108 protein-coding genes and 4 pseudogenes (1 of these 112 only partly in view) are annotated in these 112,617 nt (G+C 61.1%); 51 read left to right on the forward strand and 61 right to left on the reverse strand.

From position 1 onward, the window contains the following. Positions 1–1,354: pseudogene (locus AC1DMK_RS23965) on the forward strand (efflux transporter outer membrane subunit); the annotation flags it as partial. Here the strand turns inward: AC1DMK_RS23965 and AC1DMK_RS23970 are convergent. Beyond that, positions 1,349–1,549: pseudogene (locus tag AC1DMK_RS23970) on the reverse strand (VOC family protein); the annotation flags it as partial. The pseudogenes AC1DMK_RS23965 and AC1DMK_RS23970 overlap by 6 nt on opposite strands. 304 nt (positions 1,550–1,853) lie before the next feature. Between AC1DMK_RS23970 and AC1DMK_RS23975 the strand changes: the two are divergent. Then, positions 1,854–2,078, forward strand: a complete 225-nt coding sequence (locus AC1DMK_RS23975) for a hypothetical protein (protein ID WP_477862591.1) — start codon at positions 1,854–1,856, stop codon at positions 2,076–2,078. Here the strand turns inward: AC1DMK_RS23975 and olsC are convergent. The 3 genes from olsC to AC1DMK_RS23990 all read right to left on the reverse strand — a co-directional run bounded on the left by olsC (position 2,075) and on the right by AC1DMK_RS23990 (position 4,032). Beyond that, complete coding sequence (gene olsC / locus AC1DMK_RS23980) at positions 2,075–2,929, reverse strand: ornithine lipid ester-linked acyl 2-hydroxylase OlsC (RefSeq protein WP_477862593.1); 855 nt, start codon at positions 2,927–2,929, stop codon at positions 2,075–2,077. The two genes, AC1DMK_RS23975 and olsC, sit on opposite strands and share 4 nt — an antisense overlap. A gap of 170 nt (positions 2,930–3,099) precedes the next feature. Beyond that, positions 3,100–3,432, reverse strand: a complete 333-nt coding sequence (locus tag AC1DMK_RS23985; RefSeq protein WP_477862795.1) for an SMR family transporter — start codon at positions 3,430–3,432, stop codon at positions 3,100–3,102. 36 nt (positions 3,433–3,468) lie between these two features. Then, complete coding sequence (locus AC1DMK_RS23990) at positions 3,469–4,032, reverse strand: TetR/AcrR family transcriptional regulator (RefSeq protein ID WP_477862595.1); 564 nt, start codon at positions 4,030–4,032, stop codon at positions 3,469–3,471. Between the two features lie 156 nt (positions 4,033–4,188). On the opposite strand from AC1DMK_RS23990, the gene AC1DMK_RS23995 reads away from it, so the two are divergent. Continuing rightward, positions 4,189–4,578 carry a group II truncated hemoglobin gene (locus AC1DMK_RS23995; protein WP_477862597.1) on the forward strand — a complete coding sequence of 130 codons (390 nt, stop codon included), beginning with the start codon at positions 4,189–4,191 and terminating at the stop codon, positions 4,576–4,578. 8 nt (positions 4,579–4,586) lie between these two features. Then, the gene (locus AC1DMK_RS24000; protein ID WP_477862599.1) at positions 4,587–4,958 is read left to right on the forward strand and encodes a DUF423 domain-containing protein; all 372 of its coding nucleotides are present in this window, start codon (positions 4,587–4,589) and stop codon (positions 4,956–4,958) included. 3 nt (positions 4,959–4,961) lie between these two features. Here AC1DMK_RS24000 and AC1DMK_RS24005 read toward each other — a convergent pair whose 3' ends face one another. The 6 genes from AC1DMK_RS24005 to AC1DMK_RS24030 all read right to left on the reverse strand — a co-directional run bounded on the left by AC1DMK_RS24005 (position 4,962) and on the right by AC1DMK_RS24030 (position 8,236). Beyond that, on the reverse strand, positions 4,962–5,330 hold the full coding sequence (locus AC1DMK_RS24005; protein ID WP_477862601.1) for a bleomycin resistance protein: 369 nt from the start codon (positions 5,328–5,330) through the stop codon (positions 4,962–4,964). A 2-nt stretch (positions 5,331–5,332) separates the two neighbouring features. After that, positions 5,333–5,647 (reverse strand): heme-degrading protein HmuQ, encoded by a 315-nt coding sequence (gene hmuQ, locus AC1DMK_RS24010; RefSeq protein WP_037062362.1) that lies wholly within the window; start codon positions 5,645–5,647, stop codon positions 5,333–5,335. A 9-nt stretch (positions 5,648–5,656) separates the two neighbouring features. Further along, positions 5,657–5,926 carry a hypothetical protein gene (locus tag AC1DMK_RS24015; protein ID WP_477862604.1) on the reverse strand — a complete coding sequence of 90 codons (270 nt, stop codon included), beginning with the start codon at positions 5,924–5,926 and terminating at the stop codon, positions 5,657–5,659. Continuing rightward, positions 5,923–6,330 carry a DUF2325 domain-containing protein gene (locus AC1DMK_RS24020; RefSeq protein ID WP_037062364.1) on the reverse strand — a complete coding sequence of 136 codons (408 nt, stop codon included), beginning with the start codon at positions 6,328–6,330 and terminating at the stop codon, positions 5,923–5,925. The genes AC1DMK_RS24015 and AC1DMK_RS24020 overlap by 4 nt, the downstream gene beginning before the upstream one ends. A gap of 112 nt (positions 6,331–6,442) precedes the next feature. Beyond that, complete coding sequence (locus tag AC1DMK_RS24025; protein ID WP_477862606.1) at positions 6,443–7,741, reverse strand: energy transducer TonB family protein; 1,299 nt, start codon at positions 7,739–7,741, stop codon at positions 6,443–6,445. A gap of 60 nt (positions 7,742–7,801) precedes the next feature. Next, positions 7,802–8,236 carry a hypothetical protein gene (locus AC1DMK_RS24030; RefSeq protein WP_477862608.1) on the reverse strand — a complete coding sequence of 145 codons (435 nt, stop codon included), beginning with the start codon at positions 8,234–8,236 and terminating at the stop codon, positions 7,802–7,804. 141 nt (positions 8,237–8,377) lie between these two features. Here AC1DMK_RS24030 and hemP point away from each other — a divergent pair, with 141 nt between their 5' ends. The 7 genes from hemP to AC1DMK_RS24065 all read left to right on the forward strand — a co-directional run bounded on the left by hemP (position 8,378) and on the right by AC1DMK_RS24065 (position 13,377). Next, positions 8,378–8,560, forward strand: coding sequence for a hemin uptake protein HemP (gene hemP / locus AC1DMK_RS24035; protein WP_037062367.1), 183 nt, complete (start codon positions 8,378–8,380; stop codon positions 8,558–8,560). A gap of 11 nt (positions 8,561–8,571) precedes the next feature. After that, positions 8,572–9,624 carry a hemin-degrading factor gene (locus tag AC1DMK_RS24040; RefSeq protein ID WP_477862611.1) on the forward strand — a complete coding sequence of 351 codons (1,053 nt, stop codon included), beginning with the start codon at positions 8,572–8,574 and terminating at the stop codon, positions 9,622–9,624. A 9-nt stretch (positions 9,625–9,633) separates the two neighbouring features. Then, positions 9,634–10,557, forward strand: a complete 924-nt coding sequence (locus AC1DMK_RS24045; RefSeq protein ID WP_477862613.1) for a heme/hemin ABC transporter substrate-binding protein — start codon at positions 9,634–9,636, stop codon at positions 10,555–10,557. Positions 10,558–10,577: 20 nt separating this feature from the next. Further along, complete coding sequence (locus tag AC1DMK_RS24050) at positions 10,578–11,672, forward strand: iron ABC transporter permease (RefSeq protein ID WP_158447529.1); 1,095 nt, start codon at positions 10,578–10,580, stop codon at positions 11,670–11,672. Positions 11,673–11,682: 10 nt separating this feature from the next. Next, the gene (locus tag AC1DMK_RS24055) at positions 11,683–12,474 is read left to right on the forward strand and encodes a heme ABC transporter ATP-binding protein (protein ID WP_477862615.1); all 792 of its coding nucleotides are present in this window, start codon (positions 11,683–11,685) and stop codon (positions 12,472–12,474) included. Positions 12,475–12,616: 142 nt separating this feature from the next. Beyond that, complete coding sequence (locus AC1DMK_RS24060) at positions 12,617–12,967, forward strand: ElaB/YgaM/YqjD family protein (RefSeq protein WP_477862617.1); 351 nt, start codon at positions 12,617–12,619, stop codon at positions 12,965–12,967. Positions 12,968–12,975: 8 nt separating this feature from the next. Then, positions 12,976–13,377 (forward strand): hypothetical protein, encoded by a 402-nt coding sequence (locus AC1DMK_RS24065; RefSeq protein ID WP_037062375.1) that lies wholly within the window; start codon positions 12,976–12,978, stop codon positions 13,375–13,377. A 72-nt stretch (positions 13,378–13,449) separates the two neighbouring features. On the opposite strand, the gene AC1DMK_RS24070 is transcribed toward AC1DMK_RS24065, so the two are convergent. Then, a complete protein-coding gene (locus tag AC1DMK_RS24070; protein WP_037062376.1) occupies positions 13,450–14,004 on the reverse strand; it encodes an RNA polymerase sigma factor in 555 nt (184 codons plus the stop codon). Between the two features lie 9 nt (positions 14,005–14,013). Further along, positions 14,014–14,175 (reverse strand): NepR family anti-sigma factor, encoded by a 162-nt coding sequence (locus AC1DMK_RS24075; protein ID WP_443216797.1) that lies wholly within the window; start codon positions 14,173–14,175, stop codon positions 14,014–14,016. A gap of 266 nt (positions 14,176–14,441) precedes the next feature. Between AC1DMK_RS24075 and AC1DMK_RS24080 the strand changes: the two genes are divergently transcribed. The 4 genes from AC1DMK_RS24080 to preA all read left to right on the forward strand — a co-directional run bounded on the left by AC1DMK_RS24080 (position 14,442) and on the right by preA (position 19,546). Next, complete coding sequence (locus AC1DMK_RS24080) at positions 14,442–15,236, forward strand: response regulator (RefSeq protein ID WP_037062381.1); 795 nt, start codon at positions 14,442–14,444, stop codon at positions 15,234–15,236. A 197-nt stretch (positions 15,237–15,433) separates the two neighbouring features. Next, positions 15,434–16,450 carry a sensor histidine kinase gene (locus AC1DMK_RS24085; protein ID WP_477862798.1) on the forward strand — a complete coding sequence of 339 codons (1,017 nt, stop codon included), beginning with the start codon at positions 15,434–15,436 and terminating at the stop codon, positions 16,448–16,450. 405 nt (positions 16,451–16,855) lie between these two features. Beyond that, on the forward strand, positions 16,856–18,217 hold the full coding sequence (locus tag AC1DMK_RS24090; RefSeq protein ID WP_477862619.1) for an NAD(P)-dependent oxidoreductase: 1,362 nt from the start codon (positions 16,856–16,858) through the stop codon (positions 18,215–18,217). Between the two features lie 15 nt (positions 18,218–18,232). Next, entirely contained in the window at positions 18,233–19,546 is a 1,314-nt protein-coding gene (preA, locus tag AC1DMK_RS24095) for an NAD-dependent dihydropyrimidine dehydrogenase subunit PreA (RefSeq protein WP_477862621.1), read from the forward strand. 115 nt (positions 19,547–19,661) lie between these two features. Here the strand turns inward: preA and ftrA are convergent, their stop codons facing one another. Continuing rightward, on the reverse strand, positions 19,662–20,660 hold the full coding sequence (gene ftrA, locus AC1DMK_RS24100) for a transcriptional regulator FtrA (RefSeq protein WP_477862623.1): 999 nt from the start codon (positions 20,658–20,660) through the stop codon (positions 19,662–19,664). 69 nt (positions 20,661–20,729) lie between these two features. Here ftrA and AC1DMK_RS24105 point away from each other — a divergent pair, with 69 nt between their 5' ends. The 3 genes from AC1DMK_RS24105 to AC1DMK_RS24115 all read left to right on the forward strand — a co-directional run bounded on the left by AC1DMK_RS24105 (position 20,730) and on the right by AC1DMK_RS24115 (position 24,467). Continuing rightward, positions 20,730–21,143 carry a rhodanese-like domain-containing protein gene (locus AC1DMK_RS24105; protein ID WP_477862625.1) on the forward strand — a complete coding sequence of 138 codons (414 nt, stop codon included), beginning with the start codon at positions 20,730–20,732 and terminating at the stop codon, positions 21,141–21,143. A 214-nt stretch (positions 21,144–21,357) separates the two neighbouring features. Further along, a complete protein-coding gene (locus AC1DMK_RS24110) occupies positions 21,358–21,894 on the forward strand; it encodes a biliverdin-producing heme oxygenase (protein ID WP_477862626.1) in 537 nt (178 codons plus the stop codon). Next, a complete protein-coding gene (locus AC1DMK_RS24115; protein ID WP_477862628.1) occupies positions 21,891–24,467 on the forward strand; it encodes an HWE histidine kinase domain-containing protein in 2,577 nt (858 codons plus the stop codon). The genes AC1DMK_RS24110 and AC1DMK_RS24115 overlap by 4 nt, the downstream gene beginning before the upstream one ends. Here the strand turns inward: AC1DMK_RS24115 and AC1DMK_RS24120 are convergent. Next, complete coding sequence (locus AC1DMK_RS24120) at positions 24,462–25,118, reverse strand: TetR family transcriptional regulator C-terminal domain-containing protein (protein ID WP_477862630.1); 657 nt, start codon at positions 25,116–25,118, stop codon at positions 24,462–24,464. The two genes, AC1DMK_RS24115 and AC1DMK_RS24120, sit on opposite strands and share 6 nt — an antisense overlap. A 303-nt stretch (positions 25,119–25,421) precedes the next feature. On the opposite strand from AC1DMK_RS24120, the gene AC1DMK_RS24125 reads away from it, so the two are divergent. Together AC1DMK_RS24125 and hydA are read left to right on the forward strand one after the other, a co-directional pair. Continuing rightward, the gene (locus AC1DMK_RS24125; protein WP_037062391.1) at positions 25,422–26,675 is read left to right on the forward strand and encodes a Zn-dependent hydrolase; all 1,254 of its coding nucleotides are present in this window, start codon (positions 25,422–25,424) and stop codon (positions 26,673–26,675) included. Between the two features lie 77 nt (positions 26,676–26,752). Further along, positions 26,753–28,207, forward strand: a complete 1,455-nt coding sequence (hydA, locus tag AC1DMK_RS24130; protein ID WP_477862632.1) for a dihydropyrimidinase — start codon at positions 26,753–26,755, stop codon at positions 28,205–28,207. An 8-nt stretch (positions 28,208–28,215) separates the two neighbouring features. Here hydA and AC1DMK_RS24135 read toward each other — a convergent pair whose 3' ends face one another. Next, positions 28,216–28,629, reverse strand: a complete 414-nt coding sequence (locus tag AC1DMK_RS24135) for a cupin domain-containing protein (protein WP_037062392.1) — start codon at positions 28,627–28,629, stop codon at positions 28,216–28,218. Positions 28,630–28,724: 95 nt separating this feature from the next. Here AC1DMK_RS24135 and AC1DMK_RS24140 point away from each other — a divergent pair, with 95 nt between their 5' ends. The 7 genes from AC1DMK_RS24140 (at position 28,725) to AC1DMK_RS24170 (ending at position 38,144) form a co-directional block, all read left to right on the forward strand. Continuing rightward, the gene (locus AC1DMK_RS24140) at positions 28,725–29,513 is read left to right on the forward strand and encodes an ABC transporter ATP-binding protein (RefSeq protein ID WP_477862635.1); all 789 of its coding nucleotides are present in this window, start codon (positions 28,725–28,727) and stop codon (positions 29,511–29,513) included. Between the two features lie 47 nt (positions 29,514–29,560). Beyond that, a complete protein-coding gene (locus AC1DMK_RS24145; RefSeq protein WP_037062394.1) occupies positions 29,561–30,445 on the forward strand; it encodes an ABC transporter permease in 885 nt (294 codons plus the stop codon). Then, complete coding sequence (locus AC1DMK_RS24150; protein WP_477862636.1) at positions 30,442–31,569, forward strand: ABC transporter permease; 1,128 nt, start codon at positions 30,442–30,444, stop codon at positions 31,567–31,569. Before AC1DMK_RS24145 ends, AC1DMK_RS24150 begins: the two co-directional genes overlap by 4 nt. 55 nt (positions 31,570–31,624) lie before the next feature. After that, entirely contained in the window at positions 31,625–32,596 is a 972-nt protein-coding gene (locus AC1DMK_RS24155) for an ABC transporter substrate-binding protein (RefSeq protein ID WP_037062397.1), read from the forward strand. A 403-nt stretch (positions 32,597–32,999) separates the two neighbouring features. Beyond that, on the forward strand, positions 33,000–34,190 hold the full coding sequence (locus AC1DMK_RS24160; protein WP_477862639.1) for an efflux RND transporter periplasmic adaptor subunit: 1,191 nt from the start codon (positions 33,000–33,002) through the stop codon (positions 34,188–34,190). A gap of 11 nt (positions 34,191–34,201) precedes the next feature. Further along, positions 34,202–37,498 carry an efflux RND transporter permease subunit gene (locus AC1DMK_RS24165; RefSeq protein WP_477862641.1) on the forward strand — a complete coding sequence of 1,099 codons (3,297 nt, stop codon included), beginning with the start codon at positions 34,202–34,204 and terminating at the stop codon, positions 37,496–37,498. A gap of 256 nt (positions 37,499–37,754) precedes the next feature. Continuing rightward, complete coding sequence (locus AC1DMK_RS24170; RefSeq protein ID WP_477862642.1) at positions 37,755–38,144, forward strand: Crp/Fnr family transcriptional regulator; 390 nt, start codon at positions 37,755–37,757, stop codon at positions 38,142–38,144. A 115-nt stretch (positions 38,145–38,259) separates the two neighbouring features. Here the strand turns inward: AC1DMK_RS24170 and ureG are convergent, their stop codons facing one another. The 16 genes from ureG to urtA all read right to left on the reverse strand — a co-directional run bounded on the left by ureG (position 38,260) and on the right by urtA (position 51,918). Further along, positions 38,260–38,871, reverse strand: a complete 612-nt coding sequence (gene ureG / locus AC1DMK_RS24175) for an urease accessory protein UreG (RefSeq protein ID WP_477862644.1) — start codon at positions 38,869–38,871, stop codon at positions 38,260–38,262. Between the two features lie 91 nt (positions 38,872–38,962). Continuing rightward, entirely contained in the window at positions 38,963–39,634 is a 672-nt protein-coding gene (locus AC1DMK_RS24180; protein WP_037062404.1) for an urease accessory protein UreF, read from the reverse strand. A 6-nt stretch (positions 39,635–39,640) separates the two neighbouring features. Then, positions 39,641–40,117 carry an urease accessory protein UreE gene (ureE, locus tag AC1DMK_RS24185; protein WP_037062406.1) on the reverse strand — a complete coding sequence of 159 codons (477 nt, stop codon included), beginning with the start codon at positions 40,115–40,117 and terminating at the stop codon, positions 39,641–39,643. A gap of 79 nt (positions 40,118–40,196) precedes the next feature. Next, positions 40,197–41,060 carry a GGDEF domain-containing protein gene (locus AC1DMK_RS24190; protein WP_477862800.1) on the reverse strand — a complete coding sequence of 288 codons (864 nt, stop codon included), beginning with the start codon at positions 41,058–41,060 and terminating at the stop codon, positions 40,197–40,199. Positions 41,061–41,396: 336 nt separating this feature from the next. After that, entirely contained in the window at positions 41,397–43,106 is a 1,710-nt protein-coding gene (gene ureC, locus AC1DMK_RS24195; RefSeq protein WP_477862647.1) for an urease subunit alpha, read from the reverse strand. Positions 43,107–43,109: 3 nt separating this feature from the next. Further along, positions 43,110–43,733, reverse strand: a complete 624-nt coding sequence (locus tag AC1DMK_RS24200; protein ID WP_477862802.1) for a Urease operon accessory protein — start codon at positions 43,731–43,733, stop codon at positions 43,110–43,112. A gap of 16 nt (positions 43,734–43,749) precedes the next feature. Beyond that, on the reverse strand, positions 43,750–44,160 hold the full coding sequence (locus AC1DMK_RS24205) for a lysozyme inhibitor LprI family protein (RefSeq protein WP_477862649.1): 411 nt from the start codon (positions 44,158–44,160) through the stop codon (positions 43,750–43,752). A gap of 20 nt (positions 44,161–44,180) precedes the next feature. Next, positions 44,181–44,486, reverse strand: a complete 306-nt coding sequence (locus tag AC1DMK_RS24210) for an urease subunit beta (RefSeq protein ID WP_037062410.1) — start codon at positions 44,484–44,486, stop codon at positions 44,181–44,183. A 10-nt stretch (positions 44,487–44,496) separates the two neighbouring features. Then, entirely contained in the window at positions 44,497–44,751 is a 255-nt protein-coding gene (locus AC1DMK_RS24215; protein ID WP_477862652.1) for a DUF1272 domain-containing protein, read from the reverse strand. Between the two features lie 7 nt (positions 44,752–44,758). Beyond that, positions 44,759–45,061: an urease subunit gamma gene (locus AC1DMK_RS24220; protein ID WP_037062411.1), complete on the reverse strand. Its 303-nt coding sequence runs from the start codon at positions 45,059–45,061 to the stop codon at positions 44,759–44,761. Between the two features lie 20 nt (positions 45,062–45,081). Next, positions 45,082–45,903 (reverse strand): urease accessory protein UreD, encoded by an 822-nt coding sequence (locus AC1DMK_RS24225; protein WP_477862654.1) that lies wholly within the window; start codon positions 45,901–45,903, stop codon positions 45,082–45,084. Positions 45,904–46,094: 191 nt separating this feature from the next. Continuing rightward, positions 46,095–46,790: an urea ABC transporter ATP-binding subunit UrtE gene (urtE, locus tag AC1DMK_RS24230; RefSeq protein ID WP_037062413.1), complete on the reverse strand. Its 696-nt coding sequence runs from the start codon at positions 46,788–46,790 to the stop codon at positions 46,095–46,097. A 100-nt stretch (positions 46,791–46,890) separates the two neighbouring features. Beyond that, complete coding sequence (urtD, locus tag AC1DMK_RS24235; RefSeq protein WP_477862657.1) at positions 46,891–47,646, reverse strand: urea ABC transporter ATP-binding protein UrtD; 756 nt, start codon at positions 47,644–47,646, stop codon at positions 46,891–46,893. Positions 47,647–47,651: 5 nt separating this feature from the next. Next, on the reverse strand, positions 47,652–48,815 hold the full coding sequence (urtC, locus tag AC1DMK_RS24240) for an urea ABC transporter permease subunit UrtC (RefSeq protein ID WP_477862659.1): 1,164 nt from the start codon (positions 48,813–48,815) through the stop codon (positions 47,652–47,654). Beyond that, positions 48,812–50,428, reverse strand: a complete 1,617-nt coding sequence (gene urtB / locus AC1DMK_RS24245; RefSeq protein ID WP_477862661.1) for an urea ABC transporter permease subunit UrtB — start codon at positions 50,426–50,428, stop codon at positions 48,812–48,814. Before urtB ends, urtC begins: the two co-directional genes overlap by 4 nt. A 194-nt stretch (positions 50,429–50,622) precedes the next feature. Continuing rightward, entirely contained in the window at positions 50,623–51,918 is a 1,296-nt protein-coding gene (gene urtA, locus AC1DMK_RS24250; protein WP_037062419.1) for an urea ABC transporter substrate-binding protein, read from the reverse strand. 217 nt (positions 51,919–52,135) lie between these two features. Here urtA and AC1DMK_RS24255 point away from each other — a divergent pair, with 217 nt between their 5' ends. The 3 genes from AC1DMK_RS24255 to AC1DMK_RS24265 all read left to right on the forward strand — a co-directional run bounded on the left by AC1DMK_RS24255 (position 52,136) and on the right by AC1DMK_RS24265 (position 57,745). Then, positions 52,136–55,522 (forward strand): ATP-binding protein, encoded by a 3,387-nt coding sequence (locus tag AC1DMK_RS24255; RefSeq protein ID WP_037062420.1) that lies wholly within the window; start codon positions 52,136–52,138, stop codon positions 55,520–55,522. Continuing rightward, a complete protein-coding gene (locus tag AC1DMK_RS24260) occupies positions 55,515–56,426 on the forward strand; it encodes a response regulator transcription factor (RefSeq protein WP_037062422.1) in 912 nt (303 codons plus the stop codon). The genes AC1DMK_RS24255 and AC1DMK_RS24260 overlap by 8 nt, the downstream gene beginning before the upstream one ends. 125 nt (positions 56,427–56,551) lie before the next feature. After that, positions 56,552–57,745 carry an acyltransferase family protein gene (locus tag AC1DMK_RS24265; RefSeq protein ID WP_477862664.1) on the forward strand — a complete coding sequence of 398 codons (1,194 nt, stop codon included), beginning with the start codon at positions 56,552–56,554 and terminating at the stop codon, positions 57,743–57,745. Between the two features lie 24 nt (positions 57,746–57,769). Here AC1DMK_RS24265 and AC1DMK_RS24270 read toward each other — a convergent pair whose 3' ends face one another. The 7 genes from AC1DMK_RS24270 to AC1DMK_RS24300 all read right to left on the reverse strand — a co-directional run bounded on the left by AC1DMK_RS24270 (position 57,770) and on the right by AC1DMK_RS24300 (position 64,402). Next, positions 57,770–58,741, reverse strand: coding sequence for a 2-hydroxyacid dehydrogenase (locus AC1DMK_RS24270; protein WP_477862665.1), 972 nt, complete (start codon positions 58,739–58,741; stop codon positions 57,770–57,772). 138 nt (positions 58,742–58,879) lie between these two features. Beyond that, on the reverse strand, positions 58,880–60,004 hold the full coding sequence (locus AC1DMK_RS24275; protein WP_037062426.1) for a branched-chain amino acid ABC transporter substrate-binding protein: 1,125 nt from the start codon (positions 60,002–60,004) through the stop codon (positions 58,880–58,882). 118 nt (positions 60,005–60,122) lie between these two features. Next, on the reverse strand, positions 60,123–60,476 hold the full coding sequence (locus AC1DMK_RS24280) for a DUF6867 family protein (RefSeq protein WP_477862667.1): 354 nt from the start codon (positions 60,474–60,476) through the stop codon (positions 60,123–60,125). Positions 60,477–60,500: 24 nt separating this feature from the next. Next, the gene (locus tag AC1DMK_RS24285; RefSeq protein WP_477862669.1) at positions 60,501–61,229 is read right to left on the reverse strand and encodes an ABC transporter ATP-binding protein; all 729 of its coding nucleotides are present in this window, start codon (positions 61,227–61,229) and stop codon (positions 60,501–60,503) included. Then, on the reverse strand, positions 61,229–62,083 hold the full coding sequence (locus tag AC1DMK_RS24290; protein WP_477862671.1) for an ABC transporter ATP-binding protein: 855 nt from the start codon (positions 62,081–62,083) through the stop codon (positions 61,229–61,231). The genes AC1DMK_RS24285 and AC1DMK_RS24290 overlap by 1 nt, the downstream gene beginning before the upstream one ends. Positions 62,084–62,103: 20 nt before the next feature. After that, on the reverse strand, positions 62,104–63,495 hold the full coding sequence (livM, locus tag AC1DMK_RS24295; protein ID WP_477862673.1) for a high-affinity branched-chain amino acid ABC transporter permease LivM: 1,392 nt from the start codon (positions 63,493–63,495) through the stop codon (positions 62,104–62,106). 4 nt (positions 63,496–63,499) lie between these two features. Beyond that, positions 63,500–64,402, reverse strand: a complete 903-nt coding sequence (locus AC1DMK_RS24300) for a branched-chain amino acid ABC transporter permease (protein WP_037062432.1) — start codon at positions 64,400–64,402, stop codon at positions 63,500–63,502. Positions 64,403–64,811: 409 nt separating this feature from the next. On the opposite strand from AC1DMK_RS24300, the gene cysQ reads away from it, so the two are divergent. Both cysQ and AC1DMK_RS24310 read left to right on the forward strand, forming a co-directional pair. Then, positions 64,812–65,606: a 3'(2'),5'-bisphosphate nucleotidase CysQ gene (gene cysQ, locus AC1DMK_RS24305; RefSeq protein ID WP_477862675.1), complete on the forward strand. Its 795-nt coding sequence runs from the start codon at positions 64,812–64,814 to the stop codon at positions 65,604–65,606. A 227-nt stretch (positions 65,607–65,833) separates the two neighbouring features. Then, a pseudogene (locus AC1DMK_RS24310) lies at positions 65,834–66,103 on the forward strand (DUF2793 domain-containing protein). 13 nt (positions 66,104–66,116) lie between these two features. On the opposite strand, the gene AC1DMK_RS24315 reads toward AC1DMK_RS24310, so the two are convergent. Further along, complete coding sequence (locus AC1DMK_RS24315; RefSeq protein ID WP_477862677.1) at positions 66,117–66,857, reverse strand: helix-turn-helix transcriptional regulator; 741 nt, start codon at positions 66,855–66,857, stop codon at positions 66,117–66,119. Positions 66,858–67,261: 404 nt separating this feature from the next. On the opposite strand from AC1DMK_RS24315, the gene sciP reads away from it, so the two are divergent. Both sciP and AC1DMK_RS24325 read left to right on the forward strand, forming a co-directional pair. Further along, entirely contained in the window at positions 67,262–67,537 is a 276-nt protein-coding gene (sciP, locus tag AC1DMK_RS24320; RefSeq protein WP_007533628.1) for a CtrA inhibitor SciP, read from the forward strand. Positions 67,538–67,841: 304 nt separating this feature from the next. Further along, on the forward strand, positions 67,842–68,123 hold the full coding sequence (locus AC1DMK_RS24325; protein ID WP_037062437.1) for a GNAT family N-acetyltransferase: 282 nt from the start codon (positions 67,842–67,844) through the stop codon (positions 68,121–68,123). Between the two features lie 107 nt (positions 68,124–68,230). Here AC1DMK_RS24325 and AC1DMK_RS24330 read toward each other — a convergent pair whose 3' ends face one another. After that, positions 68,231–68,581, reverse strand: coding sequence for a hypothetical protein (locus AC1DMK_RS24330; protein ID WP_037062439.1), 351 nt, complete (start codon positions 68,579–68,581; stop codon positions 68,231–68,233). Between the two features lie 440 nt (positions 68,582–69,021). Here AC1DMK_RS24330 and ctrA point away from each other — a divergent pair, with 440 nt between their 5' ends. Continuing rightward, entirely contained in the window at positions 69,022–69,723 is a 702-nt protein-coding gene (ctrA, locus tag AC1DMK_RS24335; RefSeq protein WP_037062441.1) for a response regulator transcription factor CtrA, read from the forward strand. Between the two features lie 130 nt (positions 69,724–69,853). On the opposite strand, the gene AC1DMK_RS24340 is transcribed toward ctrA, so the two are convergent. Further along, on the reverse strand, positions 69,854–70,216 hold the full coding sequence (locus AC1DMK_RS24340) for a response regulator (protein WP_037062442.1): 363 nt from the start codon (positions 70,214–70,216) through the stop codon (positions 69,854–69,856). Between the two features lie 108 nt (positions 70,217–70,324). Continuing rightward, the gene (chpT, locus tag AC1DMK_RS24345; RefSeq protein ID WP_196246756.1) at positions 70,325–70,975 is read right to left on the reverse strand and encodes a histidine phosphotransferase ChpT; all 651 of its coding nucleotides are present in this window, start codon (positions 70,973–70,975) and stop codon (positions 70,325–70,327) included. Between the two features lie 187 nt (positions 70,976–71,162). Between chpT and AC1DMK_RS24350 the strand changes: the two genes are divergently transcribed. Together AC1DMK_RS24350 and AC1DMK_RS24355 are read left to right on the forward strand one after the other, a co-directional pair. Continuing rightward, positions 71,163–71,759, forward strand: coding sequence for a DUF1134 domain-containing protein (locus AC1DMK_RS24350; protein ID WP_477862681.1), 597 nt, complete (start codon positions 71,163–71,165; stop codon positions 71,757–71,759). Between the two features lie 118 nt (positions 71,760–71,877). Next, positions 71,878–73,038 (forward strand): hypothetical protein, encoded by a 1,161-nt coding sequence (locus tag AC1DMK_RS24355; protein ID WP_477862683.1) that lies wholly within the window; start codon positions 71,878–71,880, stop codon positions 73,036–73,038. Between the two features lie 2 nt (positions 73,039–73,040). Here the strand turns inward: AC1DMK_RS24355 and AC1DMK_RS24360 are convergent, their stop codons facing one another. Further along, positions 73,041–73,862, reverse strand: a complete 822-nt coding sequence (locus AC1DMK_RS24360) for a TrmH family RNA methyltransferase (RefSeq protein ID WP_037062449.1) — start codon at positions 73,860–73,862, stop codon at positions 73,041–73,043. Between the two features lie 5 nt (positions 73,863–73,867). Further along, the gene (locus AC1DMK_RS24365; protein WP_037062451.1) at positions 73,868–74,254 is read right to left on the reverse strand and encodes a hypothetical protein; all 387 of its coding nucleotides are present in this window, start codon (positions 74,252–74,254) and stop codon (positions 73,868–73,870) included. A 44-nt stretch (positions 74,255–74,298) separates the two neighbouring features. Here AC1DMK_RS24365 and AC1DMK_RS24370 point away from each other — a divergent pair, with 44 nt between their 5' ends. Both AC1DMK_RS24370 and rpoH read left to right on the forward strand, forming a co-directional pair. After that, positions 74,299–75,324: an RluA family pseudouridine synthase gene (locus AC1DMK_RS24370; protein WP_037062452.1), complete on the forward strand. Its 1,026-nt coding sequence runs from the start codon at positions 74,299–74,301 to the stop codon at positions 75,322–75,324. Between the two features lie 171 nt (positions 75,325–75,495). Next, the gene (gene rpoH, locus AC1DMK_RS24375; RefSeq protein WP_037062453.1) at positions 75,496–76,404 is read left to right on the forward strand and encodes an RNA polymerase sigma factor RpoH; all 909 of its coding nucleotides are present in this window, start codon (positions 75,496–75,498) and stop codon (positions 76,402–76,404) included. A 73-nt stretch (positions 76,405–76,477) separates the two neighbouring features. On the opposite strand, the gene AC1DMK_RS24380 is transcribed toward rpoH, so the two are convergent. Both AC1DMK_RS24380 and AC1DMK_RS24385 read right to left on the reverse strand, forming a co-directional pair. Continuing rightward, complete coding sequence (locus AC1DMK_RS24380; protein WP_477862686.1) at positions 76,478–78,868, reverse strand: hypothetical protein; 2,391 nt, start codon at positions 78,866–78,868, stop codon at positions 76,478–76,480. A 60-nt stretch (positions 78,869–78,928) separates the two neighbouring features. Next, complete coding sequence (locus AC1DMK_RS24385) at positions 78,929–80,224, reverse strand: adenylosuccinate synthase (RefSeq protein ID WP_037062455.1); 1,296 nt, start codon at positions 80,222–80,224, stop codon at positions 78,929–78,931. 198 nt (positions 80,225–80,422) lie between these two features. Here AC1DMK_RS24385 and AC1DMK_RS24390 point away from each other — a divergent pair, with 198 nt between their 5' ends. Next, positions 80,423–81,340, forward strand: coding sequence for a DMT family transporter (locus tag AC1DMK_RS24390; protein ID WP_037062456.1), 918 nt, complete (start codon positions 80,423–80,425; stop codon positions 81,338–81,340). On the opposite strand, the gene AC1DMK_RS24395 is transcribed toward AC1DMK_RS24390, so the two are convergent. The 4 genes from AC1DMK_RS24395 to ung all read right to left on the reverse strand — a co-directional run bounded on the left by AC1DMK_RS24395 (position 81,337) and on the right by ung (position 84,983). Further along, positions 81,337–82,182, reverse strand: coding sequence for a GNAT family N-acetyltransferase (locus AC1DMK_RS24395; protein ID WP_037062457.1), 846 nt, complete (start codon positions 82,180–82,182; stop codon positions 81,337–81,339). The genes AC1DMK_RS24390 and AC1DMK_RS24395 overlap by 4 nt on opposite strands. Positions 82,183–82,588: 406 nt before the next feature. Beyond that, positions 82,589–83,197, reverse strand: a complete 609-nt coding sequence (locus AC1DMK_RS24400) for an alpha/beta hydrolase (protein WP_037062458.1) — start codon at positions 83,195–83,197, stop codon at positions 82,589–82,591. Between the two features lie 15 nt (positions 83,198–83,212). Beyond that, positions 83,213–84,145, reverse strand: coding sequence for a VOC family protein (locus AC1DMK_RS24405; RefSeq protein ID WP_477862689.1), 933 nt, complete (start codon positions 84,143–84,145; stop codon positions 83,213–83,215). Positions 84,146–84,281: 136 nt separating this feature from the next. Next, positions 84,282–84,983, reverse strand: a complete 702-nt coding sequence (ung, locus tag AC1DMK_RS24410; RefSeq protein ID WP_477862691.1) for a uracil-DNA glycosylase — start codon at positions 84,981–84,983, stop codon at positions 84,282–84,284. 162 nt (positions 84,984–85,145) lie between these two features. On the opposite strand from ung, the gene AC1DMK_RS24415 reads away from it, so the two are divergent. The 4 genes and pseudogenes from AC1DMK_RS24415 (at position 85,146) to AC1DMK_RS24430 (ending at position 90,241) form a co-directional block, all read left to right on the forward strand. Further along, the gene (locus AC1DMK_RS24415) at positions 85,146–86,582 is read left to right on the forward strand and encodes a phosphomannomutase (RefSeq protein WP_477862693.1); all 1,437 of its coding nucleotides are present in this window, start codon (positions 85,146–85,148) and stop codon (positions 86,580–86,582) included. A 22-nt stretch (positions 86,583–86,604) separates the two neighbouring features. Next, entirely contained in the window at positions 86,605–88,032 is a 1,428-nt protein-coding gene (locus tag AC1DMK_RS24420; protein WP_037062464.1) for a mannose-1-phosphate guanylyltransferase/mannose-6-phosphate isomerase, read from the forward strand. 93 nt (positions 88,033–88,125) lie between these two features. Next, a pseudogene (locus AC1DMK_RS24425) lies at positions 88,126–89,216 on the forward strand (UDP-glucose dehydrogenase family protein). Between the two features lie 2 nt (positions 89,217–89,218). Beyond that, positions 89,219–90,241, forward strand: a complete 1,023-nt coding sequence (locus AC1DMK_RS24430; RefSeq protein WP_477862695.1) for an NAD-dependent epimerase/dehydratase family protein — start codon at positions 89,219–89,221, stop codon at positions 90,239–90,241. Positions 90,242–90,259: 18 nt separating this feature from the next. Here AC1DMK_RS24430 and AC1DMK_RS24435 read toward each other — a convergent pair whose 3' ends face one another. The 6 genes from AC1DMK_RS24435 to AC1DMK_RS24460 all read right to left on the reverse strand — a co-directional run bounded on the left by AC1DMK_RS24435 (position 90,260) and on the right by AC1DMK_RS24460 (position 99,613). Continuing rightward, positions 90,260–91,972, reverse strand: a complete 1,713-nt coding sequence (locus AC1DMK_RS24435) for a putative bifunctional diguanylate cyclase/phosphodiesterase (RefSeq protein WP_477862697.1) — start codon at positions 91,970–91,972, stop codon at positions 90,260–90,262. Positions 91,973–92,206: 234 nt separating this feature from the next. Then, positions 92,207–93,103, reverse strand: a complete 897-nt coding sequence (locus AC1DMK_RS24440; RefSeq protein ID WP_477862698.1) for an NAD(P)-dependent oxidoreductase — start codon at positions 93,101–93,103, stop codon at positions 92,207–92,209. After that, complete coding sequence (gene denD / locus AC1DMK_RS24445) at positions 93,103–94,086, reverse strand: D-erythronate dehydrogenase (protein ID WP_477862700.1); 984 nt, start codon at positions 94,084–94,086, stop codon at positions 93,103–93,105. The genes AC1DMK_RS24440 and denD overlap by 1 nt, the downstream gene beginning before the upstream one ends. 139 nt (positions 94,087–94,225) lie before the next feature. Next, positions 94,226–97,426: an efflux RND transporter permease subunit gene (locus tag AC1DMK_RS24450; protein ID WP_477862702.1), complete on the reverse strand. Its 3,201-nt coding sequence runs from the start codon at positions 97,424–97,426 to the stop codon at positions 94,226–94,228. A gap of 138 nt (positions 97,427–97,564) precedes the next feature. Beyond that, positions 97,565–98,755 (reverse strand): efflux RND transporter periplasmic adaptor subunit, encoded by a 1,191-nt coding sequence (locus tag AC1DMK_RS24455; protein WP_477862704.1) that lies wholly within the window; start codon positions 98,753–98,755, stop codon positions 97,565–97,567. 36 nt (positions 98,756–98,791) lie between these two features. Beyond that, a complete protein-coding gene (locus tag AC1DMK_RS24460) occupies positions 98,792–99,613 on the reverse strand; it encodes an alpha/beta hydrolase fold domain-containing protein (RefSeq protein WP_477862706.1) in 822 nt (273 codons plus the stop codon). Positions 99,614–99,780: 167 nt separating this feature from the next. On the opposite strand from AC1DMK_RS24460, the gene AC1DMK_RS24465 reads away from it, so the two are divergent. After that, complete coding sequence (locus tag AC1DMK_RS24465) at positions 99,781–100,692, forward strand: LysR family transcriptional regulator (RefSeq protein WP_037062475.1); 912 nt, start codon at positions 99,781–99,783, stop codon at positions 100,690–100,692. Positions 100,693–101,006: 314 nt separating this feature from the next. Here AC1DMK_RS24465 and AC1DMK_RS24470 read toward each other — a convergent pair whose 3' ends face one another. Next, positions 101,007–101,909, reverse strand: a complete 903-nt coding sequence (locus AC1DMK_RS24470) for an SDR family oxidoreductase (protein ID WP_477862708.1) — start codon at positions 101,907–101,909, stop codon at positions 101,007–101,009. A gap of 81 nt (positions 101,910–101,990) precedes the next feature. After that, complete coding sequence (locus AC1DMK_RS24475; RefSeq protein WP_477862709.1) at positions 101,991–102,731, reverse strand: SDR family oxidoreductase; 741 nt, start codon at positions 102,729–102,731, stop codon at positions 101,991–101,993. A 123-nt stretch (positions 102,732–102,854) separates the two neighbouring features. Between AC1DMK_RS24475 and AC1DMK_RS24480 the strand changes: the two genes are divergently transcribed. Genes AC1DMK_RS24480 through AC1DMK_RS24490 form a run of 3 tightly spaced genes read left to right on the forward strand, consistent with a single transcriptional unit; the run spans position 102,855 to position 104,714 of the window. Then, entirely contained in the window at positions 102,855–103,745 is an 891-nt protein-coding gene (locus tag AC1DMK_RS24480; RefSeq protein ID WP_477862711.1) for a LysR family transcriptional regulator, read from the forward strand. A 48-nt stretch (positions 103,746–103,793) separates the two neighbouring features. After that, a complete protein-coding gene (locus tag AC1DMK_RS24485) occupies positions 103,794–104,108 on the forward strand; it encodes a hypothetical protein (RefSeq protein ID WP_477862713.1) in 315 nt (104 codons plus the stop codon). 12 nt (positions 104,109–104,120) lie between these two features. Beyond that, positions 104,121–104,714 (forward strand): DNA-3-methyladenine glycosylase, encoded by a 594-nt coding sequence (locus AC1DMK_RS24490; RefSeq protein WP_477862714.1) that lies wholly within the window; start codon positions 104,121–104,123, stop codon positions 104,712–104,714. Here the strand turns inward: AC1DMK_RS24490 and AC1DMK_RS24495 are convergent, their stop codons facing one another. The 3 genes from AC1DMK_RS24495 to AC1DMK_RS24505 are packed head-to-tail and all read right to left on the reverse strand — an operon-like array spanning position 104,715 to position 107,932. After that, the gene (locus tag AC1DMK_RS24495) at positions 104,715–106,256 is read right to left on the reverse strand and encodes a DHA2 family efflux MFS transporter permease subunit (RefSeq protein ID WP_477862716.1); all 1,542 of its coding nucleotides are present in this window, start codon (positions 106,254–106,256) and stop codon (positions 104,715–104,717) included. After that, a complete protein-coding gene (locus tag AC1DMK_RS24500; RefSeq protein ID WP_477862718.1) occupies positions 106,249–107,475 on the reverse strand; it encodes an HlyD family secretion protein in 1,227 nt (408 codons plus the stop codon). Before AC1DMK_RS24500 ends, AC1DMK_RS24495 begins: the two co-directional genes overlap by 8 nt. Next, a complete protein-coding gene (locus AC1DMK_RS24505) occupies positions 107,468–107,932 on the reverse strand; it encodes a MarR family winged helix-turn-helix transcriptional regulator (protein WP_477862720.1) in 465 nt (154 codons plus the stop codon). Before AC1DMK_RS24505 ends, AC1DMK_RS24500 begins: the two co-directional genes overlap by 8 nt. Positions 107,933–108,000: 68 nt before the next feature. On the opposite strand from AC1DMK_RS24505, the gene AC1DMK_RS24510 reads away from it, so the two are divergent. The 3 genes from AC1DMK_RS24510 to AC1DMK_RS24520 form a co-directional block, all read left to right on the forward strand. Further along, positions 108,001–108,339 carry a hypothetical protein gene (locus AC1DMK_RS24510; RefSeq protein WP_477862722.1) on the forward strand — a complete coding sequence of 113 codons (339 nt, stop codon included), beginning with the start codon at positions 108,001–108,003 and terminating at the stop codon, positions 108,337–108,339. Positions 108,340–108,440: 101 nt separating this feature from the next. Then, positions 108,441–109,577, forward strand: coding sequence for an efflux RND transporter periplasmic adaptor subunit (locus AC1DMK_RS24515; RefSeq protein ID WP_477862804.1), 1,137 nt, complete (start codon positions 108,441–108,443; stop codon positions 109,575–109,577). Next, positions 109,574–112,617 carry the 5' portion of an efflux RND transporter permease subunit gene (locus tag AC1DMK_RS24520; RefSeq protein ID WP_477862724.1) on the forward strand. Its footprint extends 154 nt past the window's final position, so 3,044 of the gene's 3,198 nt are visible here — the first part of the coding sequence; it begins with the start codon at positions 109,574–109,576; the stop codon falls past the right edge of the window. Before AC1DMK_RS24515 ends, AC1DMK_RS24520 begins: the two co-directional genes overlap by 4 nt.

Raw genomic sequence — 112,617 nt, forward strand, 5'->3', positions numbered from 1 at the left:
CCTTCTCGCGGGCTGCGTGAGTGGTCCGGATCACGTCCCTCCGGAGATGCCGCTTCCGGCCAAGTTCAAAGAGGGCGGGACGAAAGGCGACGGCGACGTTTCGACGATTGCCTGGTGGACAGCCTATCGCGATCCGCGGCTGAACTCGCTGGTCGGTGAAGGCCTGAGCGAGAACCTGTCGATCCAGCAGGCGCTGGAACGCATCAACGCCGCCTCGTCGAACGTGACGGTCGCCGGTGCCGGTGCGCTGCCGAGCCTGTTGGTCGGCGCCAACCAGACGGTCAGCGGCAGCATGGGCGGTCTTCGCACCAGCGTCGGCGCCACCAACACGACCGGCTCCAACGCCAACGTCTCGTGGCTGCTCGATCTCTTCGGCCAGTACCGCCGGTCCAAGGAAAGCGCCCAGGCCTCGCTCGATGCGGCCTACTCCACCGCCGACGTCGCCAAGCTGGCCTACATTCAGGATCTGACCAATTCCTACATCGACCTGCGCTTCTTCCAGGAGCGCGTGTCGCTGTCGAAGGCCAACCTCAAGTCGCGTCAGGAAACCTTCGAGCTGACCAAGTTCCAGCTCGAAGCCGGCGCCGCCTCGCGCCTCGACGTCGTCCAGGCCGAAGGTCTGGTGCAGTCGACCCAGGCCGAAATCCCCAACCTCGAGACCAGCGTGCGCGTCTCGGCCCACCACATCGCCACCCTGCTCGGCAAGCCGGCCGGCTCGATGCTCGRCGAACTGCTGAAAGGCTCGACCCAGCCGATCTTCCGTGGCGGCATCACCTCGGGCATTCCGGCCGACCTGATCCGCAACCGTCCCGACATCCGCGTCGCCGAGCGCAATCTGGCGGCAGCCACCGCCAAYATCGGCGTCGCCATCTCGCAGCTCTACCCGACGATCACCCTGTCGGGCGCCATCTCGCCCTCCTACGTCAAGGCGGCCGGCGTCAGCGGCGGCGGCCTGACCAGCTGGTCCTTCGGTCCGACGCTGACGCTGCCGATCTTCGACGGCGGCCGCCTGCGCGCCAATGTCGACATCTCCAAGTCCGACGCCAAGACCCAGTACCTGGCCTGGAAGCAGACCGTGCTGCAGGCCGTCGAGGAGGTCGAAAACGCCCTGTCGGCGGTCCACCGCGACGCCCTGACGGTCAACGCCCTGCGCGCCCAGGTCAAGACGACCCAGGAAACCCTCGAACTGTCGACCGCCAGCTACAAGGACGGCGCCTCCTCGCTGCTCGACGTGCTCGATGCCCAGCGTCAGGTCTCGCTCGCCCAGGCAAGCCTGGCCGCCTCCGTCCAGCAGATGGCCAAGGACTTCGTCTCCCTCAACGTCGCCATCGGCGGCGGATACAATCCGGGGGGGCCGCTGTCCTTTCGGACAGAACTTGATCGCCAGTTTGTCGCCGCCTCCAGGGATGCCGTAACCGATCGCCTGGTCGGCTTCTCCGGGTCTGATGTCCTCCCAAACGCGGGCGTATCCGAGGGGAGCAAGAGCAGCGTCGTAAAATGCCGCCGAGCGTTCGATGTTCGAGACCCCAAAAGAGATATGATGAAGCATGTGTTCCCTCTGTGCTGCAGCGTCGGACGATCGTAAAATGGGCACCGGGGAACGCAATAGAATTCGCGCGAAGCCTTCGAAAGTGCCCGCCAAACACAGAGCACCGTCATATGGAAATTGTTAAGAAATCCGCCATATATTAGAACATGCTGGAAGTACTAAAATAGTGCATGTGCGACCGCCGTTTCTTTTCGAGGCAACAGCGGCGGTCGCACCTCAGCCCCGCCTGCGCACTTAACCTTACCGGCTAACCAATACATTAGCATTGCCTTGAAAAGGGCGGTCGTTGTGGCAAGCTTTGGCCATGACAAACATCCGCTCTCCAAGATTTAACGCCGAAGAAATGGCCCGCTCGCGCGAATGCGACAGCGTCTGCGCCACGGCGATTACCGATGTTGTCCGCCGCGCCGTAGCGGCGGGATGGCGTGAGGAGGAAATTGCCCTTCACCTGGCAGACGCCGCAGAAAACTATGTGATCTACCTGGCGACTAAACCGACGTGCCGGCTGAAGGCGGCCAACAACAACTAGTCCTTCTGCGCCTGCGGCCGGTTTCTGAACGCTTCGGCCTGCGCGTAGAACTTCTTCTCCCACTCCTTGTGGTTATCGAGCCCCTCGCGAATGAAGGGCGTGAAGACAGCAAGGTTCATCAGCGCCCAATTGACGAAGCGGGCTGGAAATTTCAGCGGCTTGACGAAATCCACGAAGAGCACGACGCGCGTCTTGTCGGTATGGTTCCAGGCTTCGTGCTCGTAGGCATCGTCGAAAATCAGCGCCTTGCCCTCCTGCCAGTGGCAGATCTGATCCTTGACCCGAATGGCGAGCCTGTCGGCGGGCTCCGGTACGATCATGCCGAGGTGCAGGCGCAGGACGCCATTGTAGGGACCGCGATGCGCCGGCAGATGCTTGCCGGGCTCGAAGATCGAGAACATTGCCGTTTTCAGCCCGGGAATCGCCTGCACCGCCTGCCAGGTCTCGGGGCACGCGGCAACGTTCTGCTCCGACTTCACCCCGAATCCCACGAGGAAGAACGTCTTCCAGCCGCTGTCGGTCGAAATCGTCTTCACGTCGGTGGAAATATCCTGGAAGGTCGGAAGCTCGCTCTGACGGACCAGAACGCGGTCGAGCTCCCTGCGGATCTGTGGCCACGCCTTTTCGACCTCTGCCGCCCAGGGGAAGGTTGCAGTGTCATAGACTGGCGGATTTCCAAGGACGGCGTATTTGAAGTTGAGCCTTTCTGCCCAGGCCACGATGCCCATGAAGAACCGCGTCACCGGGCTCGGGCGATCCATCGGCGCAATGCCGCTGGTCCCGAAAGATTGACCTTCGGGCTTGGAATCGGACGTATCGGGGAGAGTTGTATCAGCAGTGCCGTCAGTCATAGGCCTTCCAATATGCGATGCAAACTGTCGAATTCACTCAGGATATGGCCATGGCAGGCCGTTTCGCAAGTCAGGCCCTCGTGAGCTGAGGTCAAATGTCGCGACAGAGTGCCGGTCTTCCCCGCATGTTTGCAGGAACCGGCGCGGCATACGACCAGACAAGGGCAAAATCAATGGGAGAGAGATTTCGAGAACAGGTTGACCACGAGCACGCCGGCAATGATCAACCCCAGCCCGATGATCGCAGGCATATCGAGCCGCTGCTTGAAATAGACGAGCCCGACCAGCGATATCAGCACGATCCCCAGAGCGCTCCAGATCGCATAGGCGATGCCGACGGGAATGACCTTCAGCGTCAGCGACAGGCAATAGAAGGCTGCCGCATAGCAGACGATGAGAAGAACGGTCGGCCCGACGCGCGTAAACTGCTGCGAAAGCTGCAGCGCCGTGGTGCCGACCACCTCGAGCACGATCGCAACGAACAGCAAGGCGTAAACGGCAATCGGAGCCATGGCCGGAATCCTCTGTTTTGTCCTGGTTTACTTACCGGCCAACTCGATAAGCCGCCCAACGAGAGCGCGGCGCTCGGCGGGTTCGACATCGTGGCTGTCGAGCATATCCGCGAGCCAGAGCCCGTCCGCTGCAAAGCGAACGATCTGTGCGTCCACAGACGAATCGGTACCGACATACTCTTCGGCGCGTGTTTGAACCCAGTCGCGCCAGCGCCGGCGAAGGCGCGGCTCGACCAGCAGAGCGATGGTCACCTGCGCCCAGTGGGCGGCCTCTCCCGGGCTGTCCTTCAGGTCCACAACCGCCCGCAAATAAGCGCGGGTGAAGCGGCCATGCGGGACCGGATCGTCACGCATCCGCGCGTCAAGATCGGCATCGAACCGTTCAAGCAGGCTCTCGAAAAGCGCGTCCAGCAGCGCGTTCTTCGTTGGAAAATGATGCAGCAATCCACCCTTGCTCACCCCCGATGCGCCAGAGACGGCATCGAGTGTAACGGCGGCCATCCCCTGCTCCATCGTCAGGCGCGCCGTAACCTCCAGCAATTGCTGGCGTACGAGAGCGGGTTGCTTGCGGCGGTGATGCGCTAGGGACATTTGGCTAAAAGATACCGACCAGACGGTTTTGTCAAGATGAAATGGATGCCGCGCACTCGGGCGAACGGCACAAAATGCCGCGCCGGCTGCCGACGGTTGTTGTTGCGATCCACGCTGCGGCAGTGCATTAAAGGACGGATTTCAAGGGACTGGATTGTGAGCGAAGAAGTCATCACGCTTTATCAGGCGATCGGCGGCGACGAGACCATACGCGCGCTGTCGCGCCGCTTCTACAAGCTGATGGACACGCTGCCGGAGGCAGCGCATGTCCGCGCCGTGCATCCGCCAACGCTCGAAGGCAGCGAAGAGAAATTCTACGAATATCTGACCGGCTATCTCGGCGGTCCGCCGCTCTACACCGACAAGCGTGGCCATCCGCGCCTCAGGAGCCGCCATTTCGTTGCCGAGATCGGCCCTGTCGAACGCGACGAGTGGCTGCTGTGCTTCCGCAGGGCTTTGGACGAGACCGTTGCCAATGCAACGCTGCGGGACATCATCTGGCCGCCGATCGAGCGGCTTGCCCGCCACATGCAGAACAAGGAATAGAGCCGGCCATGACCTTCAACCAGCGCTGCGTGCCGCTGTTTTTCACCTTCGCCGGTCTCTTCGGCTTTGCAGGCGTCGCCTTGGCCGCCGCTTCGGCGCATGGTGGCGGCGACGCACACCTGGTCGCTTCCGCTTCGGCAATGTGCCTGGCGCACGCACCTGCCCTGCTCGCGCTGGCAATCGGCGCCGACAAGCTGAAAACGGCCGGCATCGCCGGCCTGCTGATCGGGATCGGCACGCTGTTGTTTTCGGGCGATCTGGTGATGTCCCGCTACGCCGGCCTCGGCTTGTTTCCGATTGCCGCACCGACCGGCGGCTTTGCGATGATGTTCGGCTGGCTGGCTGTGGCGTCAGGCGCGTTCTTGCGCACCAGCACCTGACGCTCAGGCAATCGGGATGCGTCCGAAGCGCAGCAGATTGCCGTGCGGATCGTGGATATAGAACTCGTCCATGTTCCAGGGCTGCAGCTCAAGGTCGGTCAGGCTCGTGACGCCCCTTGCTGCGTATTCGGCGTGAAGTGCTCCGATGCCTCCCCCACGCAGATAGACGGAGGTGTTTTCGCAGAGCGAACGGTCTGCCGCCCGCCAGAAATGCAGTTCCATCCCGCCGCGCCGCAAGATCAGATAGTCCGTCGCCTGATAGACGATCTCGTCGAAGCCGAGCTCGTCGCGGTAAAAGGCCAGCGTCTCGTCAATATCAAGGGACGGCAGGACCGGCAGAGCCTCGATGCGGTCGGGATCGCCCTCGGCCATCCCTAGATGCCATCCACGACAGTGAAACCTTCGAAGACCGGCGGTCCCATGTACATCGCCTTGCGATCGCCCGCATTGCGATGGGCAGCGCGGAAGCTCTCGGACTTGGTCCAGTTCAGGAAGTCCTCTTCGCTCCGCCAGATCGTATGCGAGGAAAACAGGGTATAGCCCTCGTCTGAATTGGCCTTGCCGCGCAGCAACCGGAATTCCGCGAACCCCGGCACCTCAGACAGGCTGGAATCGCGATTGCGCCAAACGGCTTCGAAATCGGCTTCCGAGCCGGCCGCGACCTTGAAACGGTTCATTGCAATATACATCAACGATCCTTACGCGTTGCGTGTTCGGCTAGCGCGCACCGGCGCGAAAGCCACGACATTATTGCCGTTCGCGGCCTCCAGTCCAAGCGGATTTTCAGGCTGCTCGCCCGGCATTCTTGCGTCCCAGACCGGAAATTCAGCAACGTTGGCATAAAGCTCGCGTTGCTCGGCATGCTTCATCAGCAAATCGTAGAGCTCCGGCACAAGGCCGTCGCCATTCTGTGCGGCCAGCTTGTGCAGGCCGATCATCGTGAACCCGTCAGGGCGCTTTTCACTCATTGGGCATTGTCTCGTTCGTTCATCGTGTTCAGCGCCCTCTCGAGGCTGGACTTGCTGCCGTTCCTGAGCGGAATGAAGGTTTTGCCGAACTTCTTGCATCCGGTCTTCACGCGCAGGCAGGCATCGTGGCTGATACAGTCGATGGGGCAGAAAACGCAATCGACCGACGGAAGCACGGTATCGATGCGCGACACGGCCTCGCGTAGCCCGCCATCGTGATGAATAAGCTCTGCCCCGAAGCTGCTTGCAATCTGGCGAAGATGCGCCACCTGGCAATCCCGGCCGCCTACATAGAGAAAGCTGCGTCCATCGAGTTTGGACCGCCCGGAAGCCTCCTGAACCGTCTGCACATCCGCACTGACGCGGATCTCCCGGTTCGAACCCTTCTTCGCCTTGCGAGCCATTTACCACCCGTTCGCTCGTTGATCGTCACACGATTCCAGCGTGTGCAGGCAGACCTTATTAAACCTGATTTTTAGAGTAAAGTATAAAGTTGATTATTTTTCTCATATTTTATCATCGACCGGTGACCTGCACCTCCTGCGTGAAGCTCCAGACGGGCTTGCCCCATTCTGCGGGAAGCGGCGGAAACGGCGCGGCGCGGCGCACACCTTCGACAACAGCCTGATCGAGTTCAGGAATGCCGGAGCTTCGGGCAACGGACAAACCGCTAATGCCACCGGTAGAGCCGATCGACAGGCGAATGCGGACACTCATCGAGGCGCTCATGCGCTTGTATTCGGAAGGAACTTTCACGGAGCGGCGGATGCGTGACTGCACCTTGCCGGGGTAATTGGCGACGGCAGCACTGCCTGCGCCTCCGCTACTACCGACGCTGCGCGAGTTCTGATCGGAAGCGGCTGCTTCATTGCCCTCAGCCGAGCCCCGCTTGCTGTCCTGGTTGTTTTCGCCTTGCGAACCCGAGATCACCTTGGCCTTCTTCGGCGGCTGCTTCTTCTCGGCCGGCGTCGGCTTCTGAACAGGCTTCTCGGCCACCGGCTTGGGATCCGGCTTCGGGGTAGTGTCCGGCTCAGGCGCGATTTCAGCTGCCTCGGTCGGCTGAACCGGCGCAAACTCGGCAGGCGGTGTCGACCCAGCCGGAGGCACCTCCGGCGGGATCTCGGTCGCCACTTCGGTCGCCATGGGCTGAACCACTGCGGTTTCCGCCGGCGCCTGCGATGTCAGAATTTCCGGTTCCGCCGCCGTGACATTTTCGGGCGAAACGCGCGTCACCTCTTGCTTAGGCGCAGCAACTTCGGCCTGGACTGGTTCGGCAACGGGGGGAACCTCCGCGGCCTGGACCGTCTGCGGCTGCACGCTCTCGGCCACGATCTCTTCGGGCTGCGGGTCATCTGCCTGTTCACCGGCCGAAGCCTGGTCTGCATCGGAATCGCCGAGAATGATCACGCTGACAACCTCGCCGGCTTCTTCCACCGGAGCCTGCGGCGTGACGACGAAGCCGACGATGAGGGCGACGACGAGAGCAGCATGGCAGACGAAGGAACCGACGCACGCGATTGCGACACCACGCTTGCCGACGGCAGAACCCGTAGCCTGCATCCCGACGTTTTCGTCCATCTGCGGCACAGTCGCCTGGCCGCTGCTGGCACTGCGAGGATCCTGCGGAAACGGCTCGATCAGCGACAGGCGCGTGTAGTGAACCACGGCCTCTGCGGCGGGCTGGCGAGGCGCGTTGCGAAGATCCGACAACTCATGACCGGGATGCAGGCCCGGGCTATTGTCGTTGACGCCAACGTCGACGACCGTCTCGTCAATGACACCATGTCTCGGTTTGGCTCTTGCTAAAACCACCATCTGCACTTGCCTCGGCCAGTTGAAACTGCAGCCAGCCGGAGTTCATCCCCGGCGCATCGCTCACCCCTCGAAGGGGACGGAAACCTGGGAACGGGTCACGAGGCCCTTCATGCACTCGCCCGTAGCAGGGCCGTCGCACACGGGCGTATCGTTGATCAGAACGCGGGTGACGCTGTCGCACTTGACGTTCGGCATATCGAACTGGCGCACACGCTTCTTGCCTTGCGGCAAATCCCGGAAATCGAGAACCGTGATGCGATCGACGGCGTTCTTGTCGTTGAACAAGGCAAGCTCGAAGGAGACTTTGTTGATCGGCGTGGCCAGCTTGTTGAGCGCCACGAACGTCATCATGCAACCCTTCTGCGAGGGCGCCAGCCCGTTGAGCTCGACATCAAGGCTCGACGCTGCCGCGACGTCCTGGGCAAAGGCCTGAGCGACACCGGCAATGGCGACAAAGCCACTCGCCAACAGTGCTGCAACCCACTTAGCCGCCATCGCGCTTCTCCAACAATTCTTAAAACTTGAGTATGCAACTCCGCTATTGCGTGTTTAAAAAATGATGACTATGAAAGTCAAGATAATTGTAGCCAAGCGGGCATTTGCCCACCATGGATCGAGCGGAACAAGCCAACCGAAATGATGGTCGAGAAGCCGGAAACATTTGAGCATGCGTCCTTGAAACAGGAGGCCTCGGCCGAAATCCGGGTTCTGGAGAGCGCCGAGATTTTCCGCGGCTCCAACGAGATCGTGATCCGTCACGATGGGGCGGTCTACCGCATGAAAATCACCCGCCAGGGCAAGCTCATTTTGAATAAGTAAGGGGTTAAAGCATGACTGAGAACACAAGACCGGCTCCGGCCGACATTCGCGCGTTTCGCGTCGAGAATCCGAAAATGCGCGAGCGCGACATCGCAGCTCAGCTGAAGATTTCAGAGGCAGCGCTCGTTGCAGCCGAGGTCGGCATCACCGCGACCCGCATCGACAGCAGTGCCCTGAAGCTGCTGGAGCGCGTCGCCGAGCTCGGCGAAGTCATGGCGCTTTCGCGCAACGAGAGCGCCGTCCACGAAAAGATCGGCGTCTACGAGAATATCAACGCCGGCCCTCACGCGGCAATCGTTCTCGGCGAGAACATCGACCTGCGGATCTTCCCGGGCCGCTGGGCTCACGGCTTTGCAGTGTCCAAGAAGGACGGCGAGCAGGAGCGGCTCAGCTTGCAGTATTTCGACAAGGCCGGAAATGCCGTCCACAAGGTCCATCTGCGCCCGACCTCGAATGTCGACGCCTATCACGCCATCGTCAGGGACCTGAAGCTCGACGACCAGTCGCAGGAATTCGTCGCCGAGCAGGCGACCAAGGCGAGCGACGAAAACGGCGATGTCAGCCGCGACGAGCTGCGCGACCACTGGAGCAAGCTGACCGACACCCACGAATTCTTCGGCATGCTGCGCAAGCTGAAGATCGGCCGACAGGCTGCCGTTCGCACCGTCGGTGACGACTACGCCTGGAAGCTGGACAGCGGCGCCACAGCCGAGATGATGCACGCATCCGTCAAGGCCGGCCTGCCCATCATGTGCTTCGTCGCCAACAACGGCATCGTGCAGATCCATTCCGGCCCGATCTTCAACGTGCAGCCGATGGGTCCCTGGATCAACATTCTCGACGAGACCTTCCACCTGCATCTGCGCCAGGATCACATCGCCGAAACATGGGCGGTGCGCAAGCCGACCAAGGACGGGCATATCACCTCGCTCGAGGCCTATGACGCCAACGGCGAAATGATCATCCAGTACTTCGGCAAGCGCGAGGAAGGCTTCGAGGAACGCTCAGATTGGCGCGACATGATCGAAAACCTGCCGCGCGCGGCAGCCAGCGTTGCCGCCTGAGGTGAGGAAATGACGATGCGCAAGCATGCAATGCAGACGCGGCTTTGGACAACCGGCGCGCGGAGCCTTCTGGCTCTGCCGCTCGCTCTATCCCTGTTCGGCTTCGCCGCTGGTGCCTTCTCGCCGGCGGCGCAAGCCGCTGAAAAAGTCGATACCGCTCGCATCGTGTCGGTCGGCGGCGATGTCACGGAGATCATCTACGCGCTTGGCGAAGAAAACCATCTCATCGCCCGCGATACGACGAGCATGTTTCCCGAGGCCGCGTTGAAGCTGCCTGACGTCGGCTACATGCGCGCGCTTTCGCCCGAGGGAATTCTCGCCATGAACCCGACCGCGATCATCGCCATCGAGGGCTCCGGACCACCCGAAGCGCTGACTGTTTTGAAGAGTGCAAGCGTTCCCTTCGAGACCGTGCCGAATGCCTATACCCACGACGGGATTCTCGCGAAGATCGAAAAGGTCGGAGCGTTGCTCGGCGTCGAGGACAAGGCCGCAGCCTTGAGGGCAAAGGTTCAGGTCGATCTCGATGCCGCGATCGCCGACGCACAAAAGCGCCCCGAGGGCGAGCGCAAGCGGATCCTGTTCATCCTGAGCATGCAGGGCGGCAAGGTGATGGTGTCGGGAACAGGCACCGCGGCCGACGGCATGATCAAGCTTTCCGGCTCCGTCAACGCCGCAGGCGATTTCCCCGGTTACAAGCCGCTGACGGACGAAGCGATCATCGAGGCCAAGCCGGACGTGATCTTGATGATGAACCGGGGCGACGGCGCATCGACCAAGAACGACGACCTGATGAAACAGCCGGCGCTCGCACTGACGCCCGCTGTTCAAAACAAGGCGATCGTTCGCATGGACGGTCTCCATCTGCTCGGCTTCGGCCCTCGTACCGCAAGCGCCGTTCGCGAGCTGAACGTAGCCATCTACGGGAGCTGAACGTGGCTCTGCAGGACGTTATGGAAAGAGAGCGCGCAGTGTTTTCGCCGGCAAGGCTTCGCGAGCGGCATCAGGCGGGCGACCGCGGGCCGCTTGCATTGCTGGCGATCGCCCTGCTCCTGCTCGGCTCCGTCCTGTCGCTGCTTTTTTCAGTGACGACGGGCGCATCCGACGCATCCTTTCTCGACGTCATCGCCAACATCACCGGATCGGCCGATGCCCTGAATGTCCGCGACCGGATCATCATCTTCGATATCCGGATGCCCCGCGCCATACTCGGCTTTCTCGTCGGCGGTTCTCTGGCCGTGTCAGGCGCCGTCATGCAGGGTCTCTTCCGAAATCCCCTGGCCGATCCGGGCCTCGTCGGCGTTTCCTCTGGAGCAGGCTTTGGCGCGGTCGTCATGATCGTGCTTGGCGGCACTGTCGCAACACCTCTCTATGCGCTGCTCGGCATATACGCCCTCCCGATCGCGGCCTTCGGCGGCGGTCTGCTCACCACGCTCCTGCTCTATCGCATCGCCACCAGCAACGGCCAGACATCGGTTGCGACGATGCTGCTCGCCGGCATTGCCCTTGGCTCTCTCGCCGGGGCTCTAACAGGCCTGCTGGTCTACATGGCCAACGATCAGCAGCTTCGCGACCTCACATTCTGGGGCATGGGCTCGCTTGCCGGCGCCACATGGTCGAAGATTGCGGCAGCCGCTCCGATCATTCTGCTTTCCTTCGCCGTCATACCATTCATAGCCCGCGGCCTCAACGCGCTCACGCTGGGCGAGGCCGCCGCCTTCCACATGGGCGTGCCGGTGCAGCGGCTCAAAAACATAGCAATCGTCAGCGTTGCGGCTGCCACGGGCGCCTCGGTCGCCGTCAGTGGCGGCATCGGTTTCGTCGGCATCGTCGTGCCCCACGTGCTGCGCATGGCAATCGGCCCGGACCATCGCTTCCTGCTGCCGGCATCCGCCCTCCTCGGCGGCTCGCTGCTGATCTTCGCCGACGTGCTTGCACGCACGGTCGTCGCACCCGCGGAACTTCCGATCGGCATCATTACCGCAGCGGTCGGCGGACCGTTCTTCCTGTGGATCCTGCTGCGCCAACGCGCCCGGCTTGCCCTTTGAGTGACATGAAATGATCGAAGTATCCGGCGTTTCCGTCCGCCTTTCGGACAAGACCATCGTGCATGATATCGGCTTCACCGCCAACGCCGGGCGGATGACCGCCATTGCCGGGCCGAACGGCTCCGGCAAGACCACCGTCATGAAAGCGGTCTCCGGGGAGCTTTCGTATGAAGGCAATATCCAGATCAACGGGCACCAAGTAAGCTCGCTACATCCCTGGCAGCTGGCGGCGATCCGAGGCGTCCTGCCGCAGGCAAGCGTCATCTCCTTCCCCTTTACGGTTCGCGAAGTCGTGCGCATGGGACTGACGTCCGGCCTCAACCGCAATCCCGAAAAGGCGGAGCAGATTGCTGCAAAAGCCCTGGCATCCGTAGACCTCAGCGGCTACGAGGGCCGCTTCTATCAGCAGCTTTCCGGCGGCGAGCAGCAGCGCGTGCAGCTTGCCCGCGTTCTCTGCCAGATCGCAGAGCCCACCACCGAGGGAAAACCGAACTGGCTCCTGCTCGACGAGCCGGTGTCCAGCCTCGACATCAGCCACCAGCTGACCATCATGCGCCTTGCACGCTCGTTCTGCGACAACGGTGGCGGCGTCATCGCCGTGATGCACGATCTGAACCTCACGGCACTCTTCGCTGATCGGATCCTCCTGATGCAGTCAGGGCGGCTGGCGGCCATCGGCAGCGTCCACGAGGTTCTAACGGACGATACGATGCAATCGGTGTTCGGCTGTCCTCTCCGCGTCAATACGCTTCCTGCCGACGGGACGCCGTTCGTCCTGGCCCACAGCGCCATGCAAGGCTGACAGCGCGGAACTTTTGGCCAGCGGAGGCGTTAAGCCTTTGATTTGGGTCATTGCCGGGCGAGATTCCTTCATGCAAGCTTGAGTGGTGATCCTGTGTTGAACCAGGCGACGCGGTTGGGCGTCGTAACAATGGAGAAAACCTGTGGCTTCTTCCTTTCTTCACTCCGTTCGCAGCCGTCGCAATGGCAGCGGTACGCTTCAGGATATCGAATCGACGATCGAGGAACAGATTGCGTCCCTGAGAGACGAAATCGCCGCATTGACCCGGGTCGCTGGGAAAAGTTCACGCCACCAGGGCGAAAAAATGCGCGATCAGGCCTCGGCCGGCTATGATGAACTGATGGCACGAAGCGAGGACTTGCTGCGGGAGCTGCAGGACGGATATCTTCGCGGCGCCAACGAGGTGCGTGACACGGTGCGCAAACACCCGATCGCGACCGTGGGCGCGGCCTTGGCCTTCGGGCTGGTGCTCGCCTTCCTTGCCCGCCGTTAGGAGGCTAGATGCTTTTCCCGATCCTCAGCCTCCTGGTAGGCACCAGTGTCCACCGTACCGTTGCGAGAACCAAGCGCAACGGTATTTTCATTGCCATTGCCGTCGTCTTTGTGCTGACCGCCTATGCATTGGCGGTCGTGGCGGGCGCTATCTGGCTCGCGGGCATCTATGGCCCCATCGGCGCAGCAATTTTTCTGGCGGCCTGCGCTCTCCTGATCGCCATTGTCGTGCTTATCGCAATGACTGTTATCAATGCTCAAGAGGCCAGACGCGCTAAGGAAAGGCGACAGGCGGTTGAATCTCTTGCCGCCGCCGGCATCGGTCTTGTTCGTTCCCAGCCCTTGCTGACCGCAGGGATTATCGTCGCGCTCGTTGCGTCCAGTTTGTTGGGATCCAAGAGCAGCGACTGAGCCAACGAGTCCGTCCGCCAAAAAAAGCCGGCGCCCCTCTGAGTACCGGCTTTCCTTCGTTGTGTTCGCTTGTCAGAAGGCGAACGCCTTTGACGTCAGCGGTGAGGATGTCGCGTCGGGACCGAAATCGGCTTCGCCGGAAATCTGGAGCAATTCCTGCAGGCGCTGGCGGGCGCGGTTGACGCGGCTCTTGATGGTTCCGACTGCGCAGCCGCAGATTTCGGCGGCCTCTTCATAAGAAAACCCGGACGCGCCGACGAGGATGATCGCTTCGCGTTGATCCGGCGGCAGTTGCTCCAGGGCCTTCTTGAAATCCTGAAGGTCGAGCGCGCCGTATTGGGACGGATGCGTCGCCATGGATTCCGTGAAGAGACCGTCGCTGTCCTGTATCTCGCGCCCGGCCTTGCGCATCTGGCTGTAGAGCTCGTTGCGCAGGATCGTGAAGAGCCATGCCTTCATGTTGGTGCCCATCTCGAAGTGATCCTGCTTTGCCCAGGCCTTCATGATCGTATCCTGCACGAGATCATCGGCACGGTCGTGTCGGCCGATCAGCGAGATCGCGAAGGCTCGCAAACTCGGCAGGGCGGCGAGAAGCTCGCGCTTGAAGCTTGGTTCCTGGTTTTCCATCGGTCCACCCTACTTGACGACTTTGGCCGAAGCCATCAGCTCGGCCTGATCAAGTTTTTCCAGCAGATCGAGAAAGCGATCGGGGATCGCTTCTTCCTGAACGGCCGCATAGAGCGATCTCAAACGCACCCCAATCTGACTGTTGGGATCCAAGACATCGCTCGCGCGCATCTCCCGATGGCCGTCCAATTCTTCATTCTTGCGGCTTGTCATTAACGTTTCACTTCTTGCCTGTTGTCATTGGGTGCACCACCGGACTGATAAAACACACCTTGTCGTTTACCGATCGCTACGGGCCCCGCCCTTCATTTGCGTCAACTGTCGCCAACAGAATGCGCCTGAGAAAAAAAAGTTCCTGATATTTAGGAACTTTTTTGCGGCATGCCGCGTTCAAATGCCACTGGAGCCGTTACCGGCCCTGCATACGGGAGTTATCAATGACACTTTCTACTCGAATTGCGCCGCACCTTCCTTATCTGCGCCGCTATTCCCGGGCTTTGACTGGCACACAGACCTCTGGCGACGCGTATGTCGCAGCAGTTCTGGAAGCCATCATTGCGGACATATCCATTTTCCCGGATACGGCAGATGACCGTGTCGCACTTTACAAACTGTTCACCACATTGTTTGGTTCCGCGACGGTTCAAATTCCAGAGCCCTCATCACCCTATGCATGGGAGCAGCGGGCCACGATCAATCTCGGCAAGGTGTCCCCACGTGCCCGTCAGGCCTTCATTCTCGCGTCAGTCGAGAATTTCCGGGTCGGAGAGATCGCTGAAATCCTCGCCGCGGACGAACACGAGGTCACCAAGCTTCTTGATAGCGCATCGCGCGAAATCTCCCGCCAGGTTGCAACGGATATCATGATCATCGAGGATGAGCCGCTGATCGCGATGGACATCGAGCAGATGGTGGAAAGCCTCGGCCATCGCGTTACCGGGATCGCGCGCACGCATGCGGAAGCGGTTGCCCTCTACAACAAGACGAAGCCCAGTATGGTTCTGGCCGACATTCAACTTGCCGACGGCAGCTCTGGCATTGATGCCGTCAACGACATCCTGAAAACCTCGAGCGTGCCGGTGATTTTCATCACGGCCTTCCCGGAGCGCCTGTTGACGGGCGAACGGCCGGAACCGACCTTCCTCGTGACCAAGCCGTTCAACCCCGATATGGTCAAGGCACTGATCAGTCAGGCCCTTTTCTTCAACGAATCGACCAAAGCAGCTGCTTGACGCAATATTGCGGAACAAAGCGAAATGGAGAGCGTTCCAGTCAATCTGGAGCGCTCGCTGGAATGTTAAGGTTTTATCCAGCGCTTGCGCCTAGATAGAAACGTTCAGCGGGCTTTGCCGCAGGGTGGATGTTTTCATCGTCCTGCGGCGTCAAAAAGGGATCGAAGGAAGGCGGCTGGGTGAACAGGACTGGACCATTGGCCGGCACGACCTTCGCACTGGAAGGCAAAGAGCTGTTGATGGAACGCGCGCTCGCCAGCGCCGGAATTTCGGTTGTCTATCAGGATCCCGATCTCGCTATCGTCTACGCGGAGAACCTTCCCCCGCACTTTCAGATGTTCTTGGTTCCCGGCGGCAGCGATGCGGATATGTTCGGCGAAACGCATGGGCGAAACCTGGAGGCCCTGAAGCGCAAGGTTCTCGAAAGCGGCAGCCCGGCGAGCACCGAAGTCGACATCGCGATCGACAGCGAAATGCGCCATTACGAAATCAAGGTCCAGCGCATTGGCCTCGGCAAGGAAGAGGGCGTGCTCTCCGTCATCACCGAGATCACGGAGGCACGGCACCGCGAGAAAGTGCTGAAATCCTTGTTGCGGGAGTTGTCGCACCGCTCCAAGAACCTCCTCGCCATCATCCAGGGGATCGCCACCCAGACCGCCCGCAACACACTTTCGCTCGACAGCTTCCTCGTAAAATTTCGTGGACGGTTGCAGTCTCTGTCGAACTCCCAAGATCTCATCACGGACTCCAGTTGGCGCGGTGCTTTCCTGTTCGAGCTTACGGTAAAGCAATTCGCGCCCTACTGGCCCGACACCGTTGGACCTCTGCCCGTCACGGGTTTGAACGTGCATCTGACGCCGAACGCCGCCGTGCACGTCGGCCTGGCTCTGCATGAGCTGATCGTCAACTCCGCCACATTCGGCGCCATCTCCGGCGGCGCCCCTTCGATTACGCTGGATTGCCAGGAGACGGTTCTGTCCGACCGCAAGGCAATCCATGTTTCGTGGGTCGAAATCCTGCCGAACGGCAACGCAACACACGATTTCATCGAGAACAGCTTCGGCAGGATCGTGCTGGAGCGCGTCGTGCCCTCCTCCGTCAACGGCAAGGCCGACCTTCGCCTGACGCCGGGTCGCATCGAATACCATCTGCTCATCCCCGACGCCGAGTTTGAAATCCTCAAGCGCGCGCCCCAGCAGGTCGGAATACGCTGATCCTGCAAAAGAAAACAGCCAGTGCGAGGGCGGCGCACCGGCTGTCTTCACTCACCGGGAGGGGACCGTGAGTGCGGATCCGAATGGTGTTTTGGGGGCGCGCATTTTGGGTCGATGCGGTCACCGTTCGGATATCGCCATAACGGGCCGACACGCGTTTGGTTCCGGCAGGACGTCAAAAAGATGCGCTTTTTTGAATCTTTTTCTCCCAACGCGCGCGACACCCGCTGATCGCTGCGGCGTATTCCTGTCGATGACATTTCGACAACTAAAAAAGGCTTTTGCAACAAGAAGATAGGCTCCCCTCCATAGAAACAAAGGCCTAAAAATTTACCGTTTGATAAATTTTTCGTCCTGAGTTACGCTTCCTTCCACTGGCCGTTTACCAATAATGAGGGAACTTCAATGGAACGTCTGGAAACTGGGATACGTGCCGGCCGGCTTTCGTCTGCCGAGTACGAGGACAATTTCTCCGATCTTCATCCGCGCCTCGACAAGCACGAGGCGCTGGTCGCCGCCGACCGCTGTTATTTCTGTTACGACGCGCCATGCATGGCGGCCTGTCCCACCTCCATCGATATCCCGCTCTTCATAAGACAGATATCGACAGGAAATCAGCTCGGATCCGCCAAGACCATTTTCGACCAGAACATTCTGGGCGGCATGTGCGCGCGCGTCTGTCCCACCGAAGATCTGTGCGAGCAGGCATGCGTGCGCAACACGGCCGAAGAGCGCCCCGTGGAGATCGGCCGGCTGCAGCGCTACGCGACCGATGCCGCGATGCAGGCAGGCAGGCAGTTCTATAGCCGCGCTGCGTCGACGGCAAAAAAGATCGCAGTCGTGGGCGCTGGCCCGGCCGGCCTTGCTGCAGCACACCGCCTTGCGGTCAAGGGCCACGACGTCGTCATCTACGACGCAAGGCCGAAGTCTGGCGGCCTCAACGAATACGGAATTGCCACCTACAAGTCCGTAGACGACTTTGCACAGCAGGAAGTCGAATATGTTCTCTCGATCGGCGGCATCGAGGTAAGACACGAGCAGCTGTTGGGGCGTGACGTCTCGCTCTCCGACCTGCAGTCTGAATATGACGCCGTTTTCCTCGGTATCGGCCTTGCCGGCGTCAACGCTCTTCGGGTGGACGGCGAAAGACTACCGGGCGTCGAGGATGCCGTCGATTTCATTGCCGCCCTTCGCCAGGCAGGAAACAAGGCAAGCATTCCGGTCGGGCGCCGCGTTGTCGTTCTTGGCGGCGGCATGACAGCGATCGACGCCGCCGTACAGGCCAAGCTTCTCGGCGCCGACGAGGTGACGATCTGCTACCGCCGCGGCAAAGAGCACATGAACGCATCCGAGTTCGAACAGGATCTGGCGACGTCCAAGGGCGTCATCATCCGCCATTGGCTGGCCCCGAAATCGATCCTGTCGAAGGATGGCAAGGTGGCCGCGATCGAGGTCGAGTATACGAAGCTTTCCGATGGTCGCCTGACGACGACCGGGGAAACCGGCGTGATTGCTGCAGACCAGGTCTTCAAGGCGATCGGTCAGACGTTCGAGGCCTCGGGTCTCGGAGCGTTGCGCATGGAATCCGGCCGCATTGCCATCGATGGCGAAGGCCGCACCTCGCTGGAAGGCATCTGGGCTGGCGGTGACTGCGTCTTCGGCGGCGATGACCTCACCGTCTCGGCAGTAGCGCAAGGACGCGATGCCGCAGAATCCATCAACCGCGTGCTTGCTGCCGGTGCGCAGCAGTCCGCAGCCGTCGCGTGAAGAGGAGAATGAACAATGGCTGATCTCCGCAATAACTTCGTCGGCATAAAGTCTCCGAACCCCTTCTGGCTGGCCTCCGCGCCGCCGACCGACAAGGCCTATAACGTCGAGCGTGCCTTCAAGGCAGGCTGGGGCGGCGTCGTCTGGAAAACGCTGGGCGAAGAGGGTCCGCCTGTCGTCAACGTCAACGGACCGCGCTACGGCGCGATCTGGGGCGCCGACCGCCGTCTGCTGGGCCTGAACAATATCGAGCTGATTACCGACCGGGACCTCTACACCAACCTGCGCGAAATGAAGCAGGTGAAGATGAACTGGCCGGACCGCGCCCTCATCGCTTCCATCATGGTGCCCTGCGAGGAAAATGCCTGGAAGGCGATCCTGCCGCTGGTCGAAGAAACCGGCGCCGATGGCATCGAGCTCAACTTCGGCTGTCCCCACGGCATGTCCGAGCGCGGCATGGGCGCTGCCGTCGGACAGGTGCCGGAATACATCGAAATGGTCGTGCGCTGGTGCAAGCAATACACGCGCATGCCTGTGATCACCAAACTGACGCCCAACATCACCGACGTCCGCAAGCCGGCGCGTGCCGCCAAATCAGGCGGCACCGATGCGGTCTCGCTGATCAACACAATCAATTCGATCACCTCAGTCAACCTCGATACGTTCGCGCCTGAGCCGTCGATCGACGGTCGCGGCAGCCATGGCGGCTATTGCGGTCCGGCGGTCAAGCCGATCGCTTTGAACATGGTGGCCGAAATCGCCCGCGATCCGGAGACCTACGGGCTGCCGATTTCTGGTATCGGCGGCATCACCACGTGGCGCGACGCTGCCGAGTTCCTGGTGCTTGGCGCTGGCAACGTGCAGGTCTGCACGGCAGCTATGACCTACGGCTTCAAGATCGTTCAGGAGATGATCACCGGCCTCTCCGGCTGGATGGATGCCAAGGGCCATCGAAACCTCGACGACATCACCGGCCGCGCCGTCCCGAACGTTTCCGACTGGCAGTACCTCAACCTCAACTACATCGCCAAGGCGAAGATTGATCAGGATGCCTGCATCAAATGCGGCCGCTGCCACATTGCCTGCGAGGATACCTCACATCAGGCGATCACCCAGTTCGTCAATGGTGTCAGGCACTTCGAGGTGATGGAGGAAGAATGCGTCGGCTGCAATCTGTGCGTCAACGTCTGTCCGGTCGAGAACTGCATCACCATGGAGCAACTGCCTGCAGGCGCCCTCGATAGGCGCACCGGCAAGATCGTCGACCCCCATTACGCCAACTGGACGACCCATCCGAACAATCCGATGGCCACACAGGCCGCGGAGTAAGCCGAACGCAGGTGCCGCGGGGGACTGTTCCGCGGCTCCGCCCTCCCTCATGCCTGTGACAAGCACACGACGAGGGCACCGATAGGCGATCGACCTCCGTCTCAAGTCTCAACCATCAGCCACCCGCGAACGTCTTCCGGTAAGCCCCCGGGCTCGTGCCGAGACGCTTGCGAAAGTGATGGCGCATCGTTGCCAGCGTTCCGAAACCGCTGCAGGCTGCGATATCGTCGAGCGAGGCGGCGACCTGTTTTTCCAGAAGTTCGCGGGCGTGGCGCATCCGCTCGTTGAGCAGCCATTCGCCGACGCTGAGGCCGGTCGTCTTTTCGAAGCGGCGCTGAAATGTTCGCTGGCTCATGCCGGCTTTTGTGGCGAGCAGACTGATCGGCTGATCCTCGTCCAGACTTTCCCGCATCCAATCGATCAAGGGACCGAGCCGGATGCCTTCCCGCTCCTCAGGCACCGGCGTGCGGATGAACTGAGCCTGCCCGCCCTCGCGATGCGGCGGCAACACCAGCCGCCGGGCAACGCTGTTGGCGGCTTCCGTGCCGAAATCTCCGCGCACCACATGCAGACAGAGATCGATCCCGGCCGCGCTCCCCGCCGCCGTCAGGATGCTGCCTTCGTCCATGTAGAGCACGCCGGCATCGAGACTGACATCGGGATAGCGCTGCGCGATCGACGAAACGTATCGCCAATGCGTCGTCGCACGGCGCCCCATCAATAGCCCTGAAGCTGCAAGGACCGCGACCCCGGAGCAGAGCGACATGATGCGTGCGCCGCGTCCATGAGCGGCCCGGAGCGCACAAGCCAGGGCATCCGGCACCGGCGCGTCGATCGCACGCCAGCCGGGAACGACGATCAGATCGGCTTGGTCGAGGATATCGAGGCCGCAATCGACCGTCACCGTTAATCCACCAGCTGCCCGAAGCGGCCCAGGCTCTATGCTGCAGACCGCAAAGCGATACCAATCCGTGCCCATCTCCGGACGCGGGAGGCCGAAAACCTCGTAGGCAATGCCGAACTCGAAGGTGCAGAGCCCGTCATAGGCGAGCACAACGACCCTCGGACCGGAAAGTGAAGTAGCATTTGGCACGATCTTTACGCCAATCGTCATTATGGCCAATTTCCAATTGACCTATCATCTTGCATCCTTCACGGCAATCAAACCGGGAAAGGAAATACCATGCCAAACGCCGTCGCCGAAATCACCGCAGCCTCCCCCGAGGCAACCGCTGCCTACTACGCCCGCAAGCTCGCTTTCGAAACGGATTGCTGGGATGTCCACGCATCGATGTCCGCGGCACAAGCCGACTTCGTCCTGCTGGACGTACGCGCGCCGACGCTTTTTGCTGCGTCGCATATCCCCGGCGCGATCAACCTGCCGCACGGCAAGATGACCGCGCACCGTATGTCGCAGTGGCCAACAGAGACGCTCTTTGTCGTCTATTGCGCCGGCCCGCATTGCAACGGCACCGACAAGGCAGCCCTTCGCCTCGCCAGGCTCGGGCTCTCGGTAAAGGTGATGATCGGCGGAATGACCGGCTGGTCCGACGAAGGTTTCGCATTCCAGATCGCCGAGGCGAGCGTGGCGGCCTGACCCGATTGGCGGCGGACCGTTCGCGCCGGCAGCGATCGTCCGCCGCCTACCTTTCCGACCGCTGTCCCAGGCGCGCTTGTAAGGTACCTTCCCAATTGAATTTTCGGCCGTCAGCGCTCAAGTTTCTTGACGTCTGCAGTGGAAATGCGAACTTCCTGCCTCATATCTGAAATTCTGCCAGGAATTCGATGGACGGGATCGGAAATTCAACAGCATGCCTTTTCGCAGCGCGCTTCGCGCCCACACCAGCGATTGCCACGCAGCGGTAGACGATATCTTTGGTCGCTTCGATCTGGCAGATCCGATTGCGTATCGCGCCTTTCTTTCAGCACACGCCAGAATAATTCCGGCCGTAGAGGTTGGCCTCGAAGAGGCGGGCATAGGTTCGCTATTGCTGGACTGGCCGGCCCGCAGACGCCGCCATCTGCTTGTTGCCGATCTGGCAGACCTTGGTGCCCAAACGCCCCCACTGTTGCCGGTGCCGCCATTTGAAGGTCACGCGGCACTATGGGGTGCAGCCTATGTTCTCGAGGGTTCAAAGTTGGGGGGCGCCATGCTGGCGAAAAGAGTGCCTGCATCGTTGCCGTCCCGCTATCTGGCGCCGCTTGGCCCGAAGGGAGGCGCCAGGAGCTTCATGGATGCCCTGGACGTCGCAGTCACGGACGAGGCCCGGGCGATCGAAGCTGCCCGGACAGTTTTCGCGCTCTTCCGCAACGCAGCCGAGCTTCAGCTGGAGCTTGCCGTCTCGTGACCGACAAGATTGACAGGGTCGATCTGACCAACTGTGATCGCGAACCGATCCACAGGCTGGGATCCATTCAACCCTTTGGTTTCCTGCTGGTCGTCTCATCGGACTGGCTGGTGGCGCGCGCCTCCGCGAACCTTGAGCAGTTCGTTGGCGTGTCCCATGAGGCGATCACCGGCCAGCCGGTGTCGCAGATTATCCATTCAAAGACCATCCATGCACTCCGCAATCGTCTGAGCATCATGCAGGGTCCTGATATGGTCGAGCGGCTGTTCGGCGTGACCTTGTCCGAAGGCGGCCCGCTTTTCGACATTGCGCTTCATATGAGCGACGAGCAGGTCGTCATCGAGGCCGAACCTTCACAGGAGGGGAGCCAGGGCGGTTCTTCCGCGTCCATCCGAAGCATGACGGCGAGGCTAGATCAGGCAGGCACGCTGGAAGCTTTCTTCCGGGAGGGGGCAAGGCAGGCGCGTGCGCTGACAGGCTTCGACCGGGTGATGGTCTATCGGTTTGACGAAAGCGGCGCCGGCGAAGTCGTGGCCGAAGCGGCACGCTCCGGTATCGGTTCGTTCCTGGGCCTCCACTATCCGGCCTCTGATATCCCGGTCCAGGCGCGCGCGCTTTATACGCGCAATCTTTTCCGCATCATTGCCGACGTCGGTGCCGTCAATGTGTCGGTATTGCCCGAGCTGGATGCACATGGTCGCCCGCTCGACCTGTCGATATCGATGCTTCGGTCGGTATCGCCGATCCACATCGAATACCTGAAGAACATGGGAGTTGGCGCATCGCTTTCCATCTCGATTGTCGTCGACGGGAGGCTATGGGGTCTGTTTGCCTGCCACCACTATTCGGCGCGTCTCCCCTCGTTCGAACGCCGCACCGTCTCGGAGCTGTTCGGCCAGATGTTCGCCTCCCGCCTGGAAAGCCGCGAGCGACGGCTGACGCTGGAATTCGAAACGAAGGCCCGGCAGATCGCCGATCGGCTTCTGACATCGGTCGCGGACAATGCCAGCCTTCTGGACGATCCCTCCTGGCTGATTGAAGCGCTTGCCGATGCGATTCCCGCGGATGGAATAGGGGTCTGGATCGACGGCCGCTGCGCCCTGAGCGGCCTTGCGCCAACGCAGGGGCAATTTTCAGAACTCGTCCGGATCTTGAACCGGAATGCAGCCGGCCGCGTCTTTGCGACGGACAATATATCGCAATCCTCCCCGGGTGTGATGCCGAACGGTGTCGTGGCCGGCCTCATCGCAATTCCCATATCCCGATCGCCGCGCGACTACGTGGTCCTGTTCCGGCAGGAAATCGTCCGCAGCGTCCGCTGGGCGGGTGATCCACACAAGCCCGTGGAATACGGGCCGAACGGCCCGCGCCTGACGCCGCGCAAGAGCTTCGAGACCTGGTCGGAACTGGTCCGGGATCACTCGCACCCGTTCTCCACGGCCGAGCTCCGCGTCGCCGAAACGATCCGCGTGACGCTGATCGAAGTGGTGTTGCGCTTGACCGACAAGGCGAATGCCGTGCGCCAGCAGGCGAACGAGCGGCAGCAGCTTCTGATCGCCGAACTGAACCACCGCGTCCGCAACATTCTGAGCTTGATCAGCGGGCTGATCCGCCAGTCGCGCGGCACGACGGACAGTGCGTCCGATTTCATCGGTCATCTCGAGGGTCGCGTTCAGGCCCTTGCGCGAGCCCACGACCAGATTACGCGTGATCACTGGGCGCCCGCGCCGCTCCGCGCTCTGCTTCAGGCCGAAGTCGCAGCCTATTTCGGCAAGAACCCGGCACGCATTGCCATCTCCGGCCCCGAAGTGCTGCTCGCACCGCAGGCATTCTCGATCGCCGCGCTGGTTTTTCACGAACTCGTCACCAATAGCGCAAAGTACGGTAGCCTCGGCGATGACGGCGGCGGCGTCACGCTCGCCTGGCGGAAAGATGAGGATGGAAATCTTGTCATCGACTGGCAGGAAAGCGGCGGACCGCCGGTTGCGCAGCCGATGCGGCAGGGGTTCGGCACAACGATCATCCGCCGATCGATCCCCTACGAGCTTGGCGGCGAGACAGAGGTTCACTACGAACCGGAAGGCTTGCGGGCGCATTTCTGCATCCCCGCGAAATTTTCGACCTTTGTCGAGGGCGCGGTTTCCATGATTTCCGAGCGATCCCGACCATCGGATGACCATGCCCTCGAACCTGTCGAAGAAAAGCCGTTGACCGGCCTCGACCTCCTTTTGCTCGAAGACAATCTGATCATTGCGATGGATGGCGAAGACATCTTTCTTCAGCTGGGCGCACGCCGCGTCACGCTGGCCCCCAATGTAGCGCAGGCGCTGGAGGCGATCGACAGTCACCACTTCGATCTCGCTGTGCTTGATGTCCATCCGGGCGAGGAGACAAGCCTCTCCGTCGCCGAAAGGCTGGTGGCAGAGAAAATACCCGTGATTGTCGCGACCGGCTACGGCGAAGGCGTCTCGCAAGCGTATGGCGCTTTCGCCGTCAACGTGCTGCAGAAGCCCTATACGATCGAAAGCGTCGCAAGCGCTCTTGGCCGACTGCCGCCGATCGTCAAATCATGAGGTCGGCTGAGCAGGCCGGATGGTCAGCCCGTCGATGAAAAGCTGTTCGAGAAAGCGGGCCGCATCCTCGAAGCGGCCCTCGCCGGCTTGCCCCTGGCCGAGGACGGCGCGCACCTGGACATCGAAATCCGCATAATGCTGCGTCGTCGACCAGATCGAGAAGATCAGGTGGTAGGGATCACATTTTGCGATCTTCCCGGCTCTGGCCCATACCCGGATGACCTCGGCCTTCTCGTCCACAAGATCCTTGAGCGGCCCTTTGAGTTCGTCTTCGATATGCGGTGCTCCCTGCAGCACTTCGTTGGCGAAGAGCCGGCTTTCGCGCGGAAAGTCGCGCGCCATCTCCAGCTTGCGCCTGATATAGCTGCGGATTTCGCTCTCCGGATTGCCCTCGGCATCGAAGGCGCGCAGCGGCTCGAGCCAGGTGAACAGCACACGGTCGATCAACGCCCGGTGCATCGCCTCCTTGGTACGGAAATAATAGAGCAGATTGGGCTTCGACATGCCCGCCACTTCGGCGATCTGGTCGATCGTCGAGCCGCGAAAACCGCTGACCGAAAACACATCGAGCGCGGCTTCCAGGATCTGCTCTTCCTTCTCTTCCTGAATGCGCGTGCGCCGTTGCGTCCTCGCTGCTCTCGGAATTGCCATATCGCCCTTGTTTTCCCTTCAACTTCAACGGCTTCGCTTAATCGAGAGCATATTCGACGGATTGCTTGAAAAATAAGCATTTGCTCGCAATTTTGTCTGTATTTTTCCTGATTTTCGTCTTGAGCCCGGCGATGGAAGTTGTAATGTTTACCAATCGGTCAAATTATCTGTCAGATGCAAAGCAAAGGCAACTGGCGATTTTCCGGCGCTGAACAAAACAAACAAGAGCGCCAGAAATTGACTGCGGGAACGAGCGGGCATGCGCCTTGCATGACTGCGAAAAAACAGGTGAGGAATACGGATATGGTGGCAGCACCAGGCGAGAACATGCGCGTCAATGGGGACCGTCTCTGGGACAGTCTCATGGACATGGCAAAGGTCGGCCCCGGCATATCGGGCGGCAACAACCGCCAGACCTTGACTGATGCCGATGCGCAAGGGCGCAGCCTTTTCAGGACCTGGTGCGAAGCCGCAGGCATGACGATGGGCGTCGACAAGATCGGCACGATGTTCGCCACCCGCCCCGGCACCGATCCGGACGCCCTGCCCGTCTACGTCGGCTCGCATCTCGACACGCAGCCGACCGGCGGCAAGTACGATGGCGTGCTAGGCGTTCTCGGCGCGCTCGAAATCGTGCGGACGATGAACGACCTCGGCATCAAGACCAAGCATCCCATCGTCGTCACCAACTGGACCAACGAGGAAGGCGCACGCTTTGCGCCCGCCATGCTCGCCTCCGGCGTCTTCGCCGGTGTTCACTCGCTGGAATACGCCTATGACCGCAAGGATCCTGAGGGCAAGACCTTCGGCGAAGAGTTGAAGCGCATCGGCTGGGTCGGGGACGAAGAGGTCGGCGCACGCAAGATGCACGCCTACTTCGAGTATCATATCGAACAGGGCCCGATCCTTGAGGCCGAGGAAAAGCAGATTGGCGTCGTCACCCACTGTCAGGGCTTGTGGTGGCTCGAATTCACGCTGACCGGCAGGGAAGCCCATACCGGTTCAACGCCCATGAACCTGCGCGTCAATGCCGGCCTGGCAATGTCGCGTATCATCGAAATGGTTCAGGGCGTCGCCATGGAAAACCAGCCCGGCGCCGTCGGCGGCGTTGGCCAGGTATTCTTTTCGCCCAATTCTCGCAATGTGCTTCCGGGCAAGGTCGTCTTCACCGTCGACATCCGCTCGCCCGACAAGGCCAAGCTCGACCGCATGCGCGCGAAGATCGAGGCCGAGGCGCCAAAGATTACGGACGCGCTCGGCGTTGGCTGTTCGATCGAACCAATCGGCCACTTCGAGCCGGTGACCTTCGATCCGAAACTGGTCACCGCCGTTCGCAACGCTGCCGAGCGGCTTGGCTACAGCCACATGAACATTATCTCAGGCGCCGGCCACGACGCCTGCTGGGCGGCGAAGGTCGCACCCGCGACGATGGTCATGTGCCCCTGCGTCGGCGGTCTTTCGCACAACGAGGCGGAAGAGATCTCCAAGGAATGGGCCACGGCCGGCGCCGATGTCCTTTTCCACGCCGTCGTCGAGACAGCCGAAATCGTTGCATGACGGAAGGCGGGATCACTCCCGCCTTCTTTATTCCTGGCGGACGCAGAGCCGCGGCAAGCAAACTCAAGGGAACGATCATGAGCACAGTCATTAAGGGCGGAACAGTCGTCACCGCGGACCTGACCTACAAGGCGGACTTGAAGATTGAGGGGGGCAGGATCGTCGAGATCGGCCCGAACCTTTCCGGAAACGAGACGCTGGATGCATCGGGCTGTTACATCATGCCGGGCGGCATCGATCCTCACACCCATCTCGAAATGCCCTTCATGGGCACCTATTCTTCGGACGACTTCGAAAGCGGCACGCGCGCCGCGCTTGCCGGCGGCACGACGATGGTGGTCGACTTCGCGCTCCCCTCGCCCGGGCAGTCGCTGCTGGAAGCGCTGACCATGTGGGACAACAAGTCGACCCGCGCCAATTGCGACTATTCCTTCCACATGGCGATTACCTGGTGGAGCGAGCAGGTCTTCAACGAGATGAAAACCGTCGTTGAGGAGAAGGGCATCAACACCTTCAAGCACTTCATGGCCTACAAGGGCGCGCTGATGGTGAACGACGACGAGATGTTCGCCTCCTTCCAGCGCTGCGCCGAGCTCGGCGCCCTGCCCCTGGTCCACGCCGAAAACGGCGACGTCGTTGCCTCGCTGTCTGCCAAACTTCTGGCCGAAGGCAACAACGGGCCGGAAGCTCACGCCTATTCCCGCCCGGCCGAGGTCGAAGGCGAGGCCACCAACCGCGCCATCATGATCGCCGACATGGCCGGCTGCCCGGTCTATATCGTCCACACCTCCTGCGAACAGGCCCATGAAGCGATCCGCCGCGCCCGCCAGAAAGGCATCCGCGCCTATGGCGAGCCGCTGATCCAGCACCTGACGCTCGATGAGACCGAATACTTCGACAAGGATTGGGACCATGCCGCCCGCCGCGTCATGTCGCCGCCATTCCGCAACAAGCAGCATCAGGACTCGCTTTGGGCAGGCCTTGCCTCCGGCTCGCTGCAGGTCGTCGCCACCGACCACTGCGCCTTTACAACAGACCAGAAACGCTATGGCATCGGCGACTTCACCAAGATCCCGAACGGCACCGGCGGGCTCCAGGACCGCATGCCGATGCTCTGGACCCATGGCGTCAACACCGGCCGCCTGACGATGAACGAGTTCGTCGCCGTCACCTCAACCAATATCGCCAAGATCCTCAACATCTATCCCCGCAAGGGTGCGATCCTGGTCGGTGCCGATGCGGACCTCGTCGTCTGGGATCCGAAGCGTTCGAAGACCATTTCAGCCCAAACCCAGCAGTCGGCGATCGATTACAACGTCTTCGAGGGCAAGCAAGTCACCGGCCTGCCGCGCTACACGCTGACGCGCGGGGTGGTCGCCATCGAAGAGGATACGATAAAGACCCGCGAGGGCCACGGCGAGTTCGTCAGGCGCGAGCCGGTCACGGCCGTAAGCAAGGCGCTGTCGACCTGGAAGGAGATCACCGCGCCGCGCAAGGTCGAGCGATCCGGCATTCCGGCAAGCGGGGTCTGATCGTGGCTTCAGCCTTGCACCAGCGCGTCCAGTTCCGGCAGCAGCACGACGCTCTCCTGCTCGTTCGGGTCGGTGCGGGCGATGATCGCCGTGCAGGGCGTGCTGCTGAGGTTCGCCGGCTGATGCGGCACACCGGCCGGAATGTAAAACAGCTCGCCGGCGTGAACGATCACGTGATGCTCCAGCTTGTCGCCGTACCAGGTGTGTGCCTCGCCAGAGAGCATGTAGATCGCCGTTTCGTGCGCCTCGTGCAGATGCGCCTTGGCGCGCACGCCGGGCGGGATCGTCAGGAGGTGCATGCAGATGCCCTTGGCGCCCACCGTCTCGGCGGCGATGCCTCGGAAGTAACTCAGCCCCTGCTTGCCGTCATAGGCATGGCTCGGGCGGACAACATGACAGGTAGGCTTTAATGTTGCGTCCATCCTCATCCTCCATGGAGCTTGCCGGTTCATTGAAAACCGGTACTCATACTATCACGCAAACCGCCTCGGCGCGGGGAAAACAGGGTCCATCAGCATTGACGCAAGCTGCCTCCGTCGTATCCGCCAAGGATCTCTGTCTCACCTACCAGGCCAACGATGCTCCGGTGCATGCGCTGAGCAACGTCAACCTCGATGTGCGCAAGGGCGACTTCGTCTCCTTCATCGGCCCCTCCGGCTGCGGCAAGACGACGTTTCTGCGTGTCATCGCCGATCTTGAGAAGAAGACCTCGGGTGACATCACGGTCAACGGCATGACACCGGAGCAAGCCCGCAAGGCACGCGCATACGGCTATGTCTTCCAGGCGCCCGCGCTCTATCCCTGGCGGACCATCGAAAAAAACATCGCCCTGCCGCTGGAAATCATGAGCTACCCCTCCGCCGACAGGAAAAAGCGGATCGCCGAGGCGCTCGAGCTGGTGAACCTCTCCGGCTTCGAAAAGAAATTCCCCTGGCAGCTCTCAGGCGGCATGCAGCAACGCGCCTCGATCGCCCGCGCTTTGGCATTCGACGCCGACCTGCTTTTGATGGACGAGCCCTTCGGCGCACTGGACGAGATCGTCCGCGACCACCTCAACGAAGAACTTCTCAAGCTTTGGGCGCGCACCAACAAGACGATCTGCTTCGTCACCCACTCTATCCCGGAAGCCGTCTACCTCTCGACCAAGATCGTCGTCATGTCGCCACGCCCGGGCCGCGTCACCGATATCATCGACTCCACGCTTCCGAAGGAACGCCCCTTGGGCATCCGCGAGACGCCCGAATTCCTCGAGATCGCCCACCGCGTCCGCGAGGGTCTGAGAGCGGGGCACAGCTATGAGCATTAGGCTCGCCGGCATTTCCTTCTCCCCAGCGGGGGAAGAGGAGCAAGCACATGAAACCTGACACGCTCAAGGACAAGTTCGTCCCCGTCGTCTCGATCCTCTGCGTTCTGGTCGTCATCTGGTACATCGCCGCCATGCTGATGAACGCGCCCTTCCAGCGCGACATGAACATCCGCGGCAACCTGACGCCCGGCACCGTAGAGTTCATCCAACAGACCCTCTCCCAGCCCAAGCCGCTGCTGCCCGCCCCGCACCAGGTGGCGCAGAACGTGTTCGAGAACACCTTCCTGCGCAAGCTCTCCAGCAACCGCAGCCTCGTCTATCACAGCGGCGTCACCCTCTCCTCCACGGTCCTCGGTTTCAGCTTCGGCACCCTGCTCGGCATCCTGATTGCCGTTGGCATCGTTCATATCAAGGCGCTCGACCGCAGCCTCATGCCGTGGATCATCACTTCGCAGACCATACCGATCCTGGCGATCGCCCCGATGGTGATCGTGGTCCTCGGCGCGATCAACATTACGGGCCTCATACCGAAGGCTCTGATCTCCACCTATCTGTCCTTCTTCCCGGTGACAGTCGGCATGGTGAAGGGCCTCCGTTCGCCCGAGGTCATGTTCCTGGATCTGATGCGCACCTACAACGCATCCGCCGCGCAGACCTTCTGGAAGCTGCGCGTGCCGGCCTCCGTTCCCTACCTCTTCACGTCGATGAAGGTTGCGATCGCCGCAAGCCTCGTCGGTGCCATCGTCGGCGAACTGCCGACCGGCGCAGTCGCCGGGATCGGCTCCAAGCTCCTGGCCGGCTCCTACTACAGCCAGACCATTGACATTTGGGCCGCCCTCGTCGCCGGCTCGGTTCTTGCGGCGCTCCTGATTGCGGTCGTCGGGCTGGTGGCCAAGATCGTCGACAAGTCGATGGGCGGGAGACCGGCATGAAGCACTTGGCTTTTTCCTGGCAGGGAGCGCTCGCGCTACTCCTCACCGTATTGGCACTGGTGACGTTGCCGATCCTTCGCGCCGGTGCACCGCAACCCGTCTCGCAGACGACGGTGGCATTGACCATCGCCTTGATCGTGGCCACAGCGCTCGTCTCGTTCGCCCCGCTCCCGAGGCTCCATGTGACCGCGGCCCTGTTCGTCGGCGCCCATTGGGCCGCTTGGCTGCTGCTGTCGGGCATCACCGGCAACGAGGGGCTTGCGACGAAGTCATTCTTCCTCCTGATGGCCGCCTGCTGGTTGCTGGCCTGGCGCTGCGTCACGGAGCTTTCGGAGATGAAACCCGCATCGGGCTCCCAACGGTCGCTCCTCCGGCTCCTGATTCCCGCCATCTTCGGAGCATGGATCCTGATCATCTGGGAATCGCTCACCCGCGGCGCCGGCATTCCCTTCGTCCTGTTGCCGCCGCCCAGTGCCATCGGCGCGCGCATTGTCGGATCGCTGCCGACGCTCGGCGAGGACGTCAGGCAGACGATCTTCAAGGCCGTGCTCGCCGGCTACGTCATCGGCTGCGCCAGCGGTTTCGTCGTCGCGATCCTCGCCGACCGCGTCGCCTTCCTGCGCCGTGGCCTGCTTCCGATCGGCAACATGGTTTCCGCGCTGCCGATGATCGGCGTCGCACCGATCATGGTCATGTGGTTCGGCTTCGACTGGCAGTCGAAGGCGGCGGTCGTTGTCATCATGACGTTCTTCCCGATGCTGGTGAACACCGTCGCCGGCCTCGCGGCATCCGGTCCGATGGAGCGTGACCTGATGCAGACCTACGCCTCCAACTATTGGCAGATCCTGCTGAAGCTCAGGCTCCCCGCAGCCATGCCTTTCATTTTCAATGCATTGAAGATCAACTCGACGCTGGCGCTGATCGGTGCCATCGTCGCGGAGTTCTTTGGTACGCCGATCGTCGGCATGGGCTTCCGTATTTCCACCGAGATCGGGCGCATGAATGTCGACATGGTCTGGGCGGAAATCGCCGTTGCGGCGCTTGCCGGCTCGATCTTTTATGGCGTCGTCGCCCTTGCAGAACGGGCGGTGACTTTCTGGCATCCGTCTATCCGTGGTGGCTAGGCGTCGCTTTATTCCCGCAAAAGGGATTGGGCATAACTTCAGAGGGAACAAGAAAATGAAAAAACTGATTGTGGCAATGATGGCGAGCGCGATGTCGCTTGCCGCAGCCAATGCGATGGCTGCAGAGAAGGTGACGCTGCAGCTGAAATGGGTCACCCAGTCGCAGTTCGCCGGCTACTACGTCGCCAAGGACAAGGGCTACTACAAGGAAGAGGGCCTCGACGTCGACATCAAGCCGGGCGGTCCCGATATCGCACCGGAGCAGGTAATTGCCGGCGGCGGCGCCGACGTGATCGTCGACTGGATGGGTGGTGCGCTGGTGGCGCGCGAAAAGGGCGTCCCGCTCGTCAACATCGCCCAGCCCTATCAGAAGTCCGGCATGGAGCTGATCTGCCGCAAGGACGGCCCGGTCAAGACCGAAGCCGATTTCAAGGGCCACACGCTCGGCGTCTGGTTCTTCGGCAACGAATATCCGTTCTTCGCCTGGATGAACAAGCTCGGCCTCAAGACCGAAGGCGGCGCTGATGGCGTGACGGTGCTGAAGCAGAGCTTCGACGTGCAGCCGCTCCTGCAAAAGCAGGCCGACTGCATCTCCGTCATGACCTACAATGAATACTGGCAGGCGATCGATGCCGGCTTCAAGCCGGAAGAGCTGACGGTCTTCAACTACACCGCCATGGGCAACGATCTTCTCGAAGACGGCCTCTATGCCTCGGGAGACAAGCTCAAGGACCCTGCCTTCAAGGAAAAAATGGCCAAGTTCGTCAAGGCTTCGATGAAGGGCTGGAAGTACGCTGTCGAGAACCCCGACGAAGCGGCCGGGATCGTCGTCGATGCCGGCGGCCAGGACGAAAACCATCAAAAGCGCATGATGGGCGAAGTCGCCAAGCTGATCGGCGACGGCACCGGCAAGCTCGACACGACGCTCTATGATCGTACGGCCAAGGCCCTCCTCGATCAGAAGATCATCAGCAAGGAGCCTACCGGCGCCTGGACGCACGACATCACGGACGCAGCCGCCAAGTAGTCTGCATTCGACACAAAAAGAACGCGCGGAGCTGATCCGCGCGTTTTTCTTTGGCAAACGAGAGAAATTACCAGGCCGGTGTCGCATCGCCACTGGTTCGGACGTCATTATGACATATGAAAGTGATCAACTATCGTAATGCTTGCATAACCCGCCGGTGATTGATTTGCCTTCCGATGGTAATTAGTATGAATCTCATGAGGAATTATTTTCTGCCGGACTTGCGCGATGGACAAAACGATACCACGTACAATCCGATTTTGCCGGACGTGGGACCTCTCAAGTAAGAGACGGCGGAAGAYGCGGGAATAACTCTGAGAATAAAAATACGGAAACAGGCCTTTCGCGAGCTTATGATAACGCGCGAGTTTGGCTGACCTTGTCAAGGACTGGACGAAGACGCATGGCACGCACGCCACTCAACATTCTACGCGCCTCTACTGTTTTCCTGGCTGCCCTGGCGGCTTCGACGGTATTTGCCCAGGAGGCACCGGTCGCCAAACCGCAGCAGAACCTGCCCGCTATCGTGGTAACCAAAGCATCCAACCGCACGCTGGTGGACCGCGTCATCGCGACCGGAACGGTAAAGCCGGTCGAGGAGATTTACATCCAGCCTCAAGTCGAGGGCCTGTCGATTCGCGCGCTGAACGCCGATGTCGGCGACCGGGTCCGCTCAGGCAGCGCGCTGGCTACGCTCAACGACGACGCCCTTCTGCTGCAGAAGAGCCAGCTGCTGGCCACGAAGGCCAAGAACGAGGCAAGCCTGGCGCAGCTGCGCTCTCAGTTGATCGAAGCGCAGGCCAATGCCGAACAGGCACGCCAGCAGCAGGCCCGCGCCCAGGAGATGGGCAAGAAGGGCACCGTTTCCACCGCGACGGTCGAGCAGGCAGATGCAGCCGCAGCATCCGCAAACGCGCGCGTATCCTCCGCCGAACAGGCGATCCAGGTCGCAATTGCCGATATCAAGGTTACCGACAGCCAGATCGCCGACGCTGATCTCAAGCTTGCCCGCACGGATGTCAAAACGCCTGTCGACGGCACGGTTTCTGCCAAGAACGCCAAGGTTGGCGCCATTGCGTCAGGCACTGGCGAACCACTCTTCACCATCATCCGCGATGACAAGATCGAGCTCGTTGCAGAGGTCGGCGAGACCGACATCGTCAAGATCGAGCCCGGCCAGAAGGCGACGCTGTCGCTTTCTGGAAGCCGGGAGAAGCTATCAGGCTCAGTTCGCCTCGTTTCGCCGACCGTCGACCCGCTGACGCGCCTTGGTCTGGTTCACATCCTGATCGACGACAGCAGCAAGGCGCGCTCTGGCATGTACGGCAGCGCCGAGATCATCGTGCGCACGGCTGAGAACGTAGCACTGCCGCTCTCGGCTGTGCTGACCGGCAATGACGGCTCCTCGGCCCGCAAGGTCGAAGACAATGTCGTGAGATTCGTCAAGGTCGAGACGGGCATCCAGGATGGCGCCTATGTCGAGATCACCAAAGGGCTGAAGACTGGCGAGGAAGTCGTTGCCAAGGCGGGCGCCTATGTCCGCGACGGCGACCGCATCACGCCGGTTCGTGAACAGCCCCCGGCTTCCAACTAAGAGACGGCCCGATGAACTTTTCAGCCTGGTCAATCCGAAATCCCATCGCGCCGCTTCTGGCCTTTGCCCTGCTGCTTTTCGTGGGCATTCAGGCCTTCAACAAGCTGCCGATCACGCGCTTCCCGAACATCGACGTTCCGCTCGTCTCGGTCTCGGTGACCCAGAGCGGTGCGTCGCCTGCCGAGCTCGAAATGCAGGTGACGAAGGAGATCGAAGACGCCGTCGCCAGCATCACCGGCATCGACGAAATCCAGTCGACCGTCTCCGACGGTCACTCGCAGACCGTCATCATGTTCCGCATGGAAGTGCCGACGGAACAGGCCGTGCAGGACACCAAGGACGCGATCGACCGCATCCGCGGCGACCTGCCTGCCAACGTCGAAGAGCCGATCGTTTCCAAGATCGACGTCGAAGGCCAGGCGATCCAGACCTTCGCGGTTTCCTCGCCTGATATGACGCTCGAGGAGCTTTCCTGGTTCGTCGATGACACCATCAAACGCTCGCTGCAGGGTCAGACCGGCATCGGTCGCGTCGACCGCTACGGCGGCGCCGAGCGCGAGGTGCGCATCGAACTCAACCCCGACAAGCTCAACGCCCACGGCATCACCGCTGCAAGCGTCAACCAGCAGCTTCGCGGCACCAACGTCGACCTCGGCTCCGGTCGCGGTCAGGTCGCCGGCAGCGAGCAGGCGATCCGCGTGCTCGGCGACGCCCGCAATGTCGCGGAGCTTGCCAATACGACGATCGCGCTGCCGAACGGCCGCTTCGTCAAGGTCTCCGATCTCGGCGCCATCAAGGACACCTACGAAGAGCCGAAATCCTTCTCGCGCTTCAACGAGACGCCTGTCGTCACCTTCGGCGTGTTCCGCTCGAAGGGTGCCAGCGAAGTCAGCGTCGCGCAAACCGTATCGAAGAGCCTCGAAAAGGTGCGGGCCGAGAACCCGAACGTCAACATCGAGCTCATCGACGACTCGGTCTACTTCACCTACGGCAATTACGAAGCCGCCATGGACACGCTGCTCGAAGGCGCGCTGCTCGCCATCGTCGTCGTGTTCCTGTTCCTCCGGAACTGGCGCGCGACGCTGATCTCGGCGGTCGCGCTGCCGCTGTCTGCGATCCCGACCTTCTGGATCATGGACCTGATGGGCTTCTCGCTGAACCTCGTCAGCTTCCTGGCATTGACGTTGGCGACCGGTATTCTTGTCGATGACGCGATCGTCGAAATCGAAAACATTGCCCGCCATATCAAAATGGGCAAGACGCCGTATCGCGCCGCCATCGAGGCCGCCGACGAAATCGGCCTTGCGGTTATCGCCACGACCTTCACGATCATCGCCGTCTTCGTGCCGGTGTCGTTCATGCCGGGTATCCCCGGCCAGTACTTCATCCAGTTCGGCCTGACGGTCGCCTTTTCCGTATTCTTCTCACTGATGGTCGCCCGCCTCATCACGCCGATGATGGCAGCCTATCTGATGAGTCCCGAAGACGGCATCGAAGACCACCACGACAACGACGGCTGGTTCTTCCGCGGCTATACGCGGCTCGTGCGTGCTACGACCAGCCGCTGGTGGACCCGCTATGCGACGCTGATTGCCGCAATCGGCTTCCTCATCGGCTCGGTGGCCCTGCTTGCGCAGGTGCCGGGCAGCTTCCTGCCGCCGGAAGATGCGTCCCGCATCGTCCTTTCGGTCGAACTGCCGCCGAACGCGACGCTCGACGACACAGAGGCGACCACCGACGAAATCTTCAGGAACGTCAAGGATATCAATGGCGTTGATAGCGTCTTCGTACTCGGCGGCGCATCGCCGAAGGGCGATCTCGAACTGCGCCGCGCGACCGTAACACTCGCTCTGCAGAAACTCGACCAGTCGTTGTTGAAGAAGCTTGTGAACGATTTTCTGGGCGCAATCCCGTTCATTGGCCCGCACCTCCCGAAGGTCGAGGTTCACGGCCGCGTCCGTCCGCAATGGGATATCGAGAAGGAAGTCTTTGCAAAGCTCCGTCACATCCCCGACGTGCGCATCCTGAAGCTCAACGACCGCGGCGAGCGTGACCTTTCGTTCAACTTCCTCTCCAAGAACGAGCGGGATCTGAGCAATGCCGTCGGCATTCTGGAAGGGAAACTGCGTGCCGACCCGTCGCTGGCAAACGTCAGTGCCGATGGTGCCCTGCCCCGGCCGGAACTGCAGGTTCGCCCGCGCAAGGATCAGGCCGCCCGCCTCGGCATTACGCCGCAGCAGATCTCGGAGACCATCCGTGTCGCCACGATCGGCGATGTCGATGCAGCCCTTGCCAAGATCAATCTGGACGATCGCCAGATCCCGATCCGGGTCCAGGCCTCGGTCGACATGCGGCGCGATCTTGCCGCTCTCCGGGCGTTGAAGGTCCAGACTGCCAGCGGTGGAACCGTTCCGCTCGCGACCGTCGCCGATATCGATTATTCGGAGGGCGTCAGCTCGATCAAGCGTAACAACCGCAACCGTGTCGTCTCCATCGGCTCCGACTTGCCGCAGGGCGTCGCGCTCGACACGGCATCGGCCCGCTTCCGCGAAATCGTCAAGGAGTCCAACATTCCGCCGACGGTTCAGCTTGTCGAAAGCGGCGATACCAAGGTGCAGAAGGAAATGCAGCAGAGCTTCGTCAACGCCATGTTGATGGGTCTGATGCTGGTGCTGACGGTGCTGGTCCTGCTCTTCAAGGACGTGATCCAGCCCTTCACCATCCTGTTCTCGCTGCCGCTTGCCATCGGTGGCGTGGCCGTCGGCCTGCTGGTCACCAACAATCCGCTCTCGATGCCGGTGCTGATCGGCATCCTGATGCTGATGGGCATCGTCACCAAGAACGCGATCCTGCTCGTCGATTTTGCCATCGAAATGCGCCATCGCGGCATGCAGCGCGTCGAAGCCATGGTGGAGGCCGGACGCAAGCGCGCCCGGCCGATCATCATGACCTCGATTGCCATGTCGGCCGGCATGCTGCCATCGGCGCTTGGCGTCGGCGAAGGCGGTTCGTTCCGTGCCCCGATGGCAATTGCCGTGATCGGCGGCATCATCGTTTCGACCGTTCTGTCTCTGGTTGTCGTCCCTTCCTTCTTCCTGATCATGGACGATCTGTCCCGCCTGCTCGGCTGGGCGTTCGGCCGCCTCGTCGGCAAGAAGGATCAGGAAGAATTGCCGTTGTCCCGCGAAGAGCTGACGGAGGCCGTCGGCGCGCTCGATGACCGGGTCTCGGCCATCGAGAAGCCGGACAGCAAGCGCGGCAAATCGGGCGGCAACGTCGTTCGCTTACCCCCCTTCGCGGCGGAATAGCGCTCCAGAAACACCAAGGCCGGGGCTCGCTCCGGCCTTTCTTTTTCGTTCAGGAATTGATCGAGATCAATTCCTGAACCTCAGTCTCCGGTAATCCTCGTCAATATGTCACGGGTGGCGGCTCTTGCCGCGCAGCCAGGGAGAAACTGATGAGTGACGGTTTGACATTGAGCGGTGCGCAAAGGGCAGTGCTTGGCCGCGCCTTGATTGCTTCGGGGCTCGACGCAGATGAGCGCGATGCGCTGCTGTCCTGGCCGTGGCGACCCGCTATGAAAGCCAGGATATCCTGTTTTACGAAGCCGAGACCGCGCACCACTTCTACTGCGTGCTCAGCGGTTATGTCAGGCTCTACCGGCTTGGCGCCGATGGGCGTGCGGCGGACCTCAGCATCTGCGAACCGGGCGACAGTTTCGGCGAATGCCTGATCCTGTCCGGCGAAGGCTATAACTATAGCGCGCAGGCAATGGACCATGTGATCCTTGCACGCTTTAATCTGGCAAAAGTCCGGGCGCTGCTCGACGAACGGCCCCGCATCGTGACCGCCATCATGCGCAGCCTCTCCAGGCATCTGCTGTCGACGCTGGATTGCCTGGCGGGCGTCCGCTTGCAGACCGCCCCCGCGCGATCGACGATATCCACGCGCTGAAGCAAATCTAGAGTTTCCGCTTCTCCTCGAAGCGCGACAACGCTCTATCTTTTTTGCCTTACGCAATTCCGGACGCAAAGCCGCTACGCACTTTTGCTGGAATTGCTCTAGGGGGTCAGAGCCCGCCGTGCTCCTTCAGGAAATCCACGATCGAGCCGACGCCGTCGCCGCGCTTCATGTCGGAAAAGACGAACGGTCGCGCTTGGCGCATGCGCGTCGCATCGCGATCCATGACGTCGAGATCCGCCCCGACGTAGGGCGCGAGATCCTTCTTGTTGATCACGAGCAGGTCCGACTTGGTAATGCCCGGGCCGCCCTTTCGGGGGATTTCCTCGCCCTGGCAGACCGAGATCACATAGATCGTGATGTCGGCAAGATCAGGAGAAAAGGTGGCAGCCAGGTTGTCGCCGCCCGACTCGATGAAGACGATGTCGAGATCCGGAATGCGCTTGTTGAGCCCGGCGATGGCCTGCAGGTTGATCGTCGCATCCTCGCGGATCGCGGTATGCGGGCAGCCACCGGTCTCCACGCCGACGATGCGGTCGGACGGCAGCGCCTGCATGCGCATCAGCGCCTCGGCATCCTCGGTCGTATAGATATCGTTGGTGACCACGGCGACCGAATACTCGTCGCGCATCGCCTTGCAGAGCTTCTCGGTGAGCGCGGTCTTGCCGGAGCCGACCGGCCCGCCGATTCCGACCCGCAAAGGTCCGTTTGTTGATTTCATGTTCTGAACTCCAATCGAAAACGATGATAGCGCGGCGCCTTAGAGGCGGCCACCGGCAAATGACGCAGGGCGGGACGACACCGGCCCCTCCTCACGATCGGAACAGTCGCGTCGATTGCGTCTCATGACGAAGCGCCATGATGTCTGCCTGGATGGTCGCAGATCCCAGATCATCCAGCGTCGATGCGGCGGCGCGCCGTGCGGTCGCGGCAATGTCACCTTCAAGGTCGGCAAGGATGGCAACGCCATCCTTCTGACCGGCGACACCCAGCCGGATGCCGGCTGAAACGGCCTGTGACACGTAGGCATGCAAAAAGGCGGCGATCGCCTTTTTGCATGCAACGCCATGCGCGCCCGCAACCGCACCGATCGCCACCGGATAGGCGACGGCCAGCGGCAGCCGGTCGAACACCGGGTCCGGCCAGGCGCGCGCAGCGGTCAGAAACGCATCCCCGAGCAGCATCGTTTCCTGATGGCGCTCGCGCGAACCGGCGAGCGCTTCCGCGACTTCGGCAACCGCTGCGAGCGAGGCGGCTTCCCCGTGAGCGCGATGACTTTCAGCAAGAAGAACGGCGTCGTTCCAGACTGCCCCTCGAGCAATCAGCCCGGCAACCCAGTTCGCCAGCGACGGCCCATCATGCACGAGGGCGTCATGCACGGCGCGCTCCAGCCCACCCGAGTAGGCAAACGAGCCCACTGGGAAAGCCGGCGATAGCCACGCCATCAGCCGCAGCAAAGCCTGCAGATCGCCATCGTCGGTCATGAGTGCTCAGTCGTGCGAATGGCCATGATCGTGACCGTGCGAATGGCTCCCGTGCGAATGATAGGCGCCGCGCGCCGGCTGGAATGGCTCGGAGACCTCAGCCACCGTCGCACCCAGTCCCTCCAGCATCGCGCGGATGACATGGTCGCGTAGGATCAGGATGCGATCCTCCTCGATCTGCGCACCGAGATGCCGGTTACCGAGATGCCAGGCGAGCTCGATCAGATGCAGCCGATCCCTCCCCTTGATCTCGAAAAGCTTCTCGTCTGCAGCAACGATTTCGATCAGTTCTCCGTCCTCCAGCACCAGCAGGTCGCCACTGGCGAAAAGCACGGGCTCCTTCAGGTCGAGCATGACCATGTCGCCGTTTTCGAGATGCAGGAGCTTGCGGCGCAGATGCCTTAGATCGTGGGTCAAGACGACCTTGCCGGTGGGGTGGGAGGAAGGCGTGCCGGCCGGAAGATAGGAGGTAACGTGCTGCATGGCATGTCCATTTCGATTGAGACCCTGACCATGCAAAATAGCCCTCCGCTATGCAAGCGTCAAAGCATCGGCACGGCCGCTATCCTGCATTCTTCACGCCGGCGGCATAGTCGATGTCGATTGCCGAAGCGCCCTTGCTGTTTTCCATCAGCTGCCGGCGCCGTTTGTGATGCAGTCCCTCCGCCTCGTGCACGACGCGGTTACGCCCGAGCGCCTTGGCAAGGTAGAGAGCCTTGTCGGCGGCAAAATACACCGCCTCCTTGCTTCGATCCGCCTCGAATTCCGCAATGCCGGCCGAAACGGTAATGCTTATCGCATTGCCGTCGACCACAATGGGGTGGTCGGCGAGCTGGGCACAGACCGATCGGATCTGCGCGACGCGCTCCTCTTGAACGGTGCCAACGACAATCGCTCCGAATTCCTCGCCGCCGAGCCGAGCGGCGACGCAGCGGCCGCCGAAGGCCGAGGCAAGAGCGGCCGAGACGGCAACGATCACCGCGTCTCCGCTGGCGTGGCCGAAACGATCATTGATGGCCTTGAACCGGTCCACGTCGAAGATCGCAAGACAGGCCTGAACTTGAATCCGGTCCAACGCCTCGGTAAATGCGCGCCGATTGAGAAGGCCAGAGAGCATGTCGGTGCGGCTTAGCTGCTCGAACCTGGCGCGCGAAACGCTGAGCTGATGCAGGGCGTGACCCGCCACCAGCGCAAGCGCACCGGAAACGACCCCGCCGATCAGCCAGGAGAGAACGACACCGTAGACAATAGCTTGGGCAAGCGAGACAGGCAGCATGCCAAGCTGATCGAACACCGGCAGAAGCAACGTGATTGCAACCGACGAAAGCATCACGGCAAGGAAGCTCATCTTGAGAGCGAACGTGTAAATCGTGCTGCGATTCTGAAAATCGCCAAGCTCTGCCTGGAGTGAAATTCTCATCCGAATCGACCTTCTTGCCCAGCGCCAAGCACATTGATTAGATACCAACCGCTGCCGAATTCTTAAGTGAACCGCTAAGATTTGACCGACTTTGGTGAATTGATCTTCATCGGAAAAATGACTGAAAACGTTACGTTTTCGGAGCTGAATCAATATGCCAATTGGGAAACTCAACTCACTGATTTTAAATATATTTTTAAAACAGGTTCTTGCTGTTGTCTCATTGCGGACGCACCGCCCCAAGGTGGAACACGATTCCGTGAAACAACAACTTTAAGGGGATTTCGTTTAAAGTGCCACGCGAGACACGGCCGGCACCTCGGCGCCGGCCGCCAGGAGCGCCTAGAACAGAAAGTAGCGCTGCGCCATCGGCAGCACGGTCGCGGGCTCGCAGGTCAGCAATTCGCCGTCGGCGCGCACCTCGTAGGTCTCCGGATCCACCTCGATATGCGGGGTCAAATTGTTGTGGATCATCGACGCCTTGGAGATGCCGCCGCGGGTGTTCTTGACGGCCAGCAGCTTCTTGGCGACGCCGAGCTTCTGCGGCAGTCCGGCGTCGAGCGACGCCTGCGAGACGAAGGTGACTGAGGAATTGGTGCGCAGCTTGCCGTAGGCGGCAAACATCGGCCGGTAGTGCATCGGCTGTGGAGTCGGGATCGAGGCATTCGGGTCACCCATTGGGGCTGCAGCAATCGAGCCGCCCAGCAGCACCATCTCGGGCTTGACGCCGAAGAAGGCCGGGTTCCACAAGACGAGATCGGCGCGCTTGCCGACCTCGATAGAGCCGATCTCATGGCTGAGGCCCTGGGCGATGGCGGGATTGATCGTGTACTTTGCGATATAGCGGCGCACACGGAAATTGTCGTTTTCGCCCTTCTCTTCCTTCAGGCGACCGCGCTGCCGCTTCATCTTGTCCGCCGTCTGCCAGGTACGGATGGCAACCTCGCCGACGCGGCCCATGGCCTGGCTGTCGGACGAGATGATCGAGAAGGCGCCGATATCGTGCAGGATGTCTTCGGCGGCGATCGTTTCCTTGCGGATGCGGCTTTCGGCAAAGGCGATGTCTTCCGGGATCGACGGCGACAGATGATGGCAGACCATCAGCATGTCGAGATGCTCGGCGATGGTGTTGACAGTATAGGGCCGTGTCGGGTTGGTGGACGACGGGATGACGTTCAACTGGCCGCAGATCTTGATGATATCGGGCGCGTGCCCGCCACCGGCGCCCTCGGTGTGGAAGGCGTGGATGGTGCGACCCTTGATGGCGCCGATCGTATCCTCGACGAAGCCGCTCTCGTTCAGAGTATCGGTATGGATCATCACCTGGATGTCGTATTCGTCGGCCACCGAAAGGCAGCAGTCGATCGCAGCAGGGGTGGTACCCCAGTCCTCATGCAGTTTCAGCGACGAAGCGCCTGCGAGCACCATTTCCTCAAGCGCTGCCGGCAGCGATGCGTTGCCCTTGCCCGCAAGCGCAAGGTTCATCGGGAAAGCATCGAAGCTCTCGATCATGCGCTCGATGTGCCAGGCTCCGGTGCAGGTGGTGGCGAGCGTGCCATGCGCCGGTCCCGTGCCCCCGCCCAGCATGCAGGTCACGCCTGACATCAGCGCTTCCTCGATCTGCTGCGGGCAGATGAAATGGATGTGCGCGTCCATTCCGCCCGCGGTGATGATCTTGCCTTCGCCGGCAATGGCCTCCGTCGACGGGCCGACGATGATGTTCACCCCCGGCTGCGTGTCCGGGTTGCCGGCCTTCCCGATCGCAGCGATACGGCCATCCTTGAGGCCTATATCGGCCTTGACGATACCCGTATGATCGATGATGACCACGTTCGTGATAACGGTATCGACAGCACCCGCCGCCCTCGTCGCCTGGCTTTGCCCCATGCCGTCGCGAATGACCTTGCCGCCGCCGAACTTTACCTCTTCGCCGTAGGTCGTGAAGTCCTTTTCTATTTCGATGAAGAGTTCCGTATCGGCAAGGCGGACCTTGTCGCCGACGGTCGGGCCGAACATGCCGGCATAGGCGGCGCGGGAAATCTTGTAGGGCATATGTCAGGCTCCTTGGGAGGAAGAAAGGGATGCAATCGCCGGAAGCCGCGTGACGCGGCCGGCGGCGACAAAACTGTCGACGAGCTGCCTTTCGGCAGCAAAGGGATGCCACTCCCAGCCCGCATGGCCGAAGCCGGCGAGCGAGATGTGGGCATCGGGAAATTTGTMCATGACTTCGGCAATCACGATCAGGCCGCTGCTCGGCACGACGTACGGAGCGGGATCGAAAGCCGCCAGCGCGGCGTCGACGCTTTCATGAATCAGTTTGTCAACGACCACATGCGTCTTGCCAGCATCGGCGCAGAAGGCGTTGAATTGCTTCGTATAGTCGTCGCAGAAGTCATCGAGCTCCGGATGCGAGACGGCAAGCGGCGCGCGAAGGGCCGCGAACTTTTCGGGGTCGCGAACGCTCCAGATGGCCGCCGCCTCGCGCACGGCCGGATGCTCCGCCCATTCCCGGGATCCCAGCATCGCCTTGGCGGGGCGCCCTGTATTGCAAACTGCGACGACGTCCGTGCGGCCGGGGCTCGCCTCATAGGATCGGCACTCGTTGAACCGGATGACGTACCCGGCCGCAGACACTGCAGCCGCTCCCGCCTCCCCGATGTCCCCATTGCCGACGATCATGATAAAGCTTGCCACCTCAGTTGCTCATCGCGTCTTCAAGCGCCTTCAGCTCTTTTGTTCGCGCATCGGTCACGTTGGCGATGCACCCGGCAACCAGCGTCGGCTCCATTGAGCCGCCGCGGGCCTGAAAGCCCTCCGCTTCGCATTCCGCATCCCGATATGCGATCCAGGCGCGCTGCGCCGTGACCAGCGCTTTCTCGACCCCTTTCATGCCGCCATCCAGGTCGGCATCGACGGCAACCATGACGGCACGCGTCTTCTTGTACTGGACATTGAGCGCCTTGTCGGCGGCGTCCTGGCGAGCCTGCTCGCAGGACGTCATGGCGGACTGCGTTGTCGGGTTCTTGCAATCGACCTCCTGCGCGCTCGCACCGCCGGCCAGCAGCAGCGCGCACATTGCCGCAGCGAAATGCATTCCAAGGCGCATCAATCCCTCCCGGTATTCACTTAGAGCTTGCCCATGACAAGCTGGCGGAAGCCGTAGACTTCCCTCTTTCCGGAAAGTGGGATGAGCGTTACCGAGCGCGTCTGCCCCGGCTCGAAGCGCACCGCGGTCCCGGCCGGAATATCCAGCCGCATGCCGTGAGCCTTCTCGCGGTCGAAGGAGAGACCGGCATTGGTTTCGCCGAAGTGATAGTGGCTGCCGACCTGAACCGGACGGTCGCCCGTGTTGGACACGTCGAGCGTGATTGTCGGCGCGCCGGCGTTCAATTCGATGTCGCCGCTCGCGGCAATAATTTCGCCTGGGATCATGGTCTTCTCCTCACGCGGCCTTGACGGGCGCGCAGCCCTCGGCCTTCAGGATACGTTTCGTCGATGCCGGGTACCTGGCGAGCATTGCGGCGGGGCGCACCGGCCGGCTCACCAGTTCGCCGCCGCAATTTGGGCAGGTTCCGCCCAGAGCACCGCCTGCACAATCCGCGCAGAACGTGCATTCGAACGTGCACATCATGGCGTCGCGGCTATTGGGCGGCAGGTCCCTGTCACAGCACTCGCAGTTGGGTCGCAGTTCCAGCATATCGATCTCAGCGGATCGGTTCGTGCACGGTGACGAGCTTCGTTCCGTCAGGGAACGTCGCTTCGACCTGCACGTCATGGATCATCTCAGCGATACCCTGCATCACCTGGTCGCGTCCGATGACGTGGGCACCGGCTTCCATCAACTCGGCGACCGGGCGACCGTCCCGTGCGCCCTCCACGACGAAGTCGGAAATGAGCGCGATTGCCTCGGGGTAGTTGAGCTTGACGCCACGCTCCAGCCGCCGCCGGGCGACGATCGCCGCCATGGAAATCAGCAGCTTGTCTTTTTCTCTCGGTGTGAGGTTCATCGTGCATCCATCTGCTTGAATTATAGATTCCAGACTTTCGGCACAGGCGCGCCGTTGCGCAAGGAGGAAATGATCGGGATCAGGATTTTTCTGAGAGCGAAGCCGTCTGGCGCCGCAAGCCGGACGACGAGCTTGCCGGCCCAGGTGCTGGCACCGCCCATATGGCCGTCGAGCAGCGGTCGAACGGCACCCAGATAGGCTTCCGCCGACGGCCCGACATAGAGCAGCGTCGCAAAGGCAACCTTGCCGCCCAGCATCGCCTGTTCACCGGCCAGCGCAGACACGCTGCCTGCGAGGCAAAGATCCTCGGCGTGGCACAGCCTGCCCGCCTGCCGGATGCGCCAGCGGTCGCGGAACATACCGGTCTCGACCGCCTCGCCCATCGCCTTGCGTCCGAGCAGAATGGCTTCGACCGCGAGGAACTCCGCACCCTCGTCAAGATCGACGTCGAGCCTGCGCAACAGCGACGAGCGGTCGAACAGGATGGTTTCCTGCGGCAACCAGTCGACGCGCGCGTTGGCGCCGACCTTGATCGTCGTCGTCACCTCGGCCGTTCCGGCTGACGCCTTGTAGATCTTTTCGCAGGCCTGGGTGGTCACGTCGATGCGCGTGTCGGGGTCGGCAACGACGCTCCAATTCATCCGGTCGCCGCCCGTCAGGCCACCGGCCGTATTGATGATGACCGCTTCCATGGAGGCGTTGAACGTATCCGGCAGCCGGATCTTGGCAGCACCATCCTGATAGAGTTCCCGGATGCGTGTGCGCCCGCCAAGGGCTTTCGCGGCCAGATGCCCTCGCCCCTCGGCCCTTTGCGGTCTCGTGGCTGCGGCAGCGTTCGTCATTTCATCCCCTCGCCATCCCCTCGCCATACCCTCGGAAGACCACCGATTTGCCAGCCTGTTTTCAGTCGATCCTGCAAACGATTGAAGGCACGCAATTCTCATGCCGCCCCCCAGGGGGCCACAACACAACCAAGATATACCGAACAAGGCAGCTCGACTGCCTTGAAAAGCGGCAATTGCCCGCCGCACGATCAGACGGTCAGATGGCGGCGCGCCTCCGGCGTGTCCAGCGTCTCGGCCAGCCCCTGATGCACGATCTCGCCGCGGTCCATTATATAGACGTAGTCTGCAAGTTCTCGGCAGAAGTCGAGGTACTGCTCGACGAGCAAAATCGCCATTCCGGTGCTGTCGCGCAAGTAGCGGATCGCCCGGCCGATATCCTTGATGATCGACGGCTGGATGCCCTCCGTCGGCTCGTCGAGGACGAGGATTTTCGGCCGCGTCACCATGGCCCGGCCGATCGCCAGCTGCTGCTGCTGCCCGCCCGAGAGGTCACCGCCGCGACGCCCCAACATGGTTTGCAGCACCGGAAAGAGGCTGAAGATATCGTCCGGAATGTTCTTCTCGCGCCGACCGAGCGGCGCAAAGCCCGTCTCCAGGTTTTCCTTGACGGTCAGCAACGGAAAGATCTCCCGGCCCTGCGGCACGTAGCCGATCCCCTGCTTGGCCCTGGCATAGGGCGGCAGGCCGTTGAGCTTCGTGTCGTTGAACGTGACGGTTCCGGCAGACAACGGGTGCTGGCCGGTAACGGCGCGCAGAAGAGAACTCTTCCCCACGCCGTTACGCCCCAGCACGCAGGTGATCTTGCCCATCTCGGCCTTGATCGAGATGCCCCGGAGCGCCTGAGCGGCGCCGTAGTGCAGATTTGCATTTTCGACTGTCAGCATAATGCCGTCTCCTGGCGAACTGCGGGCTCCAAGTCCCCTCCCCACTCCCCACAAGAGGGAGGCACTTTACCCGCACCGATAGCAAAGAGATAACTCATCCTCAGCGCCCCAAATAGTTTTCGATCACCCTCGGATCGGAACTCACGAAATCGATCGATCCCTCGGCAAGCACGGACCCTTCCGCAAGGCAGGTCACCTTGACGCCGAGGTCGCGGATGAAGCCCATGTCGTGCTCGACCACCACGACGGAACGCGTCTTGGCGATCTCCTTGAGCAGGACGGCTGTCTCGCTCGTCTCCGCATCCGTCATGCCGGCAACGGGCTCGTCGACCAGAAGGAGCTTCGGCTCCTGGGCAAGCAGCATGCCGATCTCCAGCCACTGCTTCTGGCCGTGAGAGAGATTTGCCGCCAGGTCGTCCCGACGGTGCGTGAGCCTCACGGTGTCGAGGATCTCCACCATGCGCTCGCGGTCGGCCGCCGACAACCGGTAGAACAATGTCGGGAAGACGCCGCGCTTGCGGTTCAGCGCCAGCTCCAGATTGTCCCATACCGTATGGCTCTCGAAGACCGTCGGCTTCTGGAACTTGCGGCCGATGCCGAGTTGCGCGATGTCGGCCTCGTCCTTCTTGGTCAGGTCGATCTGGCCGTTGAAATAGACATCTCCTTCGTCCGGCCGTGTCTTGCCGGTGATGATGTCCATCATCGTTGTCTTGCCGGCGCCGTTGGGACCGATGATCGCCCGCAGCTCGCCCGGCTCGATGACGATCGAGAGCGAGTTCAGCGCCTTGAAACCGTCGAATGAAACCGAGACGTTGTTGAGGTAGAGAACGCTGTTTGGTTTGACGTCGGGGATCATGGCGCTCACTCCGCAGCCTGGATTTTTGCATCGATGCCCTCTTCCTGTTTGGCAGGCGAGGCATCGCTGGCGAGCGCCTTGCGCTTGCCCATGTACTGGCCGAGCGTGCCGACGATCCCCTTGGGCAGGAATATGGTCACGGCGACGAAGAGGCCGCCAAGTGCAAAGAGCCAGAATTCAGGGAAGAGGCCCGTAAAGATCGACTTGCCGCCGTTGACGAGAATGGCGCCGATGATCGGACCGATCAGTGTCGATCGCCCACCGACCGCCGTCCAGATGACGACTTCGATGGAATTGGCCGGAGCGAACTCGCCCGGATTGATGATGCCGACCTGCGGCACATAAAGAGCGCCGGCAATCCCCGCCATCATCGCCGAGACGACGAAGGTGAAGAGCTTGAAATGCTCGACGCGGTAGCCGAGGAAGCGCGTGCGGCTTTCCGCATCGCGAACGCCGACCAGCACCTTGCCGAACTTCGAACGCACGATGGCGGATGCCAGAAGCAGCGAGAGCGCCAGGAAAAGCGCGGTCGCGGCAAACAGAGCAGCGCGCGTGCCGTCCGCCTGAATGTTGTAGCCGACGATGTCCTTGAAATCGGTGAGACCGTTATTGCCGCCGAAACCCATGTCGTTGCGGAAGAAGGCAAGCAGCAGTGCGTAGGTCATCGCCTGCGTGATGATCGAAAGGTAGACCCCGTTGACGCGTGAGCGGAACGCGAACCAGCCGAAGACGAAGGCGAGCAGGCCCGGCACGACAAGCACCATCAATGCCGCAAACCAGAAGTGGTTGAAGCCGTACCAGAACCAGGGCAGCGCCTTGTAGTTCAGGAACACCATGAAGTCGGGCAGGATAGGATCGCCGTAGCTTCCGCGCGCGCCGATCTGGCGCATCAGATACATGCCCATCGCATAGCCGCCGAGTGCGAAGAAGGCGCCGTGGCCGAGCGAGAGAATGCCGCAGAAACCCCAGACGAGATCGAGCGCCAGCGCCAGCAGCGCGTAGGTCAGGTACTTGCCGAACAGCGACATGATGTAGGTCGGGACATGCAGCGGATGGGTCGGTGCCGTCATCAGGTTGAGGACGGGCACCAGCACGGCAATCGCCAGAAGGAGGACGAGTGCAACGACGATTTTGCGATCGAGAGACCGGAGAAGGAAGGCCGTAATCATGCTTCCACCGCCCTTCCTTTGAGTGCGAAGAGCCCGCGCGGCCGCTTCTGGATGAAGAGAATGATGAGCACTAGCACCAGGATCTTGCCGAGCACGGCACCGGCGAAGGGCTCGAGGAACTTGTTTGCGACGCCGAGCGACAGAGCGCCGACCAGCGTGCCCCAGAGATTGCCGACACCGCCGAAGACCACGACCATGAAGCTGTCGATGATGTAGCTCTGGCCGAGGTTTGGCGAGACGTTGTCGATCTGGCTGAGCGCCACGCCCGCCATGCCGGCAATGCCGGAACCGAGCGCGAAGGTGAAGGCATCGACCCAGCCGGTGCGGATACCCATCGAGGAGGCCATGCGCCGGTTCTGCGTGACGGCGCGCATCTGCAGGCCGAAAGCAGAGCGCTTCAGCAGCATGAGGAGTGTCACGAAAACAGCCATCGAGAAAACGATGATCCAGAGGCGGTTCCAGGTGATCGACAGGCCGCCGAGTTCGAAGACGCCCGACATCCAGCTCGGATTGCGAACCTCCCTGTTGGTCGGTCCAAAGATCGAACGTACCGCCTGCTGCAGGATCAGCGAAACGCCCCATGTCGCAAGCAGCGTCTCAAGCGGCCGCCCGTAGAGGTAGCGGATGACGGCACGCTCGATCACCAGCCCGACGAACCCCGTAAAGACGAAGGCCGCCGGAACCGCAAAGGCCAGAGAATAGGTCGCGAGGCCGGGAAATGCCGAAGCGATGTACTCCTGCACGACATAGGTCGTGTAGGCGCCGATCATCACCATCTCACCATGCGCCATGTTGATGACGCCCATGACGCCGAAGGTAATGGCAAGGCCAATGGCCGCAAGCAACAGGACAGAGCCGAGCGAAAGGCCGTACCAGACGTTCTGCACCACGTCCCACAGAGCAAGGCTGCGGTTGAGCGAGTTGATGTGCGCCTGGATCTCGCCCTTGAGATCATCGGGCGCAGTTTCCGTAGCCGCTGTCAGGATGGTCAGTGCGTTGCGTCCTCCGCGGGCCGCAATCGTGTCGATGGCCGATTTCTTCTCCTCGGCACTGACGTCGCTCTTCAGCATCATGACGGCGCGGGCAGCTTCCATCGTGTTCCTGACGTCGGCGTCCTTCTCGCCTGCAAGCGCGGAATTCAGCAGATCGAGATTTGCCGGATCGGCGTCCCTGAGCAGGCCCTGCGCGGCGGCAAGCCGCGCGCCGCGGTCCGGGCTCAGCAGCGTCAGCTGGCTCATTGCGGAGCTGATGACGCCGCGAAGCGAATTGTTGATCTTGACCTTGGACATGACATCTGGATCGACGTCGCTGGCGGCTTCGCCGCTGATCGGATCGGAATAGGTCGGCTCGTCATCCGTGCCCCCCTGCAGCAGGACAGGGCCGCCGTCCGGATTGACGTAGAGCTGGCCCTCGCTCAGCTGTTGCAGGATCTGGCTGACCTGCGGGTTCTTTGATGCGACAAGCGCCGTGATGGCTGCCTCGCGCTCGGGGAAATCGCCCACGCCAAGCGCATCGACGAGAGGGTGGATGTCTTCCTGTGCCTTGAGCACGGTCGCAAAGGCCGGCATTGCCAGGCAGAGCGTCAGAAGCAAAATCTTGACGGCGCGATACATCGGCTTTCTTGCCTCGGTTATCGTTGGCCTTCCGGCGCAATCGGGAAAAATATGCCTTCAAGTCGGGTGCGATCCACAGTGAGGACCGTAGCCGTCCGAAGCATCAAGGCTGCACTTCGGAGAGATGAGCTTCCGCCCGGACAGGAGGGCCGGGCGGAAGCTGATTCAGGCTATCGGAGTGACGGGGTTCGCACTCAGGAGCCCTTGCCGCCGCACTTGCCCGAGGCGACGTTGAAGTTGCCGCAGTTCATGGGCTTGCGCCAATCGGAGATCAGATCCTTGGAGTCCGGCAGGTAGTCGGACCATTCGTCGCCGACGACGGCAGGCGTCTGCTGGACGATTTCGAACTGGCCGTCGCCCTGGATTTCACCGATGAGAACCGGCTTGGTGATGTGGTGGTTCGGCATGACGGTCGCATAACCGCCCGACAGGTTTGGAACGGTGGTGCCGATGATCGTGTCGAGAACCTTGTCCGTGTCGGTCGTGCCGGCGGCCTGAACAGCCTTAACCCAGGCGTTGAAGCCGATATAGGCAGCTTCCATCGGGTCGTTGGTCACGCGCTTGTCGTTCTTGGTGTAGGCATGCCATTCCTTGATGAACTTCTTGTTGGCCGGGCTTTCGACCGACTCGAAGTAGTTCCAGGCAGCGAGGTGGCCGACGAGCGGCTTGGTGTCGAGACCGGCAAGTTCTTCTTCGCCGACAGAGAAGGCGACGACCGGGATGTCGGTTGCCTTGACGCCCTGGTTGCCAAGTTCCTTGTAGAACGGAACGTTGGCGTCACCATTGATGGTGGAGACGACGGCGGTCTTCTTGCCGGCCGCGCCGAATTCCTTGATCTTGGAAACTTCCGTCTGCCAGTCGGAGAAGCCGAACGGCGTGTAGTTGATGATGATGTCTTCCTTCGGAATACCCTTGGCGATGAGGTAGGCTTCCAGGATCTTGTTGGTGGTGCGCGGATAGACGTAGTCGGTCCCTTCGAGCACGAAGCGCTTGACGCCTTCCTTCTCCATCAGATAGTCGACGGCCGGGATGGCCTGCTGGTTCGGAGCGGCGCCGGTGTAGAAGATGTTGCGCGAGGATTCTTCGCCTTCATACTGAACCGGGTAGAACAGGATCGAGTTCAGCTCTTCGAAAACAGGCAGAACCGACTTGCGCGAGGACGACGTCCAGCAACCGAACACGGCCGCCACCTTGTCCTTTTCGATCAGCTCGCGTGCCTTTTCGGCAAACAGCGGCCAGTCGGACGCCGGATCGACGACGACGGCTTCAAGTTTCTTGCCGAGAAGGCCGCCCTTCTTGTTCTGCTCGTCGATGAGCATCAGCATGGCGTCTTTCAGCGTCGTTTCGGAGATCGCCATCGTGCCGGACAGCGAATGGAGAACCCCGACCTTGATGGTGTCGTCAGCCGCAACAGCGGCTCCGTGGAATGCGGCCGTAGCCGACATGACGGCGCCAAGAACGGCGCCTGAAACATATGATCTCAGTTTCATCTGGTTGATCCCCTCTTCTTGTTCGACAACAGGCCGAAAACGGCGGTTAACTGTTGCTTAAGGGACTATCCGGTGCTGCACTGCGAAAGCGTATACGTAATATGACGTAGTAGACGGGGCGAAATGTGCAGTTTTGCGTTGCAATGCACTCTTAAGAACCGTGCCGATCCATGTTACGAACGTCTCACAAGGGGAACGAAGGGGCCGATACACACGCATGGCAGCGCGGCAACGCATCATCCCGGTGAGACGGGAATACAATCGCTGGGTCGCCAACCAGACGCTGGAGGACTACGCGCTGCGCTTCACCGCCAAGAGCGCGCGGCAATTCTCCTCGCAACGCATCTCACAGACAGCCATCGGCGCCATTTCCTTCCTCGCACTTGAGGCCATCGGTGGCGCCATCACGCTCTCCTACGGCACGACAAACGCATTCTTCGCCATCGTCGTCGCCAGCATCGCCATGCTGGCGATCGGCCTGCCGATCAGCCGCTATGCAATTCGCCACGGCGTCGATATCGATCTTCTGACCCGTGGCGCCAGCTTCGGCTACATCGGCTCGACGATCACGTCTCTGATCTATGCCAGCTTCACCTTCATGCTGTTTGCCATCGAAGCGTCGATCATGTCGGGCGCACTCGAGCTGACGCTCGGCATTCCGCTGTGGATCGGCTATATCATCAGCGCCGTCATGGTCATTCCGCTGGTCACGCACGGCGTAAGGCTGATCAGCCGCTTCCAGCTGCTCACCCAGCCTTTCTGGATCGTTCTCAACGTCCTGCCCTTCATCTTCATCGCCTTCTCGGACTGGGAGAAATTCGATCTCTGGCGCGCCTTCTCCGGCATCCGGCACGCCTCCGGTCCGCCGGGCACGATCGCGCCATTCGACCTCGTCGAGTTCGGCGCTGCCTCCGCCGTCATCCTGGCGCTGATGTCGCAGATCGGCGAGCAGGCCGACTTCCTGCGCTTCCTGCCGCCCGAAAAACCGACCAAGTGGCGTCACCGCCTCGCCGTCTTCCTCGCCGGCCCCGGTTGGGTCGTCATCGGTGCGCCGAAGCTGCTCGCCGGCTCATTCCTCGTCGTACTCACCTTCGCATCGGGCGTCCCCGTCGACCGGGCCGCCGATCCGGCGCAGATGTATCTGACGGCCTTCGGCTACATGATCCCCTGGCACAACGCGGCCTTGCTGCTGATGGCGGCCTTCGTGGTCATCTCGCAGCTGAAGATCAATGTCATGAACGCCTATGCGGGCTCGCTCGCGTGGTCGAACTTCTTTTCGCGCCTCACCCACAGCCACCCCGGCCGCGTCATCTGGCTGGTCTTCAACGTGGCGATTGCCCTCCTCCTGATGGAACTTGGCATCTACAAGCTGCTCGAGGAAACGCTCGGGATCTTCTCGATCATCGCCATGGCGTGGCTCTGCACGATCTCGGCCGACCTCTTCATCAACAAGCCGCTCGGCCTCGCCCCTCCCGGCATCGAGTTCAAGCGCGCCCATCTCTACGATATCAACCCCGTCGGCCTCGGCGCCATGACGCTGTCAGCAACGATCGCGCTGATCGCCCATTTCGGCGCTTTCGGCACGGTCGCCGCCTCGCTCGCCCCCTATATCACGCTGGTGGTCGCCCTGACCGTCTCGCCGCTGATCGCCTGGGGCACGAAGGGCAAGTTCTATCTGGCGCGCAAGCCGCGCCAGAGCTGGAAGAACCTGACGAACATCACCTGTTCCGTCTGCGAGCATCCCTTCGAGCCGGAGGACATGGCATGGTGCCCGGCCTACGCCGCCCCCATTTGTTCGCTGTGCTGTTCGCTCGACAGCCGCTGCCACGACATGTGCAAACCCAAGGCGCGCTTCAACGCCCAGGTAGGTACGGTGGCAAAGGCCGTGCTGCCGGAAACCGTCATCGAGAAGCTGACCACGCGCCTCGGTCGCTACGGCATCGCTGTGGTGCTCGCGCTGACCGCCGTCGGCGCCATTCTCGCCATGATCGCGCATCAGGTGTCCTCCGCCTCGCCGGCGACTGCCGAGGTCGTCAACGGCACGATCCTGATCGTCTTCTTCGTCTTCGCCGTCATTGCAGGCGTGGTCTGCTGGTTCTACGTGCTGGCGCACGATAGCCGCGTCGTGGCCGAGGAGGAATCGTCTCGCCAGAACACGCTCCTGCTGAAAGAGATTGCCGCCCACAAGAAGACGGATGCGGCGCTTCAGAACGCAAAGGAAACCGCCGAGGCCGCCAACCGCGCCAAGAGCCGCTACGTCGTCGGTCTCAGCCACGAGCTGCGCACCCCGTTGAACGCAGTGCTCGGATACGCGCAGATTCTCGAGCGCGACGAGACCATCCCTACCCCGCGCCAATCATCGATCAGGGTCATCCGCCGCAGCGCCGAGCACCTGTCCGGCCTGATCGACGGCCTGCTTGATATCTCCAAGATCGAAGCCGGCCGCCTGCAGGTCTATTCGAACGAGATCAACATCCAGGATTTTCTCGACCAGGTGGTCGACATGTTCCGACCCCAGGCGCACGCCAAGGGCCTTGCCTTCGACCATGTGCGCGCACCTGCCCTGCCGCAGTTCGTGCGCACCGACGAGAAGCGCCTGCGCCAGATCCTCGTCAACCTGCTCTCGAACGCCATCAAGTTCACCGACGAAGGCAGCGTCGCCTTCGACGTCGGCTATCGCAGCCAGGTTGCCACCTTCACGGTATCCGACACCGGCCGCGGCATCGCACAGAAGGATCTGAGCCGCATCTACGAGCCCTTTGAGCGTGGCGAAGCGGAGAACATACGGCCGATGCCCGGTCTCGGCCTCGGCCTGACCATTACCCAACTGCTGACCAACACGCTCGGCGGCGAGATCTCGGCGACGAGCGAGAAAGGCAGGGGCTCCACGTTCCGCGTCCGGCTGATGCTGTCGGCCGTCCTGCGCGAAATCACGCCGCCGCCGCAGGAAAAGAAGATCGTCAGCTACGACGGTCCTCGGCGCACCATCGTCGTCGTCGACGACAATGAGGATCACCGCGAGATGATGCGGGAAATCCTCGCCCCCCTCGACTTCGTCGTGCTGACCGCCGCCGGCGGCACCGACTGTCTGACCTTGATCGAAGGCATCCGGCCGGATCTCTTCCTGGTCGATATATCCATGCCCGGCATGAACGGCTGGCAGCTCGTCTCCCGCCTGCGCGAGGCCGGCCAGACGTCGCCTATCGTGATGCTGTCGGCGAACATCGGCGATGCAGCCGCCCATAGCGACAGTGACGACAGCCACAACGACGCGATCGGCAAGCCCGTCGATATCAGGCAGTTGCGCGACAAGCTCGCTTTGCATCTCGGCCTCAAATGGATGTACGCCGACCCCATGCCCACGCCACCTGTCAGGACGAAGCAGCGCCTTGAGAGCCCCGGTGCCGCGCATGTGCAGGAGTTGCTTCGGCTCGGCGAGATCGGCTATATCAGAGGCATCGAAGCAAAACTTGCGGACCTTGCCAAGGTAGAGGCAAATCAGCCATTTACCGAAGAACTTCGCTCCTATGTCGCCGCCTTCGATCTCAACGGCTTCATGAACGTCCTTCACCGTTTTGATGAAAAGGTAGAACCCCTTGGCTGAGCTTCCGCGCGATATCGTTCTGCTGGTGGATGACTCGCCGGATGCGCTCGGTTTTCTGACCGATGCGCTGGAGCAATCGGGTTTCTCCGTGCTCATCGCCACCTCCGGCTCGGCCGCACTCAACATCGTCGAACGCATCACCCCCGACCTGATCCTGCTCGACGCCGTCATGCCGGCGATGGACGGTTTCGAGACGTGCCGGAGATTGAAGGCAAACCCTGCGATCAGCCAGATACCCGTCATCTTCATGACCGGACTGACGGAGACCGAACACGTCGTGCATGCGCTCGAATCCGGCGGCGTCGATTACCTGACAAAGCCGATCAACATCGATGAACTGCGCGCGCGCATCGGTGTCCACCTGAGAAACGCCCGTTCGGCACAGAGCGCGCGCGTGGCGCTCGATGCAGCCGGTCGCCATCTGCTGGCGGTCAAGGGCGACGGCAACATCCATTGGTCGACGCCGCAGGCAACGCGCCTTGTCAACGCGGCCATGGGCAGCGACGACGGCATGGATACGGTCATCAGCACGATCGCGGGCTGGATGAAGAACCGCACCGTATCCGTGCGGGAAAGCCCCATTTCAGTCGCGCACGGCGGCCAGGATGTGCTCCACCTCGCCTTCCTCGGAACGATTGGCCCGGACGAATACCTCTTCCGCCTGACGGCAAACAATCAGCGCGCCAATGACGAGGTGCTGCGGCAGCGTTTTTCCCTGACCCAACGTGAGTCCGAGGTGCTGCTCTGGATCGCAAAAGGCAAGGCCAACCGCGATATCGGCGAGATCCTTGGCCTCTCGGCTCGCACCGTCAACAAGCACCTCGAGCAGATCTACGTGAAGCTCGGCGTCGAAAACCGCGCCTCCGCGGCGGTCAAGGCGGCACATGTCCTGCACGAGATGTGATGTCGCCGCCAACCCGGCTTGAAGGCTCGGACTTTACCAAGCTTGCGCAGCGATTCTTAACCCCTCTCTCGTACAACAGAGAAGGCCCGACAAGGCCGCGGTAGCAACGGACCTTACGGCGGGCAATGAAGGACAGGCTTTACTATGTGGATCGTCTGAGGATCTTCGCCTTCGCGATCCTCCTTGTCTACCACTCGTCGGCTGCGTTTCTGCCCGACATGAAGTGGTTGATCCACAGCGAAAAGACCAGCGATACGCTTTCGCTCGTCGTGGATTTTCCGCGCGCATGGCGGCTGGCGCTGCTGTTCTTTGTCTCAGGGATGGGGGTGTCGTTTTCGTTCGGCTCCGCCAGCGGCATCTCCTTCCTGCGCAAGCGGACGGTTCGTCTGCTCGTTCCGCTGCTTTTCGCGATGGCCGTCATCGTCGTACCGCAGGTCTGGTATGAACGGATGTACGAGAACGGCTATGAAGGGTCGCTGATCGACTTCTGGCTCACCCGGTATTTCACCGAAGGCCGCTACCCCAGGGGCAATTTCACCTGGGCGCATATGTGGTTCGTCGCATATCTGCTTGTGATGTCGGTGATCTGCTATCCGGTGTTTCGCTACCTGTCGCGGCCTGAAAACAAGCTGGCGATGTGGTTCGAACGTGCATCCAAAACCAATCTCATCTATTTGTTTTTCCTGCTGCCGCTTGTGCTCAACCTGGTGCTGTCGCCGCTGTTTCCACGACAGACGAATGCGCTCTACAATGATGGAGCCTGGTTTGCGGCATGGGCGAGCTGGTTCGGCCTGGGCTTTCTGATCGCCCGCCATCATCGCGCTCTGATAGGCTCAATCATCGACCGGCGTTACGTCAGCGCAGCAATCGCACTCGCAACGACGGCGCTTCTTTATCGCTATGCCTGGGCGCTACCGAGCGAACAATCGATCGGCAGCTACGCCGACAATACGCCGCTTTTCAAGACCGGCGTTTTCCTTCTGGCCTGGACGATGATCCTGACGCTCGTGGGCTTTTCCGCCCGCCATTTCAATCAGCCCAGCGACAGGCTCGTCACCCTCAATCGCCTCGTCTTTCCACTCTATATCGTCCACCAGACGGTGACGGTGGCGGCACTCTACTATGTTCTGCCGCTCGACCTGCCTGCCATCGCCAGTTTTTCGATGGTGACGGCCGCGACCGTCCTGATTTCAGGTCTGTTCGCCGTCGCGGTGGATCTGCTGCCAGGACCAGGGCGTATGCTGTTTGGCCTATCGGCAAAGAGCCCGAAACGCGCCGCAACAGCCAGATCGTCAATTGCGATACGTGATCGCGCCTAGCGCCGGACGTCTCTCGTGCAGAACTCAAGTCACCCGATCCGGCGGCTCCCTGCCCTCGAAGAACGCGGTGATGTTGTCCACGACCTTCATACCCATAGCAGTCCGGGTTTCCTCTGTCGCGCTGCCGAGGTGCGGCAGTAGCACCACGTTCTCCATGGCCTTGAGCTTCTCTGGCACGTGCGGCTCTGCCTCGTAGACATCAAGGCCGGCGCCGCGAATGACGCCCTGGTCCAGCGCCGAGATCAACGCCGTCTCATCGACGACGTCACCGCGAGCGGTGTTGATCAGGTAAGCACCTGATCTCATTGCCGCAAATCGCGCCGCATTCATCAGATGTCTGTTCTCCGCTCCGCCCGGGCAATGCAGCGACACGAAGTCGGATGCTGCGAGCACATCTTCGACAGCAGGCAGCTGACGGGCACCGTAACGCGCCGCCTCCGCGGGATCGATCGTCGATCGGTTGTAGAAGACGACATCCATGCCGAAGCCGAAATGGCAGCGCTGTGCGAACGCCTTGCCGATACGGCCGAAGCCGATGATACCGACCGTCTTGCCGGTGACCTTCGTGCCGATCATATGCGTCGGGCACCAGCCATGCCATTCGCCGGCGCGAACCTGCCGCTCGCCCTCCCCGCCACGGCGCGCGACGGAAAGAAGCAGCAGCATGGCGATATCGGCGGTGCAATCGGTCAGTACGCCCGGCGTGTTGGTGACCGCGATGCCCCGCGCCTTGGCCGCCGCCACGTCGATGTGATTGTAGCCGACGCCGAAATTGCCAAGAATCCTCGTCCGGATCGGATCGCCGTCAAAGACGGAAGCGGGCAACCTGTCAGATACGGTCGGCAGCACGGCGTCGTAGTCCCGCAATGCCGCCGCAATTGCCTCGATCGGCATCGGGCGGTCGTCGTCATTGAAGCGGACATCGAAGCGCTGGGAAAGTGCGGACTCGACCGCGGCGGGCCAGCGCCGGGTCAGGAGAATCGTCGGGCAGGACATGGCAAATCCGTATCTGTTGGCTGGGCCGGGACGATGCTGCAATTGCATGGGGCTGGCAAGGGGTGCTCGGAAGCGATCCCCGAAAGCAAGAAGCCCGGCACAAGTGCCGGGCTTCGATACTGCTCAGAGGCCAGGCTCTTACTTGGCTTCCTGCGGGAAGTAGCTGAACTTGCCGTCCGGGCCCTTCTTCCACTCGTACATGATGTAGCCAGGAAGCTTCGGATCGCCCTTTTCGTCGAACGACATGTCGCCGAGAACGGTCGGGAACGGTCCCTTTGCCTTCATGGCAGCCGCAACGGCTTCAGCATCGGTCGAAGCGGCGGCCTTGGCAGCGCCAGCGATCGTCTGCAGCGCAGCGTAGGAGTACAGCGTGTAGGCTTCAGGGTTGAATCCGGCTGCCTTGAACTTCGCAACGAGGTCCTTGTTGGCCGGGTTCAGTGTCGGATCCGGGCCGAAGGTGTTCAGGGTGCCCTGGACAGCGTCGCCGGCAATCGATGCCAGTTCGTTCGAAACGATACCGTCACCCGAAACGAGCGTCGCCTTCAGGCCCTGGTCGGCAGCCTGGCGGATGATCAGACCAGCTTCGGTGTGGAGACCACCCCAATAGATGATCGATACGCCGGCTTCCTTCATCTTTGCGATGAGTGCCGAGAAGTCCTTGTCGCCGGTGTTGATCCCTTCGTACATGACTTCGGTGATACCAGCGGCATTCATGGCCTTCTTGGTTTCGTCAGCGAGGCCCTGACCGTAGGGGGTCTTGTCGTGGACGACAGCGATCTTGGCATCCTTGAAGTGGTCGGCCAGATACTTGCCGGCGATCGCACCCTGCTGGTCGTCACGACCGCAGGTGCGGAACGTGTTCCACAGACCGCGCTCGGTGAACTTCGGGTTCGTAGCAGCCGGGGTGATTTCGAGGATGCCGTTTTCGGCGTAGACTTCCGAAGCCGGGATCGAAACGCCCGAGTTGAAGTGGCCGATCACAAACTTGACGCCGTCAGCAGCGAACTTGTTGGCAACCGAGATGCCCTGCTTCGGGTCCGAGACGTCGTCGCCGAGCACGATCTTGATCTGCTCGCCATTGATGCCGCCAGCAGCGTTGATGTCAGCAGCTGCCTGTTCAGCACCCTTCTGGAGCTGAGCGCCGAATGCTGCGTTGGGGCCAGTCAGCGGACCGGCGACAGCAACGAGGATGTCGGCCCATGCGTTGCCGCTGAAGGCGACCATCGCCGTCAGAGCCACTGCCGACAGAAGAGACTTCTTCATTATGTTACTCCCAATTTTTTAGCGGGTTCCGTTCCACGACCCAGCGCAATACCCACTTTACTGCACCAGGAAACTTGTTCCAATCTAGGGGCAATCAGTCCCTAGATTCAACCGGTTGTCAATGTTTTGCCTTCCAGGAGAAGGGGGAAGTCTTTTCGTACAGCCAGTAGTAGTTATTGACCATCTGGTTGGTCCGGCGATAGCGGTAGCCGGCCGTCGAGAAGATCAATAGAAGAACCACGTCGATGACGTAGTAAAACGCGCTGAGGAATGGCCCGTCGAAGAGCGCGTGATGCAGGAACTGCATCGCGACCCCCAGCAGAAGCGTATAGGCGATGACCAGCGGATAATTGCTCCATCCGTCGGCCGCGGCTCGGCCCGAGCGCCATGCCGTCCAGAATCCGATGAGCACGACCACGAAACGGATGATGCTGCGAACGCCGGTATCGCTTTCAAAGAAAAGTCCCTGCATATCAAAGTCTCCCCTTCGTCATGCTCAATGCCGTCCGCCTTCGAGATAAGCAGCGCGTACTTCCGGATTTGCCAGCAGCTCGCGCCCGGAGCCGCTCATAGTGACCTTGCCGTTGACCATGACGTAGGCGCGGTCGGATAGCTTCAGCGCCGCAAAGGCGTTCTGTTCGACGAGGAATACGGTAAGCCCGTCTTCCTTGTTGAGTTTCCTGATCGCTTCGAAGATGCCCTTGACGATCAGCGGTGCCAGGCCGAGCGACGGCTCGTCGAGAAGCAGAAGCTTCGGACGTGCCATCAATGCGCGCCCGATCGACAGCATCTGCTGTTCGCCGCCCGAAAGCGTCCCGCCGCGCTGCGACTGGCGCTCCTTGAGGCGCGGGAACATCGCGAAGATCTTCTCCACGTCCTCATTGAAGTATTTGAGGTTGTCGAGACCCGCACCCATCTGGAGGTTTTCCGTGACGGTCATGCGCGGGAAGATACGACGGCCCTCGGGCGACTGCGCAATGCGCAGTCTGGCGATCTCGTGCGTCGGCATCCGCGTGATATCGCGGCCTTCGAAAATGACCGAACCAGTGCGCGCCTGCGGGCTACCGCAGATCGTCATCATCAGCGTCGACTTGCCGGCGCCGTTGGCACCGATCAGGCTGACGATTTCGCCCTGGTTGACCTCGACGTCGATCCCCGCCAATGCGCGGATGTTGCCGTAGTAGGTTTCAACGCCCTGAACTTTCAGAAGTGGTTGACCGGTCATCAGTTTGAGCCTCCTTCGAGGTTCTCGACGGCTGCAATCACTTGTTCCACTTCCTCGTCCTCGACACCGAGATAGGCCGCAATGACCCTCGGATCATTCTTCACTTGGTCGGGCGTTCCATCCGAAATCTTCTGGCCGTATTCGAGCACGACCACATGGTCCGAAATTTCCATGACGACGGACATGTCATGCTCGATCAGCAGGATGGACGTGCCGGTGTCGGTCCGGATGTCACGAAGCAATGCATTGAGCACCGCCGATTCACGCGGGTTGAGGCCCGCCGCAGGTTCATCGAGGCAGAGCAGTTCCGGCTCCGTGCACATGGCACGGGCGATCTCCAGGCGGCGCTGTGCGCCGTAGGGCAGATCGCCGGCCGGATCATCTGCCCGATCGATCAGGTTGGCCTTTTCCAGCCAATGACGCGCGAGCTCGATCGAAGCCTTCGATTCTGCGCGGTACCGGCCGATGCCGAGCAGGCCGAGGATCGTATAGCCGGAAGCCTTCATCAGCTTGTTGTGCTGGGCGACGAGCAGATTTTCCAGAACGGTCAGCCCGGAAAACAACCGGATGTTCTGGAACGTACGGGCGACCTTGGCTTCCTTGGTGATGCGGAAGTCCGTCAGCCGCTCGAGCAGGAATTCCTTGCCGCTCTTCTGCTGCATCGTGATCATCCCCATCGTCGGCTTGTAGAAGCCTGTGATGCAGTTGAACACGGTTGTCTTGCCGGCGCCGTTCGGCCCGATCAGCGCGGTGATGTCGCCGCGCTTGGCTTCGAACGAAAAATCGTTGATGGCCATCAGGCCGCCGAACTTCATCGACAGGTGCTCGACCTTGAGCAGAGTATCGCTGGTCATGTTGGTTTCCTGGGGGCTCATCAGCCGTGGCCCTCCTTGGTGAAGCTTCCGGAGACAGTCTTGCGTTCCTTGAGGAAGGCCGTCGGCTCACGCGTTCCGACGAAGCCGCGCGGCTTGATCAGCATGACGACGACCATCGCCAAACCGAAGAGCAGCATGCGGTAGAGTTCCGGCGTGAAGTCCGGCCCGAAGATCGCCTTCAGGAAGTCCATCTCGCGCAGCATTTCTGTACCGCCGACCATGACGATCGCAGCGATCGCGATGCCTGTCAGCGATCCCATGCCGCCGAGAACGACGATGGCGAGGATGACGGCCGATTCCAGGAACACGAAGGATTCCGGAGATACGAAGCCCTGGCGGGCCGCGAAGAACGAGCCGGCAATGCCGCCGAACATCGCGCCCGTTGCAAAGGCCGTGAGCTTCGTCGTCACTGTATTGATGCCGAGCGAGCGGCAGGCGATTTCGTCTTCGCGAAGAGCTTCCCAGGCACGGCCGATCGGCATGCGACGCAGACGGATGGTGACGTAGGCCGTCAGCATGCAAAGCGCCAGGATCAGATAGAAGAGGAAGATCTTGTAGTAGGCAGACGAAATCGGCAGGTGGAAGAGCTTGGCAAAACCGTGGGGCGACGCATCGAACGGAATGCCGAACAGTGTTGCCTTCGGAATGCTCGATATCCCGAATGTCCCCTTCGTCACGTCAGTCCAGTTGATGATGACGAGGCGGATGATTTCACCGAAAGCCAGCGTCACGATCGCCAGGTAGTCGCCACGCAGGCGAAGAACCGGGAAGCCGAGAATGACGCCCCAAAGTGCAGCCAGAATGCCCGAAAGCGGCAGCAGCAGCCAGAAAGACAGGCCGAAATAGCTCGACAGCAGCGCGTAGGAATAGGCGCCGACCGCGTAAAAGGCCACATAGCCGAGATCAAGCAGACCTGCGAGACCGACGACGATGTTGAGACCCCAGGCAAGCATCACGTAGATCAGGATCTGGATACCGAAGTTATCCACCCATTTCAGCGATCCCTGAGCACCGACCAGTGCGACGATGACGACGGGGTAGAGCAGCAGAACAGCCAGCGCGATCTTCAGGAAGTGCTTGTGGAAGAAGCCCTTGTCGGTCGAGATATCCAGCTCGCCGCTGCGTGCCTTCGCCAGCTTGCGCGCATCAAGGTGCGGGCGCAGGAAGACGACGACCGCGAACCGGCCGACAGCCGCGATAGCGACGAAGATTGCCAGCAGACCCCAGCGTTGGACGATGATGAGTTCGTTGCTGATGTTCTGGTCGGTCTTCAGACCGACATAGAGCACGAACATGCCAAACGAGATGACAGCAGCGAACAGAGCTTCTTTAATACCCTTCTGGACAAGTCCGGATGCGGGCTTGCCAGGGGCGTTTTCAACATTTGCCATGACGTTAAACCTTCTCGACTTCCGGCCGGCCCAGGATACCTGTCGGCTTGAAGATCAGCACGAAAGCGAGGATGGCGAAGGTCGCCACATCCTTGTACGCGATGGTGAAATAGGCCGACCAAAGGGACTCGATCAGACCGATCATCAGACCGCCCAGAACGGCACCCGGCAGTGAGCCGATGCCGCCGAGGACGGCGGCGGTAAACGCCTTCACACCAGGGACGAAGCCATCGTTGAAATTCACCACGCCATAATACATCAGATACATCGTGCCGGCGACGGCAGCGAGTGCGGCGCCCATGATGAAGGTCACCGAAATCGTCTGGTCGACGTTGACGCCGAGAAGCGCCGCCATCTTGCGGTCCTGCTCGGTGGCGCGCTGGGCGCGTCCGAGGGCCGTGTGATTGACGAGATACCAGAACACCGTCAGTAGAACCGCCGTGATGACGATGATCACGATCTGCTTCAGCGAAATCGAAATGCCGGCGACGTTGTACACGCTGCTGACCATCGGCGGGATCGGCTTGTTGCGCGGACCCTGCGTCACCTGAATGAAGTTCGAAAGCGTGATCGACATGCCGATCGCGGTGATCAGCGGCGCCAGGCGGAAGGAACCGCGCAACGGGCGATAGGCGACCCGCTCGATCGTCCAGTTCCACAAGCTCGTCATCAGCATCGCCACGAGCAGCATCACCAGCAGCAAAACAGCGACCGGTAGGCCGGCAAACATCGAGGTGAGGACGAGGAAGACGATAAGGGCAGCAAAACCGCCGATCATGAAAATATCGCCATGAGCGAAATTGATCATGCCGATAATGCCGTAAACCATCGTGTAGCCAATGGCCACAAGCCCATAGATGGATCCAAGAGTCAGCCCGTTAACGAGCTGCTGGACAAAATATTCCATATACCATTTCCCCTGGACGCAGAACCGGATCGGCCTGCATCTCTTGTTATTAGAGCCCTTGTTGAGCCCTTATTTACGATTTCATACCGCTTTCAAGCCAAAAGGGAAGTGCAAAATTGCAAAGCTCCAAAGTTCTTTGCCGTTTTGGTAAAAATGACTTTTTGACACTCAGAAAGTCGCTTTTTTCAACATGAAATAACGAAAAACGCTGATTTTAACCGCAAAAATCTATTGGATGGCCTCGATCGAGGCGCCGCAGCCGTGCACCGGGGAGCGGCACCCGACGCCCAGGCATGGGCGATGCGCGTGGGCGTTGCGCGGATCATGCAATCCCAGATAAGGTCACCTATATATCTATGAAGTCGGCTATATCTATGAAGTTGGCGAAAACGAATCGAACTCGATTGTGATGCTCCAGACATTTGAACGCGCCGCCCTCGAAGCGGGCAAAGCCATCATGGAAGTGTTCAAGAGCGGCTGCACCTCTGCGAGGAAAGCCGACAATAGCCCGGTGACGATTGCCGACCAACACGCAGAGCGGATCATTCTGGGGCATCTCCGGCGCGATTTTCCAGATGTGCCTATCATCGCCGAAGAATCGGTTGCCGCCGGCATCGTTCCCGCCATTGGAACATCGTTCTTCCTCGTCGACCCTCTCGACGGCACGCGCGAGTTCCTCGACCGGCGGCACGAATTCACGGTGAATATAGCGCTTATCCGCGACGGCCGGCCAACTGTCGGGATCGTTTTTGCGCCGGCCCTCGGGGTTGCCTTTTCAGGAGAAGACGGCAGGGCCGAAAAGCTGTTCATAGATCATGAATTTGCCGTCGAGCGGCGGCTGATCATCGGCGTACGCCCACAGCCCGTCAACCGGACTGCCTTGGCGAGCCGTTCGCACGACAGCCCGCAAACAGCGCAGTTTCTGGCCGAAAACGCCATCTCGGAATGCACCAACATCGGCTCGTCGCTGAAATTCTGCCTGCTGGCCGAGGGACAAGCGGATGTCTATCCCCGCTTTACGCGCACCATGGAATGGGACACGGCAGCGGGCGACGCCGTTCTGCGTGCCGCGGGTGGCTCGACCCTGACCCTCGACGGCAAGCCGCTGACCTACGGCAAGACCAGCCAGACCCATGATTGCGATTTCGCCAATCCGGACTTTATCTCCTGGGGTGGCGCTTCGTCCGTGATCGAACGGGCATAGTTTTTCCGAAAAGCGACATCCAATCAGTCCTCGCCAGCGCTTTTGATCCTCGTCTTGTTGCCGGCTCTTACGATTTGCGGCGATGCAATCACGCCGGAGATCAGGCCGGCAGAACGGGGAGCCCCATATCGTGTCCGGCCAGACCAACAATCTGACCCGACCCTGTCCTACATCCTGCCCTCGCAGGTGCAAAAACATGGACCCCACAACGAAGCGCGCTTCAGCGTCTGGACGCCATCGTCCAGCTGGCTGTCGCAGGCGAATTGTCCGCACCTCCGGTCGCACCGATCGAGGGAGAATTCTACCTCATGGCCTCTGGCGCGGCAGGCGCATGATCCGGCAAGGCGGGGCTGGTGGCCATGTGGCAGGACGGCGGCTGGATCTATCTGTCGCCCAAGGCCGGCTGGCACGCATTTTTTGTCGAAGCCGGGCAACTGAGCGCCTGCGACATCACCGACAAGCGTTCGGCCCGGCGCAAACGGAGCTCTCTGCCGTAATGCTATAGCTTGCCTAAAGCAGGCGATAGCGAAAAGCGCGCGCAACGGCCTGCATGCGGTTGACCGAATCGAGCTTGCGCATCGCGCTTTTCAGGTAGCCCACGACTGTATGCGACGAGAGATCGAGAATGATCGCAATCTCGTCGCTGCTCTTGCCCGCAGCCGACCAGCGCAGACATTCGATCTCGCGGTTGCTGAGACTTTCCTTTGGCCGATCGATGGGATTGTGCTGGGCAAAAAGGTCGAGGAACTCCATTGCCCGAAACAGCTGGGACATGGTCTCGTCACGAGGAAAATCAGGCCGATCGCCGGAAAAAGCGAATATATACTGCCGCAACTCGGCGTCATGCAGCGCAAATGCGAAGGTGTTCTTCAGCCCGTGATCACGAAAGAGCGTCGTCAGGCGCAGGTTCTCCTGGTTTGCCGCGGTGCCCTCGAATGGAGACTTGTCGCAGAAGACAGGCATGATCGACCGCTTCAACCTGCTAACGAGGTTGCAGCAATAGAACAGATCGATCTCGTCGTAGAGCGCGATGAGTTCCTGCGGCCAGTTGCTGGCAATACAGTTGTCGACGAAACCGTTGCGGTCACCCCGTGGAAAGGCCGCCACCAGATAGTAGGCGAAGCCGGAGCCCTTCGCCATCTCGCCGATACGCTCGTCGATGAGGGTCGCCCGCACCGGTGCCCCAGCATCTGAACGCGAAAAAACAGCATCCCCTACGCCGTCAGAGACGGCGCGCACTTGCTTCTTCATCGAGTTTATCCCTTGGCGGCGCCGGCTTCGGCCCGAATTTCTCGCCCGACAGCCTGCAGTGGCTCTCGTGAGACCGGAAAAGCAAACAGCGCCCGTATCGACAGGATACGAAGCGGATGGCCTTGATCATTCCGGGCATGAGGAGAGGAACGGAGACGAGGACTTGCACTTACATCTGTGTTGCAGCGCTTATAAGGTGACGGATATCAAATTCACAATGTCTAATGCGCATGGCTCCCATGCATTCATCACAAATTTACCTAACGGAAGGCCGCCCATTGCACCGCTGATGCTGGTTGCCGGTCGTCTAAACTTGTTATCAAAGTCTTACTAAGCGCTTAGGCAATTTTTAAATGTGACAAGCTAGAGTGGCTCTCGTGGTCTTGAGTTGTGTAGAGAGTCCAATGACCGAAATGATACGTCCCCGAGTGAAATATGTCATCGGCCCCGATGGCAGCCCGCTGACGATTGCGGATTTGCCGCCGCCGAACACCCGGCGCTGGGTAATTCGCCGTAAGGCAGAGGTTGTCGCGGCTGTTCGCGGTGGCTTGTTGAGCTTGGAAGAAGCTTGCGAACGTTACACGCTGACAGTCGAGGAATTTTTATCCTGGCAGTCCTCCATCAACAGTCACGGCCTTGCCGGCCTGCGCACGACGCGCATCCAGCAATATCGCCATTGATCAAATTCCAAACGCAATCGCTATTTGCTTCGGGCCGAACGCACTCCTCAGGGATCGTGACATCGGCCCGAAATTATTGATTGAATGACAAGCATTTAACCGTCGCCTGTGCGACGGCATCGAAGCTCACGCTCGGCCTAGGTCCATCAAAGACCACTCGGACAAAGGCCGCGCGAGCGACGACAATGCAACGCGCGACGGGCTGTCGCCATTCCTTCGAACAGTGCGTTTACAGCAGCTGTCTTGGCGCGGTCCTCGCGCCATGCCACCCTCCGGATCGATGGAACCTGAGAGGGAAAACACGATGAATATCAAGAACGAAGAAAATGCATCGGGCGGCCGTTATGTTGCCGAGCTTGACGGCCATCAGGCAGAGATGACCTATTCTCGCACGTCGCCGAAACTCATCATCATCGACCATACCGGCGTTCCCGATGCCTTGCGTGGCAAAGGTGTCGGCCAGGCGCTCGCGCTCCATGCGGTGGAGGAAGCCAGAAAAGGCGGCTGGAAGATCTTTCCGCTTTGCCCTTTCTTCAAGGCGCAATCGCAGCGCCACGACGAATGGCGTGACGTCGTCAACATCTGAAGGCAAGGAACGCCAAAAGCCATGTATGACGGGCAGCGAGCCCACCATCCATGGCTTTTATCAGGCGACACCGCCCCGGACGCCAATTTGGCGTCCGCCGCAGTGCCCTAGGCTCGTGCCCGGACCGCTCCGTCACGCTCTTCGAGCGCGGCGGCACGTGCATATTCCGCCTGCATCTCTTCCAGCGCCTGCTCCAACGCCTCTTCCTGCATCTTCAGTTCCTTGATTGAGACCTGAAGATTGTCCGCGCGCTGGCGTGCAGCCTTTGCGAAGGTTGGATAGGCGAAGTGATTCGGATCGGAAATGCCGGATTTCTTTTCCTCGACGACGATCTGGCTCTCCAGATCCTTCGCCATCCGTTCGAATTCGGACATCATCATCTGCAATTGCTGCAATTGACGACCTTTTTCGTTCACCTGAAACTCCTTCAGACGAACTAGGCTCTCACGCGACTTCATACGCATTACTCCAGTGATGCGAGACCCCGGCTCCACTTGAAACCGCCCCTGCGTGCCGCTTTCACACGGCTTGCCCAAAAAATTTCCGTCGGTGTTAACAAAAACCTACCGCTGGTAACCTTTCGTTTACGGGCATCGTTAATGATAGTCCCGATGATTTAAGGGTCGGTAAACATCAATACGCGATTTCCGGCACCTGCTCATTGGTGAGTCGAATGAATCGCTTACCAGTCGTTCTTAATGTAAAAGTTGAGAAGTCGGCTTTGCGGATTCTCGTTGGAAAACAGCGAAATGGACAAATTATTTAATAAATTCGTTACCTCTTGCCAGAGTGAATCAGAATTTGTTAACCATTTCGTGGCAGCTTCCAAATCACGCAGTGACATTTCTGTATCGCGTAGGGGCCAGACCACCTTTCGGCGGCGGTAAAGGGGATAAGAATGCGGGTACTACTCATCGAAGATGACAGCGCGACAGCGCAGAGCATCGAATTGATGCTCAAGTCAGAAAGTTTTAATGTTTACACCACCGATCTTGGTGAAGAAGGCGTCGACCTCGGGAAGTTGTATGATTACGACATCATCCTCCTCGATTTGAACCTTCCCGACATGTCCGGATATGAGGTCCTGCGTACTCTCCGCCTGTCCAAGGTCAAGACACCGATCCTGATCCTGTCGGGTATGGCCGGTATCGAAGACAAGGTTCGCGGTCTCGGCTTCGGCGCCGACGACTACATGACCAAGCCGTTCCACAAGGACGAACTGGTTGCACGCATCCATGCGATCGTCCGCCGTTCCAAGGGTCACGCCCAGTCGGTCATCATGACCGGCGAACTGATCGTCAACCTCGACGCCAAGACCGTCGAAGTCGGTGGCCAGCGCGTTCACCTGACGGGCAAGGAATACCAGATGCTGGAACTCCTTTCGCTCCGCAAGGGCACGACGCTCACCAAGGAAATGTTCCTGAACCACCTCTATGGCGGCATGGACGAGCCGGAACTGAAGATCATCGACGTCTTTATCTGCAAGTTGCGCAAGAAGCTTGCAAATGCTGCCGGCGGCGCGAACTACATCGAAACCGTCTGGGGCCGCGGCTATGTTCTGCGCGAGCCGGATAATGCCGAGTACGCCGAAACCGCCTGACGCTGCATCCCCTTTGCGAAGACAGGAAATCCCGCCCTTTCCGGCGGGATTTTTCGTTTGTGGCATCCAACAAAAATGCCGCCCTGCAGGGCGGCCAGCGCTTTTTGTCCTTCGGCGATGGGAAACCGCGTTACGCGGCGATGGCGCGATTGCCGAACACGGCCGTCAGGATCTTCCGGTCGAACGGCTTCAGCAGGAAATCCGTGGCCCCTGCCCGCTTGCCCATCATCAGCTTCTTGAGATCGGCCTCGACGACGCAGTAATAGATCTTGACCTCCTTTCCGCCTTCCATAGCGCGGATGGCGGAAATCAGATCGAGCGCGCCTTCCATGCCGGAATCGACGATCAGATAGTCAGGCATTTCAGCCCCGCAACGGGACAAGGCTTCGCTGACATTCGAGGCTTCACTGACCAGGAAATCGAGCTCGGAAAGAATGCGCTTTCCGACCTTGCGGACGACGTCCGACGCGTCAGTGATCATGAACCTCTGCATGCCTGCTCCTTGGCCCTGCTTCTCTCCGGCGGGCGCCTCGCCCTCGAAGATAGGAAGATTAGGCTAAGGAATTGTTACCTCGACGAAAGGATGAGGTGCCCGCGGCACTCAGGCGGCGATCACATCAGCCGTAAAGACAATCTCCTCGGCTGTTGCGCTGTGGCCGAGCTGCATCCCGCATTCTTCTGCCAGAAGTACGGTGTAATAGGGCTGGATCGAGTGCGCATCGACAGCTTCTTCGATCTCGCCTGTGGAAATTTCCACGAATTTCGGCGGCAAACGCATCATCTTGCCCTTTGCGACGATCTTGAACTTTGCGTCGACCTCGGGATTTTCCAGTGTAATATCAAGCAATCCACCGCGCGGAATAGACGAATAGGCAACGAGGAACAGGTTGAGCAGAAGCTTGACGCGGTTCTTCGCGATGATCGCCCGCGGCCCGGTCCAGGTGACCTCGGTTTTCTTCTCCGCAGCCGCGAAATCCTTTGCCGCGCGCTCGGCTTCACCCGTGTCGATCGAGGCGCCGACCGACCCGGAGGCGCCAAAGGCAAGCCGTGCAAACTTAAGGCGCACGGATGCGTTCAGCGCACTTGTGCGAATAAGATCCATCGCATCCGCGTCGGCGCCGCCCTCGTCGAGCAGCTCCAGGCCATTATTGATCGCACCGACCGGCGAAATCACGTCATGGCAAACGCGGCTGCAAAGAAGCGCAGCCAGATCGGGGCCGGTCAAGGTAAGGTTGGGATTCTTCGACATCATCGTCTCCAGGGGGCGGTCTCATTCCGCTGCACATGTTGCTTCATCGAGGTTGCACGAAGTTTGCGCGCGTGTTTGGCGGCCATAATGACACCATATTTGGTAAACCGATTGTTAAGACCATCCGCGCAAAATGCATCAACCGCCGGAAACGGACCAAAGTACCGACCATGATGAACGGATGACACCCATGCGCCCCTCAATCTTCGGAAGATTTCCCGCCTTTTGCCGACTCTTCGTCGCGTTGTCGCTGTCGCCTCTGATGCTCGCCGCGACGCATGCATCGGCGCAGCAGGCCCGCAATGACCAGTACACGGCACAGGAAATCGTCGATGCCGGACACACGTTTTTCGGCTCGACCAGCGGCGGCCTTGCCAAGGTCATCGAAACTGCCTTCCAGAAATACGGGCTTCCGAATGGGTACATCCTCGGACAGGAAGGCTCGGGAGCCTTCATAGCCGGCCTGACCTACGGCGAAGGCCAGCTCAACACCAAGAACGCCGGCGAGCATCCGCTCTACTGGCAGGGTCCTTCCCTCGGCATAGACTACGGCGGACAGGGCACGCGGGTGATGATGCTTGTCTACGACCTGCCATCGACCGACGCGATCTACGCCCGTTTCGGCGGCGTCAGCGGCCAGGCGTTCGTGATTGCCGGCTTCGGCATGACGCTTCTCAAGAACAACAACGTGCTTGTGGTGCCGATCCGCACCGGCGTCGGCGCCCGCCTCGGCCTCAATGTCGGCTACCTCAAGGTAACGCCGAGCCCGACCTGGAATCCCTTCTGAAGCTTGCGCGGCGGCGGACTCTCCTCCGCATCGCCCTTTCAGCCACTTGCTCTATGTGCGCCGTCCGCTTAATCATTGGTTCTGACGCAAATCAACTTCTGGAAGCAGTGGCCTCGCCGTGATCGAATACGCTCTCTTGTTCGGATTGGGCTTCCTGGCCGCGGCGTTCCTCGCGTTTCTGATATCGCCTGCCGTTCACCGTCGGATTGTCTGGTATACCGAGAACCGGATGAGGGCGACCATGCCGCTTAGCCCGCAGGAAGTCCGCGCGCAAAAGGACATGGCACGCGCGCTCTACGCTGCGGAAAATGCCCGCACCACGCAGGACCTCGTGCGCGAACGCGAAAAATCCCTGTCGCTGCAACTGAAGCATGATTCGATTGCGCGCGATGCCGGTCACTTCGCGTCCGAGATCGGCGCGCTCCAGGCCCAGATCGGCGACATGAGCGTTGAAGCTGCTGAACTGCGCTCCCACTTGCGCAAGGACGAAAACTACATCAGCCAGCTGAAGACCAGTCTCCATATTGTCGAGCAGGCGAGCGCTGCCAAGGAAGGCGAACTGGATGCACTGCGCACGCGTCTCAACAGGGTGGCGGAGCAAGCCGACGGCCTGAAAATCGACATGGCAGCCCGCGAGACGGAGATCGAAAGTCTGAATTTCAAATCGAACGCGTTGCGCATCGAACGCGACAACCTGCGCCAGGACGTGACCTTGCTGCAGAAGCGCGCCAAGAATGCCGAGCAGAAGCTGACGCAGCAGGAGCACACGGTCATGCGCCTCGAGGACAAGTCCCGGCGGGACGCCACGGCACTGTCCGACAACCAGGCGCTTCTCAACCGTCGGCAACAGGAAATTTCCAAGCTCAAGGAGCAGCTCAAGGCGACCAATGCAGATCTGCGCAAGGCAAACCGTTCGCTTCGCAGTGCCGGGCTTGCCGCTGTCGTGCCGGAACTGGTGTCGGAAAAACGGGCAACCGACAATGCACCGGGCTCCGAACTCGACACTGCAGCCGTTGCCGCCCGTCTGGCCGAAGAGGTCCGTGCCCGCAGCGCCGCAGTATCCGAAAGACTTTTGAACGCGACGACAAATTCGACGGGTGATGGCGCGATACGCGAGGAGATTGCGACGATCGCCGCAAGCATGGTGGCGTTGACAGCAATCAACGAAGGGCCGTCGTCGCCCATTCGCGATCTCCTGCCCGACGGAGCGGCACCGCAGGAAGGCGAGCGCATCGACCTCGCGCAGCGCGCGGCAACGATCCTTTCGGAACCCGGCTGATCTCAGATTCGCCGCGTGGCCGAGGACATGGCGAAAAGCGCAATGCCGGTTGCGGTCGCAACATTGAGGCTATCCAGACCCGCCGATTGCGGAATGCGCGCGCTGCGGAACCGCGAGAGAACCGCCTCCGGCAGCCCCTCGCCCTCGGTACCCACAACCAGGGCCATGCGATCGGACGGCGGTATCGAGCGGATATCGGTCTCGCCGCGTGGCGACAGCGTCCAGATCGCAAAGTCACGAGCTGCAAGCCGCCTCAGGATATCAACCGCATCGCCGCCGCGCTGGTAGGGCACGCTGAGCACGGAGCCGACGGACACGCGAAGCGCTTTGCGGTAGAGCGGATCGCAGGACGTCTCATCGAGAAGAATGGCATCCGCCTTGAAGGCCGCAGCATTGCGAAACATCGAGCCGGCATTGTCGTGGTTCGAAATGCCGCAACCGACCAGAACCAGCGCGCGATCCGGCAATCGATCGATGATAGCGCCGGCTGCCGTCTCCCGCCGCCCGAGCGCGAGCACGCCCCGGTGCAGGTGGAACCCGACAATGCGATCAAGCACCTCCGCTTCCGCGACGTAGACCGGGACATGAGCGGGCAGCATCTGGAGGATCTCGCAGACGCCATCGACGCGGTTTCGAAGCAGCAAAACCTTCTCGGTGACAAAGTCGCCGTGCCCGAGATGCGCTTCGGCGAGCATCCGAAGAACGACCGTACCCTCGGCGATGAAGCGGCCCTGCCGCCCGGTCAGGTCGCGTTCGCGAATGTCGCGAAACTCCGCGATGCGGGGATCGTCGGCGCTTTCGATCGTGATGAGACCGGAAGCCATGGCGTTCAGCCGCCGTGGATCGTCACGTCGGCGACGGTACGCCCAGCCTTAATGTCGAAGACCAGGACCTTCATCACGCCATCGAAGGTCTTGCCGTAGAACATGATCTGGCCGCCGGACAGAGCCGTGGATTCGATGACGAAACCGAGCGGCAGGCTGGCCGTCGTCGATACCGGCGCATCCGCGGGCACTCCGGGGGTCGCAACGGCCGCCGGTTCCTTCGCCGGGGCACGCATCGTCTTGTAGACAACCGCGCCGAAGACCGCCATAAGGCTCACGAACATGATGGCGCCCGAGACGATCTGCAGGCGGATCATCTTGCGCCGGACACTTTCCATCGCCGGATCGAGGGGCTTTTCTTCCTGATCGTCTTCTGGCTGGATATTCGTCATCTGTGGCGTCCCATTTCTATAAAATACTTCGGAGAAGAAGCGTCGTGAACGACCCCTTTAAACAAGCATCCGGCATTATGAAAGTCCTGACCGCCGACGAGCATGCCGAAGGCCGTCTCGACGCGTGGATGACAGCACAGCTTGGCGAGGAATTCTCCCGCAGCCGCATCAAGGTGCTGATCAAGGAAGGACAGGTCTCTTCCAAGGGGGCCGTCGTCGCCGATCCGCAGAAAAAGGTACGCCCAGGCGACACGTTCGAAATCAATCTGCCGGAGCCTGAAGACCCGACGCCAAAGGGCGAGAACATTCCGCTCGACATCCTCTACGAAGACGACGACCTCGTCGTTATCTCCAAGCCGTCCGGCATGGTCGTGCACCCGGCAGCAGGCAATTGGAACGGCACGCTGGTCAACGCGCTTATCTATCACTGCGGCGATACGCTTTCAGGTATCGGCGGCGTCCGCCGTCCGGGCATCGTGCATCGGCTGGACAAGGACACAACAGGCGTCATGGTTGTTGCCAAGAACGATGTTGCGCACCGGCATCTGTCGCAGCAATTTGCCGACCACGGCCGCACCATGCCGCTGGAACGGGCCTACCAGGCCATTGTCTGGGGCCGCCCGCGCTCGCTGACGGGCACCGTCAATGCGCCACTTGGCCGCGACACCGGCGACCGCACGCGTCGAGCCGTCAAGCGCCCCGGCACGCAGGATGCCGACGAGGCGATCACCCACTACGAGGTACTCGAACGCTTCCACGAAAAGCCGGACGCGACCTCGCTTGCCTCGCTTGTGGAATGCCACCTGGAAACCGGCCGCACCCATCAGATCCGCGTCCACATGGCACATATCGGCCATCCGCTTCTCGGCGATGCGGTGTACGGCGCGCATTTCAAGACCAAGGCCAACCTATTGCCGGATGCGGCAAAGAAGGCGGTAAACGGCTTCGGCAGGCAGGCGCTGCACGCCTACATGCTGCAGTTCGAGCACCCCCGCACCGGCGAAATCATGCACTTCGAAGTACCGTTGCCCGACGATATGGTGGAACTGGTCGAGCTGCTACGCGCCTAGAAGGGTAACGCCTTCGTGAAGCTCCGCCATATCTTGAACCGCTGTTCTGCCATACTTATCTGTACATTGACCTAGTGCGGGCTTGGACAAAGCCGCATGTCCCGGTTCGCCTTTTAAAAACGCAGGGACGCGTTCGATCGGGGACCGGAATTCAGATAGGAGGGTGCAATCATGGCCCGGAGTAGTTTGCCGTCCATTACAGCCGGTGAGGCTGGTCTTAACCGTTATCTCGACGAAATCCGCAAGTTCCCGATGCTGGAACCGCAGGAAGAATATATGCTCGCCAAGCGCTATTCGGAGCATGGCGACCGCGAAGCCGCGCACAAGCTCGTCACCAGCCATCTGCGCCTCGTGGCGAAGATCGCCATGGGTTATCGCGGCTACGGCCTGCCGATCGGCGAAGTCGTGTCCGAAGGCAACGTCGGCCTGATGCAGGCCGTCAAGAAGTTCGATCCCGAGCGCGGTTTCCGTCTTGCAACCTATGCCATGTGGTGGATCAAGGCCTCGATCCAGGAATATATCCTGCGTTCGTGGTCGCTCGTTAAGATGGGCACGACCGCCAACCAGAAGCGGCTGTTCTTCAACCTGCGCCGTTTGAAAGGCCGAATCCAGGCCATCGACGAAGGCGATTTGAAGCCTGAGCACGTGACCGAGATCGCCACGAAGCTGAGGGTTTCCGAGGAGGAGGTCGTTTCGATGAACCGCCGCCTGTCCGGCGACGCTTCGCTGAATGCACCGATCAAGGCCGCCGAAGGCGATTCCGGCCAGTGGCAGGATTGGCTTGTCGACGACCACGAGAGCCAGGAAGCTGTCCTGATCGAGCAGGACGAACTCGACACCCGCCGGCGCATGCTGGCCAAGGCAATGAGCGTGCTCAACGACCGCGAGCGCCGTATCTTCGAGGCGCGCCGCCTCTCGGAGGATCCTGTGACGTTGGAAGATCTGTCGACGGAGTTCGATATCAGCCGCGAGCGTGTCCGCCAGATCGAGGTTCGCGCCTTCGAGAAGGTACAGGATGCCGTGCGCAAGGAAGCGCTGGAGCGAGCAAAGGCAGTTCGCGTCGTCGAGGCGACAGCCTGAACTCTTTCTCGTCACGCATGATTAAAGGGCGGGTCGTTGGACCCGCCCTTTTCATTTGCTATTCCGTGTTGGCCTACTGGCTCGTCGACACGTCGCCGGAAGCGGCCCATTCCTTGATCGCGGTGGCGAACGCCTCCCCGCCTGTCGTCCCCTTCTGCATGGTCAGCAGTGCCCGGCGTCCGTTGCGGTAGGTGATCGGAACGTCGATCCAGTCGCGGGTCGCAAGAAGGTCCAGATTGGCCTTGCGGGCATCCGGATAGTCGTTGAGTGCGATCATGTGGAAGTCGTCGGTGATCTTCGCCGGAACCGCGATCAATGCATCGCCACGGTCCTGCTCGGTCCGCTTCATCGAAATGCGCTGAACGCTGTCGATGGCCCCGCCCTCGAAGTTCGGGGGCAGCGAGAACACGACTTCAACGATGTGGCTCGCCGGCAAAGACGGGTCCGAGTTGCGCTTGAAGTTCAGCTGAGCCGTCAGATTGCGCTCGGGAACCGTGACCATACCCTGAACCACAGCCTGCTGCTTTCCGTCCGGTCCCGGCTCGTGCTGCAGGCTCCAGACCACCGATCCCTGGATCGCCGTCGGCGAGCTCTGTCCGATGCGCTCTTCGTAGAGGAACAGCTTTTCACTTGAGCCGACCGGTGTCGCTGCCGGCGTGGCAGTAGCCGGCGTGGCAGTAGCCGGCGCCGCCGTGTCCGGTGAGGCGGCGGCAGCCGGCGCTACGGGCGTGCTGGCAGGAGGCGTGGCATCCGAAGACGCGACGTTCTGCTCGGCAACCGATTTTCCTTCAGCAGTCTGCGCGCTTGCAACGACAGCCGGACCGCTGTCGGCTTCGCTACCATCGGCAAGCAGCCGCTGGGTGAACTTGCTGTTTACCGAGGACCCGTCGTTCAGCGAAGCGACTTCCTTCTGACCCTCGGCGGGTTTTGTCGCATTGGCCGGGTCGCCGGCCTGCTGCGCAGGTGCCGTCGTATCAGTCTTTACCGGCGCTTGCGGGTCGGTCTTTGCTGTCTTGGACGGGGCAGCGCTGACGAGACCCTTGACCATTTCGACCAAGGCACCCTGGTTGGTCCAAGCCGCATACGCGCCACCGCCGACGACGCCCAGCGCGAAAAGAGCGCCGAATATCGACCCGAGACCGAAGCGACGGCGCTTCGGTTCCATGCGGAAATTCTTGCCCTGGAACTTGGAGGCGATAGCGCTGTCGACATCCGCAGGCGACGACCCGTCGTCATCTTCGGCGACGACGCCTCGATTGTCGTATCCCCGCAGCTGCGTCGCCTCTTGCCAGGCATCGCTGCTTGCGGCGACTGCGACTGCGGCCTTCGGGTTCGAGATGCCGTGAACCTCGGAGAACAGGTCGCTGTCGTCGAAACGTGCGCTGACCGAAACCTTCCGCTCGCTGTCAATCGGAGGCAGATCGTCAAACGCTGCAGCTTCCCACGAGAAACCTTCATTCGCGGCAGGCATTTTCGCCGGCTCGGGCGGATTCTCTATCCCGGAAATCACGTCCTCGAATGCGCGCGCCGCATCGTTTGCCGGTGCAATGTGTTCCGCTTCGGAGAACTGCCGCAACTCTTCAAGCGCCCAGTCCGTCGCCGCAACCTTGCTGGCGGGCTCTGGTACTTTCTCGGCGGGCTCGGCCCAAACGGGGTCGAAATGGGCGGCCGCGTCGGCATGCAGTGGCTCATCGCGGCTATGCTCGACAAACTCCTTCGGCGCCTGTTCGAACGCGTAGACTGGCTCGACGAGACGATTGCCGAGATCGAAATCGCGCGCGACTGGCTGAGCAACCGGCTCGGCTTCTTCCGCCCGTTGCTCGACGACCTCAGCCGGCTCCAGGTAGGGCTCGGCCACAGGCTCCGGGGACAGGTCGTGGAGACGCTCGTCGCGTGCAGCCTCGTCATAGTGCGGCACCTGCCACGGCTCGACCGGTTCGGGAGCAACAGGTGCCTCAGACTGAGGCGCCATCCAGGGCTCGTCCTGCTGCGCCGGAGGCTCCACTGCAGCCTCGGACTGCACGTCCCGATACGGTGTTGGCTCCTGATATTGTGCGTAAACAACTGCTTCGACGGCGGTCGCCTCAGCGGCTACCGGCTCGTCATGGGACAGCGGTGCATGAACCGGCTCGTCCACCTGCGCAGCGTCCGCGACGGGTTCAACTGCCGCAGGTTCCCGCTCGGCCGCACCGGCTGGCTCCGTCGCCATGTCGGCCACTTCCGCGATCGGCGTGGCGTCTTCGGCCGGCAAGGCCAGGGCATGTTCGGCCTCGACTTCGCGAATTGCGGCTTCAAGCTTTTCAAGCTGCCGTTGCAGCATGGCTTCCGGCGGACGCGGTTTCATATTCTCGAGCTGCCGCTGAACAGCACCGCGAGCACGCTCGTATACCTTCACCCGCATCTCGGGAGTGTTGTCGGTCAGGCCGTCAACCGCCCGCCGGATAACTGCGATAAAATCCGCCATTAGTACTTTCTCTAAGAGTGTGGTTCGGCAGTCGAACCACACCAATAATGACCCGCGACCTTAATCCTCAAACGGATCGGTCACAAGTATCGTGTCGTCTCGCTCGGGACTTGTAGACAGGAGAGCGACGGGTGCCCCGATCAACTCCTCGACCTGGCGCACATACTTGATCGCCTGCGCCGGCAGATCAGCCCAACTGCGTGCGCCAACCGTCGATTCCTTCCAACCTTCAAGCGTGATGTAGATAGGTTCCACGCGTGCCTGCGCACCCTGGCTCGCCGGCAGATAATCGATCTCCTCGCCGTCGAGGCGGTAGCCGACGCAAATCTTCAGCTCGTCCAGGCCATCAAGAACGTCAAGTTTGGTGAGCGCGATACCGGTGATGCCCGAGGTGCGCACGGTCTGCCTGACGAGAACGGAATCGAACCAGCCGCAACGACGCGGGCGGCCCGTATTGACGCCGACTTCGCGCCCGACGGTCGATAGGTGCTTGCCGACCTCGTCGTTCAGCTCGCATGGGAATGGGCCTTCCCCGACGCGCGTCGTGTAGGCCTTGGTGATGCCGAGAACATATCCGATTGCCGTCGGTCCGAGACCGGAGCCCGCTGCCGCCTGTCCGGCAACCGTGTTCGACGACGTCACGAAGGGATAGGTACCGTGATCGTTGTCGAGAAGCGCGCCCTGGGCACCCTCAAACAGAATACGCGCTCCGGCCTTGCGCTGCTCATCCAGCAGACGCCAGACGTGATCGATGTAAGGCAGGATCTGGTCGGCCACGGCAAGAAGTTCCGCTTCCAGCGCATCGCCGGAAATCTCTTCGAGACCCATGCCGCGGCGCAGCGCGTTGTGGTGCGTCAAAAGGCGCTCGATCTTCATGCGCAGCGTGTCCGGCTCGGCAAGGTCGATGACGCGAATGGCGCGACGTCCGACCTTGTCCTCGTATGCCGGGCCGATGCCGCGGCGGGTCGTGCCGATTTTCGTGCCGCTGTTGGACGCGGCATCTTCGCGAAGCGCGTCGAGATCACGGTGAAGGGAGAGTATGAGCGGCGCGTTCTCGGCGATGCGCAGTACTTCCGGCGTCACGGTGACGCCCTGGCCGCGCAGTTTCTCGACCTCGGCCACGAAATGATGCGGGTCGACGACGACGCCGTTGCCGATAACGCTGAGCTTGCCGCGCACGAGGCCGGAAGGCAGAAGGGCAAGCTTGTAGCTCACTCCGTCGATGACCAGCGTATGGCCAGCGTTGTGTCCGCCCTGATAGCGTACGATCACATCGGCACGTTCTGAGAGCCAGTCGACAATCTTGCCCTTGCCCTCATCACCCCATTGCGAACCGACCACGACTACGTTCGTCATTCACGTCTTCCTGTTAAAGGCGGATCTACCGCACCCTGCTCAAACCCGCGCATCTATAAAACTTTGTTTTTGGGAAAGCGACCCTGTATTGCCGCCTGAATCGGCTTTTTACGTGACAAATCAGCTTTGCGCGGGCTATTTGCCCGATCATACGAAGAGGTCTTGCGCCCTTCCCGCGCACGTAGGAAAGAATCGGCCGTGCAGTTTACCGCCTATATTTGTCTCGTCGTCGCAGCACTTTGCTGGGGCGGAAACGCAGTCGCCGGAAAACTTGCCCTCGGGCACATCAGCCCGATGATGCTGACCTCTCTGCGCTGGTTCCTGGCAACGGCGATTATTGCTGCACTGTCCGTGCCGCAATTGAAGCGCGACTGGCCGATCGTTCGGAAAAACCTGCCCCTGCTCTTCTTTTACGGCATTATCGGCTACACGCTCTTCAATGCCATGCTCTACTCGGCGGTAAAGTATACGACGGCAATCAATGTCGCAATCGAGCAAGCCGGCATTCCGATGCTGATCTTCCTGCTCAATTTCGTCTTCTTTCGTACCGGCATTTCATTCGCTCAGATCACCGGCTTCGCGCTGACGCTTTTCGGCGTCGCTCTGACAGCCGCCCATGGCGACCTTGCGACCCTGCTTCAGCTCGGCCTCAATCGCGGCGACGGCCTGATGCTGATCGCCGTGGCGGCCTATTCCGTGTACACGATTTTCCTGCGCTGGAAGCCTCCGCTCGACTGGCGAACGCTGATGGCCGTACCCTCGCTCGGCGCCATGCTGTCCGCGATCCCGCTGCTTGTCTGGGAGAGTTCGCAAGGCGCGGCTCAAATGCCGGACCAGAGGGGCTGGCTCATCGCCGTCTACACCGCGATCTTCGCCTCCCTGCTTGCACAGGTCCTTTACATCAAAGGCGTCGAATCGATCGGCGCCAATCGGGCTGGGCTATTCATCAACCTCGTGCCTGTTTTCGGCACGCTGCTTTCGGTGGCCCTGCTCGGCGAGCAACTCCAGACGTTTCATGTCATCGCGCTGGCGCTGGCTCTCGGCGGCATCGCCATTGCCGAAAGAGGCCGGCCGAAGGGCGCCGTGCCGACTGCGCCGGCGTGCGCGATGGATTAGCCGAGTTCGAGCGTCGTCACACCGAATACGTTCCTGAGCGGTATCGATGGCGCCGTCCCGCGATACATGCGCGCCGTCTCGAAAACAGGCTCAAGCCCCATGCCTGCAGCGAGAGCGACCGCTTCCTTGTTCTCGCTTGGAATGTCGATGAATACGAGCGCGCCTTCCGCCTCCGGCGCCAGCTCCGCAAGCAACGAGGCCGCGCTATCGGCATCGGCGGCGAAGAGCGGGCCGATCTTGTAGCCTTCATAGCAACGGCGGATTGTCCCATAGCCGCGAATCTTGCCGTTCTTGCGCACGACCACCGTACGGCGGTGCTTGCGTCCGGAACACCAGGAGGCCACGAAGGCTGGTCGCGGTGCGGGAAAGACGGTCGCATCGTAGCGCAACAGTCCGTCGAGCTTGTCGGACACCGCGTGCGCGACCAGGGTCGATGGCGGCACGGACGAAATCTTGCCGCCATAGCGAACCGTCTTGTAAGCCTCTTCGAACCCGACTTTACGATAGTTGTCCTGCTGCGCGAGGACGCCGTCGAGACCGATGCTTCGCCCTTCCGCAGAAGCGATGCCGGCATCCCAGATGGCTTTGCCATAGCCCTTCCCGCGAAAATCCGGGTGAACCATGTAGAGGCCGAGGAAGGCAAATGCATCGCCGTACTTGACGACAGAAATGGAGCCGACCGGCACCTCGCCAAGGACGCCGACGAAAAAGCCGGAAGGATCGGCGTCGTGGAAGGCAAGCGAATCGTCCAGGCCCGGATTCCATCCCTCCTGACGCGCCCATTCGAGCACTAGCTCCAACTCACCGGGCCGCATCGGGCGAACGGCAAACTCCGAATTCATRCAACTTTCCCAATCAGGTCCACCGCAAGTGCGCACAGGCGGCATGTTCGTGAATAATAAATCTAGCGGCTGCTAGGCACAACAGGACGAAGAAACATGTTCATGGCTGAAGCGATCTACATCGATCGTCATGAGGCGCGACGCGAGAATTCTTCGCATCAGAATCATCATKGAACAACGAAACTCCAATCTCAAGACAATTACTTAAGACAACATGAACCGAACGACAGTCCGAAGAATTCGACCGGACGTTTCGCGGACGGACGAGCATCCATGGCCCTGCTACATGGACTGAAAGCAGGTTCCGGCACGATTGGGCGACAATAAAATGCTCCCTGGCTCCCGTCCCGAGCATGCCGCCGCGCAAACGGACAGCCTTCACAGGCTGTCCGTCGCATGAGGCCGCTCAGCGGTAGGGCGCGAAAAGAACGCCGACCGCCTCGACTTCGTTCGGGCGTAGGTCGTGGCCGCCCGAATGCCACTCGGTGGCGACCGACGCCTTCTGGCTTTCGAAGTAGTCGGCCAGAGCCTGCGTTACCGCTTGTGGGCTTATCGGATCGCGCTCGCCGGCCGTGATCAGCACCCTGCGACCTGCGAGCGCTGGATTTGCCTTGGGCCGAAAGGGGATCAACGGATGCATCAACGCGGAAGCGTCGAAGAGCCCTTTTTCGATCAGAACATTGGCAAGGATATTGGCACCGTTCGAAAAGCCCAGTCCCAATATTGCGGACGCGCCATGCTCCTCGGCGAGGTTCCTGACAAAAGCCGCCATTTTCTCCGTCGCCCGTGCAAGGTCAGTCATGTCATAGACGCCCTCGCCCGTTCGTTTGAAGAAGCGTGCCGCCCCGAATTCGGAGACATCGCCACGCGGCGAGACGATCGTCGCATCCGGCAGCAGGCGCCTTCCGAAGTCGAAGAACTGGTTTTCATCTCCGCCCGTGCCGTGCAATACGAACAGAATGGGTTTTCCCGGTGCACCGGCGTGCAGCCGGTGCACATAGTTGTTATCGGTCATGACAATCTCCCTGCCTTAGCCTTCGAGCGGCTGCAGATGCTGTTCGATCAACGCACGCAGGTGCTGGTGCTGCTGCGGCAGTTTCAGCGCTTCTCCAAGATGCGCTGTATCCTCGTCCCTGTTGAAACCGGGTTCGTTGGTCGCGACTTCAAACAGGACGCCGCCGGGCGTACGGAAATAGATCGCCCAGAAGTAGTCGCGATCGATGACGGGGGTGACCTGGTAGCCCGTGTCCATCAGCGCCTTGCGCACTTCCAGCTGCTTTTCACGGTTTTCGACCGCAAAGGCCACGTGATGGACGGAACCGGCGCCCGGCAGCGCCCGCGAGATGTTCGGCATCGTCTCGAGATCGACGAGATGCGCGCCATTGCCGCCAGGGATGGTCAGCCGCTTCACGCCGTCACGCTCTTCCTGCACTTCATAGCCCATGAACTTCAAAAGCTCGGACGTCGCCCCGTCGTCGCGCAGCCGCATGGCGACAGAGTGGAATCCGCGGATCGCATGATCCTCGCCGATGCCGCCATGTGTCCAGGGCAGGCGTTTGTCATCCTTGACTTCGACCAGCGCAAAACCGTCGCCGTCTGGGCCGGCAAAATTCAGGCGCTTCTCGCCGAAGGTCTCCTCGGTCTTCAGACCCCCTGCGTTCAGCTTGGCGAGGCGGTCGCTCCAAAAGCCGATCGATCCTTCCGGGATCGAGAACACCGTCGTGCCGACCTCACCTGTTCCCGGGCGCCCCTGCGCCATCTGCGGGAACGGGAAGTAGGTCATGATCGTGCCCGGCGCACCGGTCTCATCGCCATAGTAGAGGTGGTAGACGTCAGGCGCATCGAAATTGACGGTCTTCTTGACCCGGCGCAGCCCAAGCGCGTTGGTGAAGAACTGATTGTTTGTGCGGGCGTCCCCAGCCATCGACGTGACGTGGTGAAGACCCTTGATTTGATCGATCATTTGAGACCCCTTTCTGGCCCGCCTCGCGGGCTTTCGATGGGTGATAGATGAGCCCTAACTGCCAATTGGAATAGCCCCATCGGCCGGAACGCATTGTCTCCTTTTAGTAAACGATGCGAAGGCATCGTTCAGATCCTCATGCCTCCTGAGGATTGGGCGGCAGTTGCCAATCGATCGGCGGACGACCGTGGGATTGCAGGAACGCATTCGCCTTCGAGAAGTGACCGCAACCGAAAAATCCGTTGTGCGCCGAAAGCGGCGACGGATGCGCGGCCTTCAACACAAGATGACGGGAGCCATCGACGAAAGCCGCCTTGCGTTGCGCATAGGCGCCCCACAGCATGAACACCACCGCGTCGCATTCCTCGTTCACCTTGCGGATAACGGCATCGGTGAATGTCTCCCACCCCTTTCCCTGATGCGACGCAGCCTGCGCCTCCTCCACGGTCAGCACGCTGTTGAGCAACAGAACACCTTGCCTTGCCCAATGCTCCAGAAATCCGTGGCGTGCCGGCGCGATGCCGAGATCGGCTTGCATCTCCTTGTAGATATTGACCAGCGAGGGTGGGATCCGGACGCCGGGACGCACGCTGAAGCATAGACCATGCGCCTGCCCCAGCCCGTGGTACGGATCCTGTCCAAGGATCACCACCTTGACATCCGCAAGCGGCGTCAGGTTCAGAGCGCGAAAATACTCCGACCCCTTGGGAAATATCCTTTTGCCGCTTTCCTTCTGCGCCGTCAAAAACGCCTTGAGCTTCGGCATGTAAGGATTTTCGAACTCCGCTGCGAGCGCGCTCCTCCAGCTCTCTTCCAGCGCTATCGTCTGTCCATTCATGCAATTGCCTCCACCGGCGCCCTGCTGTACGAGCTTTCGACTTGCTTCGAAAAGGGAATTGGCAGACATTTTATTGGTCGTCAGCCGTCAAAATTTAGAAACTTTGTGCAGATTGCTTTCAAAACACTGACGAATTCAAGCGCATACGAGGGCTTATTCAGGATGAAATTTGGGACAAGCGGGCTTCGCGGCCTTTCTGAGGACCTGAAGGGCCGTGCCTCTGCGCTTTATGCGACTGCCTTCGGCCGCTATCTCTTGGACAGCAGGCGCGCAAATTTGGGCGACACGATCCTGATCGGCCGCGACTTTCGGGATTCAAGCCCGCAGATCGCTGCCGCCTGCATCGATGCGTTGAGCGGGCTGGGTTTCACCGTTGCCGACTGCGGGACGCTTCCGACGCCGGCACTGGCTCTGTATGGCCTGCAGGAAAATGCCGCCTGCCTGATGGTCACGGGCTCGCATATTCCCGCCGACCGGAACGGCATCAAGTTCTATCGGCCAGACGGCGAAATAGACAAGGACGACGAAGCAGCGATTACATCGGCTGCCGCAGACCTCGATCGCGCCGGCTTCGTTTTCAGGCCGGGCAATGGACAGGCCGAGGATCGGTCCGCGCAAGGCCTCGCTCTCTTTTCGGATCGCAACGCGCAATTGCTGGACAAGGGGGCGCTCGCTGGTCTGAAAGTCGGCGTCTACCAGCACAGCACCGTGGCGCGCGACCTCCTGGTCGATCTGCTTTCGCAATTCGGCGCCGATGTCGTTGCCTTCGCACGCTCGCAAAGCTTCATCCCGGTCGATACGGAAGCCGTCTCCGGGGAGACGGTTTTGCTCCTCAAGGAGGCCGCGAGGACGTACGGCCTCGACGCAATCGTTTCGGCTGATGGCGATGGCGACCGTCCGCTTGTCACCGATGAAACCGGGCTGCCGCTGCGGGGAGATCTGCTGGGTCTGATCACCGCCAATTTCCTCGGGGCCAAGGTCGTCGTGACGCCCGTCACGTCGAATTCCGGCATCGAGGCTGCCGGGGACTTCACTGTGATCCGCACGCGCGTCGGCTCTCCCTTCGTCATTGCCGGCATGCAGGAGGCCCGCGCAGCCGGTGGCGACAGCGTCGCCGGCTTCGAGGCAAATGGCGGCGTGCTGACGGCAAGCGCTTTTTGCGTGAACGCTCACAACCTGCGTGCACTCCCGACCCGGGATTGCTTCTTGCCGATCCTGGCGACCTTGTCGCTTGCAGCGTCGAGAAGCCAACCGCTGTCGGTGGTCGCATCTGCCTACCGCCTGCCGTTTGCCGCAGCCGACCGGCTTGAGAACTTCCCCGTTGAAACAAGTGCTCGCCTGATGGCGCATCTGCGCACGGGATCGGACAATCTTGCCGCCTTTCTGCAGCCGCTGGGCGAGGTCGGCAGCGCCAGCGATATCGACGGACTGCGGGTGACGCTGCGGGATCGGCGGATCGTCCATCTCAGACCGTCGGGCAATGCCCCGGAGATGCGCTGCTACGTCGAAGCGAAAACGGAGACTGAGGCCGCCAATCTGTTGGCAGCCGGCCTAGGACGCATCCGCCAGTGGGCGGACGCAAACTCATTGACGGCATAAAACCATTCGAGGACACGTCCACATGACGCAAAAGATCGTTCCAGTGATTATGGCAGGCGGCAAGGGCACACGGCTCTGGCCGTTGTCGCGCGCCGCCGCGCCCAAGCAGTTCATTCGCTTCATTGGCGACCGTACGCTCTTTCAAGAAACGCTGGCGCGTGTGTCCGACCCGGCGCTCTACGCGGCACCCGTCGTGCTCACCAACGAGGAATTCCGCTTCCTGGTGGCCGAGCAGGCTCGTGAACTCGACCTCGCTCTCACGGCGATTCTTCTCGAACCGGTGGCGCGCAACACCGCTGCCGCGGTCGCTGCCGCCGCCACGCTGGTGCGCGACCGTTTCGGGGAAGACACGATCATGCACGTGCTGGGTTCCGACTACGAGATCGTCGCGGACGGCTCCTATTTCGACGCCGTGCGGACTGCTGCTGCCGCCGCCGCCGATGGCAAGCTGGTGACCTTCGGCATCAAGCCGAGCGAACCCGCAACCGGCTATGGCTACATCCAAGGAGGAGAAACCCTTCCGAGCGGAGCGCAGACGGTCAAGCGGTTCATCGAAAAGCCGCCGCTTGAAAGCGCGGTAGAAATGCTGGCCGCCGGAGGCTTCTACTGGAACTCGGGCATGTTCATGTTCTCCGCCTCGCACCTCCTCGGCGAAATGGCCAGCTACGCGCCCGCCGTTCTCAAAGCCGCAAGCGAAGCGGTCCGCCGAAGTGAGACGGATCTCGACTTCATCAGGCTCGACAAGGCCGCATTTGCAGAGAGCCCCGATATTTCCATCGACTATGCGATCATGGAGAAGACAGGCAACGCCGCCGTCGTCCCCTCGCCTTTCAAATGGTCTGACCTCGGCAGCTGGGACTCCGTCTGGAAGAGCGGCAGCCGCGACCACCACGGCAATGTCGCGGCCGCCAATACGACCCTGGTCAACACGAGGAATTCGCTTGTCATGACGCACGGCGTGCACCTTGCCGTGCAGGGGATGGAAGACATCGCGGTCGTCGCCAGCGAGGACGCCGTCTATGTGGGCCGGCTGCAGGACAGCCAGGAAGTCGGCGCCATCGTCAAGATGCTCGCCTCGATGCCGTCGACCTCGAAGCTGACGGAGACGCATCCAACCTCCTATCGCCCCTGGGGCGGTTACACCTCCATCCTCAACGGCGACCGCTTCCAGGTGAAGCGTATTTTTGTCACTCCGGGCAAGAAGCTCTCCCTGCAGAAGCATCATCACCGCTCCGAGCACTGGATCGTCGTCAAGGGAACGGCTGAGGTGACGATCGGCGAGACCGTCCAGATGCTGCGCGAAAACGAATCGGTCTATATCCCGCTCGGCGAAGTCCACCGTCTGGCGAACCCGGGCAAGATCCTGCTGGAACTGATCGAGGTCCAGACCGGCTCCTACCTCGGCGAAGACGACATCATCCGCATCGTCGACGAGTTCGGACGCAACTGAGCGCCTTTGTCTTGAACTTATAAAGTTACCCCTGTAACACCATAGCAATCCCGCCGTTCGGCGGGCCGCGATTGCTGTCCCGGGGATGCTTCCATGCGAATTGTGATGATTGGGTCGGGCTATGTCGGCCTTGTTTCCGGTGCATGCCTTGCCGATTTCGGCCACCATGTGACCTGTGTCGACAAATCGGCCGCCAAGATCGATGCGCTGGAAGCCGGCGAAGTGCCGATCTTCGAACCGGGCCTGAAAACCATCATCGCACACAACAGAAGCGCCGGCCGGCTGGACTTCTCCAAGGATCTCGCCGCTCCGGTTGCCGCAGCCGATGTGGTCTTCATCGCTGTTGGCACGCCGTCGCGTCGTGGCGACGGCCACGCGGATCTGACCTATGTCTATGCGGCAGCACGCGAAATTGCTGCCTCTGTAAACGGCTTTACCGTCATCGTCACCAAGTCGACGGTTCCCGTCGGCACCGGCGACGAAATCGAACGCATCTTCCGCGAGGAGTTCCCGGACAAGGATATCGCCGTCGTCTCCAATCCCGAATTCCTGCGCGAAGGTGCAGCGATCACCGACTTCAAGCGGCCCGACCGCATYGTTCTCGGCACCGAGGAGCCGCGTGCGGTCGAGATCATGCGCGAGGTCTATCGTCCGCTCTATCTGAACGAGGCGCCTCTCTATTTCTGCGAGCGCCGCACGTCSGAACTCATCAAGTACGCCGCCAATGCCTTCCTCGCCATGAAGATCACCTTCATCAACGAAATCGCCGACCTCTGCGAGCAKATCGGCGCCGACGTGCAGAAGGTCGCCAAGGGYATCGGCATGGACAARCGCATCGGCGACAAGTTCCTGCATGCCGGCCCGGGCTACGGCGGCTCCTGTTTTCCGAAGGACACGCTGGCGCTCGTCAAGACCGCCCAGGATTTCGACAGCCCGGTCCGCCTGATCGAGACGACCGTGGCGATCAACGACAACCGCAAGCGCGCCATGGGCCGCAAGGTCATCGCCGCCTGCGCGTGGTGCTGGTCACCGAGTGGGATGAGTTCCGCGCGCTCGATTTCAAACGCCTGAAGAAGCTGGTGCGCCAGCCGATCCTCGTCGATCTGCGCAATATCTATCCGATCGCCGAAGTCGTCAGGCATGGCTTCAGCTACTTCGCGGTCGGCAAGAAGAGCGGGACATAGACATGCGCTATTTCATCACCGGAACCGCCGGGTTTATCGGCTTTCACCTTGCCCGCCGCCTGCTGCAGGAAGGTCATGAGGTGACCGGTTTCGATGGTATGACGCACTATTACAACATCAAGCTGAAGCACATGCGCAATGCAGCGCTCGCGCAGTTTCCGGCATTCCGCCCGGTGACCGCAATGCTGGAGGATCGCAGCGCGCTCGAAGACGCTGTGGCAGCCGCCAGGCCCGATATCATCATTCATCTCGCCGCCCAGGCCGGCGTCCGCTATAGCAACGAAAACCCGCAGGCCTACTTGTCGTCGAACCTGGTGGGGTCGTGGAACATCCTGGAGATCGCGAAAAACGCGGGTGTCGCCCACCTGATGCTGGCCTCCACCTCTTCGATCTACGGCGCCAATCCGACGGTGCCGTTCCGCGAGACCGATCGCGCCGACGAGCCGCTGACCTTCTATGCCGCGACGAAGAAGTCGATGGAGCTGATGGCCCACAGCTATTCGCACCTTCACAAGATCCCGACCACCGCATTCCGCTTCTTCACGGTCTACGGCCCCTGGGGCAGGCCTGACATGGCCCTCTTCAAGTTCGTCAAGAACATGCTCGAGGACCAGCCGATCGAGATCTATGGCGAAGGCAAGATGAGCCGGGATTTCACCTATATAGACGACCTGGTCGAATCGATCGTGCGGCTCTCGGCTGTCGTTCCCTCTGAGGCCAACCGGGTCGCCGACGAGCGCGTCGAAACGCTCTCGCATCAGGCGCCGTTTCGTATCGTCAACCTCGGCGGCGGCCAACCGACCAGCCTGCTGGACTTCGTCGATACCGTCGAAAAAGCACTCGGTCGCTCCGCCAGACGCACCATGTTGCCGATGCAGAAGGGCGACGTGCCCCGCACCTTTGCCAGCCCCGATCTCCTGGTGGCGCTGACCGGCTATAAGCCCGACACGGCCCTCGCAGACGGCGTTTCAGCCTTCGTCGATTGGTACCTCGAAGCCCGAGGCGAACTCGACACGGCTGCATAGCAGCTTGCCAGCCGCAGGCTAACCGGCAACCGGTGAGACGAAGATTCCATCAATCTCAGATGCCGGAACCGGACGACCGAGCGCAAAGCCCTGCAGCGTTTCGCAACCGAGCTTGGCAAGCGTCGTGGCATGTCCCTCGGTTTCGACCCCTTCGGCAATCACCCTGACACCCAGAGCCTTGGCAATCTCGATGATCGACTTGACCACCCGGCGTTGCTCGTCGGAAGTGTCGATCTCATCGACAAGCTGCCGGTCGATCTTCAGCCGCGTCGGCCGCAGCCGGACAAGGCCGATCAGCGAGGCGTGGCCCGAGCCGAAATCATCGATCTCGATCTCGATTCCCATCTGCTTGATCTGCTCGACGCTCTGAAGCATTTCGTCGTCGCAATCGTCGAGAAAGATCGTCTCGATCAGTTCGAAGACAATGGCGTTCTGCGGAATATCGAGGCTCAGCAGATCGTCTGTGAGATGGGGGTCGTAAAGGCGCTGGCCGGAAATATTCACGGCGATCCGGGGCACCTGCACGCCGCGCCCCTCCCATTCGCGGCGATCCTTCAGCACGTGCCTTAGGATCGCCGCATCAATATCGGCCGAAAGGCCGTATTCGTCCGCGATCTTCAGGAAATCTCCAGGCACAAGGATGCCCCGTTCCGCGTGCTGCCATCGCACGAGCGCCTCCAGGCCGACAATCTCGCGCGTTCGGGCATCGAGCTGCACCTGATAGAACGGAACGAACTCTCCGGCCTCGAGCGCAAGCTTGAGCTCTTCCCCGATCCGGCGCTTGGCCATCAACTCGTCCTTCAGCTGTTGCGTGAAGAACTGTATGCGATCGCGTCCGGAGGCCTTGGCCAGGTAGAGCGCGATATCGGACTCGGCCAAAAGGTTGGCTTCACTCCTGTCTGCAGACCAGGAAATCCCGATGGATGCCCCCGATTGCAGCAAATCCGCGCCGAAGCGGATTTTCTTGCGCAGGCGCCGCTGCACGTCGCGCGCGATCTTCTGGAGGATATCGACGCTTGCGAAATTGACCAGGATGATGACGAATTCGTCGCCTCCGATGCGCGCTATGACACTGCCTTTTGGAAGCGCAGCCTCGATCCGCAAGGCGGCCGCCCGCAACACGGCATCGCCGGCCGCATGGCCATGTGCGTCGTTGATCTGCTTGAACTCATCGAGATCAAGGTGCAGCACGGCGAGCGTCGACACCGTCGGGTCCTCGGCCAATTGCGCCAGCCGCTTGTCGAAAAGCCGCCGGTTCGGCAGGCCCGTCAGATAATCGTGCTCGGCGGCATACTCGATGCGAGCTGCACTCTGCTCCAGTGCGAGTGCCCGCGCTTCGGCCACCGCTCTCTGGCGAGCCGCCTCAGCATTGAGACGGACGTCCGCCGTCACATCCCATTCCGCGCCGATGAAGGAAGGCGCTCCCTCCTCGCTGACATAGAAATGCGCGCGCGACCGGATATAACGCACATCGCCATCAGGCCAGACGATACGGAACTCCGAGTTATATTGCCCGCGCCTGGCCACCGCATCGCTGAATTCGAGTTCGGCACGCTCGCGATCGTCGGGATGAATGGCATTGGACCAGACCGACGTCGCAACTAGCCCGCTCTTGCGCCCCGTTTGGTAGAGACGGTGCATCTGCGCGTCCCACGAGATTTCGTGCTTCTCCAGATCGTGTTGCCACACGCCGATCTGCGAAGCATCGAGCGCAAGCTCGAGACGCCGCAACAGATCCTGGAATTCCCGCTCGGATCGTGTGGAATCGTTAGGGACCAAAGTCGTCTAAGCCTCATGCAGCTTCAAAGCAACAGACCTCCACAGGTCCGGAGGAAGCGTTCGATACGCACCGACCAATCTCTACGCGAGAGTTTAGTGAGAACCCTCTAAAAATCCATCAATGATTGTGTCGCGCCTCATCATCATTTCTGCTTATCCAATCCGCGCCTCGACGGAACACTCCACTCACCGCTGCTTTTGCGAACGGGCGTTCTTCTCTTCAAGATGCAGCAGCAACCCGCTGTGATCAATCTCCCCGCCGCCGCCTTCGACGAAGGCGGCAAATTCCGTGCGAACGACTTCGGTGAGCGGCAAGGTCAGCGACAGCCTTTCTGCTTCTGCAAGAATGTTGTTCAGGTCTTTCAGCTGCAGTTTCGATGGACCCGCGCGACCGAAGTTGCGTTCGACCATCCGCTGCCCGTGAATGTCGAGGATCCGGCTTTCGGCGAAACCGCCACGGATCGCCCGGCGAAATGCCTCTCGCGAGCCGCCACCTGCCTCGACCAGCATCATGGCCTCGGCTATGGCGCCGATCGTCACGGCGACGATCTGCTGATTTCCCAACTTCGCAAGTTGGCCAGTGCCACTCGGTCCGACATGAGTGACGCGACCGAGTGGCGCAAAGACGCCGATGAGCTCCTCGACAACGGCTGCGTCGCCGCCTGCCATGATCGCAAGCGTTCCGGCCGCCGCGCCGACAACACCGCCGGAGACCGGCGCATCGAGATGCCGGATGCCCTGCTCGGCCAGTCTCGCCGCATGCACGCGCGCCGCTTCCGGTGCGATCGAACTCGAGTCGATCACCACGGCTCCGGCTTCAAGCGCCGGAGCAACGCCCTGCGAAAACAGGACGTCCGACACTGCCTTGCCGTCGCTCAGCATCAGGAACACCACGCAAGCACCCTTCACCGCCTCTGCGGCCGTATCGGCTACGACCGCCCCATCCTCAAGAAGCGCATCGGCCTTTGTCCTGTCGCGGTTCCACACCGTGACGTCGAACCCGGCATGCAGCAGCCGACGGACCATCGGCGCTCCCATCAGCCCGGTCCCCAGAAATGCGATGCGGCGCGCCGTGTCGTTCATCAGAGATTTCCTCCCATTTCGTCTTCGATATGCACCCGGATGATATCGTCGAACGACGCATCGGCAACGAAGCCCAGCTCCTTTGCTCGGAGCGCCTCGAATGCCTGCGGCCACCCCGCGACGATCTTCTTGACCAGTTCATCGGGTTCGCGGCGGATCAGGCGGACGGCATCGTCACCGGCAACGCGGCGCAACGCCTCGATCTGATCCGCCACCGTGGCGCTGACGCCCGGCATCGTCAGGTTTCGCCGAGAGCCCAGGAGCTGGCGATCGATGCTGGCGGCATGGATCAGGAAGCCGACGGCCGAGCGCGGCGAAGCGTGCCAGTGCCGGACCGTATCGGGTACCGGAAGGATTGCCGGCTGCCCGGCAAGCGGTTCGCGCACGATGCCGGAGAAGAAACCGGATGCCGCTTTGTTCGGCTTGCCCGGGCGGATGCAGATCGTCGGCAATCGAATGCCTATGCCATCGATGAACCCGCGGCGGGTATAGTCGGCGAGCAGGAGCTCGCCCATCGCCTTCTGCGTGCCGTAGCTTGTCAGCGGCGTCAGATTGAAATCGTCCGGTATCACCTCCGGGAAAGGCGCTCCGAAGACCGCGATGGACGATGTGAAGACCACGCATGGCCGGTACCCGTCCTCAACGTGGGCAAGACGGATTGCCTCCAACAGCGCACGCGTCCCATCGAGGTTGATGCCGTAGCCCTTTTCGAAATCCAGCTCCGCCTCTCCCGAAACGATAGCGGCAAGATGGAAAATCACATCGGGCCTGGGCTTGACGAGGCGCGCCGCCTGAGCCGGGCTCGAGATATCGGCAGCACTCGTATCGACGAGGCCCGCAAAGCCTTGCGGCACGGCGGGCTCGATCACATCAACGAGCGAAAGACGGGAAACCGACTGCCCCGCCAGACGGCCATCGGACACCAGCCGCGCCGTCAACTTGCGCCCGATCATGCCAGCCGCCCCGACGATCGCAATATGCATTGAACCCTCCATCAACCGTTACCCCGAACGACTCCTCTCGCCCGATGTACGTCAATCAAGACTAACTGCGGGATCGGCGCAAGAAAACAGAAAAGGCGGGACAATGCCCCGCCTTTTACATTTATCGAGATGGTGAAGCCTATTCGGCGGCCAGTCGTATCACCTCTGCCCCGCCCTCATCGTGATGTTCCTCCTTGTGCTGCACGAGCGGACGGTTGCCCGTCAGCTTGCGCACCAGCACATAGAAAACAGGTGTCATGAAGATGCCGAAGAAGGTGACGCCGATCATGCCCGAGAACACCGCCACACCCATCGCCGCGCGCATCTCGGCACCGGCACCGGTCGAGGTGACCAGCGGCACGACCCCCATGATGAAGGCCATCGAGGTCATCAGGATCGGGCGCAGGCGCAGACGGCTTGCCTCAACAGCCGCCTGGACCGGCGTCCGTCCCTCGAACTCCAGCTCGCKGGCGAATTCCACGATCAGGATCGCGTTTTTCGCCGAGAGACCGACAAGGACGATCAGGCCGATCTGGGTGAAGATGTTATTGTCTCCGCCGGTGAGCCAGACGCCTGTCAAGGCAGCCAGAACGCCCATCGGCACGATCATGATGATCGCAAGCGGCAGCGTCAGGCTTTCATACTGGGCAGCGAGCACGAGATAGACCAGGAGCAGCGCCAGCGGGAAGACCAACATGCCCGAGCTTCCGGCAAGAATCTGCTGGTAGGTCAGATCCGTCCACTCGTAGCCGATGCCCTTAGGCAGCGTCTCGTCGGCAATCCTCTCGATCGCAGCCTGGGCCTGCCCCGACGAGAAACCCGGTGCCGGGCCGCCGTTGATATCGGCAGCCAGGAAGCCGTTGTAGCGGTTCGTCCGCTCAGGCCCCGTGGTGGCATCGACCTTCAGTAGCGCCGAAAGCGGGATCATCTGGCCCGATGCCGAACGAACTTTCAACTGTCCGATATCGTCCGCAGTAGCACGGAATTTGGCATCGGCCTGCACCCGGACGCTGTAGGTGCGGCCGAAGGCGTTGAAGTCGTTCACATAGAGCGAACCGAGGTAGATCTGCAGGGTTTCGAAGACATCGGTGACCGAGACGCCGAGCTGTTCGGCCTTGGCGCGATCAAGGTCCGCATAGAGCTGCGGCACGTTGATCTGGTAGCTGGAGAACAGCCCTGCCAGTTCGGGTGCCTGATAGGCCTTGGCAAGGAATGCCTTGTTGGCCTCGTCGAGCGCCTGGTAGCCGAGACCAGCCCGATCCTCGAGCTGCAGCTTGAAGCCGCCGGTCGTGCCGAGACCCTGGACGGGCGGCGGCGGGAACATGGCGATGAACGCATCCTGGATCGCACCGAACTTCTGGTTCAGCTGCATGGCGATTGCCCCGCCAGAGAGATCGGGCGTCCTTCGCTCGTCGAACGGCTTCAGGCTGACGAACACGATACCGGCGTTCGAGCTGTTGGTGAAACCGTTGATCGAAAGACCCGGGAAGGCAATCGCATGCTCGACGCCCGGCTGCTGCAGGGCGATGTCGCTCATGCGCTTGATGACGTCTTCGGTACGGTCGAGGCTTGCGGCATCAGGCAGCTGTGCGAAGCCGATCAGATACTGCTTGTCCTGCGCCGGGACGAAGCCGCCGGGCACGGCATTGAAGAGACCGTAGGTCGCTCCGGCCAATGCGAGGTAGATCACCATGACGATGCTCTTTCGCGACAGCAGACCGCCGACGCCCTTGCCGTAGGCGTTCGAGCCGGCGCTGAAGGCGCGGTTGAAGCCACGGAAGAACCAGCCGAAGACGAAGTCCATGCCCCGCGTCAGCCAATCCTTCGGCGCATGGTGGTCCTTCAGGAGAAGAGCCGCGAGAGCCGGGGACAATGTCAGCGAGTTGATGGCCGAAATGACGGTCGAGATCGCGATCGTCAGCGCGAACTGGCGGTAGAACTGACCCGACAGCCCGGTGATGAAGGCCAGCGGCACGAAGACCGCCACCAGCACCAGCGCGATCGCGACGATCGGCCCGGACACTTCCTTCATGGCGCGATAGGTCGCCTCACGCGGACTGAACCCGTTTTCGATATTGCGTTCGACGTTTTCGACGACGACGATCGCGTCGTCGACGACGATGCCGATCGCCAGCACGAGCCCGAAGAGACTGAGCGCATTGATCGAGAAGCCGAAGACGTACATCACCGCGAAGGTACCGATGATCGATACCGGAACGGCAATCAGCGGGATGATCGACGCCCGCCATGTCTGCAGGAAGAGAATGACGACGATGACGACGAGCGCGATCGCTTCCAACAGCGTGTCCACGACCTTCTCGATCGAGGCCCGCACGAACTTCGTCGTATCGTAGACGATCTCGTACTTCACCCCCTCAGGCATCGCCAGCTGCAGCTCGTTCATGGTCTTGACGACCTCGTCCGAGATGGTGATGGCGTTGGAGCCCGGCGCCTGGAAGACCGGGATGGCGACCGCCGCCTTGCTGTCGAGCAGCGAGCGCAGCGAATAATCGGCGGCGCCGAGCTCAACGCGTGCGACGTCGCGCAGGCGGGTAATCTCACCGTTCGTGCCGCTCTTGACGATGATGTTACCGAACTCTTCCGGCGTCTGCAGACGGCCTTGCGCGTTGACGTTCAACTGGACGTCGATGCCGGGCAGGCTCGGCGATGCGCCGATGGTGCCGGCGGCCGCCTGGACGTTCTGCTGGCGGATGGCGTTGGTGATGTCGCTTGCGGCAAGCCCATGCTCGGCCGCCTTCTGCGGATCGATCCAGACGCGCATCGAATAGTCGCCCGAACCGAAGATCTGCACCTGGCCGACGCCCTGGATGCGCGCCAGCCGGTCCTTGACGTTCAAGACGCCGTAGTTGCGCAGGTAGGTGATGTCGTAGCGGTTGTCAGGCGAGGTCAGGTTCACGACCATCATCAGGTCGGGCGAACTCTTGACCGTGGTGACGCCGATGCTCTTCACCTCTTCCGGCAGGCGGGGTTCGGCCTGCGAGACGCGGTTCTGGACGAGCTGCTGTGCCTGATCGGGGTCGGTGCCGAGCTTGAAGGTTACAGTCAGCGTCATCACGCCGTCCGATGTCGCCTGGCTGGACATGTAGAGCATGCCCTCGACGCCGTTGATCTGCTCTTCGAGCGGCGTGGCGACGGTTTCGGCGATGACCTTCGGGTTGGCGCCCGGATAGGTGGCACGCACGACGATCGACGGCGGAACGACTTCCGGATATTCGGAAATCGGCAGCGATCGCATGCCGATGAGGCCGGCGACCACGATGAGGACCGATAGTACCCCGGCAAACACCGGGCGGTCGACAAAGAATCTTGAGATGTTCATTTCAAAGCCCTCTCCGGGATGAAACTGGGATAAAACGGCCCTCTCCGGCGGTTGGGATGCCGCCGGTGGGTCATGTCATTTCGGGTACCTGGGCTTTCCTCGTCCTTGTGAAGAGAAGAGGAAAGCAATTGCTGCGGCCTACTGGGCGGCCGCGACTTTCTCTTCCATCTGCGGCGCCACGACCGCACCCGGACGAATGCGCTGCAAGCCGTTGACGACAATCTTGTCGCCGACCGCAAGGCCGCTTTCGACGACACGCTCACCCCCGGCAGCCATGCCGAGCTGGACCGGCCGGTAGCTCACCTTGTTCTCCCCATCGACGACGAAGACGAACTTCTTGTCCTGGTCGGTCCCGATGGCGCGCTCGCTGATCAGCACCTTGTTCTCAGCTTTCGGCTGACCCATGCGGACGCGGACGAACTGGCCGGGGATCAGCTTGCCGCCCGGATTGTCGAACACGGCGCGAACACCGATCGTGCCGCTTGCGGCGTCAACCTGGTTGTCGATCAGCTGCAGCTTGCCCTTGATCGGGGTACCCTGATCGGCAAGCGTGCCGACCTCAACCGGGACCTGTTCCAGGGCAGGCACTGCACCGTCGCCAGCAGGAAGCTGCGCAAGCGCCTTGGCGACCATCTCTTCGCTGGCATTGAAGCTGGCGTAGATCGGATCGACGGAGACAAGCGTCGTCAGCGCCGGCGAAGTCGACCCTGCGGCGACGAGGTTGCCGACGGTGATCTCGAACTTGCCGACGCGTCCGCCGACCGGTGCACGGACCTCGGTATAGCCGAGTTCGAGCTGCGCCGATTGAAGGGCGGCCTGGGCAGTGCGAAGACCCGCCTGGGCTTCCGTAAACGCATTTTGGCGCTGGTCCATGTCGCTTTGCGAAATGGTCCTGTTTTCGGAAAGCCTGCGGCCGCGCTCAAGCTCGATCTGCGAAAGATTGACCTTGGCTTCGGCCGAGGCCACCTGCCCTTCCGCCTGCGAAACGGCGGCCTGGTATGGGGCAGGATCGATGGTGAAGAGCAGATCGCCCGCCTTTACCAGCGCACCTTCGCGGAAGTGAACCGACTGGACGGCACCGGCGACGCGCGAACGGACCTGCACGCGGTCGACGGCTTCAAGCCGGCCTGAGAATTCTTCCCAGTTGGTGACGTCGCGGCTGGCAACGACGGCAACCGTGACCGGCACAGCGGGAGCCTGTGCAGGGGCGGAAGCGGCCGTGGCGGTCGCGCTCATCGGCAGTTCGAAAAAGATGGCTGCGGCCGAAACGGACGCAGCAAGTCCCAAGCCGGCGCCCACAAGGGCCCAGCGCTTCTTACTGGACGTCATTGGTACTCTCCTTACGGCCCTCACGGCCGGAAATGATCAGTTCGTCTTCAATGCAATGGGTTGAACGCTAAGGGTCTTCACGAAGCTTCCAAACTCGCGGCTGACAATTTCCTGCCAGGTGGAAGCCTTTTCGGACATCCCGCCGTAAATCGATGGCCAGCCTGTCCCGGCGGGAAGGACATGCTGACGGACTCCGACGCCTGCCTGCTTGAGGCGATCGGCATAGCCGAGCGTCTCGTCGTGGAGCGGGTCGTCTTCAGCGGTAAAAACCAGGGCAGGCGCAACGCCCGAAATACGCGAACACAGACACGGCGCCGCATAGGGATGGCAGCCGCCACCGCTGAGATAGTGGCTCCAGCCTTCGGCCCAGCGTTGGCGCATGCCGATGCCGTCGGCCTTGCGGATCGACGACGTTCCCATGAAAGGATCGAGCAGCGGCGAAATCAGGATCTGTCCGTCAAGCGCCTCGGCATAGTGATCTCGTGCCTTAAGGGCGACGCCGGCGGCGATATTGCCGCCCGCTTCCTCGCCCGCAACGATAAGCAGAGAATTGCGATCGCCGAGCCCCGAGGCACGCTTGTTCGCCATGTAGGAAAACAGCGAGTACCCGACTTCGAGCGGCTTCGGAAAGACGTTGCCAAGCGGTGCATTGTAGTCGGGAACGACGACGATGGAGCCGGCTCGCGCCATGCTCTCGGCAGCAACACTATCCTTGATGCCGGACTGCAGGAACGCGCCGCCGTGAAAGAACAGCACGATCGGCGAGCCCTTGCCGTATTCGGCGCCCTGATAGACGCGTGCGGAAACGGGGCCGGTGGCCACCTTCTCCAGCATCATGTCTTTCACCTGCACCGTCATCGTCTTAGCCTTCGCTCCACCGGAGTAACGTATTGCTTGTCATCACGGCTTGCAATTTCTGAAAAAAACATATTGTTATTCCAGTCTCGGAATAAGAAGCGCCATCGCGATTACACTGTTCCGAATTTCGAACAATACCGCAGTGCAACCTTCTTAGGTGATTTCCGATGGACCAGCTCTCGGCAATGCGCGCCTTCATTCGCGTCGTAGAGACAGGCAATTTCACAAGGGCCGCCGACACGCTCTCCATGCCCAAGGCGACGGTGACCAATCTTATCCAGGGGCTTGAGGCGCATCTGCACACCAAGCTTCTCAACCGCACCACACGGCGCGTCATGGTGACGACGGATGGTGCGCTCTACTACGAACGAGCGGCGCAGATCGTTTCCGAGCTCGAGGAGCTGGACGGAAGCCTGACGAACTCGCAGGGATTGCCGAGCGGACGCCTGCGTGTCGAGATGGCCGGCGCCTTCGCGGATTGGATCGTCGTGCCCGCGCTGTGCGACTTCTACCAGAAATATCCGGATATCCGCATCGATCTCGGCGTCAGCGACCGGACGGTGGACTATCTCGCGGAGAACGTCGACTGCGCGCTGCGCGCCGGCACGCCGGCCGACCAGTCCCTGATCGCAAGACGCGTCTCGGAAGTCGATCTGATCACCTGCGCGTCGCCGCTCTACATCGAGAAATTCGGCAAGCCGGAGCGGCCGGAAGATCTCGAAAACGATCATTATTCGGTCAGTTATTTTCGCGCGCAGACCAACCGGACGCTCCCGTTCGAGTTCCGCAAGGACAACGAACAACTGGAGATCAGCCCACGATACATGGTGTCGGTCAACGACAGCAGAACCTTCGTGACTGCAGCAACGACCGGCCTCGGTATCGCGCAGCTGCCCCGCTTCATGATCCGCGAGGCGCTGGCCAAGGGAGAACTGGTGCAGGTACTGCCCGAATGGAACCGCGAACCGCTCGCGCTCTACATCGTCTATCCGCCCAACCGACACCTCAGCAACAAGGTGCGCGTCTTCGTGGATTGGCTGGTCAAGTTGCTGGTGGAAGCCAAGCTGAACGAGACCTGACAGAAGTGCGGCCCGGAAGGAAGTTCCTTCGACGGGCCGCAACTGTCTGATTTTTATTTTATTCTTTCATGCTCTGCCGCGCCATCAGGGGAAATGGCCCCGCAGTTATTTGAGGCTGGAGATCCGGAATTGGAGGCGTCCCGGCTGCCCCTACTCAGCTAATATAGACAATACGAATACAAATGTAAGAGGACATTCTCTTGAACGATCATTCGCGAAAATGAAATAATGTCTGCCAGGGTGCCGGCTTTGTCGTGTCGAGTACAGGTCGAGGGCCGGCTTTCGATCCGGAACGCTGGCCCCAGTCTTAGGTCTCAAACGATAGCCGTCGGCTTCAGCAGATCCTGAAGACCGATATTGCGGAACATCTCGGCCCGCACACGGTCGGCAACACCGTTGACGATCTCGGCACCGTCCTGCGACGGATCGACATGGACGCGGAAGGGGCGCTTGCCGAACGGCATGCCGATGACATCGACGATGGCAACCGCGACCGAGCCTGCATCGGCATCCGCTGGCTCAAGGGCAGCCAGACCCTGCAATGCCTGCTCCGGCACGCCCTTGTAGGGACCCTCGTTATATTCGGCGGCCCGCGCCGTGTCGGCCGGCGAGCCTGAATGGGCGAAGTGGTTGGTGCCCTTGGTGAAGGCGCCGGGAACGATGATCGACGTCTCGATGCCCCACCGGGTCAGCTCGGCGGCGTAGGAAACGGCCAGCGAATCCATCGCTGCCTTGGCGGCGAAATAGGGCGACAGATACGGAGGCGTGCCGCCGCGGGTGCTGGACGAGGAAACCCAGACGATCAGCCCCTTGCCTTGCCTGCGCAGGTAGGGGAGCGCTGCACGGTTCACCCGCTGGGTGGACAGCACATTGATGTCGAAGAGTTCAGCAAACTGTTCCGGCGTGAACGCTTCCGCCGGGCCGAACGACATATGGCCGGCATTGTGCATGACGACGTCGAGACGTCCAGCATCGGCGATGATCTTGGCGATGCCGGCTTCGACGGAGGCGTCGGAGGCGACATCGAGTTCGACCGAGCGCAGGTCGGCGCCGTTCTCCTTGGCGAAGGCCGCAGCGTCGGCCACCGCCTTGGCGTTGCGGCCTTGCGTGGCGCGCATGCCGGCGTAAACGATATGGCCTTCCTTGGCGAGGGCGCGGGCGGTGAGAGCGCCGAAGCCGCTGGATGCACCGGTGATGACGATAACTTGCTTGCTCATTGTCCTGTTCCTTGTTCGAGATGGGCGTTGATTGGCTCGTTGGCCGGGCGGCGGGATACCCGCCGCCCGGCTGTTGAAGGATCAGACCATGCCGCCGTTGGCGCGCAGCACCTGGCCGTTGATCCACGAACCGTCAGGACCGGCAAGGAAGGAGACCGATGCCGCAATATCCTGCGGTGTTCCCAGGCGTTCGAGCGGGTTCATCTTCGACATGCGGGCAACGAGGTCGTCGGACTTTCCGTTCAGGAAAAGATCGGTGGCCGTCGGACCCGGTGCGACGGCGTTGACGGTGATGTTGCGGCCGCGCATTTCCTTCGACATGATCGCCGTCAACGTTTCGACGGCGGCCTTGGTGGCAGCGTAGACGCCATAGGTTTCAAGCTTGACGCCGACGACCGAGGTCGAGAAGTTGATGATCCGGCCGCCGTCGCGCAGGCGCTTGCCGGCTTCGCGCAGCGTATTGAACGTACCCTTCAGGTTGACGCTGATCTGGCGGTCGACGTTGGYGTCGTCGGCATCGGCGATCAAGGACAGCATCATGATGCCGGCATTGTTGACGAGGACATCGATCCCGCCGAAAGCCGCTTCCGCTGCATCGAACATGCGGCGAACCGCTTCGGCATCGCTCACATCGGCCCTTGCCGTCAGCGCCTTGCCGCCGTTCTGTTCGATCGTCGCTGCCAGTTCCTCGGCCGGAGCTGAGTTGCCGGAGTAGTTGATGACGACGGTGAAGCCGTCCTTGGCGAGGCGTTCGGCGATCGCTGCGCCGATGCCTCTGGAAGCGCCGGTAACCAGTGCGACTTTGTTTCCCGATGTGGCCATTGTCTTTCTCCTTCAGTCGTTTGCGCCGCAGCGCGTTTTCGATGAGCAGAAGATGACGCTTTTCTTCCGGCGGATAATCGTCCATTATTCGCCATCACTATCCGGAGATTGCGAACAAACGAGATGGACAGATTTGATGCCATGCGGGTGTTTTCCCGTGTCGTGGAGCGCCGCAGTTTTACCGCCGCCGCCGAGGATACCGGCCTGCCGCGCTCGACCGTCACCGATGCCGTCAAACAGCTGGAAGCCCGCCTCGGCGTCCGGCTGCTGCAGCGAACGACGCGTCATGTGAGCCCGACGCTCGACGGAGAAGCCTACTACCAACGCTGCCTGACGATCCTCTCCGATATCGAGGATGCCGAAGGCGCATTTGCAGGCGCCAAGCCGAAGGGCATGTTGCGGGTCGATGTGCACGGCACGCTCGCCCGGCATTTCGTGCTGCCCAGCCTGCCATCATTTCTGGAGACCTATCCAGACATCGAATTCTACATGAGCGAGGGCGACCGGCTGGTGGATCTCGTCCGCGAAGGCATAGACTGCGTGCTGCGCGTCGGCATCCCGCAAGACAGCGACATGGTGGCCCGGCGTGTTGCGATGCTGGAGGAAGTGACGCTCGCCTCGCCCGGTTATATCGAGAGATACGGGATGCCGGAGCATCCCGAAAAGCTGGAGGGGCACCGCATGGTCGGCTTTCGTTCGACGGCGACAGGGGGCGTTCTGCCGCTCGAATTCATTGTCGACGGCGCCGTGCGCAACATCGTTCTGCCTGCCGTCGTCACCGTGAATGCCGCCGAAAGCTTCATCTCGGCCGCGCGCCTCGGCCTCGGCATGATCCAGGTGCCGCGCTATCATGCAGAAAAAGATCTGGCATCCGGCGCGCTCGTGCTCGTCCTGCCGGATTTCCCGTTGACGCAGACCCCGGTTTCGCTGCTCTATCCTCGCAACAGGCAGCTCTCGCCGCGCGTGCGCGTTTTCATCGATTGGCTGGTGCAGGTCTTTGCTCGACAATCCTAGCAAAAAGCGCTTCACTTCAAGCAACTGTCGGAACCGGGAGACATGTCCATGGCCATCACAGAAGTCACAGTACACCCGAAGGACGGCGGCTTCGTCGTTGCCTTCGGCGATCAGTCGGGCAACGGCATAGCAGTCACCCTCTACACCGCAGCCTCTCCGGGACTGACGAGCGACAACGCCATAACGCGCGCCAGGGCGCTGCTTGCGACCGCCCTGCAGAGCTCGCAGACGGATGGCCCGCGCGGCAAGGATCCGGCGCTTCTGGAAGAAGAGCTGGAGGAAGGCCTCGAAGATACGTTCCCCGCAAGCGATCCGGTTTCGGTGACCGGGTCATCAATCGCTCACGGCAAAGCCAGCCACTAGCGCGAAGGACAGATGACACAAGCGCTTGGTGCAATCAGCACCGCTCCCCTCAACGGCGACGAGCTTCAGAGCTTCTTCGAGCGCGACGCGGTGGCGGTCGCGCGGGATCTGCTCGCCTGCCGTCTCCTCGTCGGCAATGCCGGTGGCCGCATCGTTGAGACGGAAGCGTATTTCCCCGACGACGAGGCCTCTCACGCCTTCCGCGGCCCGACGCGGCGCAACGGCGCCATGTTCGGCCGCCCCGGCAACGTCTACATCTACCGCATCTACGGGATGCATTGGTGCCTGAACTTCGTCTGCACCCCGGGTTCGGCGGTGCTCATTCGGGCGATGGAACCGCAGATCGGGCTTGCCGAAATGATCGAGCGGCGCGGCACTGATCTCGCGGTGCAACTGTGCAGCGGCCCGGGGAAACTCTGTCAGGCACTCGGTATCGACATCACGCTCAACGACCGGCTGCTCGACCGCGAGCCCTTTTCGATCGCGCCGTCCGTGCGGCCCGCCGAAATCGTCTCCGGCAAGCGCATCGGCATAACGAAGAATGCCGATGCACCCTGGCGCTTCGCCATTGTGGGGTCGCGTTATCTCAGCAAGCCGTTCCGGTGATCATTCCATGACGGCACTGTGGTCCAGCACCGGCGCAACCTTGGGCTTGCGCAGCAGGAGTGCCAGCGGAATGACCGCAAGCGACATGATCATCAGCAGCTTGAAGTCGTCCATATAGGCGATGATGGTGGACTGCAGCGTGATCAGCTCGTTCAGCGATGCCCGTCCGGCCGCCGTCAGCGGGCTCAGCCCCTGGGCAGCGGTCGCCTCGAATGCCCGGTTGAACGGTGTCACATAGGCCGCAATCGTCTCGTGGTTGACCTGCGCGTTCTCGACCAGCAGAGCGGAGACGATCGAGATGCCGACGCTCGAGCCGATGTTTCGCGACAGGTTGTACAGACCCGTTCCTTCGCCACGCAGATGCGCGGGCAGCGTCGAAAAGGCAATCGTCGTCAGCGGCACGAACAGGAAGCCGAGACCGGCGCCCTGGACGAAGCCGACAGAAACGATGGTCCACTGCGAGACGTCGGGCGTCCAGCCGGTCATGTCGTACATCGCCCATGCCGTCAGGCTGAGCCCGAGCACCAGGAGAAGGCGGGTGTCCACCTTGCCGATCAGCCTGCCGACGATGAACATGCAGAGCATGGTCCCCAGTCCGCGCGGCCCCATGACGATGCCGGCTGTCATCACAGGGTAGCCCATCAGCGTCTGCAAGTAGGGCGTCATCAGCGCCAGCGACGCGAGATAGGTAATCCCGATCACGAAGATGAAGATCATGCTGACGCTGAAGTTCCGGTCCAAAAACAGCTTCGGATTGACGAAGGACTTCTCTGCGGTCAGCGTATGTACGATCAACAGATAGAAGGCCGCGGCACAGACGATCGCCTCGATCATGATTTCGCCCGACGCGAACCAGTTGAGCTGCTCGCCGCGGTCGAGGAAGAGCTGCAGCGACGCGATCCCGAGGCTCATCATCCCGAAACCGAACCAGTCGAGTTTGGCCAGTATGTCCCGCTTCGTCTCCGTGACGTAGACGACGATACCCGCGAACGCCAGCGCGCCGATCGGCACGTTGATGTAGAAGACCCACCGCCAGCTGATGTTGTCGGTCAGCCAGCCGCCGATGACAGGCCCGAGGACCGGTCCGACCATGACCGAGACGCCGAACAAGGCCATGGCCGAGCCGCGCTCCTCGACGGTGTAGATGTCGAGGAGGATGCCCTGGGACAGGGGAACCAGCGAAGCGCCGAACAGCCCCTGAAGGAGACGGAAAGCGACGATCTGGTTGAGGGACTGCGCCAGGCCGCAAAGAACCGACGCGACGACGAAGCCGATGATTGCGGTCAGCAGCACCCGCTTGCGGCCGAACTTGGCAGCCAGAAAGCCCGACGGTGGCGTCATGATGGCGGCCGCCACGATATACGAGGTCAGCACCCAGTTGATCTGGTCGGCGCTCGCCGACACGCTGCCCTGGATATAGGGCAGCGCCACGTTGGCGATCGTGGTGTCCAGCGCCTGCATGATGACGGCCAGGATGACGCAGGCCGTGATCGCGCCTCGATTGGCGACCGGGGTGACCGGGGAAGAGGCGACGCTACTCATGATCCTTGCCGCCGGTGCGGCCCAAAAGCTTGGAGACGAAATCCGGAAGGCCGCGGGCGCGACCCGTATCGACGTCGACGACCGTGCTCATGCCGACGCGAAGCGGCGGGTTGCCGGTGGCATCCTCGATGCTGACGCGCATCGGGATGCGCTGCACGACCTTGACCCAGTTGCCGGTGGTATTCTGTGCCGGTAGCAGCGAGAAGCTGGAGCCCGACGCAGGGCTGATGCTTTCGACCTTGCCCTTCCACTCGACGCCCGGATAGCTGTCGACATGGATGCTGACCGTCTGGCCGGGCTTCACGTAGGTGAGTTCCGTTTCCTTCGGGCTTGCCGCAATCCAGAGGTTGCTCGTCGATACCAGCGCGAAGGCCTGCGACGACGCCTGCAGGTAGGAACCGGGCTGCAGAGAGTTCACATTGGTCGCGATACCGTCGAACGGCGCCTTGACGACGCTGTGGTCGAGTTCGCGCTGGGCATCATCGACCTTGGCCTTGGCCTCGAGGTAAAGCGGGTTCTGCTCGGCAGGCTGATCGGCGTTGCCGCCGAGCTGCGCCAGCGTTGCCGCGGCTTGCGCCTTGGCAACGGCGACCTTCTGGTGGCCGGCATCGAGATTGTGCCTGGCCTGATCGAAGGCGGCGCGCGTTGCCGCCGCGCTGTTGACGAGGCTCTGCTGGCGGTCGAGCTCGCTCTGGTAATAGGGAATATCGGCTTCGGCCTGAACGATCTCGGCCAGCGATTGCTGATAGCTGGCCTTGAGGTTCAGGATCTGGTTGCGGACCGCACCGAGCTGAGCCTCGGCGCCATCGAGAGCAATTTTGAAGGAATCCTGCCGCAGGCTGAAGAGGACCTGCCCTTTCTTGACCGCCTCGTTCTCATGAACATCGATCCGCTCGACAATACCGGAAACATCTGTCGTCAGACCGACCATGTCGGCCTGGATGTAGGCGTTGTCCGTGGACATGATCTGACCGCCGTTGACGTAGTCGTAGCCGCCAACGACGAGCGCGGCCGGCAGCAAGGCGAAAAGAACCGGCCGTGAGAGGCTGCGCCGGCGGCGGACCTTTGTGCCGCCGGGCGCAGCCACGGCAGTAGCGGGCGCTGAATTGGATGAAGGCGCCTCGGCTACCGTTTCCTTGCGTTCGCAAACGTCGATGTCTTCAACTGGGTTCTTGGCATGTGCGTCGGCAACGACGCGCAGGGAGTGTTTGTCAGCCATGTTTGGTCTCATTCTCGGCCAGGGGGGTCCGGCAGGCCTGCACTAGGTTGGTTTTCATCAGGGACAGGATCTGGAACAGCGCGTCGCGCTGTTCGGCCGATACGCCATCCAATGCTTCGCCGCGCGTCACATCTGCGATCTCACGCATCGCCGCCAAAAGCGGGCGGGCTTCATCTCGCATGTAGAGAAGCCATATGCGGCGATCGGTCGGATGCTGCCTTCGCTCGACAAGCCCACGTTCGGCAAGCTTGTCCAGGCTACGCACAAGTGTGATCGGCTCTATTTCAAGTATCTCAGCGAGCCCGCCCTGGTGGATCCCCTCGTTGCTCGAGAGATATGCCAGCGTTTGCCACTGCGACCGGGTCAGTCCAAGGCATTTGGCACGCTGCTCGAACCGCTTGCGCAGCAGGCGGGCGATATCGTGCAGGAGGAAGCCGAGGGTCGGATTGCCGTTCATTGATGTTTGCGCCAATCATAAGCACACTTATAATGTGCCCAGATATATTAAGCGCGTGCAGTGCACAAGTGCGCCCGCTGCAGATTCGGCGGATGCGACCAAAATGCCGCACCGGCTTTCCTCAGGCAAAAGCCAATCATGCTGCGGAAACAAACGGCAATGAGACGACAAAACGAAAAGCCGCCACACGCTGCGATTATGGGTCCGGCTCGAAATTGCAACTGCTTGGCATTTGCTATTTTCTTCCCACGCCGTTTATATACCTTGCACAGATACTTAGCAGCGAGCACCTGGTCGACGCGCCGTTGATTTCGCAGACGGCAGGCAGCGACAGCATCGTCGCAGACGCTCTGGACAGCAGTCGAAATGCGGGCGAAGCGTTTTCGTCCGAAAGCAGCAAGACATGACACGCACTATCTCATCGACATAAAGGGCGCTGCCGAAAAGCCGCCTCAACCGGGGGACTGCTATGCCTTTCTCGCTCAAACGCGCGCTTCTGCTGGCCAGCATGATTGCGCTGCCCATTGCGAACGCGGCAGCCCAGGACGCGCCGCCTCCCCCGCAAGTGACCGTTGCCAAACCCGTGGTCCGCGACGTCATCGACAACGACGACTTCATCGGCCGGTTTCAGGCCGTCGACGAAGTGGCCGTCCGTTCGCGTGTCGGCGGTTATTTGCAGGAAGTGCACTTCACCGACGGCACTCTGGTCAAGAAGGGCGATCTTCTCTTCGTGATCGACCAAAGGCCGTTCGTCACTGCCCTGAATGAAGCAAATGCGGCCCTGGAGGTCGCGAAATCGACGCTGGTCTATGCCGAAGCACAGTTCAAGCGGGCCGAAAGCCTGGCCACCAGCGGCAGCCAATCGGTTTCCATACTCGATGATCGTCGCCGTGAATGGGTTTCGGCCCAGGCCAACGTTCGCGGCGCCCAGGCAACCGCCGACCGCGCGTCGCTCGACCTTGAATATACGAAGATTACGGCTCCCCTCAGCGGACGCATCGACCGCCGGCTGATCTCCACGGGCAATCTCGTCCAGGCCGATCAGTCCATTTTGACGACAATCGTTTCGCTCGATCCGATCGACTTCTACTTCGATGTCGACGAACGGCGGCTGCTCAATTTTGCCCAGACGGCACGTGAACGCGGCAGCGATTTGCAGCAGGGCGGTGGCGGCGTGCAGGTTCAGGTGAAGATCTCCGACTCCAACGAGCAACCGTTCAAGGGAAAGATGGACTTCGCCGAAAATCGCATCGACACTCAAACCGGCACGATCCGCATTCGCGCCCGCTTCGACAATCCGGACTACATTCTCCAGCCGGGGCTTTTTGGCCGCGTCTCCGTCGAGGCGTCGAATACCTACAAGGCGATCCTCATACCGGATGAAGCGATCGGCTCCGACCAGAGCCAACGGGTCGTCTACGTCGTCGGGGACGACGGAACGGTGTCGGCAAAGCCGGTGCGACCCGGCCCGCGGCTTTATGGCTACCGCGTTATCCGCGACGGCATGGACGGAAACGAAACGATCGTCGTCAACGGCCTGATGCGCGCCCGCCCCGGCAGCAAGATCACGCCGCAGATGATCGAGCTGCCGCAGAGCCGCGACGACATCCCGCCGGAAGCGGCAGGCATGGAGCTCAGCCGATGAGGTTTGCACACTTCTTCGTCGATCGGCCGATCTTCGCGTCCGTTCTCTCCATCGTGCTGCTCATCGTCGGCGGCATTGCCTATTTCCAGCTTCCGGTCGCGCAATATCCGGAAATCGCACCCCCGACCATCGTCATTCGCACGGCCTATCCCGGCGCCGATGCCGAAACGATCGCCAATACGGTGGCAACGCCGATCGAGCAGGAGGTGAACGGCGTCGAGGACATGCTATACATGTCCTCCTATTCGACAGCGGACGGCTCCATGTCGCTGACGGTCACCTTCAAGCTCGGCACCGATCTCGACAAGGCGCAAGTCCTCGTCCAGAACCGCGTGGCAATCGCAGAGCCCCGCCTGCCCGAGGAAGTCCGGCGCATCGGCATCACGACGGCGAAGAGTTCGCCTGACCTGATGATGGTCGTGCACTTGCTCTCGCCGAACGAGCGCTACGATCAGCTCTACGTCTCCAACTATGCACGCACCCGCATCCGCGACACGCTCGTTCGTCTCGATGGTGTCGGCGACGTCATTCTGTTCGGGGAGCGCGAATATTCGCTGCGCATCTGGCTCGACCCGCAAAAGCTGTCGGCCTACGGCATGACATCCTCGGACGTCGTGCAGGCATTGCGCGATCAGAACGTACAGGTCTCCGGCGGCTCCATCGGCGGGCCTCCGACGTCAGGTACCAATGCCTTCCAGTACACGGTGACGACGGAAGGCCGCTTCTCAGATGCCCGGCAGTTCCGTTATGTCATCGTGAAGGCAACGCCGGACGGCCGTCTCGTTCAGCTGCAGGATATCGCCCGCATCGAGCTTGGCGCCAAGGACTACGTCACCAACAGCTATCTGAACGGCAAGCCGGCGGTGGCCCTCGGTATTTTTGCCCGACCCGGCACCAATGCCCTCGACGCCGCCGCTTCGATCCGCAAGACAATGGACACCGTCTCCCAGGATTTCCCGCAGGGCCTGTCCTACGACATCGTCTACAATCCGACCGAGTTCATCGCAGAATCGATCCACGAGGTCTACAAGACGATCGCCGAAGCTGCGCTTCTGGTCGCCATCGTCGTTCTCGTCTTCCTGCAATCCTGGCGGACGGCGATCATTCCGATCGTCGCCATCCCGGTCTCGCTGATCGGCACCTTCGCCTTCCTGCTCGCCTTCGGCTTCTCGTTGAACATGCTGACGCTCTTCGGCCTCGTACTGGCGATCGGCATCGTCGTGGACGACGCCATCGTCGTCGTGGAAAACGTGGAGCGCAACCTTGCAAAGGGCATGACACCCCGCCAGGCCGCCCATGTCACCATGGATGAAGTCGGCACCGCCGTTATCGCAATCTCGCTGGTGCTGATCGCCGTTTTCGTGCCGACAGCCTTCATCCCCGGCCTCTCAGGCCAATTCTACCGCCAGTTCGCGGTGACCATTTCGGTGGCAACGGCGATTTCGGCTCTCAATTCCCTGACCCTGTCACCGGCGCTCGCCGCCCTCGTTCTCAAGCCTCACGAAGAAAATCACAAACGCGGCAACGTCTTTTCCCGTATCGGCGGCGCATTGGCGGACGGTTTCAACAGGGGCTTTGACAAGGTCAGCGCAGGCTATTCCTGGATCGTCCGGCACACCGTCCAAACCGTTGCGGGCCGCTGCATCGCCCTGCTGGTCTTCGCCTGCCTGCTCGGCGCCACATACTATATGAGCAGGATCGTCCCGAGCGGCTTCGTGCCGGTCATGGACCAGGGCTACGCCATCGTCGTCGTGCAATTGCCCGACGGTGCTGCCCTGTCGCGCACCGACGCAGTCATCGAGCATGCCTCGGAGATCATCAAAAACACGCCGGGCGTCAAGAATGCCGTGGCATTTTCGGGCTTCAGCGGCGCAACCTTCACCAACGCCTCCAATGCGGGCGTCGTCTTTGCGGCCTTCGACACGTTCGAAAACCGGCTTGAGCACGGGCAGACCGCCAACAAGATTATCGGACAGCTGTACGGCAGCCTGCAGGCGATCCAGGAAGCCTTCATCATCGCCATTCCGCCACCTCCGATCTCCGGCATCGGCAACGCCGGCGGCTTCAAGATGCAGCTGGTGGACCGCGAAGGATCCGACATGCGCCGCGTCCTTGGCGCTGCCTACCAGCTGATGGGAACCGCGAACAAGACGGCCGGGCTTACCGGTGTCTTTACCACCTTCTCTGCCAGCAGCCCGCAGTATTTTCTCCAGATAGACCGCGATAAGGCGCGCGCGCTGAACGTTCCGATCCCCAATATCTTCGACACGCTCTCGATCAACCTCGGCACGTCCTACGTCAACGACTTCAACGCCTTCGGCCGGGTCTACCAGGTGCGCGCACAGGCCGACCAGCAGTACCGCGTCGAGCGCGATGACATCCTGGCGCTCAAGGTGCGCTCGGCAACCGGCGCCCTCGTGCCGCTCGGAACGCTGATAGATATTCTCGACACCAGCGGCCCATCGCTCGTCCAGCACTACAATATGTACGTCTCGGTGCCGGTGCAGGGCAACGCGGCGCCGGGCATTTCCACCGGAAGTGCGCTCGACACGATGGAGGGCCTTGCCAAACAGATCCTGCCGGCGGGAACGGCATTCGAATGGACCGAGATCGCCTTTCAGGAAAGAAACACCGGCAATACCGCGATCTACATTTTCGCACTGTCCGTCGTCTTCGTGTTCCTGGCGTTGTCAGCGCAGTATGAAAGCTGGGTTCTGCCGCTCGCAATCATCCTGATCGTCCCCCTCGCCATCCTGGCCGCACTGATCGGCGTGCACCTGCGAGGTATGGACAACAATATCCTCACGCAGATCGGCCTGATCGTGCTGATCGGTCTGGCGGCGAAGAACGCGATCCTGATCGTCGAGTTTGCAAGGCAGGCGCAGGACGATGGAAAGTCGGCCGTCGAAGCTGCCATCGAGGCCAGCCACCTGCGTCTGCGTCCGATCCTGATGACGGCCTTTGCTTTTATTTTCGGCGTCGTGCCGCTGATGCTCGCCACCGGCCCCGGCGCCGAAATGCGCCAATCACTGGGGACGGC

The sequence above is a fragment of the Rhizobium sp. 05L419 genome, from assembly GCF_056397845.1.

What these genes read in the sequence shown, in the direction of transcription:
- ureC (WP_477862647.1), bottom strand. Translation starts at nt 43,106, where the DNA reads ATGCCCTACAAGATTTCCCGCGCCGCCTATGCCGGCATGTTCGGCCCG.
- ureE (WP_037062406.1), bottom strand. Translation starts at nt 40,117, where the DNA reads ATGCAGCACGTTACCTCCTATCTTCCGGCCGGCACGCCTTCCTCCCAC.
- AC1DMK_RS24440 (WP_477862698.1), bottom strand. Translation starts at nt 93,103, where the DNA reads ATGAACGACACGGCGCGCCGCATCGCATTTCTGGGGACCGGGCTGATG.
- AC1DMK_RS24160 (WP_477862639.1), top strand. Translation starts at nt 33,000, where the DNA reads ATGGCACGCACGCCACTCAACATTCTACGCGCCTCTACTGTTTTCCTG.
- sciP (WP_007533628.1), top strand. Translation starts at nt 67,262, where the DNA reads ATGACCGAAATGATACGTCCCCGAGTGAAATATGTCATCGGCCCCGAT.
- AC1DMK_RS24225 (WP_477862654.1), bottom strand. Translation starts at nt 45,903, where the DNA reads ATGACGAACGCTGCCGCAGCCACGAGACCGCAAAGGGCCGAGGGGCGA.
- AC1DMK_RS24315 (WP_477862677.1), bottom strand. Translation starts at nt 66,857, where the DNA reads ATGAAGAAGCAAGTGCGCGCCGTCTCTGACGGCGTAGGGGATGCTGTT.
- AC1DMK_RS24490 (WP_477862714.1), top strand. Translation starts at nt 104,121, where the DNA reads ATGACACAAGCGCTTGGTGCAATCAGCACCGCTCCCCTCAACGGCGAC.
- AC1DMK_RS24155 (WP_037062397.1), top strand. Translation starts at nt 31,625, where the DNA reads ATGAAAAAACTGATTGTGGCAATGATGGCGAGCGCGATGTCGCTTGCC.
- AC1DMK_RS24465 (WP_037062475.1), top strand. Translation starts at nt 99,781, where the DNA reads ATGGACCAGCTCTCGGCAATGCGCGCCTTCATTCGCGTCGTAGAGACA.
- AC1DMK_RS24215 (WP_477862652.1), bottom strand. Translation starts at nt 44,751, where the DNA reads ATGCTGGAACTGCGACCCAACTGCGAGTGCTGTGACAGGGACCTGCCG.
- cysQ (WP_477862675.1), top strand. Translation starts at nt 64,812, where the DNA reads ATGCTCCAGACATTTGAACGCGCCGCCCTCGAAGCGGGCAAAGCCATC.
- AC1DMK_RS24340 (WP_037062442.1), bottom strand. Translation starts at nt 70,216, where the DNA reads ATGCAGAGGTTCATGATCACTGACGCGTCGGACGTCGTCCGCAAGGTC.
- AC1DMK_RS24365 (WP_037062451.1), bottom strand. Translation starts at nt 74,254, where the DNA reads ATGACGAATATCCAGCCAGAAGACGATCAGGAAGAAAAGCCCCTCGAT.
- chpT (WP_196246756.1), bottom strand. Translation starts at nt 70,975, where the DNA reads ATGATGTCGAAGAATCCCAACCTTACCTTGACCGGCCCCGATCTGGCT.
- AC1DMK_RS24025 (WP_477862606.1), bottom strand. Translation starts at nt 7,741, where the DNA reads ATGGTGGTTTTAGCAAGAGCCAAACCGAGACATGGTGTCATTGACGAG.
- AC1DMK_RS24275 (WP_037062426.1), bottom strand. Translation starts at nt 60,004, where the DNA reads ATGAAGAAGTCTCTTCTGTCGGCAGTGGCTCTGACGGCGATGGTCGCC.
- AC1DMK_RS24270 (WP_477862665.1), bottom strand. Translation starts at nt 58,741, where the DNA reads ATGTCCTGCCCGACGATTCTCCTGACCCGGCGCTGGCCCGCCGCGGTC.
- AC1DMK_RS24135 (WP_037062392.1), bottom strand. Translation starts at nt 28,629, where the DNA reads ATGGACGCAACATTAAAGCCTACCTGTCATGTTGTCCGCCCGAGCCAT.
- AC1DMK_RS24420 (WP_037062464.1), top strand. Translation starts at nt 86,605, where the DNA reads ATGACGCAAAAGATCGTTCCAGTGATTATGGCAGGCGGCAAGGGCACA.
- AC1DMK_RS24255 (WP_037062420.1), top strand. Translation starts at nt 52,136, where the DNA reads ATGGCAGCGCGGCAACGCATCATCCCGGTGAGACGGGAATACAATCGC.
- AC1DMK_RS24105 (WP_477862625.1), top strand. Translation starts at nt 20,730, where the DNA reads ATGCCAAACGCCGTCGCCGAAATCACCGCAGCCTCCCCCGAGGCAACC.
- AC1DMK_RS24205 (WP_477862649.1), bottom strand. Translation starts at nt 44,160, where the DNA reads ATGCGCCTTGGAATGCATTTCGCTGCGGCAATGTGCGCGCTGCTGCTG.
- AC1DMK_RS24395 (WP_037062457.1), bottom strand. Translation starts at nt 82,182, where the DNA reads ATGAATTCGGAGTTTGCCGTTCGCCCGATGCGGCCCGGTGAGTTGGAG.
- AC1DMK_RS24505 (WP_477862720.1), bottom strand. Translation starts at nt 107,932, where the DNA reads ATGAACGGCAATCCGACCCTCGGCTTCCTCCTGCACGATATCGCCCGC.
- AC1DMK_RS24330 (WP_037062439.1), bottom strand. Translation starts at nt 68,581, where the DNA reads ATGAAGTCGCGTGAGAGCCTAGTTCGTCTGAAGGAGTTTCAGGTGAAC.
- AC1DMK_RS24070 (WP_037062376.1), bottom strand. Translation starts at nt 14,004, where the DNA reads ATGGAAAACCAGGAACCAAGCTTCAAGCGCGAGCTTCTCGCCGCCCTG.
- AC1DMK_RS23990 (WP_477862595.1), bottom strand. Translation starts at nt 4,032, where the DNA reads ATGTCCCTAGCGCATCACCGCCGCAAGCAACCCGCTCTCGTACGCCAG.
- AC1DMK_RS24430 (WP_477862695.1), top strand. Translation starts at nt 89,219, where the DNA reads ATGCGCTATTTCATCACCGGAACCGCCGGGTTTATCGGCTTTCACCTT.
- AC1DMK_RS24400 (WP_037062458.1), bottom strand. Translation starts at nt 83,197, where the DNA reads ATGACCGATAACAACTATGTGCACCGGCTGCACGCCGGTGCACCGGGA.
- AC1DMK_RS24030 (WP_477862608.1), bottom strand. Translation starts at nt 8,236, where the DNA reads ATGGCGGCTAAGTGGGTTGCAGCACTGTTGGCGAGTGGCTTTGTCGCC.
- urtB (WP_477862661.1), bottom strand. Translation starts at nt 50,428, where the DNA reads ATGTATCGCGCCGTCAAGATTTTGCTTCTGACGCTCTGCCTGGCAATG.
- AC1DMK_RS24040 (WP_477862611.1), top strand. Translation starts at nt 8,572, where the DNA reads ATGACTGAGAACACAAGACCGGCTCCGGCCGACATTCGCGCGTTTCGC.
- urtE (WP_037062413.1), bottom strand. Translation starts at nt 46,790, where the DNA reads ATGCTGACAGTCGAAAATGCAAATCTGCACTACGGCGCCGCTCAGGCG.
- AC1DMK_RS24180 (WP_037062404.1), bottom strand. Translation starts at nt 39,634, where the DNA reads ATGACCGACGATGGCGATCTGCAGGCTTTGCTGCGGCTGATGGCGTGG.
- AC1DMK_RS24285 (WP_477862669.1), bottom strand. Translation starts at nt 61,229, where the DNA reads ATGACCGGTCAACCACTTCTGAAAGTTCAGGGCGTTGAAACCTACTAC.
- olsC (WP_477862593.1), bottom strand. Translation starts at nt 2,929, where the DNA reads ATGACTGACGGCACTGCTGATACAACTCTCCCCGATACGTCCGATTCC.
- hmuQ (WP_037062362.1), bottom strand. Translation starts at nt 5,647, where the DNA reads ATGTATATTGCAATGAACCGTTTCAAGGTCGCGGCCGGCTCGGAAGCC.
- hemP (WP_037062367.1), top strand. Translation starts at nt 8,378, where the DNA reads ATGATGGTCGAGAAGCCGGAAACATTTGAGCATGCGTCCTTGAAACAG.
- AC1DMK_RS24015 (WP_477862604.1), bottom strand. Translation starts at nt 5,926, where the DNA reads ATGAGTGAAAAGCGCCCTGACGGGTTCACGATGATCGGCCTGCACAAG.
- hydA (WP_477862632.1), top strand. Translation starts at nt 26,753, where the DNA reads ATGAGCACAGTCATTAAGGGCGGAACAGTCGTCACCGCGGACCTGACC.
- AC1DMK_RS24055 (WP_477862615.1), top strand. Translation starts at nt 11,683, where the DNA reads ATGATCGAAGTATCCGGCGTTTCCGTCCGCCTTTCGGACAAGACCATC.
- AC1DMK_RS24045 (WP_477862613.1), top strand. Translation starts at nt 9,634, where the DNA reads ATGACGATGCGCAAGCATGCAATGCAGACGCGGCTTTGGACAACCGGC.
- AC1DMK_RS24415 (WP_477862693.1), top strand. Translation starts at nt 85,146, where the DNA reads ATGAAATTTGGGACAAGCGGGCTTCGCGGCCTTTCTGAGGACCTGAAG.
- urtC (WP_477862659.1), bottom strand. Translation starts at nt 48,815, where the DNA reads ATGATTACGGCCTTCCTTCTCCGGTCTCTCGATCGCAAAATCGTCGTT.
- urtA (WP_037062419.1), bottom strand. Translation starts at nt 51,918, where the DNA reads ATGAAACTGAGATCATATGTTTCAGGCGCCGTTCTTGGCGCCGTCATG.
- AC1DMK_RS24020 (WP_037062364.1), bottom strand. Translation starts at nt 6,330, where the DNA reads ATGGCTCGCAAGGCGAAGAAGGGTTCGAACCGGGAGATCCGCGTCAGT.
- ureG (WP_477862644.1), bottom strand. Translation starts at nt 38,871, where the DNA reads ATGAAATCAACAAACGGACCTTTGCGGGTCGGAATCGGCGGGCCGGTC.
- AC1DMK_RS24005 (WP_477862601.1), bottom strand. Translation starts at nt 5,330, where the DNA reads ATGGCCGAGGGCGATCCCGACCGCATCGAGGCTCTGCCGGTCCTGCCG.
- preA (WP_477862621.1), top strand. Translation starts at nt 18,233, where the DNA reads ATGGCTGATCTCCGCAATAACTTCGTCGGCATAAAGTCTCCGAACCCC.
- AC1DMK_RS24150 (WP_477862636.1), top strand. Translation starts at nt 30,442, where the DNA reads ATGAAGCACTTGGCTTTTTCCTGGCAGGGAGCGCTCGCGCTACTCCTC.
- AC1DMK_RS24325 (WP_037062437.1), top strand. Translation starts at nt 67,842, where the DNA reads ATGAATATCAAGAACGAAGAAAATGCATCGGGCGGCCGTTATGTTGCC.
- AC1DMK_RS24080 (WP_037062381.1), top strand. Translation starts at nt 14,442, where the DNA reads ATGACACTTTCTACTCGAATTGCGCCGCACCTTCCTTATCTGCGCCGC.
- AC1DMK_RS24460 (WP_477862706.1), bottom strand. Translation starts at nt 99,613, where the DNA reads ATGACGGTGCAGGTGAAAGACATGATGCTGGAGAAGGTGGCCACCGGC.
- urtD (WP_477862657.1), bottom strand. Translation starts at nt 47,646, where the DNA reads ATGATCCCCGACGTCAAACCAAACAGCGTTCTCTACCTCAACAACGTC.
- ung (WP_477862691.1), bottom strand. Translation starts at nt 84,983, where the DNA reads ATGAATGGACAGACGATAGCGCTGGAAGAGAGCTGGAGGAGCGCGCTC.
- AC1DMK_RS24210 (WP_037062410.1), bottom strand. Translation starts at nt 44,486, where the DNA reads ATGATCCCAGGCGAAATTATTGCCGCGAGCGGCGACATCGAATTGAAC.
- AC1DMK_RS24385 (WP_037062455.1), bottom strand. Translation starts at nt 80,224, where the DNA reads ATGACGAACGTAGTCGTGGTCGGTTCGCAATGGGGTGATGAGGGCAAG.
- AC1DMK_RS24110 (WP_477862626.1), top strand. Translation starts at nt 21,358, where the DNA reads ATGCCTTTTCGCAGCGCGCTTCGCGCCCACACCAGCGATTGCCACGCA.
- AC1DMK_RS24090 (WP_477862619.1), top strand. Translation starts at nt 16,856, where the DNA reads ATGGAACGTCTGGAAACTGGGATACGTGCCGGCCGGCTTTCGTCTGCC.
- AC1DMK_RS24000 (WP_477862599.1), top strand. Translation starts at nt 4,587, where the DNA reads ATGACCTTCAACCAGCGCTGCGTGCCGCTGTTTTTCACCTTCGCCGGT.
- AC1DMK_RS24405 (WP_477862689.1), bottom strand. Translation starts at nt 84,145, where the DNA reads ATGATCGATCAAATCAAGGGTCTTCACCACGTCACGTCGATGGCTGGG.
- AC1DMK_RS24350 (WP_477862681.1), top strand. Translation starts at nt 71,163, where the DNA reads ATGCGCCCCTCAATCTTCGGAAGATTTCCCGCCTTTTGCCGACTCTTC.
- AC1DMK_RS24265 (WP_477862664.1), top strand. Translation starts at nt 56,552, where the DNA reads ATGAAGGACAGGCTTTACTATGTGGATCGTCTGAGGATCTTCGCCTTC.
- AC1DMK_RS24125 (WP_037062391.1), top strand. Translation starts at nt 25,422, where the DNA reads ATGGTGGCAGCACCAGGCGAGAACATGCGCGTCAATGGGGACCGTCTC.
- ftrA (WP_477862623.1), bottom strand. Translation starts at nt 20,660, where the DNA reads ATGACGATTGGCGTAAAGATCGTGCCAAATGCTACTTCACTTTCCGGT.
- AC1DMK_RS23975 (WP_477862591.1), top strand. Translation starts at nt 1,854, where the DNA reads ATGACAAACATCCGCTCTCCAAGATTTAACGCCGAAGAAATGGCCCGC.
- AC1DMK_RS24515 (WP_477862804.1), top strand. Translation starts at nt 108,441, where the DNA reads ATGATTGCGCTGCCCATTGCGAACGCGGCAGCCCAGGACGCGCCGCCT.
- AC1DMK_RS24500 (WP_477862718.1), bottom strand. Translation starts at nt 107,475, where the DNA reads ATGGCTGACAAACACTCCCTGCGCGTCGTTGCCGACGCACATGCCAAG.
- AC1DMK_RS24120 (WP_477862630.1), bottom strand. Translation starts at nt 25,118, where the DNA reads ATGGCAATTCCGAGAGCAGCGAGGACGCAACGGCGCACGCGCATTCAG.
- denD (WP_477862700.1), bottom strand. Translation starts at nt 94,086, where the DNA reads ATGCATATTGCGATCGTCGGGGCGGCTGGCATGATCGGGCGCAAGTTG.
- AC1DMK_RS24165 (WP_477862641.1), top strand. Translation starts at nt 34,202, where the DNA reads ATGAACTTTTCAGCCTGGTCAATCCGAAATCCCATCGCGCCGCTTCTG.
- AC1DMK_RS24050 (WP_158447529.1), top strand. Translation starts at nt 10,578, where the DNA reads ATGGAAAGAGAGCGCGCAGTGTTTTCGCCGGCAAGGCTTCGCGAGCGG.
- rpoH (WP_037062453.1), top strand. Translation starts at nt 75,496, where the DNA reads ATGGCCCGGAGTAGTTTGCCGTCCATTACAGCCGGTGAGGCTGGTCTT.
- AC1DMK_RS24380 (WP_477862686.1), bottom strand. Translation starts at nt 78,868, where the DNA reads ATGGCGGATTTTATCGCAGTTATCCGGCGGGCGGTTGACGGCCTGACC.
- AC1DMK_RS24145 (WP_037062394.1), top strand. Translation starts at nt 29,561, where the DNA reads ATGAAACCTGACACGCTCAAGGACAAGTTCGTCCCCGTCGTCTCGATC.
- AC1DMK_RS24290 (WP_477862671.1), bottom strand. Translation starts at nt 62,083, where the DNA reads ATGACCAGCGATACTCTGCTCAAGGTCGAGCACCTGTCGATGAAGTTC.
- AC1DMK_RS24470 (WP_477862708.1), bottom strand. Translation starts at nt 101,909, where the DNA reads ATGAGCAAGCAAGTTATCGTCATCACCGGTGCATCCAGCGGCTTCGGC.
- AC1DMK_RS24300 (WP_037062432.1), bottom strand. Translation starts at nt 64,402, where the DNA reads ATGGAATATTTTGTCCAGCAGCTCGTTAACGGGCTGACTCTTGGATCC.
- AC1DMK_RS24280 (WP_477862667.1), bottom strand. Translation starts at nt 60,476, where the DNA reads ATGCAGGGACTTTTCTTTGAAAGCGATACCGGCGTTCGCAGCATCATC.
- AC1DMK_RS24360 (WP_037062449.1), bottom strand. Translation starts at nt 73,862, where the DNA reads ATGGCTTCCGGTCTCATCACGATCGAAAGCGCCGACGATCCCCGCATC.
- livM (WP_477862673.1), bottom strand. Translation starts at nt 63,495, where the DNA reads ATGGCAAATGTTGAAAACGCCCCTGGCAAGCCCGCATCCGGACTTGTC.
- AC1DMK_RS24495 (WP_477862716.1), bottom strand. Translation starts at nt 106,256, where the DNA reads ATGAGTAGCGTCGCCTCTTCCCCGGTCACCCCGGTCGCCAATCGAGGC.
- AC1DMK_RS24065 (WP_037062375.1), top strand. Translation starts at nt 12,976, where the DNA reads ATGCTTTTCCCGATCCTCAGCCTCCTGGTAGGCACCAGTGTCCACCGT.
- AC1DMK_RS24480 (WP_477862711.1), top strand. Translation starts at nt 102,855, where the DNA reads ATGGACAGATTTGATGCCATGCGGGTGTTTTCCCGTGTCGTGGAGCGC.
- AC1DMK_RS24220 (WP_037062411.1), bottom strand. Translation starts at nt 45,061, where the DNA reads ATGAACCTCACACCGAGAGAAAAAGACAAGCTGCTGATTTCCATGGCG.
- AC1DMK_RS24075 (WP_443216797.1), bottom strand. Translation starts at nt 14,175, where the DNA reads ATGCGCGCGAGCGATGTCTTGGATCCCAACAGTCAGATTGGGGTGCGT.
- ctrA (WP_037062441.1), top strand. Translation starts at nt 69,022, where the DNA reads ATGCGGGTACTACTCATCGAAGATGACAGCGCGACAGCGCAGAGCATC.
- AC1DMK_RS24455 (WP_477862704.1), bottom strand. Translation starts at nt 98,755, where the DNA reads ATGACGTCCAGTAAGAAGCGCTGGGCCCTTGTGGGCGCCGGCTTGGGA.
- AC1DMK_RS24485 (WP_477862713.1), top strand. Translation starts at nt 103,794, where the DNA reads ATGGCCATCACAGAAGTCACAGTACACCCGAAGGACGGCGGCTTCGTC.